We start from the raw sequence: 113,973 nt of genomic DNA on the forward strand, positions 1-113,973 counted from the left end.
ATGCTGTTGCGCCACGCCGTCCATCGTACGCGCGACCCCGGCGATTCCTACGCACATAACGACTGGCATCTGGAACTTCCGCCCTATTACGCGGAGGTCGCGGAGAATTTTGCCAAGCGCCACGGTATCGATCTCGATCGACCTTTCGTGGTCATGCATGTGCGCGACAAGGGCTATCACGGCATAGCGTTGCAGTCGTACCGCGATTCCGCCGTCGACAACTACCGTGAGGCGGTCGAATATCTTCTCGACAACGGCTTCCAGGTCATCCGAATCGGCGACAAGCTGATGCCGAAGCTCGACGTGCAGCGCGAAGGCTATTTCGAAACGCCGTTCTTGAGCGGCTATGCGTATGAGATCGACCCGTATCTGATCGCCAAGTCGCGCTTCATGATCGGGTGCCAGTCTGGTCCTTGTGCGTTTGCCCGGGCGCTCGGCGTGCCAATCCTCACGGTCAATGCGGTGCTGCACTATACGCTGCTGCCTTCGCCGATGGAGATGGCCTGTTTCAAGCGCTATTTCGCTGTCGTCGAAGGGGTGTCGCAGGAGTTGACGCTCGAGCAGGCGCTCGATCGCGGTTGCTACCACTTCGACAACTCGTTCCAATATGAAGAGGCCGGCATTCGCGTCGAAAATGCCTTGCCCGACGAGATCACTGCCTCCGTTGCGGACATGGTCGCTTGGCTCGAAACGCCGGACCTGCCCGAAACCGATCAACAGGTTGGATTTCGAAACCGGGTCGAGGCTGTCGCGCAGGATTTGAAGGCACGGGGACACGAGCTGTCCTTGCCGATCGCCGACTATCTCGGCATCTGTCTGCCAGGCTATCGCGTGTCGCCGAGCGTACTCCGGATGCGGACGCGGACCGGCGCTGACGCCATTCGATGAACCTGCGCGATGGACGTGAGCACCATGGCTGACGAAGCTGGCGATATGAAAGGCTATCTTGCTCTCGTCGCGCAGCGGCCGGACCTGTTTCGTAATGCGCCGGCCGGCGGCGTCGATATATTGACCAGCCCGGAGGCTATCGCTGCCGCGCGCGCGGAAGCGATAGCCTATCGCAAGGCGCGCGGTATGAAGGACTGGGACACCCGGACCGGAATCCTTGCCGAAGACCCCTACATGCTCATTCTCCGGGACGCAGTTCGTTTTCCGAACGGCACATCCGGACTGTACAACCGCATCGTTGAAACCAATCCCGTTGCGATCTTACCTGTTCTCGACGGCCAGCCAGTTCTAATCCGCGTGTATCGCCACGGTTTGCGCGACTGGTCCTGGGAGTTTCCCCGCGGTGGATGCGACGCTGGCGAAAGCCCGGAGGAGGGCGCGAGACGCGAGGTCGCGGAGGAAGTCGGTGGTGCGGCGCTCGCCATGAATTCGCTTGGTACCTTCACGCCGGGTGGGTCGTCCTTGTCGATCAGGGCGCATCTGTTCTTCGCGGAGGTCGAACGGCTCGGCGAGCCCGATCCGCTCGAAGGGATCACAGATGTCGTGGCGATGCCGGTCTCGCGTCTCGAGCAGATGCTGCGGGACGACGTGATCATCGACGGATTTAGTCTGGCGCTGTTCGCACGGGCGCGGTTGAGGGGGTTGATTTGAGTGGGCTCGCGGATGACGGCCGGATCGCGCTCGCCCGGCAGGCGGAGGCGCTGGCCGGCGTGCCGGTCCTCGCGATGGTTCCGGCCGGACAGGGCGCGAACAGCCACATCGTCAGGCTTGAAACGCAACGCGGACCCTTCGCGCTCAAGGTTTATCCGCAACGGCCCGGCGACCAGCGCGACCGGCTCGACGTCGAATGGCGAGCTCTCCGGTTTCTCGGCGAGAGCGGCTTGGAGCAGGCGCCGCGGGCGATAGCGCGCGACGACACCAACCGCTTGATGCTGATGGAATGGATCGAGGGCGAGATCATAACCCGCCATCGGGAGGGAGATCTCGACGACGCGTTGCGCTTCGTCGAGGGCATTTTCCGCGCCTCGCAGGACTCAGGCGCCAGCGGCTTCCCGCTCGCCTCGGAAGCCTGCCTGTCCGCAACGGAGATCTGCCGGCAAATCGATCGGCGCTTCGACGGTTTCATCGACTATGGCCCGCTCGATCAGGCGATCCACGACGTCATCAAACCGGCCTACGCCGCCGCGCGCAGGGACATCGCGGCGGAACTTGCCACACCGTCGGATCTCATTCAGTCGGAGCGTCGGCTGATCCCGGCGGATTTCGGCTTCCATAATGCCATCCGTCAGGGGGACGGCACGATCCGATACATCGATTTCGATTATTTCGGCTGGGATGATCCGGTCAAATTCATCGCCGATTTCGTGGTCCATCCCGCGATGTCGCTGGACGCCGACGAAAGGGCCGAGGTTGTCGCACGGCTGACCGGCGCCTTGCCGGATTCTGCGGGCGCGGCGGCAAGACTGAAGCGGCATCTCCCGCTCTATGCCATCCGCTGGGCACTTATCCTGCTGAACGCCTTCAGGAAGGACCGGGTGAGCACGCTGCCGGTAGAGGAGGATGCGCGAGCCGCCGTGTTCGTCCGCCAGTGGCAGAAGGCGCGCGACATGATCGAGCGCCATCGCTGAGAGCAGGTTTTCTGCCGCGCTCAGGTCTCGTCAGGCCGCTGATCAGGCTTTCGTCTTCGGGTGAGCACACAGCGCTACGACGTAATGCGCCATCTTATGGTAGCCGGTGTGCACGACCTCGTCGTTGAGCGAGAACATGAACACCGTGTGGAAGAACTCCTCCATCAGGGCCTTCAAGTCCGGCGCTGACTTGCAGTTGATATGACCGGCCTTGCTACCGGGCGAGGCGTAGGCCTGGCTTTCCAGCGACGGCATGCCGACGATCATCACGGCATCGGATGTCAGGCACTTCAGGATGTTGCCGATGAAGACGCGCTCGTCCTTGGCATCGATATGTTCGAGCACGTCCATGGCGTAGGCGGCGTCGAACGGGCCGCCTTCGAAGACGCCTTCGAGGAAGTTGTGGACCTTGGCGACGTAGGGATATTCCGGCTGAACGCGCGCCTGCGCGTCGGCGATGAACTCGGCGTCGAAATCCGTCACCGTCAGCGCCTTGACCTCCTGCATCACGATCGGCGCGTTGAACGCGTCGCCGCAGCCGATCTCGATGACGTTCTTGCGTCCGGAAAGCATCTTCGAGACGAATTTGTAGCGTGATTGTGAGAACAGGAAGCGGCGTGGATCCTCGATCCACTCGCGGCTCTTGAGGAGGCCGAGCGTTACCGCGCCCCGCTTCTCGGCGAAATCGATGTTGGGCTGGTTGACGGGGTCCTTGGTGCGGCGTGTCGTCGTCATGTTTCCAGGTCCGAAACTGTGCGGGCGCGCTGCCTGCTGAAAAGTCGCTGCTGCATGACGCCTTGTTCCGCGCGGGTCAAGCCTGCCATCCGCCTTCCAAAGCGAAGTGGCGTTGCTGATTCGGGGGGCACCGGCCAAGACAAGATGGACATCGGCTGTGGTGGATTGCATAAGGCGCGCCATCGGGAACGCGGACGACTGGGAAACGGGATGACGAAGGCAACGACGTCGGAGGGCGGGCACCTCGACTACTACAAGGAGCACGGCATTTCGCCCGTCCGCTATGCGATGGACGATCTGAGCCAGCATCTCCAGTTGCGGGATTCGCTCTATCGCTCGATCGGCTTGCCCCAGGTCGCCTTTCGCGGCTCCGACATTCTGGAAATAGCGCCGGGTTCGGGGCAGAACAGCCTGTACCTCGCCGTGTCCCAGCCACGCTCGCTGACGCTGGTGGAGCCGAATCCCGCAGGCCTTCGCGACATCCAGAAGCTTTACGATACGCTGTCTGAGCCTCACACAGTGCCGACCCTGCATCCTGCTCGGCTGCAGGAGTTCAATCCCGGCAAGCTTTACGACATCGTGCTCTGCGAGAACTGGCTTGGCGCGCTGCCTGAGGAACTCGACCTGTTGCGCAAGCTGGCGGGACTGGTCGCACCGGGCGGCGCGCTCGTCTTGACCATCGTGCCTTTGGCGGGCTTCTTCCCCAATGTCATGCGCAAGCTGCTGGCATTGCGCGTCGTGCCGTCGAACCTCGATTTCGAGCAACGCACCACCGCCCTGATCGAGGTCTTCGGTCCGCATCTCGCGACCATCCCGAACATGACGCGCAGCCACCGCGATTGGGTCCATGACTGCATGGTCAATCCGCACTATCTCAATGTCGGCCTGCCTTTCGAGACGGTGGTCGAAACCATCGGCGACGATATGGCGGTGCTCGGGACCTACCCCAGGATCACGATCGACTGGCGCTGGTTCAAGGCGTTGAAGGGCACCGAACGCCGCTTCAATGAGTTGCTGATCGAGGCCGTCGCTGCCAATATCCCCAGTCTGCTCGATTATCGTCGCACCTTCCCGGCCAGCGAGCCTGGCGCCAACGCTGCGCTCGACCGCCATTTCGGCTCGGTGCACAGGCTGGCGCTGGCCTGGCAGGCCGCGTTCGAGGCGGACAAGGCGACCGAGGTTCATGGTCTGACGGAAAAGATCGGCAGTGAACTCCACGAGATCTCCGAGCTGCTCTCGGAGATCGATGGAGATTTGGCCGCCGCCGTGCGCGAACTGGAAGAGCTCTGGCTTTCGAATCAACCGACTGCGCAGGCTGTGCGGGACATGCCGCTCTTCGGCTCGCTTTTCGGGCGCGAGACCTTCTACGCCGCCTTTACCCGCGGTCAGCCTCAGGTCGAGGGCAAGAGTTCCGTCGAGAGCAAGCACTCCGAAGGCAAGGTTGCCGGCGCGTGAGTCCCGTTCACATCGGCCTCGATCTCGACAACACGATTATCGACTATTCCGGGGTATTCGCGCCGGTCGCCGCTGAGCTCGGCCTGCTGCCGCCGGGCCATGGTCTGCGGAGCAAGGACGAGGTCAAGTCGCGGCTGCGCACGATTGCCGGAAACGACACGCTGTGGATGCGTCTGCAGGGCCAGGTCTACGGAAAGTTTATCGGCCTGGCGCGGCCCTATGACGGTGCCGTCGCCGCGATTCGCGGTTTCCGCGCCGCTGGCCATCGCGTCTCCATCGTAAGCCACAAGACCAGGTTAGGCCATTTCGACCCTGACCAAGTCGATCTCTGGGAGGCGGCCTCGGGCTGGCTAACGACCAACGGGTTAGTCGGCGAGGCGGGCCCGATCGCGTCCGCCGACGTGCATTATCGCGTCACGCGGGAGGAGAAGGTGGACACCATCCGCAAGCTGGGTTTTGCCCTCTTCGTTGATGATCTCCCAGAGGTTCTCGGCCATCCCGACTTCCCGGCACGGCTGCCTACGATCCTGTTTTCGCCGGATGGCGAACATGGCGAGGGCGGTCGATTTCAGCTCGCGCGCTCATGGCAAGAAGTCATGGACATGACCGTCGGGCTTGTCTAAACGTCCGATCGCGTGGGCTATCCCGTTCTGGGCGATGCCTTGCGGCCTTTTTCGATACACTGACCACAGAGACAATCAGACAATGAATTCGACGCCGCTCGACGCGCGATCGCTCCATTTGAGGAGCCTGGTGGTGCGCGGGCTCGTCGGCGGCAATCGCGGCCATGTCGGTGCGTCGATGTCGCTGATCGAGATCCTGCGCGTTCTCTATGACGACGTTCTCGATTACAGGGCCGACGAGCCCGATTGGATCGATCGCGACCGCTTCATTTTGTCCAAGGGGCATGGCTGCCTCGCGCTTTACGCCATCCTGGCCGACAAGGGCTATTTCGACGCGGCGTTGCTCGATCAGTTCTGTCATGTCGAGGGCAAGCTCGGCGGCCACCCCGAGCGCGGCAAGGCACCCGGTATCGAGGCCTCTACCGGCGCGCTCGGCCATGGTCTCTCGATCGGCGTCGGCATGGCGCTTGCTGCCCGCGCTCAAAAGCGCAAGAGCCGTGTCTTCGTGGCCATGGGCGACGGCGAGATCAACGAGGGTTCGGTCTGGGAGGCGGCGCTCTCTGCCGGCAAGCACAAGCTCTCCAACTTGTGCGCCATCGTCGATTACAACAAGATCCAGTCGGCTGGGTTCACCCGCGACATCCAGAATCTGGAGCCGCTGCTCGACAAGTGGCAGAGCTTCGGCTTCGCCGCCGTCGATGTCGATGGCCACAACGTCGGTGCGCTGCAGCAGGTCCTTCGCGGGCTTCCTGTCGATGGCGAGAAGCCGACGGCGATCATCTGCCATACCGTCAAGGGCAAGGGCATTCCCTTCGCCGAGAACGACCCGAAATGGCATCACCACGCCAAGTTCACGCCTGACCAGCTCGCCGACCTCTACGCGGCCGTAGGCAATCCGCACGAGGGAGCAACGGCATGAGGGCGACCTGCGTCAACATGGTCTATGAGCTCGCCAAGACGGACGAGCGCATCGCCTTCATTGGATCCGACCTCTCGCCTGGCCTGCTCGCCGCGATGAAGAAGGACATGCCTGATCGCCACTTCATGGAAGGGGTGATGGAACAGCACATCGTCGGCATGGCCGCTGGCATGGCGATGGATGGTTTCATCCCCTATGTGAACACGATCGCGACCTTCCTGACGCGCCGCTGCTACGAGCAGGTTGCGCTCGATCTGTGCCTGCACGATCTGCCGGTGCGCCTGATCGCCAATGGCGGCGGCGTCGTCTACGCGCCGCTCGGCCCGACCCATCTGGCGGTCGAGGATATCGCGATCATGCGGGCCCTGCCCAACATGACCGTCGTTGCCGTCGCCGACGCTGAGGAGATGAAGCGCCTGATGCGCGCTTCGGTCGACTGGCCGCATCCGATCTACATCCGGCTCGGGAAGGGTGGCGATCCGATCGTCTCCGACGAGAAGCATGGCTTTGAGATCGGCAAGGGCATCGTCATGCGCCCGGTCGCCGGCAGCGGTCACCCGCTGCTGATTTCCTGCGGCGTGATGAGCGGCCGCGCGCTTGATGCCGCCAAGATCTTGGCCGGCAAGGGCGTCGAGGCCGAAGTCGTGCATATCCACACCGTCAAGCCGCTCGATGAGGCGCTGGTCCTCGACCGCGTCAAAGCTGCCGGCTCGATCTTCACCATCGAGGAACATACCGCCATTGGCGGGCTCGGTTCGGCCGTGAGCGACCTGCTCGACGTCCAGGGCGGCAAGACCCGCCCCGTGGTGAACAAGCTCGCTCTGCCTGATCGCTTCCAGGAGAATTACGGCCTCCAGGAGGATCTCTTGGCGATTGCGGGGCTGAGCCCGCAGGCGATCGCCGACACCGTCATGAAGCACGCCGGGGGCTGAGCCAAGCCTGCCGTCGCGCCGGTGCAAGCCTTGGCGCGGCGCCTGCCCGGCTTGCGCCGCCGAAAGCCCGATCCGTCCACTTTCTGTCACGAGGAACCTGCCCATGGGCCGCCTGCTCGACATCGTCACGCCCCTGCATCGCATGACCAAGCGCGACTACATCGCCCGCATGGTCGACGACAAAGTCACCTGCATGCTCAAGGCCAAGGAGTATGAGGTCGATTACTGGGACGGTGACCGTCGTTTCGGCTATGGCGGCTATCGCTATCTGCCCGGCCGGTGGACTCCGGTGGCGCAAGCCCTGATCGACACCTACGGCCTGACCAACGAGTCGAGCGTGCTTGACGTCGGCTGCGGCAAGGCCTTCCTGCTCTATGAGCTCAAGCAGCTCCTGCCCGGCCTCAAGATTGCTGGCTTCGATACCTCCAAGCACGGTCTGGCCGAGGCCAAGCCGGAGGTCCGCGATCACCTGTTTTCCTACAAGGCGCAGGATCGCTATCCCTACGGCGACAAGTCCTTCGATCTCGTCATCTCGCTGGCGACCTTCCACAACCTGCGGCTGTTTGAGCTTCAGACAGCGCTTCAGGAAGTCGAGCGCGTCGGCAAGCAGGCCTATATTATGCTCGAGAGCTACCGCAACGAGCAGGAGCTGTTCAACCTGCAGTGCTGGGCGCTGACGGCCGAGAGCTTCCTCGACACTGCCGAATGGATCTGGCTTTACAACCACTTCGGCTACACGGGTGATTACGAATTCATCTACATGGAGTGATTGCGGTGCAAGTGAAGAGATCCAAGGGCGCGATCGTCGTCCAGAGCCGCGAGCCGCTGGTCGTCGATGAGTTCGACCTGCCGGAGACGCTCGGCGTCGGTCATGTCCTGGTGAAGATCCACTACACCTCCATCTGTGGGGCGCAGATCAACGAGATCGCCGCGGTGAAGGGGCCGGACAAGTTCCTGCCCCATCTCCTCGGCCACGAGGCCTCTGGCACCGTGATCGATGTCGGCATCGGCGTGACGACGAAGAAGCCCGGCGACACCGTCGTGCTGCACTGGCGCCCGAGCAAAGGGTTCCAGTCGCCGCCTCCGGCTTATAGCTGGAACGGAAAGAAGCTGAACGCGGGCTGGGTTACCACGTTCAACGAATATGCGGTCATCTCCGAGAACCGTCTGACGGTCGTCCCCGCGGATTTCGACAAGAAGGTTTCGCCGCTTCTGGGCTGCGCGGTGACGACGGCGCTCGGCGTCATCAACAACGACGCTCAAGTGAAGATTGGTGAGAGCGTCGTGATCTTCGGATCCGGCGGCGTCGGGCTCAACATGGCCCAATGCGCTGCTCTGGTGGGGGCTCATCCGATCATCGCCGTCGATATTCTCGACAGCAAGCTGGCGATGGCCAAGAAGTTTGGTGCGACCCACGTCATCAATTCGAAGACGACGACCGATGTCGCCGCGGCCATTCGCGAGATCGTCGGTCAGGCCGGCGCCGACAAGGTCATCGAGACCACCGGCGTCAAGGGCGTGATCGAGACGGCCTATGAACTGACGGCGCCGAAGGGCGCCTGTGTTCTCGTGGGCGTCCCGACCGAGAAAGTGACGCTCTATACCCTGCCGCTGCACTTCAACAAGATCCTGACCGGGTCTGAGGGTGGCAGCTGTGTTCCCGACATCGATATCCCACGTATCATCAAGCTCAACCAGGCGGGCAAGATGAGCTTCGAAGGCCTGATCACGCACGAATTCACGCTCGATCAGATCAACGAGGCGCTCGATTGCGTGCGCAGCGGCGAGGCGGGACGTGTGCTGCTGAAGGTCGATCCCTCGGCCTGAGAGGCCCAATCGTAAGGGGCGCCCGACAGCGCGCCTTCTTTGCCCTGTGGTGGCGAGGCGGTGAGCCTGCCGGTAAGCGGGCATGCGCCAGACGAGTGAAGCATGACGCAGTTCAACAGCCATGGGCCTGTTCGGCCGGATGCGCTCCGCGAGGTTCATCCCGGTGTGTTTTACACCGACGATGCCTTCGTTCTGGCCGATGCGGGGCTGATCGCCTTTCTCAAGCATCAGGCGCGCTCGACGCCGCTGAAGCGGGCGCGGCTTTGCGCGCATCCCGCCCCCGAGGCGGACCAGCACGACATGGTCATCGCCAGCCACCGCGAGACCTATGTCACGCCGCACCGCCACATGTCGAAGTCGGAAAGCTTCCTGATCGTGGAAGGTGAGGCTGACATTCTGCTGTTTTCCGACGACGGTGCGCTCACCGACGTGATCCCGATGAGCCATGCTGGTTCGGGCTCGCCCTTTTACTACCGGATGCCGCAGGGGCAGTATCACAGCCTGCGCATCCGCAGCGAGGTTCTGGTTTTCGTCGAGGCGTCGAAGGGGCCATTCCGGAAGGCGGATATGGAAGACGCTCCCTTCGCCCCCGCAAGCCGGGATGCACAGGAGGGGCGGCAATGGATCGCCTCCGCGATTGCGGCTTTCGGCAAGGAGCATGCCTGATGGCCGATGAGACCGGCGCTTCTGCGGCATCCATGCCCATTGACCAGTTCGAAGGTGATGGGCGCAAGCTGACCTATTTTCGCGACGCGTGGGCCGACACGCTCGCAGCCTTCGGCATGTGGCGCGCCTGGACATTGCTTGGCTGGCGCGATTTCCGTCTGCAGACCAGCCGTACTCTGCTCGGGTCGCTCTGGGGCGTGATCGGCACCACTGTCACGGTGGTGGTGCTGGGCTTCGTCTATGGCAGCATGTCGCAGTTCGGCAGCTACAACGCCTTCGTTTTTTTGTCGGCGGGCTTCATCGCTTGGTTCTTCATTTCGGCCTGTATCCAGGGTGGGGCCTCTGTGTTCATCTCCGCTTCCGGAACCCTGACTGAGCGCAATATCCCGATATTTTTCCCGATCTTGCGCTATTTTTTCCGTATTTTCATCGAGTTCATCACGAAATTTCTGACCTATTTCCTTGTCTGCGCCTTCACGCTGTTCAACCCGGGCATCAATTTCTTCCTGATTTTCTTTTCGCTGCTGATTTACATCGTCAACGGCATCTGGGTTCTGGCTTTCTTCGCAATCGTCGGCGCGCGCTTCCGTGACGCGATCCAGATCATCTCGCCGATCATGTTGATCGTCTTCCTCGCGACGCCGATCCTGTGGCCGGAGGCGAGCCTGATCACAAACCGTGTCGTGCTCGCGTTGAACCCCTTCACCTACTTCATCGACATCCTGCGCGATCCGATGCTGGGGCGCGTGCCGGAGTTTGCCGACTACGCTGTAACGCTGTCGGCTGCGGTCGTCGGTTGGGGGCTGGCGGGATTGGCCTTCGCGCGCAGCAAGAATCGCCTCGTCTTCTGGCTCTGAACGGAAAAGAGAGCCGATCCATGGTTTCGTTCGAACTGCGCAATGTTTCGCTGAACTATCCGATTTTTCATGCTGTCGACCTGACTTTGAAATCGGCCGTGTCGTCGCTGGCGACCGGCGGCACCATTCACCGCTCGACACGCGGGCGTTTGGAGGTGCAGGCGCTGACCGATGTCTCGATCTCCGCCAAGGCTGGCGACCGGATTGGCCTCGTCGGCCATAACGGCGCCGGCAAGACGACGCTGCTGAAGGTGATCGGCGGGATTTACCGACCACAGCGTGGCTTCTACCGCCGCGTCGGCCGGACTATGTCGGTGATCAATCCGGCCAACGGACTGCAGCAGGACCTGAGCGGCTACGACAACATCGAGAACATCGCGCTGCTCTACGGCATGTCGTTGAAGGAAATCCGGCGGCACGTGCCCGATATCGAAGCCTTCGCCGAACTCGGCGACTTTCTCTCGCTGCCCGTCTCGACCTATTCTTCCGGCATGCAAGCCCGTCTCGCCTTTGCGGTCGCCACCACCTTCGAGCCGGAGATCCTCGTTGCGGACGAGAACCTCTCGACCGGTGATGCACGCTTCATGGAGCGCGCGCGCGATCGAATGGAAGCGATGATGGCGCGTTCGAGCATTCTGGTTCTGGCGTCGCACGATCTGGCCGCGCTTGAGCGGCTTTGCAATCGCGGCGTCATGATGGAGCACGGTCGCATCGTTGCCGAAGGACCGATTTCCGAGGTCATCGCCCGCTACAGCGCGCCAAAACCCGCGTGATGACGATGTCGCCGCGCTTGTCCGTCGTGATGCCCAACTACAATCACAGTAGTGCGCTTCGCGTGTCGGTGGGTGCTATCCTGGCGCAGACCCGGCTGCCCGACGAGATCGTCATCGTCGATGACGGTTCCACCGATGACAGCCTTGCGGTTCTGGCGGAGTTCGCGCGAAGCGATGCGCGCATCCGCATCATCCGGCACGAGACCAACAAGGGGGTCGTCGCCGCCGTCAATCGCGGTATCCGGGAGGCTACCGGCGACTTCGTCTTCCTGGCCAGCGCCGACGAACGGATGATGCCGGAGGCCTGTGCGGTTCTGATGGCGGCCCTGGAGGAGAACCCGGGCAGCCAATTGGTCGTCTCGGCTTATACGGAATGGCGACCGGCGACCGGGGAGGTTGTGGTTCACGATCGTCACTCCGAACGGGGCCTTTGGTTCATGAAGCCCGGCGAGGAGCAGCGTGTCGTATCGCCTGAGGAACTCGAGGCGATCCTGAAGCAGGCCTTCGCCTTTCTCTCGATCAACACCGCCATCTTCCGGCGCCAAGCGCTGCTCGATGCTGGGCTCTACGACCCTGCCTTGCGCTGGCACTCGGATTGGTTCCTGATCTATTGCATCGCGCTGCGCCATGGTGTCGTCGTGGTCAATCGGTCGCTGGTCTGGTTCCGGGTTGATGAGCACTCCTACTCCGGGCATGGCATGCGCCAGGCCGCGCAACAGCGGGCGGTGGCCGCCGCTATCCAGGCCAAGCTGCGCGAGCCGGACTATGCCGATTTTCGGGCCGCCCTGCTGCGAGCGCCGGCTGCCATGTCGACCTTCATGCGCGGGACGCTAATGACGCTCGCAGCCTCGCCGCGTGAATATGGAACGCTGGCCCGTATTCTGAAATGGTGGCTGCTGGAGGTGCTCCATGGCCGCCGTCCAGGCTTCCTCAAGCGGCTGACCGAACGGCGGCGTCAGGCGTCGCTTCAGCGAAAGGAACTGCATTGATGATGGCCCCCGGAACGTGCCGCATTTGCAGCGAGGGGGCGCTGGAACGGGTCCTGGAACTGGGGCGGCAGCCCGTTTCCAGCCATTTCACCAAGCTTGCCTGCGAGGAGGTCGTCGAGCGTGACCTGGCGCTGGCGGTCTGCGGCACCTGCGGCGGAATCCAGCTGGCGCAGCCCTTTCCGTTCCGCATGCTGGTACCGCCCTTCGACTGGATCGTCTATCGCGAACCCGAGAGCCATCTCGACGCGGCCGTCGATTGGTTGACCGGGATCGAGGGGCTGGATCACGGTTCGAGGATCCTCGGCCTCTCCGCCAAGGACAAGACCACGGTGGAACGGCTTGAGCGTCTCGGATACCGCAACACCCGCATGCTCGATCTGGCGGCCGATCTCGGCGCCGACTATCCCAATGCCAACATCGAAAGCGTTCATGGCCTGATGACCGCCGACCGAGCGCGGGACCTTGCGGCGCGGATCGGCCCGATGGACCTCGTGATCGCCCGACATGTGCTGGAGCATGCCGAAGCGCCGCTGGCCTTCCTCGAAGCGCTGAAGCTGCTGCTGCGGCCCGGTGGCGTCCTGCTGCTCGAGGTGCCGGACTGCCGCGGCAATCTGGAACGGCAGGACTACTGCATGCTCTGGGAGGAGCATAACACCTACTTCACGCCCGACACGCTGGCCCCGGCCTTCGCCTTCGCAGGCCTCGTCGATCTCGGCCACGCCATCCATCCCTATCCCTTCGAGGATGTGATCGTCGCCGCGGTGCGCAAGCCCGTTGCCGGCGATGTGGCGGAACTCGGCTTCGATCGCCAGGCCGTCGAGCGCAACGTCGCGCTGGCACGGGCCTATGGTGCAGCCTTTGCCGGCTGGACCGCCCGGCAGGATGCCCTGTTCACGCAGATGACTGCAGATGGCCGCAAGCTGGCGGCCTATGGCGCCGGTCACCTGACTTGCGCCTTCCTGAATTTTCACGGCTTCTCCCGGCATTTCGCCATGGTCATCGACGACACGCCGGTGAAGCAGGGTCTTCACCTGCCCAAGGCCGGCCTGCCGATCCGCCCCGGCTCGGCCCTCGATCCCGCGCAGATCGCGGCCTGCCTGATGGGCTTCGGGCCGGAGGTCGAGGATAAGGTCATCGCGAAGAACGACGCCTTCGTCGTCGGCGGCGGCGCCTTCCACTCCATGTTCGCCGACAGCCGGCGCTCGATACGCGCCTTGCTGTGACGGACGCGGTGTTCTTTCTCTGGTTGCCGCCTCTGCCGATCGTCGCGGCCATCCTGTCGGGCCTCGCCATCGCCTTGGTGCTGGTCTTCGGCGGCGGCGTGTCGCGGTTGCGGGCGCCGGCGCAGCGCTTCAAGGCGTCGATCCTGATCGCGCTTGGGCTGTTGATGGCCCAGTGGCTGGCGCTCGCGTTGCTGGGCCAGCCACCGACACCGATCGATGTTCTTGCCGGTCTCGCCATCGTCGGCGCGGCGGCGATCGTCGCCTTCATCGGCTGGAGTCTGATCGTCTGGGGCTTCACGCTGAACATGCTGCTGGCGCTCGCCGGGCAGGGCCGGATCGGCGGCCTGCCGCAATGGGCCTCGCTCTATACTGGCGGGCAATCCATCCAGGAACTGACCAGCGACCGCATCGGTGTCCTGACCGGGGCGCGGCTGGTCGATCGGCTGGAAGGCCAGCGCTGGCGCCTCAATCCGCGCGGGCGCGTCGCCGCCCGGCTGCTGCACGTCCTGCGCTTCGCCTATGGCCTGGGGCGGAGCCATGGATGATCCGCGCCTCGCTGCCCTCGTTTTCGCCGTGCCGGGTACGCTGCTGCATCTGGCGATCGTGGGCGTACTGCTGCGGCTGACGCGGCAGCGCTTCGGCATGTCGATCTTCGCCGGCGTGGCGCTGGCTCTGCTGCTGGCCGGCGTGGCGACCTTCGGCGACCGTATCGCCTTCTGGCATTTCGCCGCGTTTTTCGGCGGCGGCGTTGCGCTGGTCGTGTTTCTCTACGGCGCCGTGCTGAAATCACTGTCGCTGGCGATGCTGGCCGAACTCGAGGCCGCCCCGGATCAGACTTTGGCCCTGGCGGTTCTGGCGGAGCGCATCGTCGAGCCCGCCTTCGCCGAACGTGCCGTGCTGCTGATCGAGATGGGCGCCGCCACGCCAGAAGGCGAAGGCTTCGCACTCACGCCGAAAGGCCTCGCGACGAGCGGCAGGATCGAAGCCGTGCGCCGCTTCCTGCGCATCGAGACGCTGGGCCTCTACGGCGGCGGCAAGGCGTAGGCGGGGCGTCACCGCACGGCCTTGCCCGGTTCCTCGTCGAGAGCGATCGCGGACCCGCTGCGGGGCTTGCCGAACAGCGAGATCGGCATCGGCGAGAACAGCCAGACCAGGGCGCCCAGAAGCGCGGCCCCAAGGCTGATCGAGCCCAGCGCCAGGCCGAGGAAGACGCCGTCCTCCTTGGGAAAGCCGATCATGCTCAATGCGAGCGCCATCGCGCCCTCGCGCAGGCCCCAGCCGCCGATCGACAGCGGCAGGTAGCTCAGCAGCATCACCGGCGGCACCACGGCGACGAGCTGCAGGAAGGATACGCCTATGCCGGTGTCCCGCGCGACGACGAGGCACAGGACGACCGAGCAGAGATGGATGACGATGCCCCAGCCCAGGATCACCGCCCCCTCGGCCGAGAAGACGAGCTGCCCGGTGGTGAAATGAAAGCGCACCAGCCAGCGCATGAGGGCTGCGACGCCCCTCCGCTTCCGGAGGGCCGCCGGCAGCATCAGAAACAGCCTGATCATCAGGCGCCGCACGAAGCGGCTCGCCCCCACCATGGTGGCCAGCAAGGTCCCACCCACGATCCAGGCGATGCTCCAGGCGCTGGCGCCGTCCCCGAGGCTCATGACGAGGAGCGAGACGGAAACCGTATTGACCACGACCAGCGCGACGAGCCCCGCGATCCGGTCGAGCAGCACGCTCTGCAGTGCATAGCGCATCGGCTTGCTCAGCCGCACCAGCCACCATACCCGCAGCGCATCGCCGCCGACCGAAGCCGGCAGGCCCTGGCTGAAGAACTGGCTCGCCAGCATGCAGCGCAGGTTCTCGGGGAAGGGCACGGAGGTGCCGTTGAGCCGCGAGACGAGCCGCCAGCGATAGGCCAGGGCCACGATCTGCGCGAGGCTCAGCGCAAGCCCGGCCAGAACCGCGACGAAGCCGAGCGTGCCCAGCCGCAGCAGCGCCTGTCCGAGATCGACCTGATAGGCCAGGACGCCGATCATCACGACCATGACGAGGATCTTGAAGCCGAGTGTTTTCATTGCATCTGCCATTTTGCCGCAAGCGGCTTGAGTTCGTAATCCCGCTATCGAGGATTGGCATCAGCCTGCGCGGCCTCTGCCGGGCGGAACCGAGCGAGGAAGGTGCCCATGACGACCGCGAATGCGAAATATAAGGCGAACGCTACAATGAAAGCCGCGCCAGCGAGCTGCATCGGGCCTGCATAAAACAGGTAGGAGGGAAGCAGCGCGATCGCCAAGGTAGAACCGATGGCTGCGATGAAAGGCGCCAAGTGCGAGGTCTCATTTGAAGCGTCGCTGTGCTTAGCCAGAGCCAGTCCCGCCCCAATCGTACCGGCGAAGAGAAGCCAGAAGGCTGACAAGAGTCCGACGCGGCGTGTCGGATAGATGAAGTCGCGCACACCCATATGGCTTCCACAGGACGGCAGGATGCGGAGCGTCTCGCACATCAACGCTTCGAGGACACGCTTGGGTTTCTGCCAGAACACGAGCTCGAGGGCTGCTTTCGGGTTGCCGATAAGCGTGCGCAGTACCAGCGACCGCGCTGCCGACTCGTAGGACACCCAATCGAAACGGGCGTGACCGCCAAGCGAGTTCATAATGTTTTCGCGGGTCCAGTCCGGGCCGAGCCTCGGATCTTGGCGTTGCGTCATGTCCCGTAGCACGACATCGGCGGCGACCCCGTCACTGAATTCGGTGATCTGCAAATCCTTCGAGAAGGTTGGACTCTGGATCAATCCGATCAGGATATTGTGCCAGACCGTACGGGGGCCGATCTCGGTCAGATAGGCACGATTCAGCGCTGCGTTTTGGTAGATCATGACGCCGGCCCAGGCGGAGATGACCAGCATGGCGGGCGCTAGCGCCTGGAGTCGCAGCCGGGTCGGACGGCGATCGATGAAGCGCTTGAGCGTGGCGGCGAGGCTGACGAAGACGACGGAGAGCGGAATCCAGATCAGTGTCGTTCGCGTGTGCAGAAGGAAGCCGAGCAAGGCGGCCTGAAAAATCAGTGCAGGGGCATGAAGCCAGATAGTCGAACGGATCGGCCGAAAGATCGACAGCAGCAGATGCAGCAAGGCGATGCAGCCAAGTGGATCGAACATGCGCGATTCCGAGATATGGACCGGCAATCCCGCATTTGCATGGGTGTAGATCGGGATGATGACACCGATCGCAACCACCCCCGATGCAATCACCGCAAGTCCATATGGATCACGCCAATACGCTACGAGGGCTTGGGCAAGCGAGGCCCCAAGCAAAACAAACCAGAAATAGAACAGGCTCGGCAGGCTAGGCCCGAAGACCGTCAAGGCTCCATAGACAAAATCAGCGAGCCCTCGATCATCCGCAGTCCAGAAATAGACTTTCTCGTGAGGCTGTAGAACCTGCTTGGCCATTCTGGGTATGAGCTCATTGGCTGTGCTCCCAGGAGCCTGGAACGCCATGGCGACCTGCCAATGGCCGGTGTAGTCGTGTGCTTGACCGTGGTAGAGCTGAGAAATGGCGACAGGCAGCGCATGGTATCGCATGCGTTCGGTGGGCTCGGTCGTTGACAGACCGAAACTGAGGGCTGCTGCCAGCGTTGCGAGAAAGGCCGCGAGTGAGCAGGCTACAAGCACGGCGTGACCGATCCGTGGATAATCGCGCGTCGTCGGTTCCCGGAAGGCCTGCATCAGGCGGATATGCTCTGCTTTATCCTCGCAACCATCACGGCCACGGTGAAATAGAGTGATGTCGCAAGGATAAGGTAGGCGCCGGCAAGCTGGGTTGGCGCCGCATAGAAAAGATACGACAGCAGCAGCGAGACGAGGAGTGCGAGCAGAGCGGTCAATATATAGGCCCTGACGGCGGATCGGGTATCGACTTTCGAAGTGCTCTGGTGACTGGTCGCCATTGCGAGGGCAGCTCCGACAGCGCCTGCGAAGACGAGCCAGAAGGCGGACAGCAAGCCCGATTGAGGCGTCGGGCGCAGATAATCCCTCAAGCCCATATGGCTGCCGCAGGACGGCACCAAGTGGAGCGACTGGCAGAAAAACTTGTCCAGTATCCGTTTCGGTTTGTCCCAGAAGATGAGCTCAAGAGCCGCTACGGGGTCGGACACCAGGGTCCGCATCACGAGCGACCGCGCAACCGCCTCATAGGTCACCCAGTCAAACCGGGAGTGGCTGCCGAGCGAGTTCATGATGTTCTCACGCGTCCAGCCGGGGCCGAGCCTCGGATCCTGCCGTTGGGCCATGTCCCGCAGAATGGCGTCGGTTGCGAGAGCATCGTCGAAGTCCGGCAGGACGAGCCGTTGGGCGAAATCCGGACTAGCCGCCAATCCGATGAGAACGTTGTGCCAGACGGTGCGCGGACCGATCTCAGTTCGATAGGCCGGGTGCAGCATTGCGGTTTGATAACTCAGCACTGCGGCCCACATGGCCACGACCAATGCTGCGGGGGCCAAGCTTTGCAGGCGTTCGCCCGCCGGGCGACCATCGAGCCAGCGACTTGCGGTGACAACGAGGCTGACGACGATGACGGCGAGGAAAATCCAGGTCAGCGTCGATCGCGTGTGCAGCAGAAAGCCGAGAAGCGCTGCTTGGCCGATCAGGGCCACGGCATGCAGCCAAAGTGGCGAGCCGACGGGCCTGAAGATCGACAGCAGCAGGTGCAGCAGGGCAATGCAGCCCAGCACGTCGAACATGCGGGATTCAGAAATATGGATCGGCCCGCCGGCATTGGCCCGCGCATAGATCGGCACGACGATACCGATGGCGATGACCGCGGAAGCGATCAAGGCCAAGCTCCACGGGTCCTGTCGATAGACGAGAAGAGCCGCACAGAGCGATGCTCCGAGGATGGCGAACCAGAAATAGAACAGGCTTGGTACGCTCGGGCCAAAGATCAGAAATGCGCCATAGACGAAATCGGCCAAGCCCCGATCGTCGGCGGTCCAGAAATACGTTTGCGGGTTCGCCGGTAGGGTCTGCGTGAGAGCCTTGACGATCTGCTCCTGCACGGTGCCGCCAGGAGCCTGGAACGCCATCGCGATCTGCCAATGTGCCGTGTAGTCGTGGGCGCGGCCATGATAGAGCTGTGATATCGCGACGGGCAGGGCATGGTACTGCATGCGCTGGGTTGGTTCGGCGGTCGAGAGGCCGATGCTGCGCGCAAAGACCAGAGTCGTCAGGAACGCAGCCAGTGCGATGAAGACGAGCAGCATTCGTCCGATCGTCGCTTTGGACAATCCGGCGCGGACCGCTTGCTCCTCGCGCGAATGATCGACTCGAGCCTCATCCACCAAATTCATCGCTGATTCCGCGCCGGTGCCTGCGCCAGCTTGGCCACAGCCAGAGCAACGCTGAAATAAAGACATAGCGCGATCAGCACGCTCGTCCCGCCGAACTGATAGGGCGCGGGATAGAACAGATAGGACAGCAGCAGGGACATCAGCAGCGCCAGGACGGCGACTGCGGCCAGCGGCAGAAATGTCGCGGCGCGCAGCGCGTCCGGCTCCCCCATTGCGCGCGTCGCCTGTGCGAGGCCGAACCCGACTACGGCCGCGAGTGCAAGCCAGAACGCCGAAATCAGCCCCGAGGCCTTGGTCGGCCGCAGATAGTCCCTGATGCCCATATGCGGATCGCATGATGGAGATAGCCGCAGGAAGCTGCAGTTCAGCGATGCCAGAAGCGCTTTGGGCTTGTCCCAGAGCGCGAGTTTCAGCGTCGCGCCGGGGGAGGCTGCCAGCGACCTCAGCACGAGCGAGCGAGACACCGCCTCATAGGTCGCCCAATCGAAGCGCGAATGGCCACCCAGCGAATTCAGGATGTTGGTCTCGTCCCAGCCGGGGCCGAGCCGCGGGTCGTTGCGCTCCTTCATGTCGCGCAGCACGGCATCCACCGCCAGCCGATCGAACAGGCCCGGCAGCACCAGTGTTTCGGCGAAAGTCGGGCTGACGAAAAAGCCCATCAGCACATTGTGCCAGACGGTTCGCGGCCCGATCCCCGAGCGATATTCCGGGTTGAACGCCGCCGCCTGATAGCCGAGCACGCCGACCCATGCGGCCAGCATCAGGGCCGCCGGCGACAGGCTGCGCAGCCTGGCCCCCGCAGGCTCGCCGTCGATCCAGCGCTTGATCGTGACCGTCAGGCTGACGAGCACGATCACGAGCACCATCCAGATCAGCGTCGAACGCGTGTGAAGGAGGAAGGCCAGCAGGCCGATCTGGATCAGCAGTGCTCCGGCGTGGCTCCAGGGCGCGATGCGGACCGGACGCAGGATGGACAACAGCACATGAACGAGGGCGATGGCGCCGAGCACGTCGAACATGCGCGACTCGGTCAGGTGCACCGGCACCCCTTCCGGCCCAGCGCGCATGTAGAGCGGCATGGCAACGCCGATCGCGATCATCGTGCAGGCGATGGTCGCCAAACCAAGCGGATCTCGCCGGTAGGCGAAGAGCCCCACGCACAACGAGGCGCCCAGCAGGAGAAACCAGAAATAGAACAGGCTCGGCACCGAAGGCCCGAAGACCGTGAAGGCGCCATAGACGAAATCCGACAGGCCCCTGTCGTCGGCGGTCCAGAAATAGATCTGGTCATTGGCCGGAACGGCCTGCGTCACCGCCTTGAAGATCAGTTCCTGCGTGCCGAGCGGGCTGCCCTGGAACGGCATCGCCACCTGCCATGAGCCGGTATAGTCATGCTGCCAGCCATGGTAGAGCTGCGACATCGCCACCGGGATCGCGTGGAAGCGCATCCGGTGGCTGGGCTCGGCAGTCGACAGCCCGATCGCACGTGCCGCGATCAGCGTCACGGCGAAGGCGAGCATGGCGCAGATCGCGAGAACGATGAGGCCTGGAAGCGCTTTGCCGGTCCAGCCGCCCGCGCGCCCGCCCGCGGGTGGGTTGCTGCCCGGAACGATCACTTCTTGTCGGTGGAGAGGATCGATTGGAATTCGGCAAGGTCGCCACGCATGCGCCGCCGCTCGAGCACGGTCGTCGCGCGCCAGAAGCCGAGGCCAAGCATGGCCGTTCCCAGGCGCATGATGATCCTGGCCTTCATCACGCCCGAATTCGCGTCCGGACGGGGGTTCAACGGCGCCGGAACCTCGCGGAAGTCACGCACGAGCACCAGCAGACGGCCGAGGCTCTGGATATGATAGCTGTAGCCCGGCTGGACATTGACATAGCGCGCCAGCCCGACGGGGAAGACGAACATGCTGTGGGCATCGCGAACGCTGCGGCCCGAGACGACCCCCATCATCGCCGTGCAGATGATCGACAGCGTGCGGCGCAGCGGCGTGCGCACGCTCATATTGTCGCGGTAGGACACGACCAGATCGGTCTCGCCGACGACGGCAAACACATTGTCCAGCGCCTCGGCCGAAAACGCATTGTCGCCGGGCACGACCGTGATGAAGGGAAAGCGTGCCTGCTTCAGGCCCGTGAGATAAGCCGCGCCGACGCCCATATTGGTCGGCTGGCGATGGACCCGCATCTTCGGGTGCGTGCTCGCGAACGCCTCTGCGGCGTCGCCCGTGCCATCCTTGGAGCCGTCATCGACGACGATGATCTCGTAATCATCGAGATGCCGCTCGGCGGCCTCGGAAACCGCCTGCAGGGTCGTCGCGATGAAGCGGACCTCGTTATAGGCCGGAACCACGATGGTCAGCAGTTTTCGCGTATGGGCAGCGTCATGCATGGGCTCATCCTTTGGCGAAATTTGGTAACATCGTCGCCGATGGCGCACAATCCGAACCGGCTTCATCTCCGGAATTCGATCGCGTGCGTGGCTTTAGGGCCGCATTATCGGGCGCGAAAACGAAGTGTAGTGGTTGTTTCTGACCTCAATGTGCCGGAATGCTGGCGGGCCTGAACTCGGCATGCGCGCGCGCCAGGCTCTCCGGATTGCCGATATCGCGGTGGTAGCCGGGTGTCTCCATAACCGCGATGCGGCCGAGGAAATGCGGGATCACCTCGGTCGAGAGGTCGACGAAGGGCTTGCCCAGTTTCGCGGCGAAGTCCGTCATCTCGGGTTCGACGATGTAGACCGCCGCATTGGCCAGATTGCCGGGCGGGTTGGCGACTTTCTCATGGAAGGCCTGCACCAGGCCCTCGTCATCGAGTTCCAGGATGCCACAGGTCTGCGGCGCATCGGTCCGGAAGGCCAGCATGCTCATCGCAGCCTTCGCCGGCCGCGCGGCATGGAAAGCCGCAAAGCCCGCCACGTCGAAATCGGTCAGGTTGTCGGCATGGGCGACAAGGACAGGGCCTTCGCCCAGTCGCTCCCGATTGGCGACGAGCGTGCCGCCCGTCCCCAGCAACTCCGGCTCGAAGACGAGATCGATGCGCGATCTCCAGGGGGAGCCCGCGACATGTGCCTCGACGACGGGAGCGAGATAATGCGTGTTGATCACGGCGCGTTCGATGGCGTCACCGGAGAACAGGCTCTCGAGCCAATAGTCGAGCAGGGGCTTGCCGTGGATCGGCACGAGACATTTCGGAATCGTATCGGTGATCGGCTTCAGCCGTGTGCCCAGGCCGGCGGCGAGCAGCAGCGCATGCATGCTCAGTGTCTCCGGTCCATCAGCTCGGCAATCACCTCGTCGCGCTGGATAGGCAGATTGCCGACGCGCGCGACCTGGATTGCCGCGGCGACCGAGCCGAGATAGGCCGAACACCAGATGTCATGGCCCCGGCACAGCGCCATCGCCACACAGGTGAATAGCGAATCGCCTGCGCCCGCGACGTCTTTCGGAGAGCCGTTGAAGGCCGGCAACTGGTCGAGCCGCTCCTCGCCGGAGGCATCGCCCACCACCAGCACGCCTTCCGCACCCATGGTGACGATCACATTCGATGCATTGGCTTTGGCTCTGAGGCGAGAGGCGATCACCGCAAGCCCGGACTCCGAGTCCTGGAGCGCGAGCCGCGCTTCGCGCTCCGTCGGCGTCACGACGCGCATATGCATGAAGCGCGAAATATCTGCGAGCTGGGACGAGGCCTGGCTGTCCGCCGCCAGCATGACGCCGCGCTTCCTGGCGGCAGCGACGATAGCCTCGAGCAAGGGCTGCGGCAGGCAGCCATAGTTGAAGTCGGAGAACAGGATCAGATCGGTGTCCGCAAGCCAGCTTTTGACCTTGCGCAGCATCTTCGTCTGGATGTCGTGGTCGATGGCGTGCTGCCGCAGATCGTTGACGCGCAGCAACGTCTTTCCGTTGGCTCGGAAACGCGCCTTAAGGGTCGTCGGGCGCGTGGTGTCGGTGATGATGGTCGCATCGACACCGTATTTCGCAAGGGTCGCCTTCGCGAAGCGGGCCGAGCTATCACTGCCGGCGACGGTGAGGAAGCGCACCGTTGCGCCAAGTCCGCGCGCATGGGCCGAGACGATTCCCGCGCCGCCGACAAATGTCTTCTTGTCGATGGGAGTAACGACGATGGTGGGATCCTCCTGCGACATCCCGAGTGGATCGCAGGTGATGTAGTCATCGACGATCAAATCCCCGATGACGAGGACACGCAGGCCGCTGAAGCTCTCGACGATGGACTTCAGCTTGCCGGCGTCGAAGCCATGTCGTGCGGGGTATTCGTGCGGCTTGTGGATGCTGGACGTTTCGCGCTGGAGGAATTCGCGCTGTAGCAGGTCGATCGACGAAAACCGCATCTCGCCGGAGCCAAAAAGCAGCTTGCCTCCATAGGACAGGACTGCGTCCTGCTCATCGTTGTGGACGTTCTCGAATTCCTTGCCCTTGACGACGACATCGGGCTGGAGCTTCAGGATCTCGGTCACCGAGCCGTCGGGAAGATCGATGACATGTGCGACCATGGAGATGGCGCGGACGGCTTCGGCGCGCAAGGCCAACGGGACGGTGACGCCGGGGTTTCCATCCTTGTTCAACCCGACGACGACCTTGTCGGCGACGTCGGCGGCGAACTTGAGCAGGCGCATATGGCCTGCATGGATCACGTTGAAATTGCCCGAGACAAACGCGATCCGATCATGAGGATCTGTCGCCGCGCGAATCTCTTCGGCGGAGATCGAGTTGTGAACTTGAAGCATCATCGCATTTTTAACCAAGGCTTCGAGAGCCTCTCAATATCGGGCGCCCAATTGAAACGCCACCCTTCTTTCCGATTCGCCAGAAACCGCATTTTGCGGCTGGCTCTCAAATCCCCGCAACGTTCGCGCTCCAATAGCGGGGCGAGCCCCGTCTGAACGAAAGCTGCTTACAGAGTACAAATCCCGCTGGAACATAGGCTTTATGTCTATCGCTGATTCCTGAAATGTGGTGATGAAGGCGCGCCGCGCGGTGTCTGAGAGCCGCCAGGAACGGTGGATAGTGGAGCCCAAATGTCGAACGGGATGACGTCGAAACCCGCTTCGGCCGACCTCTGACGCACGCATGTTGTTCAACAGCACGATCTTCTGCGTCTTTCTCGCTCTTGTTGTCGTTCTCTACTACCTGCCGGCAATGCGGCGCTGGCAGATCGAATGGCTGCTGGCCGCGAGCCTGGTGTTTTATGCGTGGGAGCAGCCTTGGCTTCTCGCCCTGCTGCTGCTCTCGGCCGGCATTACCAGCGCCGCGAGCTACGCGGCAATGACCGGGCCGCGCCCGGCGTTGGCGGCGGCCATCGGCGTCGCGGTCAATCTGGGTGTGCTCGCCTTCTTCAAGTACAACCGCCTGATCGCCGAAAGCCTGGTCGGGGATCTCGCGCGGATCGGTTCCGTCGGAGAGGCATTGCTCTATCTTCCGCTGCCGGCAGGGATCAGTTTCTACACCTTTCATGGAATTTCCTTGGTCATCGATAGTTGGCGCAAGAAATATCCCCGCCCGCAGCCGCTGCGACCCTTGCCCCATGCCCGCAATACGCTGCTCTACATCGTCTTCTTTCCGCAGCTCGTGGCGGGGCCGATCGTCAAGGCGGCCCAGTTCATGCCGCAGATCGGCGAGAAGCGCCTGAGCGATATCGACTGGCGCAGCGTCGTTCACCACTGCATCCTCGGCTACTTCCTGAAGACAGTGGTCGCAGACAATCTCGCGCAACAAACCGCCTATATTGCTTGCCCGGCCTGCCTGAATCTGGCCTCGGTCGACCTGCTGACCTTGTTGGTCGCCTATTCCGCGCAAATCTTCGCCGATTTCTGCGGCTACTCGATGATCGCGATCGGTATTGCCAGCTTGCTCGGCTACCGGCTGCCGATCAACTTCAATCGTCCCTACATCGCCGACAGCTTCGCCGACTTCTGGCGGCGCTGGCATATCTCGCTATCGAGCTTCCTGAAGGAGTATCTCTATCTTCCATTGGGTGGTAATCGACGCGGCCGGCTTCGGACCTATCTCAACCTGATAATCGTGATGGGGCTGGGCGGTCTCTGGCACGGCGCCGCCTGGAGCTATGCCGTTTGGGGGCTCTGGCACGGCGCTGCTCTGGCGCTGGAGCGCGTCGCTGCCGATTGCGGCCTGTCCGGCGGTCGTGGCTCCTTCATGCGCCTCTTGCGGGTCACGGCCGTCTTCGCCTTCGTCACGCTGGGCTGGCTTTTGTTCAAGCTCCCCGATTTTGGGGATGTTCTCCAATACCTCCAGGCCATCGCGAGCAACACCCAGCTTCGCCCAAGCTCGCTTCGGCTGCTGGTCATCGCGGCCTATGTCGCACCGATCGTGATCTACCATCTGCTCCCGTCGTCTCGGCTTCCCGAGCGTGGCCGGCAGGCGATCGAAGGGCTTCTTCTCGGCGCCATCATCCTCAACAGCGGCAGCTCCCATGCCTTCATTTATTTCCAGTTCTAGGACCGTCGTCGTCACGGCGGCGCTGGCTCTGGCGATTTACGGGGTCGCCATAGCGACCTGGCGACCGACGATTCATCTCTATCCTGATCAGGATGCGTTCAACCTCGCTCGTGCCGAGCGCGTGCTGATCGGCGAGGGGAGGCCCGACACTGTCATTCTCGGCAGTTCGCTGGGCGTCCGCATTCCCGACGACTGGCTTCCGGCCGGTTGGCTCAATGCCTCGCTCGGCGGCAAGGGCGCTGCGACCGGGCTTGCCTTGCTCCAGGCTTCTTCGATGCGCCCGCGACGGGTCCTGATCGAGGTGAATACCCTGGAACTGGCGCCCGACCGCGCGTTCCTGCATGAGGCCGAAGGCCCGATACCACTGACATTGCGGGCATGGCTGCCGGGGTTGAAGGCGGAGTATCGGCCGATCAACCTGCTGTTGTCGCTGGCCGGACGTTGGCGGGGTGGCCCCCATGCGCGGCGCCCGGCTGGCAGTCTGGAGGCGGCTTGCCTTGCCTTGCAGTCGCAGTCCGAGGGCGATGTCGTCTCCGCAGACATCGTCCGTCGCGAGGTCGCGCAACTGTTGTCGCGGCCCGTACCGGACGGCCTTGCCGAAAGCCTGGCGAGGCTGCAGCCCGAGATCGCCGCCCTGCAGGCGCAAGGCATCGAAGTCGTCCTGTTCGAATGGCCGATCGCGCCCGAACTGGCGCGGGCGCCGCGCGCCGTCGCGATTCGTATGGCCGTCGTCAGGGCGTTCCCAGCGCTGCGTTTCGCCAGCCTCGAGGTCGGTGGGCTTCAGACGGAGGATGGGCTTCATCTGGCACCGGTGAGTGCTCGTCGAGCGGCCTGTGCCCTCGTCCACGCGGTGGGCCTGGAAGACGTGGCTAGGTCGCGCTGATGCCCAGCGTTGAGAGGCCTTGCCCGGCCGCTCCTGCCTGCGCGATAAGAAGCCGTCCCCGCGCCGCTGCCGCGGGAGGGAGCCGTCCTGCGGAATGACCTTTTCCAACATCCACACGCACGGCTTCATCCGTCTCGCCTGCGCCGCGCCGCGGCTCAAGGTCGCCGATCCCGCCTTCAATCTGGCCGAGACGATCCCGCTGCTGCGCCGGGCCGATGCGGGCGGCGCCTCGATCGTGCTGTTTCCGGAACTCGGCCTCAGCGCCTATGCGATCGATGATTTGCTGCTGCAGAGTGCGCTGCTCGATGCGGTGCTGGCGGCGATCGCGGGCCTCGTCGAGGAAAGCCGGAGCCTGCGCACTGTGGCGGTCGTCGGCGCGCCGCTGCGGGTCGAGGGCCGGCTGTTCAATTGCGCGGTGGCGATCCATCGCGGCTGCATCCTCGCCGTCGTCCCAAAGACCTATCTGCCGAACTATCGCGAGTTCTACGAGCGCCGGCAGTTCGCCTCGGGCGAGCGCGCCGGTGTGAGTTCAATCCGACTCTGCGGGCAGGATGTGCCCTTCGGCACCGACATCCTGCTGACCGCCTCGGACGTGCCCGACCTCACGATCCATATGGAGATCTGCGAGGACGTCTGGATGCCGGTGCCGCCGAGTTCCTTCGCGGCGCTGGCCGGCGCGACGGTGCTGCTGAACCTCTCGGCCTCCAACGTCACCATCGGCAAGTCCGACTGGCGGCACACGCTCTGCAAGGCCCATTCCGGCCGCTGCATCGCGGCCTATGCCTATTCAGCAGCCGGAACGGGGGAATCGACCACCGATCTCGCCTGGGACGGGCAGGCGATGATCTATGAGAACGGCGCGCTGCTGGCGGAGGCGCAGCGTTTCGCGCCTGATCCGCAACTGATTCTCGCCGATATCGACCTGGAGCGGCTGGCGCTCGACCGCATCCGCATGAACACCTTCGGCGACAACGCGGACCATCTCCGCGAACGGCTCGCCTTCCGCCGCGTGTCCTTCGCACTCGAGCCGGATCGCGAGACCGATCTCGGCCTGTTGCGCGAGGTCGAGCGCTTCCCCTTCGTCCCGAGCGACGATGCCCGGCTGAACGAGCTCTGCTTCGAAGCCTACAACATCCAGTCGCACGGCCTGCGCAAGCGCATGGAGAGCGCCCGCGTCGAGAAGATCGTCATCGGCGTCTCCGGCGGCCTCGATTCGACGCAGGCGCTGTTGGTCGCGGCCGACACCATGGATGCACTCGGGCTGCCGCGCGCGAATATCCTCGCCTACACGCTGCCGGCCTTCGCGACCAGCGCCGGCACTAAGACCAATGCCTGGCGGCTGATGAAGGCGCTGGGTGTCACCGCGGCCGAGATCGACATGACCCCGGCCTGCCGGCAGATGCTGGTCGATATCGGCCACCCTTTCGCCGAAGGCGAGCCGGTCTACGACATCACCTTCGAGAACGTGCAGGCGGGCGCGCGCACATCTCTGCTGTTCCGCCTCGCCAACCGGCACAACGGCCTCGTGCTCGGCACGGGCGATCTCTCGGAGCTGGCGCTCGGCTGGTGCACCTATGGCGTCGGCGACCACATGTCCCATTACAACGTCAACGGCTCGGTCTCGAAGACGCTGATCCAGCATCTGATCCGCTGGGTCGCGCAGTCCGGCCGCTTCGGCGCCTTGGCCTCGGCCGTGATGGAGGATATCCTGGCGACGGAGATATCGCCGGAACTCGTGCCGGGCCAAGGAGAGGGCGAGGGCGACAAGCCGGCGCAGAAGACCGAGGATTTCGTCGGCCCCTACGCGCTGCAGGATTTCAACCTGTTCTACACGACACGCTACGGCTTCAGGCCGAGCAAGGTCGCCTTCCTCTCGCACCATGCCTGGGCGGACGCCGCGCGTGGCGACTGGCCGCCGCATATGGAGGCCTCGAAGAAGGTCGCCTACGATCTCGCTACGATCAAGAAGTGGCTGCGCGTCTTCGTCCGACGCTTCTTCGAGACGAGCCAGTTCAAGCGCTCCGCCGTGCCCAACGGCCCGAAGGTCTCGTCAGGCGGCTCGCTCTCTCCGCGCGGCGACTGGCGCGCCCCGAGCGATGCGTCCGGCGCCGCCTGGCTGGCCGATCTGGAGCGCATTCCGGATTGAGAATCGGCGCGCCGGGCCCGCCGTTGATCACCTTCCTCCGACTGCGATCACACCCGCACCGTCATTCCGGACAGGCCGCGTAGCGGCGCCGCTCCGGAATCCATCATAGAGCCAAATCGATGCCAGGATCCGCCCTCCGATGGATTCCGGGTCTTCGCTGCGCTCGCCCGGAATGACGGTGAGGGGATGATTGGCCGTCGCGACGCACCGAAAGCCCCGGCCGGCCTGTGGCCGCGGGGTTTTCGGGCTCTTTCCTCCTGCATCAGACCGAAAAGTGGGATCCACTTTTCGGTCTGATGCCTGGCGTATCCAAGGGGATGCGCGGGGCGTAGTGGCGTCGCAGTCGACGGCTGCGTGCCGACGTCGATGTCGAATGTCGTGTCGAAGCAGCGCCGTCAGCCGCCGCCGGCCTTTTAGAGCAGAGGTCTTGCCCGCGCGCAGGTCTTTGATGCCGCCAGATCGCCTTCTGGTTATCCGTGTCACGGATCGCGCAGCCTGACTCACCTGCGCGATGGCGATCTGCGCCTCCGTCGTCCTGAAGCCCGCAACGGCTTTGGACGACGAAAGCCGCAAACCCCGCCCGGCCGCACGATGCCTCGCGACAGCCCCTTTGGTCGGGCGGAGCGAGGGCAGATTAGGCATGGGTTCGCGAGGCGGGGATTAGTTTTCGCGGGAACCGCGACGCTTCTTTCCCTTCTCCCGGATGAGGGTGTGCGGTTGCCGCAGAAGGCGCAGCGGCCCCTTCGCACTCTGACGATCAGCGGCGGGCCCTCACCCCTGCCCCTCTCCCATCCGGGAGAGGGATTCCCCGCGCCTTGGCTCGGAGCGGCCCGCGGGGATAAGGCCCGCATGATGTCCCCGCCCCATCCCGTCGCCCTCACCCTTCCGCTCGCGCCGCAAGGGAGGGACGCCGGCGATGAAGGCGACGGGGTCACTCGACGAACATTGGCATCTGAAACTCAGCCTGCTGCGCCTGCGCGTCGGGCTGCTCGCGCTGCGTCGCGAACTCCAGCTTCGGCGCCGGCCGCTCCCGTCACGCAAATATCGGCCGGACCAGCCACGCGTCCCGGCGGGCAACGCCGATGGCGGGCAATGGACGGATGGCTCGGGCGGCCCCGGCCCGATGAGCTTCGAGGAATGGCTGGCCGGGGGATGGGCCAGCGGTCTCGGCACCGTCGATGCCGAGGACGGGCTCGGCGACTGGCGCCTGCGCGACGACCAGGCGCCGATCGAGGAAGTCCAGTATCGCCCGCGCGGGGGCGGGGCCGGAGGCCGTTGGCCTGAGGCGACGCTCGGCCAGCAGGCAAGGCTAGCGGCGAGCGAAAGCCAGGCGCAGTCCGCGATCAGGCGCGTCCAGGAGATCGATCCGCGCTGGCAGCCGCCGGCGAGCATGTCGGAAGGCATCGAGGGTGCGATCCTGAGCAATCAGGCCGCGATCCGGCAGGCAGAAGCGCGGCTGCGCGAGCTGGCCGGCAAGGGCATCGGCGAAGGCCCGTTCGCGCGGGAGTCGATTCCGGCGCGCGGGCCGGGCCGTTTGCGGGAAAGCGAGCAGCGGGAGATCGACGCGATCGGCCGCTTGTTCGGCTGCCACACTTGCGGCACGACTGAACCAGGAACGGGAAGCGGCCGCTTCATCGGCGATCACCAAATCCCCAGTGCGCTCAATTCTGAGGGGAGAAGCCAGCGGCTGTTTCCCCACTGCTTGTCGTGCAGTCTGAGACAGGGCGGTTCTGTTCAGAACCTCAGAGGTCGTCGATGATCAAGATCCAGAGAATACAGCCGTCCAATTCGATGATCTTCCTCACCGGTGGTGGCGAACTGATCGAGCACGGTGGTTACGTCGAGGTTCCCGTCGACCATATCGATCCCAGCAAATCGCTAGTCGCGGCTTCCCGCACCATGCTGATCGTGTGCGTGCTGCCCGAGGTCGACGGTGAAACCGAGCTGACTTTCGGACGCAGCAGCGAAGTCGATCCCGGCTGGCCGCCCGGCTTTGTCGGGGTGATCGCAACCCCTACTCGCCAGCTGATTATCCACGACGTAGCTGGCGACATTCTCGCCCAGCAGTCGAACGTCCCCGACATCACCCGGCTGCGCATCTGGTTCAGCCACCCGCGCTGGCCGGAGCGGGTTCTGATCGGGATCGACTGAAGCTCCGGCGGGCTTCAGGAGCGCCCGCCATCCACCGAGAGCACCTGCCCGGTGATCCAGCCGGCCTGTTCGCTGAGGAAGAACAGGGTCGCGGCCGCGATGTCGGCCGGCGTGCCGAGCCGGCGCGTGTGGATGCCCTCGACCAGACGCTTCTGACCTTCCGGCCCGTAGCTCTCCCATTGCCGCTCGGTGGCGGGGTTGGAGCGCACGAAGCCCGGAGCGACCGAGTTCACGGTGATGCCATGCGGGCCGAACTCCCAGGCGAGCTGCTTGGTCAGGCCGACCAGCGCATGCTTGGCCGAGGCATAGGCCTGGATGCCGGTCAGGCTCGGGCGCAGGCCCGCTCCCGACGAGATCGTGACGATCCGGCCATGACCGGTCGCTTTCATCGCGGGCGCGGCCGCCTGCGCCAGGAAGAAGGCGGCATCGACATTCGCGGCGAAGATCACCCGCCAGTCGGCCTCGGATATCTCTTCGATCGGCCGCCCGACCTGGCCGCGCACGCCGCCGGCGGCATGGACGAGAAGCTCCAGCCGGCCGCTCTGCGCGACGATGGCCTCGATCAGTGAGGCCGCGCTCTCGGGCGAGCCGAGATCGACGGCATGTGGAATGGCGCCGATCGCGGCTGCGGTGGCCGTGACGCCCTCCGCGTCGATATCGGCGAGATGGACGGTCGCGCCGGCCTCGACGAGGGCGGCTGCGATGGCGCGGCCGATGCCTTGGGCTGCGCCGGTGACGAGAGCTATGCGGTTGTCAAAATGGATTTGCATCGGTCGATCAGCACTTTCAGCGTGTCGTAGGATTGCGGCCGTCGGCCGTCCTCGATGTCATGGATCAGGGCGACCAGCGTCTCGGTCGCCGGTGTTGGCACACCCGCCTCGCGCCCAAGCGTGGCGATGATGCCGATCTGCGGATCGACCTCGGTCTTGCGCTTGCGCACGGCGAGGTCACGCCAGATCCCGGAATGGGTCTTGGCCGTCTTCGAGGTGTAGTCGGCGAGCCAGGCGATGGTCTCGATCTGCGGATATTCCGGCTGGCCCGGTGCGAACACCATCGGGTCGAACTCGCCGAAGCCCAGCGTCTTGACGCCGCGCGCGGCCGCGACCGCCGCGACCTCCTGCCCGAGCGCGAGCCAGACGACGAGGCGCTCCGGATCCGCGAAATTGGCCGACATCGAATCCCCGGTCAGGGCCGTAGCGAACAGCATCGCGCCATAGGAGAGCTTGCCCCAGAGATAGCCCCAGATATTGGTCGTCAGGATCGCGGCCGGCTCGAAGACGAGCATCAGCTTGTGCATCTCGATCGCGCGCGGCGTGATCTGCCCGTCGATCTCGCCGACGACGACGGCCCCGGCATTGCCGTAGAGGATTTCGCCCGGCCCGTGCCAGTCGGCGCCGAAATTGACGAAGCAGCCCATCGTCCGCTCCGCGCCGACATGCTTGGCGATGGCGATCTCGTTGAGGCCATTCTGGGCGGAGAGAACATAGCCGTCGGGGGCGAGATGGGGCGCGAGCGCGGCGGTCGCAGCCTCGGTCGCGCCGGCCTTCACCGCCAGCACGATGCGCTTGTAGGTGCCGGTCAGCTCGGCCGGCGTCACCGCCGGAATGACCTGCCTGAATTCCTCGATCGGCCCCGTGATGCTGAGCCCGGTCGTGCGGCAGGCCTCGACATGCTCCGGCACGACGTCGACGAGCAGGACGGGAATACCCACCCGCGCCCAATAGGCGCCGAGCGTGCCGCCGATCGCGCCCGCGCCCCAGATCAGGATCGGTTCGTCCGTGCTCATGCCTGCCCCGCGATCTCGACTTCGCCATGGGTCGCGACATGGACGGCCCCGTCGGGTGTCACCCAGCCGCGATACATGCCGTCGGTGTTGTAGGGCGCGACGATGGTGCCGTCGGCGTCGACCGCGACGAGGCCCGCGCCGATCTTGTGGGCGGTGAGCTCGCCCAGCACCGTCTGGCTCGCCTCTTCCAGGGCCAGGCCCTTATAGGCGATGAGCGAGGCCAGTTCGTGTCCGACGCAGTAGCGGATGAAATACTCGCCCTTGCCGGTGCCGGAGACGGCGCAGCGCCCGTCGCGGGCATAGGTGCCGGCGCCGATGATCGGTGAATCGCCGACGCGTCCGACCGGCTTGTTGGTGTAGCCGCCGGTCGAGGTCGCGGCCGCGAGATGGCCCTGGGCATCGAGGGCGACGGCGCCGACGGTGCCGTGCTTCTCTGCCTCGCTCGCCTGCGAGGCCGTGCCGACCAACTCGCGGATCTTCATCGAGGACAGGTTCTTGCGCCGACGCTCGGTCGAGAAATACGCGTTCTCCACGGTGTCGAGCCCTTCATGGGCGGCGAAGGCGTCGCCTGCTGCGCCCGCCAGCAAAAGCGGGTCGCCGCGCAGCATCAGGGCCTTGGCGGCGCTGACCGGATTGCGGATAAGCTTGACGCCGGCGAGCGCGCCGGCAGCGAGCGTCGCGCCGTCCATGATCGAGGCATCGAGCTCGTGCTCGCCATCGCTGTTGAAGGCGGCGCCATGGCCGGCGTTGAAATGCGGCGAATCCTCCATCACCCGCACCGCCGCCTCGACGGCGTCAACGGCGCTGCCGCCCTTGGCAAGGATCGCCCAGCCGGCCCGCAGGGAGGCGGCGAGATCGGCCCGGGCCTCGGCCCATTCGGCCTCGGTCATCTCGGATTTGGGCAGCGTGCCGCAGCCACCATGGATGGCGAGAGCGATGGTCATGTTGGGAGTCCTGAATTTGTGCGGGAACCTGCCCGTCATGCTCGCCCTTGTGGCGAGCATCCACGTCTGCGCCATGGCGCGCGACGAGCGAAGGCGTGGATGGTCGGGACAAGCCCGACCATGACGACAGCGGGTTGCCTCACTTCTTGGCGGGCTTGATGTCCATCGCCAGCGTGTCCTCATCGACGCGCGGCGCGATCGTGACCTTGTCCTTCTGCATCGCCCAGGCCGAGCCGACTGCGACGATCGGCAGGCGCGGACGATCCTTGGCGACGATCGCGTTGGCGTCGGAGAGCAGCTTGTTGCGCCTGGTCTCGTCGAGTTCGACGGCCGCGTCCTCGATCAGCTTGTCGAGCTCGGGGTTCTTATAGCCGAGCACGTTGAAGGCGCCGAGCTTCTTGGCCGGGTCGTTGGAGTGGACGACCGAGGACAGCGTGTAGTTGGCCTCGCCGGTCAGCGTGCCCCAGCCCGACATGGCCAGCGAGTACTCGGCGCGGGTGCGGGCCGGGAAGAAGACGGCAGCCGTCTGGGCGTTGGCGGTCACGTCGAGGCCGATGCGGGCGAGCATCTGCGCGACCGAGGTGCCGACCTGGCGGTCGCCCGGCAGGCGGTCATTGGTGAAGGAGAAGGTCGTCTTGAAGCCGCTGGGGTAGCCGGCCTCCTCCAGCAGCTTCTTGGCGCGGGCGATGTCGACCTTGAGCGGCGGCAAATCTTTGTTGAAGCCGGCGATGCTGGAGGTGACGAGCTGGTTGACCGGCGCGCCGAGGCCTTCCATCGCGATCTCGACCAGCGCCGGCCGGTCGATGGCAAGGTCGATCGCCTCGCGCACCTTCGGATCCTGCAGCGGGTTCTTCGGCAGGGGCGAGCCGTCCTTGGCGCTGACCTGCGGGGACTTGTCGCGCAGGTCGATCTCCATGTTGAAGACGTAGACCGTGTCCATCGTCGCGACCGAAAGCTTCGGGTCGCGCTTGAGTGTCGCGACGTCGGAAGCCGGCGCGCGCACGATGATGTCGACCTGGCCGGCCTTGAGCTGTGCGACGCGGGCGGCGTCGTTCGGCAGTTCCTTGCGGATGACCTTGGCCCAGGGCTCCTTGGGACCCCAATAACCGTCGAAACGGTCGAGCACGAGCTGGTCCTTCGGCGTCCAGGAGACGAACTTGTAGGGGCCGGTGCCGATCGCGGCCTTGCCCGAGTTGAAGGTCTCGTTGGCATTATCCTTGGTCAGGCCGGCGGCGGCCTTGGCCGAGACGATGAACAGGCGGATGAAGTCGTTGGGCAGGTTCGGGGCCGGGCCGTCGGTGACGATATGGACCGTCAGCGGGTCGACGATTTTCACCTCCTTGACGCGGCGGACATAGATCGTCGTTGGATTGGGGCCCGACACCACCGGAATGCGCTCGATCGAGAACTTCACGTCCTCGGCGGTGAAGTCCGAACCGTCATGGAATTTGACGCCGGAGCGCAGCTTGAACTCCCAGACGTCGGGCGCGATCGCCTTCCAGCTCGTGGCGAGGCGGGGCTCGATCTGCAGCTTGTCGCCGGACCAGGTCAGCGTGTCGAAGACATGCTTCAGCGCTTCGGCATGGGTGCCGGTGGCGGTGAAATGCGGGTCGATCGAATCCGGCCCGGCGCGAACGCCGATGGTCAGGTTCTGGGCCAGCGCGGCTGTCGAGACGGAGGCGCCGAGTAGCAGGGCCAAAGCGGCGATGCGGGTGAGACGTGTGGTTGTCATGATGCGGTTCCCTCTTTTTCTAGATCGGTCGGCCAGGTCGGGGAGGCGATGACCAGCTTGTCCATCAGCTCGCAGAGCTGGCGCTGCTCGGCTTCGGTCAGCGCCGACAGCATCGACGTCTGCTGCTGCACCATCAGCGGCATGGTTTCCTCGAAGATCGCCCGGCCTTGCGTGGTCAAGTACAAAACGAAGCTGCGCAGATCGTCGCGGTCGGTCTCGCGCCGGAGCAGGCGTCGCTGCAGCAGCCGCTGGATCGAGCGGCTGAGCGTGTTCTTCGGCAGGCCCGACGAGGCGACGATGTTCTTGGCGGCGACCCCGTCCTTCAGTCCCACCGCATAGAGCGCGACGAATTCGGGCCTGACCAGGCCGTAGCGGGTCTCGATCCAGCGATAGACCGGGTCGTTGAAGCGGAAGGCGATGAAGTTCAGCCGGAAGGACAGCCAGCACGGGTTGTCCCAGAGCTTCGTCACGGTCAGCGGGTCGAGCTCATCGAGCGCTTGCTCGCGCTCCGGACTGACACGCGAAAGGGCTGTTGGCGCGCGCCGCATGCCCCGGCCCTCCCGTTCCAATTTAGTTCCAAATGGAACTTGACCCTGTCGAAGGCCAGAGTCAAGGATGGGAATTGAGGATTGTGGAGCGTTGGTGCTCCCGCAAACCGATTCTGCGCGGCTCATTTCGCGTTCGTCGCAGGAGCCTGATCGACGAAGAGTGGTGCGGGTCGGCCCGACTGCTCGGGTTGATTAGAGCCGGGTTGGTTCAAGCAAGGAATAGGCCGTGCGCGTCGCCGAGATGAACTGGATGCAGATCGAAGCGCAGGCGAAGCGCGACGACCGCTGTGTCCTGCCTTTGGGATGCGTCGAACAGCACGCCTATCTCAGCCTCGCCACCGACGCGATCTTGGCCGAAAAGGTGGCCAACGACGCGGCCGAGCCGCTCGCTCTGCCGGTCTTCCCGGTGCTGGCCTATGGCATGACGCCGGGCTTTGCCGCCTATCCCGGCACGGTTTCGCTCCGCCTGAGCACCTATGCCGCGGTCATGGAGGACATGCTCGAGGCGTTCTATCGCTCGGGCTTCCGCCGCATCGTGCTGGTCAACGGCCACGGCGGCAATTCGCCGGTCATGACCCAGGCGACCGAGTGGATGGGCCGGCATGGCGATGCCAGCGTCCGGCTGCACAATTGGTGGGCGGGCCCGCGCTTCCAGGAAGCGGTCAAGGCGGTCGACCCGGCGGCCTCGCATGCTTCCTGGATGGAGAATTTCCCCTGGACGCGGCTGGCAGGCGTCACGATGCCGGATGCGGTGAAGCCGCCCTTCAATGCGCCGGCCTATCAGGCCGCCAGCCCGGTCAAGAAGCGCCAGATCCTCGGCGACGGCAATTTTCACGGCCGCTACCAGCGCTCCGACAACGAGATGCTCAGCCTCTGGCAGGTCGGCGTCGAGGAAACCCGCGCCGCCATGACGGAGAACTGGCCGTGAGAGGGGCGCCATCCCTCAGCCCTCATCTTGAGGAGCCGCGTGAGCGGCGTCTCGAAGGATGCTCCAGTGCCCTCTGGATCATCCTTCGAGACGCGCCTGCGGCGCTCCTCAGGATGAGGGCTGAGCGAAGCAGCCTGCGGTTCTCGCCATGCTAGGTCACGTCCTCGGCAGGCTGGGACAGGCCCTCATCGTCATGCTTGTCATGTCGGCGCTGGTCTTTATCGGCGTCTATGCCATCGGCAACCCGATCGACGTGCTGATCGGCCCCGATGTCAGCCAGGACATCCGGCTCGAGACGATCGCGCGCTACGGCCTCGATCAGCCGCTCTGGCGCCAGTACTTCACCTTCCTCGGCCGGATCCTGCAGGGCGATTTCGGCCGCTCCTTCGTCTTCGGCATGCCGGTGCTCGACCTCATCCTGTCGCGCCTGCCGGCGACGCTGGAGCTGACGCTGGCCGCAGTCTGCGGCGCGGCGCTGATCGGTATTCCCGCCGGCATCTATGCGGGCTATCGGCCCGACGGGCTTGCCGCAAAGGCGATCATGACGATCTCGATCCTCGGCTTCTCGGTGCCGACCTTCTGGATCGGCCTCGTTCTGATCATGGCCTTCGCCGTCGAGCTGCAATGGCTGCCGGCCGGCGGGCGCGGCGCCACGGTCGCGATCTTCGGCGTCGAATGGAGCTTCCTGACCGCGAACGGCCTCAGCCACCTGCTGTTGCCCGCCGCGAACCTCGCCTTCTTCAAGCTCGCCCTGATGACGCGCCTGGCCCGCGCCGGCACGCGCGAGGCGATGCTGTCCGACACCGTCAAATTCGCCCGCGCCGCCGGCCTGTCCGAATGGACGGTGCTGCGCCGGCATGTGCTGCGGCTGATCGCGATCCCGCTCGTCACCGTCTTCGGCCTGGAATTCGCCTCGACGCTCGCCTTCGCCGTCGTCACCGAGACGATCTTCTCCTGGCCGGGCATCGGCAAGCTGATCATCGACTCGATCACCTCGCTCGACCGGCCGGTGATGGTGGCCTATCTGATGCTGGTCTCCTTCGTCTTCATCATGATCAATTTCCTCGTCGATCTCGCCTATGTCGGGCTCGATCCGCGCTTGCGCCGGGCGGGTTCGCGATGAGCCAGATCTCTCCCGCCAAACCTGCCTCCGCCAAGCTTGCTCCCGCGAGAGAAGTCTCGCCCGCAGCCCGGTTCTGGGCCGAGTTCCGCGAGAGCAAGGTCGCGGTCGCGGCGCTCGCCGTGGTCGTGCTGATGCTCGGCGTCGCGATCTTCGCGCCGCTGGTCGCGCCGCAGAACCCCTACGACCTCGCCAATCTCGTGCTGATGGATGCCCGCCGCCCGCCGGGCTATGTCGGCTCGGCCGGCTACACCCATATCCTCGGCACCGACGCGCAAGGGCGCGACCTGTTCTCGGCCATCCTCTATGGCCTGCGCATCTCGCTCCAGATGGGGCTGATCGCCGGCTCTCTCGCCTTCATCGTCGGCGTGACGCTCGGCGTCGGCGCGGCCTATGTCGGCGGCCGCTGGGAAGCCTTCATCATGCGCGTGATCGATCTCCAGCTCGCCTTCCCGGCGATCCTGCTGGCGCTCGTCCTCTCCGCGCTGCTGGGCCAGGGCAAGATCCAGCTGATCGCGGCGCTTGCGGCGGCGCAATACGCCTATTTTGCCCGCACGGCCCATGGCGCGGCATCGGCAGAGCGCGGCAAGGACTATGTCGAGGCGGTGCTCTCGACGCCGCTGCCGGCCTGGCGCGTGGTGCTCAAGCACATCTTCCCGAATTGCCTGCCGCCGCTGATCGTGGTCGCGACGGTGCAGGTCGCAAATGCCATCGCGCTCGAGGCGACGCTCTCCTTCCTCGGCGTCGGCCTGCCCGTCACCGAGCCCTCGCTCGGCATGCTGATCTCGAACGGTTTCCAGTACATGCTCTCGGGCCGCTACTGGATCTCGATCTACCCCGGCATCGCGCTGATCATGCTGATCGTCGCCATCAACCTCGTCGGCGACCGCATCCGCGATCAGGTCAATCCGAGGCTGAAGCGATGAGCGCTGCGCCTCTCCTTCAGGTCACCGACCTCGCCACCTATTTCCACGCCCGCGCCGGCGTGGTGAAGGCCGTCGACGGCGTCTCCTTCAGCCTGAAACGCGGCGAGGTGATGGGGCTCGTCGGCGAGTCCGGCTCGGGCAAGAGCATCACCGGCTTCTCGATCATCGGTCTGCTCGACCCGCCCGGCCGCGTCGAGCACGGTTCGATCAAGCTGGAAGGGCGCGAACTCGTCGGCTTGGCTGCGACGGAGCTGCGCGCCATCCGCGGCAAGAGCATCTCGATGGTCTTCCAGGACCCGATGATGACGCTGAACCCGATGCTGACCATCGGCGACCAGATCGGCCTGGCGCTGGAGGCCCATGAGAGCGTCTCCGGCGCGGAGCGGAGGACGCGGGCGATCGCGGCGCTGGCCCAGGTTCGCATTCCAGAACCGGAAACCAAGATCGACTTCTATCCGCACCAGTTCTCCGGCGGCATGCGCCAGCGCGTGGCGATCGCGATCGCGCTGCTGCATCGACCCAAGCTGATCATCTGCGACGAGCCGACAACGGCGCTCGACGTCTCGATCCAGGCCGAGATCCTCGCCGAGATGAAGGAACTCGTGACCGAGCTCGGCACGGCCCTGATCTGGATCAGCCACGACCTCGCGACCGTCGCCTCCATCGCCGACCATGTCTGCGTCATGCGCTACGGCAAGATCGTCGAGGCCGGGCCGGTCCTCGACGTGCTGACGAAGCCGCAGCACGCTTACACGCAAGGTCTGCTCGACTCGCTGCCCTCGCGCGCCAAGCCCGGCGCCTTGCTGGCCAGAGGCGCCGGCACCGATGCCGCGCCGCCGCCGCGTCTGCCGCATCAGGCGGAATCGGGCCGGCGCAGGGCGGATATGCCCTATGTCGTAATCGACGGTGTCGGCAAGCGTTTCCAACGCGAGGCGGGTGTGCTGCGCCTGCTGGCGCAGAAGCTCGGCATCGCCGGCCCGCTGCCGCTGGTGCAGGCGGTCGATGCCGTCAGCCTGTCGCTGAAGCGTGGCGAAGCCCTCGGGCTGGTCGGCGAGTCCGGTAGCGGCAAGTCGACGCTCGGGCGGATGGTCGCCGGCATCTATGCGCCCGACACCGGCCATGTCCTCCTGGATGGCGAGCCGGTGATGAGTGGCGACGAACGCCCCCGCAAGATCACGACACGTATCCAGACGATCTTCCAGGACCCCTTCGCCTCGCTGAACCCACGCATGCGGATCGGCGACAGCATCAGTGAGGGGCCGCTCGCCCATGGCCTCGTCAGCCGCGCCGAGGCTCAGGGCTATGTCGCCCAATGGCTCGCGGCCGTCGGGCTCGATCCCGCTTTCGCCGGGCGCTATCCGCACCAGTTCTCCGGCGGCCAGCGCCAGCGCGTGGCGATCGCCCGCGCGCTTGCCATGCAGCCCGATGTCGTGGTCTGCGACGAGCCGGTCGCCTCGCTCGATGTCTCGATCCAGGCCCAGATCATCAATTTGCTGATCCGCCTGCGGCAGGAGCTCGGCCTGACGCTGCTCTTCATCTCGCACGACCTCTCGGTCGTCCGCCATCTCTGCGACCGCGTCGCGATCATGCATCGCGGCAAGATCGTCGAGAGCGGCCTGGCCGGCGAGGTCTACGACAATCCGCGCGACGATTATACGAAGCGGCTGCTGGCAGCGGTGCCCGTGTTGCCGGTCGCTTGATAAGGAGACCCACCATGAGCGAACCCGAACTCCTTCCCTGGCAGTGGCCGGAAGAGACCTGGCGCGCCAAGGTCGATCGCGTCCGCGCCGGCCGCAATCTCAAGCCGGCCAAGTGGAAGAACGGTGCCCGCTGCGCCGTCGCACTCTCCTTCGACGTCGATCACGAGACCAACGAATTGCGCGACGGCGGCAAGTCGGTCGGGCGGCTCTCCTGGGGGCAGTACGGCAACCGCGTCGGCATGCCACGCATCCTCGATCTGATGAAGAAGGAGGACATCCAGGCGACCTTCTTCGTGCCGGCTGTGACCGCTCTGCTCTACCCCGACGAGCAGCGCCGCGTCATCGCCGAGGGCCATGAGATCGGCCTGCATGGCTGGATCCACGAGGTCAACACCGCCGTCCCTCCGGAGGCCGAGCGAGAGCTGCATCTGCGCTCCGCCGACACGCTGGAGAAGGTCACCGGCGTCCGCCCCGTCGGCATGCGCACGCCATCCTGGGATTTCTCGGAGGTGACGCTCTCGGTCGAGCGCGAACTCGGCCTGATCTACGATTCCTCGCTCTTCGCCGATGACGATCCCTACGAGATCATCGAGAAGGGCGAGGCGACCGGCATGGTCGAATTGCCGGTCGAGTGGATTCGCGACGACGCGGTCTATTTCAACATGAACCGCTTCCAGGCGCTGCGGCCCTACACGCCGCCCGAAGCGGTGTTCGACATCTTCCGTCGCGAGTTCGACCGCGCCTATCAGGAAGGTGGGCTGTTCCTTTTGACGATGCACCCGCATGTCATCACCTACCGCTCGCGCATCTGGATCCTCGAGAAGCTGATCGCGCATATCAAGGAGATGCCGGATGTCTGGTTCGCCAGCCATGCCGAGATCGCGGGGTTCGTGAAGGCGCAGGCTGGGATCTGAAGTCGTCTCGCCCTGCCTCTGAACCTCGCCGTCATCCCGGCGCTGCGGCCGGGATGACGGTACGGTTCAGAGCATCGACGAGCGCGGCGGTTCAGGCCGCCTGCGACGTCCCCGCGGGCGTCAGCCCCGAGCGCTGGGCGAAGAGCTGCGCCAGCGGGCTTTCATGCTTGGCGGCCAGCCGCTCTCCGGCCAGCGCCCGCGCCAGCGGTTCGTCCCCGGCGCGCAGCGCCGCCTCGATCAGCGTCAGCTCGATCACGTCGCGCTGGGCGTTGCTGCCGCCGAAGCGCGCCGCGATATGGCGCACCGGCCGGATCAGCCGGATCGCCTCGGCATAACGCCCCTCGCCAAAGGCGGCGAAGGCCTTCATCAAGGGGTAGCCGACATCCTGCGCGAAGCCGGCATTGTCGCCGGCCGAGAGCATGGCGATCGGCTGCTGCGCCAACACGGCCTCGATCAGGTCGCGCCGTCCCGCTCCGATGAAGGCCATCAGCGCGTGCAGGTCGTTGAAGGCGTAGAGCCCCGCTGTCCAGCGCGCCTGATAGTGCTCCGCGAGCCTGCTCCAGCGCTCGCCCACATCGATGCCGCGCAAATGCAGCCGCCACAGCATGGCGGAGGCGTCGATCAGTTCGAGCATCTGCACCGGCATGCCGCCGGCGATCGGCCCATCGACCAGCGCCAGCACCTCGTCGATCTCGCCGAGTTCGAGGTGATACAGCGCCAGATGCCACCAGTTATGGACCGCCAGGAAGCTGCCCTGCGTCCAACTCGCCATGTCCTGGCGCATGAAGGCGATGCCCTCGTCATGACGTCCCTGCATCTCCAGCACATGCGCGACCGCGTGGCGGGCCCAGCCATCGGCCGGAGCCGCCGCGAGCGCGGCGCGACCCTGCCGCTCGGCCAGCGCATACTCGCCGTTCTCCTCCAGCCCGAAGGCGTGCATGCCGAGCATGGCGTGGTGCGATTCCATGTCGGGCGACCAGGCCGGAAGCGCCCGCGCGATGCGGTTCTTCAGGAGCCGCGCATTGCCGGTGAAGAAGTCGAGCTGATGCCCGGCGATCAGGGCGAGCAGGTCGCGCGGATTCTCGATCGCGACATCCTCGATCACGCGCGAGGCCTCGTGCCAGCGCCCCTCGCAGAGATGGGCGAGCGCCGCCAGATGGCCGCGTTCGCGCGCCGTGGCCGGCAGCGTCAGGGCACGCTCGATGGTCTGGCGCGCGACCGGGATGGCGGCAGGCTCCGTGCCGAGCAGATAGAGCCAGGCATGGAGCGCATGCGCCATGACGAAGCCGGGCTCGTCGCGCATCAGCGTCTCGGCCGCGCCGACCGGGTCGCCGGAGAAGATCGCGAATTGGGAAACCGCCTGCGCGAAGGCGTCGGCGGAGCTGTGGCTCGCGCCGGACAGCGCGTTGCCGTGATGGTCCTGGGAAAACATGTGTCTGGTACCTTGTGAATGTCGGGAGTTGTGTGCCGCCTTAGCGTCCGCCGCGCTGCGCGCTGGCGATGGCGGCCTCGATATCGGGCCGGCTGATGCCGATGTCCCTGAGCGTGCGGTCGTCGAGCCGCGACAATTCGAGGGCGATCTGGCGGTTGCGCCGCCGTTCGGCGGCTCTTGTGCGGAAGCCTGCGAAGGCGGCCTTGAGCCTGGCGAGCCAGGAGCGCCCGGTTCCGGCTTCGTCGGCGTCGAACGGCTTGTATGCGGCGATGCCAGGCTGGTCGCCCGGCCGGGCAGGGGCCGGTGCCGCCACTGTCGGGATGGAGAGGAGGGTTCGGCTGGCGGGCCGGACTTCGCACATCTGCCGCCCCGGCCCGGTGCAGCCCGTGCAGCTCTCCTGTCTGAATGCGTACATGATCAGGGTCCTTGAAACGACCCGCGCCCCGGGATGAGGCGGCGTGGTCGCAGGAAGGTTTACGGTGCGGCCGAGCCTCCCGCTGTTCCCCGCGGGACAGCCGCGAAAAGCACCCGCAAGACTGAGTAGGACGGCTCGCTGCGGCCCGATTCGGCCATGCAAATGACGCCTTCAGCGGAACAGGGCCCGATTTCGGCCGTTTTTGGTTCAGGACGGGTTCAGCGCATCCGGCGTGTTCTCGTCCGCCGTTGAACTGGAAAATGGAACTCATGACGCGTACCAAGAACTGGCTTCTGGTCGGTACCCTCCTTCCCGCCGTGGTCCTGTCGCAGGGCGGATTCGCGGCTCCCGCGACCACGCTTCCTCCCTCTTTCGAGATTGCCCAGGCGCCGCCTGCGGCCGATGACGATCCGCGCCAGCCCGGCCAGCGCCGCGAGCGACCGCCCGGCCAACCGCGCGCTCCGGGGGCTCCCGAGGCGCCCGAACGCGGCGGTCCGCGCGGCCCGGCCCCCGCCAGCCCGCCGCCGGCGGTGCAGCGTCCCGCCGCCCCTCCCGCCCCCTCGGCTGCTCCACCCGCCGCGCCGAGGCCGCCCGCGCCAGCGCAAGTCGCTCCGCCGCAAGCCGCTCCCCCCCAGGCCGCTCCGCCTCGCTCCACGCCGCCCGCTGCGGCGCCCGAGCCGCGGCGCGATCCGCCGATGCCGCGCGCCGCGCCGCCGATCACCGCACCGGCCGCGCCCGGCCAGCCCTCGGCGCGCCCCGTACCCGTGCCGCCGGCGACCGACGTGCCCGCGACCCGCCCGACCCCGCCGCGTCCGCCGGGCGCCGAACCCGCAAGGCCGGCGGCGCCTCCTGCGGCCGCGCCCGCCCAACGCGCGCCGCTGCCGGCTCCCGCGCCAGCCGCGCCGACGCCTCCGGCCGCGGCTCCGCAGGTGGCTCCGACCCAGCCGAGCGCTCCGGCGGCGCCACGCACCGCGCCTCAGACGCAATCGGCTCCCGCGCCCACCGCGCCTTCGCAGGCTGCACCCACTGCGCCGGCACAGCCCTCAGCGGCGCCGCCGCCGGCTCCCCAGGCCGCGCCCGCCGCTCCGCCGTCCGGAAGGGCGCCCGGCTTGGCTCCCGCTCCGGGCCAGCCGCCGGCGCCCGGCCAGCCTCCGGCTTCCGACCAGCGTCAGGGCCGTCGCGGCGGCATCGGGCTCGGCGGCGCCGCGGCGATCGGCCTCGGGGCAGGCGTGATCGGCGGCATCATGGCGACGCAGGGCGCGGACCGTCTCGAGGATGTCCGTGGCCGACGCGAGGAGCGTCGTGAAGGCGACGTCACCATCATCCGCGAGCCCGGACGCACCATCCTGCGGGACGATGACGGCAGGGCGATCATCCGCCGCGACGAGACCGAGCGCTTCCGCGAACTCGGCTGGCAGGGCCGGACCGAACGCGGTAACGGCGAAACGCGCACGGTCTACGACCGCCCTGACGGGACGCGGGTCGTGACCGTCACCGACGAGCAGGGCCGCCTGATCAGGCGCACCCGCCTCGATCGTGACGGGCGCGAGGTCGTCATCATCGACAACACGCTGCGCGACCGCCCGGGGCGCTTCGCCGACGAGGTCGTCGTGCTGGAGCGGCCGGACCTGCGCATCCCGCGCGAGCGCTACGTCGTCGATGCCGACCGGGCCGATGAGAGCCTGATCTACGAGACGATCATCGCCCCGCCGGTCGCGCCGCTGCCGCGTCGCTACACGCTGGACGAGGTCCGCTATTCGCCAGACCTGCGGGCGCGCATGCGCAGCGTCGACATCGATACGGTGACCTTCGAGACGGGCTCCTGGGATGTCGCGCCGGGCCAGGCGCAGCGGCTTTCGGTGATCGCGGAATCGATCCGCAGGGCGTTGCAGCGCTCGCCCAACGAGGTCTTCCTCGTCGAGGGCCATACCGATGCCGTGGGCTCCGACATCGACAACCTCTCGCTGTCGGACCGGCGGGCCCAGTCGGTCGCGGAGATCCTGACCAAGGATTTCGGCGTGCCGCCCGAGAACCTGACGACGCAGGGCTATGGCGAGCAGTATCTCAAGGTCGCGAGCCAGGAGGCCGAGCGCCAGAACCGGCGCGTCACGCTCCGGCGCATCACGCCGCTGCTGGCGGGGCAGGGCGGCTGATCGGCAACGCTCATTCGGGACACGGAAAGGCCGCCGCGAGGCGGCCTTTTTCATGCCTGCGGAACTTCTGAGCGGTTCCCCTTGTTGTCCTCGCAAAGGCCCGCTGGAGGCCGTTCAACGGAACGCAGGGAGTTATGTCGATGCAGTTTCGCAGTAGCTTCTCGGCCGGACTGATCCTCGCCGCCGCAACCGTCGCTCCGCTCGCGGCCAGCGCCCAGACCATGGTGCTCGCGCCGCTGCCGCCGCCGCGACCGTTCGACCTTGCGGTCGCAAGCACCGCGCCCGCGCTCGATCCCACTGCTGCGCTGCGCAGCAGCGTCGCGGTGCGGGACAGCGTCGATCGGCGTCAGCATGCTGCGGTCATGACACCGCTGGATCGTGACGTGCCGATGCCGCGCGCGGTCCCGTCGATCATGGCTCCCGCACGCCCCTGAGAGGGCGCCCGAAGCGACCCTCGAATGCGGCGATTCACGATCGCTCAATATCCTGCGCCTATGGCTGGCGCAGGAGGCGCCTTCATGAGTGATTCCCTCGCCATCGCGCAGAGCTTCGCGGCCATGCAGGCCGGCGCCACGCAGCAGGCCTTGCAGACCGAAATGCTGCGCCAGCAGACGCAGGCCGATCAGGCCGTCGTCGCCCTGCTTCAGCAGAGCGCCGAGCAGATGCAGGCCGTCCTGCCGGCCGGGCAGGGCCAATCGGTCGACATCACCGCCTGAGGCGGTTGCGTATCCTTCTTCATCCGCCTAACCTCGATTTGTTCCGAGGGGTGCTCGCAAGAGCTGAGATGGCCTGATGGCCGAACCCATCGAACCTGATCCGGGTCATACCGGCGGAGGGACTGGAACGCGGCGCGGCCCGACTGCGCCCGCATCACAGCGCTTGAACCGCTTCGACGCCGGATCTCCTGACCCCTTGACCAAGGCGGAGATCCCATGAACACCCACACCAAGCCCCCCAAACACAATGCCGAGGCCGCGCGCAATTTCGGCGCGCCGACCGGCGTCACCACCGGGCCGATCATCGGCTCGCGCAAGATCTATGTGCCCGCGCCGCAGGATGTCTCGATCAAGGTGCCGTTCCGGGAGGTCGTGCTGACGACGGACGCCGAGCCGCCGGTGCGCATCTACGATCCCTCCGGCCCCTATACCGAGACCGATGCGAAGGTCGACCTGAATGCCGGCCTGCCTCAGCTCCGGCGAGACTGGCTTGAGGCGCGCGGCTTCGATGTCGTGCCGGGGCGCGCGGTGACGGCAGCCGACAACGGCAACATCTCGCCCGATCATCTCGTGCCGGCCTGTCCGGCCGAGCGCCCCGTCCGGCAGGCGAAGCCGGGCCAGATGACGACGCAGTATGAGTTCGCGCGCGCCGGCATCGTCACGCCCGAGATGATCTATGTCGCCCATCGCGAGAATCTCGGTCGCGCCGCGATGCTGGAAGGCGCGAAGGAGCGCCATGCCGATGGCGAGAGCTTCGGCGCCAGCGTGCCGGACTTCGTCACGCCGGAATTCGTCCGGGACGAAATCGCGCGCGGCCGCGCCATCATCCCCGCCAACATCAACCACCCGGAATTGGAGCCGATGGCGATCGGCCGCAATTTCCTGGTCAAGATCAACGCCAATATCGGCAACTCCGCCGTGACCTCGGGCGCGGCCGAGGAGGTCGAGAAGCTGGTCTGGGCGATCCGCTGGGGCGCCGATACGGTCATGGACCTCTCGACCGGCCGTAACATCCACAACATCCGCTCCTGGATCCTGCGCAACTCGCCGGTGCCGATCGGCACCGTACCGATCTATCAGGCGCTGGAAAAAGTCGGCGGCGATCCGATCAAGCTCGACTGGGAGGTGTTCAAGGACACCCTCATCGAGCAGGCCGAGCAGGGCGTCGACTATTTCACCATCCATGCCGGCGTGCGCCTGCCCTACGTCCCGCTGACGGCCAGCCGCGTCACCGGCATCGTCTCGCGCGGCGGCTCGATCATGGCGCGCTGGTGCCTGGCGCATCACCGCGAGAGCTTCCTTTACGAGCGCTTCGACGAGATCTGCGAGATCATGCGCCGCTACGACGTCTCGTTCTCGCTCGGCGACGGCCTGCGTCCGGGCTCTATCGCCGACGCCAATGACCGCGCCCAGTTCGCCGAGCTGGAGACCCTGGGGGAGCTGACCAAGATCGCCTGGGACAAGGGCTGCCAAGTGATGATCGAGGGCCCCGGCCATGTGCCGATGCACAAGATCAAGGAGAACATGGACAAGCAGCTCAGGGAGTGTGGGGAAGCGCCGTTCTACACGCTTGGCCCGCTGACGACCGATATCGCGCCGGGCTATGACCACATCACCTCCGGCATCGGGGCTGCGATGATCGGCTGGTATGGCTGCGCCATGCTCTGCTACGTCACGCCGAAGGAGCATCTGGGTCTCCCTGACCGCGACGACGTCAAGACCGGCGTCATCACCTACCGGATCGCGGCCCATGCCGCCGATCTCGCCAAGGGCCACCCGGCCGCGAAGATCAGGGACGATGCGCTCTCCCGCGCCCGTTTCGACTTCCGCTGGGAGGACCAGTTCAACCTGGCGCTCGACCCCGACACGGCGCGCGCGTTCCATGACGAGACGCTGCCGAAGGATGCCCACAAGGTCGCGCATTTCTGCTCGATGTGCGGGCCGAAATTCTGCTCGATGAAGATCACACAGGATCTGCGGGCCGAGGTGCTGGCGATGAGCGACAACGAACGCGCCAATCTCGAAGCTCTCGCTTCCGAAGGCATGGCGGCGAAGTCGAAGGAATTTCTCGACAAGGGCGGCAGCATCTATCTACCTGCGGCGGAATGAACGCCTTTCAGCAGAATCTCGACGCCGCGACGGTCGCAGGCGTCCTCGCGCGGGTGGCCGAGCGCCGCCCGCGCATCCATTGCCTGACGAATACGGTGGCGCAGAACGTCACCGCCAACATGCTGCTCGCCTTCGGGGCCGTTCCCTCGATGGCTGTTCATCCGGATGAGGTCGCGGCTGTGGCAGCCGGCGCCGGCGCGATCCTGATCAATCTCGGCACGCTCAGCCTGGAAGGCGAGCGCGCCGTGCCGAAGCTGCTGGATGTGGCGCGCCAGCATCGCAAGCCGTTGGTGCTCGACCCGGTCTTCGTCGAGCTGTCTCCCTTGCGCATGCGGCTGGCCGAGGAGGCCCTGCGACTGCCCGGAATCGTCGTGCGTGGCAACGCGGCAGAGATGGAGGCTCTCGCGCCGAGGCTCGCGATGGCGCCCAGCGCGACCCGCGTGACCACCGGCCGGGTCGACCGGATCGAGGGACCCGGCGGCTGGATGGAGATCGCCCATGGCCATCCGCTGATGGCGAAGGTCACCGGGCTCGGCTGCGCCTCCAGCGCCCTGGTCGCGGCCTGCTGCGCCGTCGAGGACGACCTTCTGCTCGCCGCCGGCGCGGCACTGACGGCCTATGGCATCGCCGGCGAGATCGCGGCCGAGCGCTGTGCCGGTCCCGGCAGCTTCGCGATGCATCTCGTCGACGCGCTGGCGAATCTCGACGAAGCAACGCTGGCGGCCCGCATGGGCTGAAACCGGCGGTGGGCGAGTGCGACAAGCCCCTTCCGCATCGGCTGCGAATCTCGCACAATCGCAGGCAATGCGGGTCTCCCTGTTCAAGCGCAAGCCCGATCCCGAACGGATCGAGGTGCCCCATGGCGGCATGCTCTATCCCGTGGTGGTCAAGCGCCGGGCGAGTGCGCGCCGGATGACGCTGCGCGTCTCGCAGGCGACCGGGGAGATCACCCTGACCTTGCCCGAGCGCGCCGATTTCGCGGCTGGGCGCGTCTTTGCCGAGAACCATGGCGGCTGGATCGCCGCCCGCGTGGCGAAGCGCCCGCTCTGCGTGCCGTTCGAACCCGGCGAGGTCGTGCCCTTTCGGGGCGAGCCGCACCGTATCGTCCACTGGTCGAAGGCGCGTGGCGTGACCCATGCCACGGTCGATGCCGATGGCGTGCCGATCCTCGCAGTCGCCGGCGAGGGCGCCCATGTCTCGCGCCGCATCAAGGACTTTCTGCGCAGGGCCGCGCTGCAGGATCTCGAGGAGGCGGTACGCCGCCATACGGCCGCGCTCGGCATCCCCGCCCGCAAGATCACGATCCGCGACACCACCAGCCGCTGGGGCTCATGCTCCTCGCAGGGGCACCTGAATTTCTCCTGGCGGCTGATCATGGCCCCGCCCCTGGTGCTGGACTACCTCGCAGCGCACGAGGTCGCCCATCTCAAGGAAATGAACCACTCGCATCGCTTCTGGGCTCTGACCCACAAGCTCTGCCCGCGCACAGAGGAGGCCGAGGCCTGGCTCAAGCGCCATGGCGCGGGCCTGCACGCCTACGGCTGAGCCTCGACAGCCCGATCGCGCGGGCCTAGACAGCCGCCTGCAGTCCACGCAAGGCCGCCTGTCCATGAAACTCCGTCCCGACACGCTGGCGATGACCGCCGTCCTCGCCATGCTGACGGCGCTCGGCCCGCTCTCGACCGATTTCTACCTGCCTTCCCTGCCGGACATCGTGCGGGTGATGCAGACCGACGTCGCCGGCGCCCAGGCGACACTCTCGGCCTTCCTGTTCGGCTTCGCCGCCGGGCAGATCCTGTGGGGACCTCTCTCGGACCGGCTCGGCCGCAGGCCGGTTCTCGTCGTCGGGCTCGGCATCTTCATCGTGGCGACGCTGGCCTGTGCCTTCGCGCCCTCGATCGGTGCGCTGACGGCCGCCCGGGCCGTCCAGGCGCTGGGCGCCTCAGGCCCGATCGTGCTTGGCCGGGCGATGGTGCGCGATCTCTATGAGGGGCCGCGCGCCGGCCGCGAGCTGGCCCGCATGGGCATGATCATGGGGCTGGTGCCGGCGATCGCGCCCGTGCTGGGCGGGGTGCTGCAGCAGGCCTTCGGGTGGCGTTCGACCTTCCTGGCGTCGCTCGCCTTTGCCGCGGCCCTCGTGGCGGTGGTGACGCTCCTCCTGCCCGAGACGATCCGGACCCGCTCGCGCGAGCCGCTTTCTCTCGTGGCCATCATCCGCGGCTTCGGCACGCTGCTCGTCAACCGGGCCTTCCGCGTCTATGTCGCGTTGACGGCGCTGGCCTATGGCGGGCTCTTCGCCTTCATCTCCGGCTCGTCCTTCGTGCTGATCGACATCCACGGCCTGACGCCGGTGCAGTACGGCTTGTCCTTCGGCTTCTGTGTGCTCGGTTTCATCCTCGGCACGATCATCGCCCAGCGCCTCGTCGTCCGGCTCGGCATGGATGGCGTGATCGCGCTTGGCGTGCGTTGCCTGGCCGGCGGCGGCCTCATCATGCTGCTCTGCGTCCTGACGGGATTCGCCGGCCCCTTCGGTGTCGTCGCGCCGATGGCGCTCTACGCCTGTGGCGTCGGCCTGACCATGCCGCAATCCCAGGCCTCCGCGATGATGCCCTTCCCGGATCGTGCCGGCGCGGCCTCGTCCTTCACCGGGCTCTGCCAGATGCTGTTCTCGGCCTGCGTCGGCCTTCTCGTCGGCCATGCGCTGAAGAGCGGTGCGCTGCCGCTGCCGCTGGTGATGTCGGCGATCGGTGTCGCGGCACTCGTTCTGTTCAGGGCGAGCGCCGCCGTCAGGGCCGCGAAGAGCTGAACGGAAAGATTCGGGATCAGCCGCCGAACAGCCGTTCCAGGAAGTTCTTCTCCTGCGGCGCCGGCGGAACCCAGGCGCGGTCGCCTCCGGCCGTCTGGGTGGTGGCGGGCGGCCGCGCGCCAGCGACCGGAGCGCCGCCGTCGAAGATCGACTTCGGCGTGCTGTGCCAGAGCCCGCCGGGCAGCGGGGCCGGCTGCATGCCGGCATGGGCTGCCTTCATGTACTTCCCCCAGATGTCGGCGGGCAGCCCGCTGCCGGCGACGCGCTTCATGGCGCTGTTGTCGTCGTTCCCGAGCCAGACGGCGGTCACGAGACGGGCCGTGAAACCGACGAACCAGGCGTCGCGGAAATCCTGCGTCGTGCCCGATTTGCCGCCGACCTCCCAGCCGGGAATATTGACCTTGCTGCCTGTCCCGCTGGCCATCACCTCGTGCAGCATGCTGTTCATCATCGCCAGCGTCTCGGGCTGGATCACGGTGCCGAAGCCTGACGCCTTTCGCGCATAGATCACCTTGCCGGAGAGCGATTTCACCTCGCGGATGACATAGGGCAGCACCGCCTGCCCGCCATTGGCGAAGGCGGTGTAGGCGGTGGTCAGCTCGACCGGCGACACCTCGGATGTGCCGAGCGCCAAAGACAGGTTGGGCTGGAGCGCCGAATTGATGCCGAGGCGCTGTGCCGTCCGGATCACCTCCTTCGGCGTCACCTCCTGGATCAGCCGCGCGGCGACCGTGTTCAGCGAGTGAGCCAGTGCGGTTTGCAGCGTCACCGGGCCGCGATAGCTGCGCGAATAGTTCTCCGGCTCCCAGCCCTTGATCGAGACGGGTGAGTCCTCGCGGATCGTATCGGGTGTCAGGCCGCGCTCCAGCGCGGTAAGGTAGACGAACGGCTTGAAGGAAGAGCCCGGCTGGCGCCTGGCGGCGGTCGCGCGGTTGAACTGGCTCTTGGTGTAGTCCCGTCCGCCGATCAGCGCGCGGATGCCGCCATCGGGAGCCATCGACACCACCGCGCCCTGGCTGACGCCCTGCTTGGCGCCCTGCGCGGCGAGCGCCTCGACCAGGATCGTCTCGGCGGAGGCCTGCAGCTTCGGGTCGATGGTGGTCAGCACGGTGACGTCGCCCTCGACCGCGCCGATGAAGTCGTCGAGCACGTCCATGACATAGTCGGCGGCATAGTTGACCGAGCCGGCGCCGATGCGCTCGGTCGCCTCGGCCGGCGCGACCAGCGCCGTCTTGGCCGAGGCCTGCGAAATCAGCCCCTGTTCGGCCATCGCCGCGATCACGAGCTGGGCGCGCTTCTCGGCGGCGTCCGGGTTGCGATTGGGCGCGAGGCGCGACGGCGCCTGCACGAGGCCGGCGAGCATGGCGGCCTCGGCGATCGTGACCGAGCGCGCCGACTTGTTGAAATAGCGCTGCGCCGCCGCCTCGACGCCATAGGCGCCAGAACCGAAATAGACCCTGTTCAGATAGAGTTCGAGGATCTGGTCCTTGGAATAGGTCCGCTCCAGCCAGAGCGCCAGGATCGCCTCCTGTATCTTGCGCGCGGCGGTGCGTTCCTGCGTCAGGAACAGGTTCTTGGCGAGTTGCTGGGTCAGCGTCGAGCCGCCCTGCACGCCGCCGCTGCGGCGCAGGTTGTTGACCATGGCGCGCGCCAGGCCGATCGGGTCGATGCCGAAATGGTCGTAGAAGCGCCGGTCCTCGATCGCGACGAACGCCTTGGGCAGATAGGGCGGCACTTCGCCGATGGTGATGGTGCGCCCGCCGGTCTCGCCGCGATTGGCCAGCAGCGAGCCGTCGGCCGCCAGGATCGCGATATTCGGCGGCCGTTTCGGCACGGTGAGCTGGTTGATCGGCGGCAGTTGCGCGGCGTGATAGGCGACGAGCCCGCCGAGCCCGATGGCGCACCAGAGGCCGACCACCAGCGTCCAGTAGAACAGCCCGCCGAGGAAGGAACGGCCCCTGCGGCCGCCGCGTCGCCCACCCCTGCCGCCGCTACGCTTGTCGCGGCGCGGCGGATTGCGCGGTTCCTGGCGCGGCGAGGCGCGATGTCCACGGACGGGGCGGTCGTCGTCAGAAAGGCGCATGTCGAAATCGTCGCGGCTTTCGCCCCGTCCTCGCTCGAAGGAGGGCTCGCGCCGCTCAGCCCGTCTCGCCCGGTCGTTCATCCTGCCCCGTCACGCCGATTGCCGCAGCTTTCATGAACCTGCGGCCAAGGCTCCAGACAGGAGTGAAACATGGCGCTTTTAAGGGGTGGTTAAGCGTGGCCGGGCCGTCCTCACGGAATTGGTCGCGGCAACGTGAAGATGTTGCAATCCTGCAAGCGTTCTTCCGCCTCCTCCTCGTATTGCGAAGCTTGCGACAATCCGCCATCAGGCTTGAAAAGCCAGAGCAAGTGGAAACGCCAGGATACCCCGGCTCCGCGCCGTACGATCGTTCCGACCCGCAATCCGCACCTGAAAGAGAGACCCATGTCTGCCCTCGATTCCGTCAAGCGCTTCGATCCGTACTTCCTGGCACTGCTGCGGATCTTCACGGCCCTCAGCTTCATCTCGCATGGCACGCAGAAGATCTTCGCCTTCCCGGCGGCGCCCTCTTGGGGCATGCCGGCCGCTTTCTCCCTGCCCTGGACGGCGGGCGTGATCGAGATCGTCGGCGGCGCGCTGGTGCTGGTCGGTTTCATGACGCGCCCGGCCGCCTTCATCCTTTCGGGCCTGATGGCCGTCGCCTACTGGATGGCGCATGGTTCGAAGGGATTCTATCCGATCCTGAACGGCGGCGAGGCCGCCATGCTGTTCTGCTTCATCTTCCTCTACATCTTCGCGGCCGGCCCCGGCGCCTTCAGCGTCGACGGGATGCGCCGTCGCGCCTGATCGCAGGACGGGCACTGCCCGGAAAGACGAAAGGCCCGCCATCCCGGAAGGATGGCGGGCCTTTTCTTTGCAGCGTCGTAGTTGATCTCAGACGGAGCCGGCGATCCAGCGCGACAGGTCGCTCTTGGGCGCGGCGCCGACCTTCTGCGAGGCCAGCTTGCCGTCCTTGAACAGCATCAGGGTCGGGATCGAGCGGATGCCGAACTGGGCGGGGATCGCCTGGTTCTCGTCGACATTCATCTTCACGATCTTGACCTTGCCGTTCATCTCGCCGGCGATCTCCTCGAGCGCCGGTCCGATCATGCGGCAGGGGCCGCACCATTCGGCCCAGAAATCCACCACGACCGGTTCGCTCGACTTGAGGACGTCGGCCTCGAAGCTCGCATCGGTCACCTTGCTCGTCGCCATGGCGTGTCGCCTTTCATGATGTGTGGCGGCAGCGCCGCCTTCGCCCGGAAAGCTATGAACGCGTCGGGTCCGGGTCAAGGCGCGTCCGGCGCGGGGTCGGCTCTGTCCCCACCACATGCGAGGGCGCGCTTCATGAGCCGCCCGAGACGAGGCTCGCACCGACATTGATGCCGAGCGCGAGGATACTGGTGTTGAAGATGAAGGCGAGGACCGAGTGGGCCAGCACGATTCCGCGCGCCCGCCGCGTGGTCACGCCGACATCCGACGTCTGCGAGGTGCAGCCGATCGTGTAGGAGAAATACAGGAAGTCGACATAGTCGGGGTCGCCTTCGCCGGGGAAATCGAGGCAGGGCTCCTTGTGGCCGCCGCGATAGTAGATGCCGGCGTAATGCAGCGTGAAGAAGGCGTGAACCACGGTCCATGAGCACAGGATCGTGAGGCCGCCGAGCGCCAGATGCAGCCCCCGCTGGCCCGCAGGCAGCCCGCCGATCGCAGCGAGCTCAAGCCCGATCGCGGCGATGCTGGCCGTGGCTGCGAGGCAGGCGATCACCAAGATCGCGACCGCGCCCTCGTCCTGCCGTTCGGCACGGGCCCGAATCTCTGCGACGGACTCGCTGAAGATCGTCGTCGACAGCATGGCGAGATAGAGGATCGCCCCGGCATCCCAGGCGATCATCAGCCGCGTCGTCCAGCGCCAGCCCCCTGGTAGCAGCAGCGCGAGCACTGCGATGGCTGCGAGGGCGACGGCCAAGCGTGGTCGCACCATCAGGGAGCGTGGCAGGATTCTCATGGCGCGTCGCTGAGCATGGGGCTCCTCCCTGGCTCGGAAGCCGTCCTGCCGGCCGTGCCGAGCCGCTCCATCACGGCGTCGAGCCGTGCCGGAGCGGGCTCCAGCCGGGTCAGCGTCGCCGTATAGACCAGCAATGCCCGCACGGACCTGCCCGGGTAGATCTGCCCGATCAGCGCGCGATAGACCGCAAGCTGGGCCAGCGTCGTCTCCGGGATCGCCTCCACGTCGCGCGGCGGGCTGGCCGTCGTCTTGAAATCGGCGATGACGACCTCATCCGCCGAGATCGCCAGCCGGTCGATCTGGCCGGAGACCGGGCGCCTTTCGCCATCGCCCAGTTCGACCGTGCCGGCGATGGGCACCTCCGAAAGCGAACCCGGCCCGAACAGCGCGGCCAATGCCGGCACCGCGAGCAGCGCCAGCGCCTCGGCGATGATAGTCTCGCGTCGAGAGGCCGGCACCGCTCCAGCCCGTGCTGCGCCGAGTGCTTGCGCGACCGAGCCGCGCTGATCGGGCGCGATCTCCGGGAGCATCTGCAGCAGAAGATGGGCGAAGCGCCCGGCGGCCGCGGCCTCGGCCAGGAACGGACCGTCTGCGGGCCGGTTCGGCGCATCGGCCGCGGCCAGCGCGCTGGAAGGCTTGAGAGGCGGAGCCGGCTCGGCCTCGCGCGGCGGCGGCGTCCGCAGCCAGGCGGGAATCGGCACGGCCGACGCTGCTGTAGCTTGGCTTGGAGCGTCCTGCGGTTGCGGCGGCGAGACCATGAAGCGCCTGATGGCACTCTCGCTCTCGCCGATCTCGGCGAGGCCGGTCGCGGAAGCCGCGAGGCCCGCCTCGACCATCGCATACCAGCTTCCCTCGGGCGCCTCGCCCTTGGCCTGCGCGCCGCAGACGATCAGCCGGTCCTCAGCCCGCGTCATCGCGACATAGAGCAACCGGTGATGCTCCTCGACCATCTGGCCGATGATGCGTGCCTTCGCGGCTGCCGTGGCGGCTGCATCCTCGGCGCTGGCGGGCGGCCAGATCGGCACCGCCTGCCGGCGCGGTGGCTCGATCGCCATGATTTTGGGCAGGCGCTTGGCGCCGGGGGCCGGGGCGAGATCGGCGAGGATGACGACCTTCGCCTCCAGCCCCTTGGCGCCATGCACCGTCATGACCCGGACCTCGCCGGCGCTCGACGACAGGTCGCGCTTCACATCGGTCGCGGTTTGATTGATGTGCTGCAGGAAAGCGGCGAGCGAGGGACCGTAGCGCCGCTCATGGTCGAGTGCGGCGGATAGGAAGGCGTCGAGCGCGTCCCCCGCTTCGGCGCCGAGCCTGGCCAAGGCAAGGTTGCGCCCACCGCCGGGCCCGAGAAGCCCGGCGAAGAAGCGGAACGGCCCGCAGCGCCCGGCCTCGTCCGCGAGCTCGGTCAGCTGCCTTTCGACGGAGGCATAGCGCGGTTGCGTCGGCCCCGCCTCACGCAGCGCCTGCCGCAGCGAGCCCTTCCGTCCCGGGGCCAGCCGCAGCAGGTCGTCGTCGTCGAGGCCGATCAGCGGCGTCTTCAGCGCGGTGGCGAGCGTCAGGTCGTCCTCCGGCAGGAGCAGCGTCCGGCCGAGCACGACGAGGTCTTCCACCGCCGGATGCTCGGCGAGCGTCAGCCGGTCCCGGCCCGTGACCGGGACGCCCGCATCCTTCAGCGCCTTGACGATGTTCTCGAACAGCGCGCCGCGCTGGCGCAGCAGGATCATCACGTCGCCGGGCGAGAACGGGTTGCCGAGGTCGTCCAAGCTCCGGCGCGTCCACTCGCTGAGCGTCGCCGCGATGCGCTGGGCCAGCTTGGCGGTGCCGCTGCGCCGCTCGGGCGCATCGACCGGCGTCGTCCAGGCGTCGGGCGGCTCTGCGGTGTCGTTGGCGCAGAGCGGCCAGAGATCGACGCAGCCCGCCGCGCCACGGCGCACCGTGTCATGGGTCTCCGGCCGGTCCGCGCCGTCGAAAACGAGCCCGCGCGCATGCTCGGGCAGGGCGAAGACCGCATCGACCGCCTGCATGATGTCGGGCGCCGAGCGGAAGGAGGTGTTGAGGCTGATCGGCTCGAAGCGCTGCTCGGCTTCCATAATGCGCTGCCCGAGCTGCCGCTTCTGCTCGTTGAAGGCGGCGGGCGCGGCGCCCTGGAAGCCGTAGATCGACTGCTTCTCGTCACCGACGACGAAGACGGTGCGGGGTTTCAGGCTCTCCTCACGCCCGCTTTCGCCGGCGCTGAACTCCTCGGCGAGCTTGCGCAGGATCGCCCATTGCGCCTCGCTGGTGTCCTGCGCCTCGTCGAGCAGGATGTGGTCTATTCCCGCATCGAGCTTGTAGAGCACCCAGGCGGCCTCGACCCGGGTCAGCAGCGAGCGCGTCCTGGCGATCAGATCATCATAGTCGAGCAGCGAGCGCTCGCTCTTCTGGCGCTGATAGGAGGCGAGCATCCGCGTCACCAGCAGGGCCAGCGCATGGCTGCGGTCGCGGATCGCGATGGCGTTCAACTGGTCGGCGGCTGCGAGCAGAAGCCCAGCCAGCTCGTCGAGCACAGCCAGAAGGGGGGGCTCGAACTCCGACTTGCCCTTGCCCCTGATGTTGATGTTGATCGTCCCGGCATCGGTGATGAAGCCGCGCCGGCAGAACGCGATGGGATCGCCATCGTCGACGCCGGCGAGCAGGGAACGAAGCGTCGCGGCGAAATTCTGCCGCGTCTGGCTGCCGACGGCCAGCGCCTCGATCAGCCCGCCCAATCCCGCGATCTCAGCGATTGCGCTGCGGAAATCGGCCTTGACGGTCGCGGCCGACAGATCAGGCGCGATCCCCAGGACCGCGGCGATGCCGTCCCGCATCTCACCCGGATCGCGGGCGCGCCCGTCCGCGTCGTTGAACAGGGCACGCTGGCGCAAGGCCTCCTGCATCATCGCGTCGAAGGTATCCTGTGCCGCCTGATGGGCGAGCAGGTCGAGCGCCTCGGCTTCCGCGCCCTGCGGATCGGCCGCGACGGCCCGCAGCAATTCGCGCCGCGCCTCGCGCAGCATCTCGGCCTGGGCGAGATCGTCGGCCACCTCGAAGCGCGGCGGCACATTCGCCTCGAACGGTGCCGATTGCAGCACGCGCGTGCAGAAGGCGTGGATGGTCTCGATCTTGAGTCCGCCCGGCGTCTCCAGCGCCTGCGCGAACAGCCGTCGCGCATCCGCGCGCTGCGGCGCTGACGGCTGCTCGCCGGTCAGCTTCGCCAGCGTGTCGATCAGATCTTTTTCGGGCAGCGTCGCCCAGGCGCTGAGCGCGGCGAAGACGCGGTTCGCCATATTGGCGGCGGCTGCCTTGGTATAGGTGATGCAGAGCAGACGGCTCGGCGCGACTCCGTCGAGCAGGAGCCGCAGGACGCGGTTGACCAGCACATGGGTCTTGCCCGAGCCGGCATTGGCCGAGACCCAGGCGCTGAGGCGCGGATGGGCGGCCAGCGCCTGGCGCTGGTTCGTCAGCGGCGGGACGATCCAGCCCGGCTTCACGCTTCGCTCCCCTCGTCGCTGTCGGAGGCGGCGGCCCACTCCTTGACCCGTGCCAGATGGTCGTAAGGCGAGGCGTAGCGGATATAGTCGGGTGCCCTTCGCGAAACGAAGGCCTCGCGGCCGCCGCGCAGTGCGTCGAGATGGTCCAGCAGGCGCTGGAGATGGCGCGCGGCGACATCGGCCAGCGGCTCGCCGTCGAAATCGAGCGGCTTGTCCTTGGCCCAGCTTTTCGGATCGTGGTGAAGCTTGAGGTAAAGCAGCGCCGCGACCGGCGTCGGGCCGGCCAGGGGCGGGAAGCCGGCCCGCGCCGCAAGCTCCGCCTCCAGCGTCAGTTGCGGCGCGAAGCCCTTCTCGACCTGCGCCTTGCTCGGCGGCGCGCCGGTCTTGAAGTCGATGATGCGCAAGGCCGGCTCGCGCGTCAGCTCGATCCGGTCCGCCCGGCCGCTGAGCCTGAAGCTGGATCCGTCGGTCAGGGCGAAATCAGTACCCGTGCCGAGTTCGACACCGATACGCGCGATCTCACCGCGCCGCCGCCCCTCCCAGGCGATGAAATGTCCGGCCGTGATCAGGAAGCGCGGCCACCAGAAGGCGCGCACCTCCGGCGCATCGTCGAACTGGCGGAACTTCGACGCGCCGATCTCGATCAGCCGCGCCAGAGCGTCGGCCGGCAACTGCTCGGGATAGGCGAGGGCGAAATCCGCGACGATGTCGTGCAGCAGGTTGCCACGATCCTGCGCCCCCGGGTCCTCGATCAGCGCGTCCAGCGCATCGAGCTTCAGGATCTTGCGGGCATGGATCTGGTAGGGGTCGCGATAGAGCGTCTCGACATCGGTGACGCTGAGCGAGAGCGGCTGCAGCGCGCGCGGCGGTTTCGGCGCCGGGCGTGCCACCGGGCGGACGGGCGCAGGGGCGGACAGCGCCGAGGCGAATGCCGTCAGCCGCGCGCCGCGGGCGAGTGCCTCGCCCCAGACCGCCGCAGGCGTCACAGCCTTCAGCCGCTGCCAGAAGCGCGAGGCGATGGTCTCCGCCTCGCCGGCCTTGCGCGCACGGGTCAGCGTGACCTGCGATGCCCCGAGCGCCTGCACGAAGTCGTGCGCGGTCTGGCCGATGCGCCGTTCCGGAGGCGACAGGCCGAGCTCGGCCCGCATCGGCCGGTTGAGGAAGGAATCCGTCTTCGTCTCCGGCGGCCAGACGGTCTCGTTCAGCCCGCCGAGCACGACATGGTCGGCCTCGAGAAGGCGGGCTTCGAGCAGGCCCCAGATCTTCACGCGCGGATGACCGCCCCCCGTCCGCTGCACCACCCGCTCGGCCAGAAGCCCGTCGAGGATGGCGACGAAATCGGCTGGCCGTCCGCCGGCGGGCATGTCGGCTTCAGCGGCGCCGAGATCGTCGAACAGGCTGGCCAGCGCTTCGCCGTCAGGGCCGGTGAAAGCGAGGGCAGGGCCGTCCTCGTCGCGGCTGACGGCTTCGAGCGCTGACCGTGCCGCCTGCATCACCCCTGCCAGCGCGGGCGCGGCCAGGAAGAGCGCCTCCAGCAAGGGCGCGAACGCCTCTCCCAGACGGTTCAGGATCGCAGTCGCGGCCGCCTGATCGCCCTCGGTCAGCCGACGGCGCGGGCCGGGCGCATGCCGCGCGCTGCGCATGTCGTCCCATTGCGTCAGGCTGACATGCAGACCCGCCAGCCCCTTGCCCACGGCCACACCGCGCCACAGCCCGATCTCGAGCGCCGAGGCGCCGCGCTCGACATCCGCGCGCGCTAGGCCGAGCCGGCAGAGCGGATGCGCCAGCAGCGACACGAGTGCGGTCGGCGTCAACTGCGCCAGCGCCGCTTCCAGGATCAGGCGCAACAGCGAGCCGGCCGGCCAGCGCGCCAGCGGCAGCCCGGCGGAATCGTCGACCTCCACACCCCAGCGCCTGAGCTCGACGGTGACGCGTTCGGCGAGGCCCCGATCGGGCGTGATCAGCGCCGCCTGCCGGCCGGGCTCCTCCAGCGTCTCGCGCAGCGCGATCGCGACAGTCAGAGCCTCCTGCCGCTCGTCGGCCGCCTCGACGAGACACAGGGTTTGGAAGGCGCGGGCGGCCTCGTCGGCGTCGAGCCGCTCGCGCAGATCGGCCCAGCTCTGGGTGACCGAGGCCGGCAGCAGGGCTTCGCGCAGCAGCCGGGACCGGGCGGCGCGCGGGGCATCCGGTTGCACCAGGCTCCGGACGTCGTCGCGGGTCGCCTGCAGGGTTTCCAGCAGATGATGCAGCGCCGCCTGCGGATGCGAGGGCGCAGGCTCCTCGGCGATCGCGTTCCAGGCCGGATCGGCAAGGTCGAGATCGATGCCCGGCAGCACGACCGCGCCGTTCGGCAGTCTCGCGATCGCCGCCAGCAGCCGCGCCGTGGCGGGCACCGTGCCGGTCGAGCCTGCCGCGATGATCGGCCCTGTGACTGCGCCCGAGAGCAGTCGCTCGCGCTCGGCGGCGAGCATGCGGTTGCGGAAATCCGCGGGGTCGCAGGCGCCGCGCTCCGCGAGAATGTCTGGCCAAGCCTCGCCGAGAATGGCGAGGAAGCTGGCGTTGAGCTGCCAGATTCGGTCGAAGCGCGCCGCGTCGAGCCTGGCCAGGCACTCGATCGCGACGTCCTCCGTCTGCATCTGGTCGAGCAGGGCTGCGAGGTCGCCGGCCAGCCCATAGGCCTCGGCCAATGTCGCCGGCACCAGCGCGGGTTCGGACGGATCAAGCCTGAGATGGCTGCGATTGGCGCTGCGGCCCCAGGCATCGACGAGCCGGGTCAGCAGCATGCGCCGCGCCAGCGGATCGATTGGCCCGAGCCGCCCCTCGGCCCAGGCGCCGGCGCCGATCAGCGCGGTCTCGGCCTCGTCGACATCGCCGAGCGGCATGATGCGCGGCAGCAGCAGCGGCCGTCCGTCGAGCTTGTCGGAGAGGCAGGCGGCGAAGGCGCGCGCAGCCCGCCGCGTCGGCAAATAGAGCGTTGCCCGCGCCATGGCGGCCGGGTCATCAGGGTCGTGGACCCGCCCGAACCGCCCCTCCAGCATCGCCTGCGCCAGCACCTCCAAAAACGGAGCGCCGGCCGGGATGGAGAAGAGGTTCAGCTCAGGCATGGACCCGATTGGCTGCGGTGAAGGCTGCTTCCGCAGGTCCGATCGCCTCGGGCGTGCCGACATGCAGCCATTGGCCTTCGAGGACGAGGCCGTGCAACCGGCCGGCCGCGATAGCGCGGTCGAACAGCAGGTTGAGCGAGAACGGGCCCTCGGGCGTGTGCGAAAACAGCTCGGGCTTCATGATGGCGACGCCGGCATAGACGTAAGGTGCGCTCGTCGCGCTGCCACGCCGCGTCAGCAGCCCGTCCTCGTCGCGGAAGAAGTCGCCGCGCCCATCGAAGCCGACGCTGCCCTCGCGCTCGGCCAGCAGCAGCAGCATGTCCATCCTGCTGGGGTCCCAGGCCGTCGCCATCGCGCTCATGTTGGAGCGTTCCGTTTCGCTCCAGAGCGAATCGGAGTTGACGTGGAAGAAGGGGCCCGGTCCGAGCAGCGGCAGGGCCTTCTTCACGCCCCCGCCGGTTTCCAGAAGCTGCGCCCGCTCGTCCGAGATCGTGATCCGCGGCGTGGCGCGTGAAGCGAGATGCGTCTCGATCTGCCCGGCGAGATGATGGACGTTGACCACGGCCTGTTCGACACCGGCCTCGGCGAGCCGGTCGAGCGCGTGATCCAGCATCGGCTTGCCGCCGATCGCGACGAGCGGCTTGGGCAGCGTGTCGGTGATCGGGCGCATGCGCTGGCCAAGTCCGGCCGCCAGAACCATGGCCCGGCGGATCGGTCGAGAACTGGCCTGCGTCACGCGAATCTCCCGGCTGCGAGCGAGCTTGGTTCATAGCGCGTCATGGTCGGGCTTGTCCCGACCATCCACGTCTTCGCTGGTCGCGGGGCGTGTTCAAGGCGTGGATGCTCGCCACAAGGGCGAGCATGACGGAGCCGGGCGAACTCACTCCACCTCGAACAGCTTCGGCAGATGCGCCTGGTACCAACCCTTCAGCTCTTCGAGCGCGGGGTGCTCCAGGTTGCGGCGCAGATAGGCCTCGATGCGCGGCAGATGCTTGAGATAGGCCGGCTTGCCGTCGCGCTTGTCGAGTCTTGCAAAGATGCCGGCGATCTTGGTGTTGCGCTGCGTGCCCATGATCGCATAGGCGCGGGCGAAGCCGGCGAGGTCGAACTCCGGATCATCATTGCGCCGCGCCGCGCCATAAGCGGCCAGGATCCGCAATTCGAGTGCGGCGGGCACGTCGATCCGCGCATCCTGCCCGAGCGAGGCGAGGTCGTAGGCCGGGTGGCCGATCACCGCGTCCTGGAAGTCGATCAGCCCGAGCTTGGCATGACCCTCGCGTTCGGGCAGCCAGATCAGGTTGGGCGAGTGGAAGTCGCGCAGCGTCCAGGTGCCCGGCGCCTCCAGGATCTCGTTGAAGAGCCGGTTCCAGATCCGCGAGAATTCGGCCTGCGTCACGGCCGGAAGGGTCACGCCGGCGATATGGGGCGCATACCATTCGAGGACCAGCTCGGTCTCGATCGCGAGCGCGCCGCGGTCATAGTCAGGCACGACATGGTCGCGTCCTTCCGTCACCGGCAGGATCGTCGGCAGGGTGTGGCGGTGCAGGTCGGCGAGCAGGCGCGCCGCCGCCTCATAGCGCTCGGGGATCGGTCCGTCGGCATCGACCACGCCTTCGCTGCCGAGATCCTCGATCAGCAGCAGCCCCGTCGAGAGATCCTGCGCGTAGATCTCGGGCGCCGAATAACCCAGCGAGTGCAGCCCGCGATCCATCGCGACGAAGGCGTCGACGGTCTCCGCCAGATGCGCGATGGCGCTATAGGGCTTGCCGAGCCGGATCGCCGGGCCGTCCGGGCGCGGCGGCGAGATCATCAGCACGGCGCTCGTGCCGTCGGCCTGCGTCAGCCGCTCATAGGCGCGGCTCGAGGCGTCGCCCTGCATGTAGTCGCGCCGTGCTTCGCCCCAGCCGGCCTCGTCGATCAGGCGACGCGTCGCGATCGCGATCGAGAGCCGTTGGCGCCAGAGTACCCCGCCGGAGAGATCGGCGATGCGGCCGGTCTCCGGGTTCTGCGGATCGACGTCGAGCACGATGTCGAGACGGCGGCCGCCCGGCAGCCGTGCGCCGGCGCGGTCGGGCCATTCGACCAGGGTGATCAGGCGGTCGAGATCCTCGACGAGGCCGATGTCGTCGAGCTCCTCGGGGGAGCGGACGCGGTAGAGATCGGCATGGAGCACGCTGCCGCGCGGCGTCTCGTAGTTCTGGACCAGCGTGAAGGTCGGGCTCGGGGCTTCGAGCGCCGGATCATCCGCGAGTTCGCGCAGGATGGCGCGTGCCAGCAGCGACTTTCCGGCGCCGAGATGGCCCGACAGCGCGACGATGTCGCCGGGCTTCAGGATCGCGGCGAGATCGGCGGCCAGCCGCAGCGTCGCGGCCTCGTCGGCCAGCACCAGCCTGTGCGTGCCGCTCTTCCGAGCTTCCTCGGTCATTCCGCCGCGTCCGACATCCGCAGGCCTTCGGAGGGGAACACGGCTGTCACGCGCGTGCCGCGCCCCGGCGCCGAGTCGAGCTCGACATGGCCGCCATGCAGCTCGACGATCGAGCGCACGATCGAGAGGCCGAGCCCCACGCCGCGATGGTTCGAACCGAGCGAATGGCTCTCGAAGCGGTCGAACACCTTCTCCTTGACCTCGGCGGGGATGCCGCGGCCCTGGTCGGCGACGGTGATGCGGACATCGTTGCCGCTACGGACGGCGCTGACCGTGATGGTCTGGCCCGGCGAGGAGAAGCCGATCGCGTTCGAGATCAGGTTGAACAGGACCTGGCGCAGCCGCTTGCCGTCGGCCCGCAGCGGGCCGGTCTGAGGGGCGATCTCGACCTTGAGGTCGAGCTTGCTGTCGGTCAGGCGGTCATGCAGCCCGGCCGCCGCCTGGGCGATGGTCTCGGCGACGTCGACCTCCTCGAGCTCCAGCGTCAGCGCGCCGTTGTCGATCGTCGCGAGGTCGAGGATGTCGTTGATAATGGCGAGCAGCGCGCCCGAGGAACGCACGATGTGCGAGGTGTAGTCGCGCTGCTTCTCGTTCAGCGCGCCGATCGCCTCCGTGCCAAGCAACTGTGCGAAGCCGATGATGTTGGTCAGCGGCGAGCGCAGCTCATAGGAGACGTGGTGGACGAAGTCCTCGCGCAGCCGCGAGACCTTCTCCAGCGCCTCGTTCTTCTCGGTCAGGGCGCGCTCGACATTCACGCTGGCGGTGACGTCGGCGAAGGTGATCAGCGTCGCCCCGTCCGGCAGCGGGGCGGCCGCGCAGTCCAGCACCGTGCCGTCGCGCCGTTCCATCCGGCAGCCATAGTCCTCGCGCGCATCGCGCACGCCGGTGACGACGCTGTGCAACTCGCTCCAGATCTCGTCCTGCGGGAACAGCGGCCGGCACAGCCTGACGACTTCGTCGATATGGGGGGCGGCGCTCGTGAGGTCGGTCTGGATCTTCCAGGACTGCGCGAAGGCGGGGTTGGAGAGCTTGAGCCGCCCGTCCGAGCCGAACACGGCGACGCCCTCGCGCAGCGAGTCGAGCGTCTCGCGCTGCGTCCGCGACAGTGCGTTGAAGCGTGACTCGAGCGTGAAGCGCTCGGTCACGTCGTCGAGCAGATAGGTCACGCCGCCCTGCGGATTGGGGCTGGCGACGACATGGATGGTGCGCCCGTCCGGCAGATACCACCAATCCTCATTGGCGCGCGTCGAGGTATAGGCGGCCTGGACGCCGGCCTTCCAGCTCCGATAGTCGCCGAGTTCCGGCAGGCGCCGTTCGGAGCGCAGGCGGTCGAGGATTTCGCTGTCGCTCGGCTGGCCGTCGAGGAAACCGGCATCGAGCGACCACAGCGTCTCGAAGCCGGGATTGCGATAGACCAGCCGCTGCGAGGCGTCGAACACGGCGACCGCCGTCTTGAGCCTGTCGAGCGTGCGGATATGGGCGTCCATCTGGCGCTGCAGATCGGCCCGAACGGCTTCCAGCTCGCTCATATCGGTGGCGATGCCGGCAAATCCCGTCGGCGTCGGCAATTCGAGGATGTCGAGCGTGCGGCGTTGTCCGGCGACGATGGCAGGGGCCCGCACCGAGAAGGACTGGCCCTCGCGCCGAGCCCTGGCTGCGCCCTCGCGCTCGCTGCGGTCGAGCAATTCGAGTCCGTTCTTGACGGCTTCGCTGCCGTCGGCGGCCTCGACGGCGCGCGCATAGGCGGCGTTGCACCAGCTCAGGCGCCCCTCGGGCGTCCGGGTCCAGGCCGGCTGAGGCAGCCCGGCGAGCAGCCCGGCGAGCGTCTTGTGGTCGCCGCTGACGCGCTCCAGCTCGCCGCGCACCGCCAGCACCTGGGCGCGCTCGCCCGTGACCTCGCGGAAGCGGATGACGGCGCGGCCAGCCACGGGCCGTCCCTCGACATCGATGAAGGGGCCCGTCTTGCTGCGCAATGTGAAGCCGAAGGACTCGCCGCGTTCCTTCAGGGCGTCCGTGGCCAGTTCGAGTTTCTTGGCATCGGCTGGCGGAGCCCAGGCGCCATAGGCGAGCGCAAGCGTTGCACCGGGCGCGCCGAGGAAGCCGCTGTCGCCTTCGAAGATCGGCTCGGCATTGCGCCCGTTCCAGGAGACGACGACCTGCGGATCGGCGGCGAGCAGCGCCGACAGGCGGTCCTGCTGCCCGCGCGCGGTTTCGAGTTCGCGCGCGAGCTCGTTCTCGCGGCGCTGCCAGCGCGAGCGCTCGCGGACATAGACCAGCGATGTGGTCGCGGCAAAGACGGTGAGCCCGGCGACGATCACCGAGAGGGCGCCGGTGCTGAAGAGGTCGGGGCGCAGCGGTGCCAGCCATTCGCCCTGGGCCAGCGCGGCGGAGGGGGCCTGGCTGGCTGCGAGCCCCGGCACAAGCGCATGCCGGCGCCAGCCACCGCTGCTCCGTTCCTGTCGGCTCGACCGTTTCATCCCGCGTCCGTCTTCCTCGTGGGCAGCGCAGGGCCGCCGGGTGTTCGGTGCATTCGAAACCGGGCATTGAACGACGCTACGCCGTCCAGGGAGGCCACTTCGAAGGGCACCCGACGCACGCCTGCCACGACACCGATCACTGCGTGTCGATCCGGTTCGCGCAAGGGCGCTGAGCCCGAATCAGCTTCACTCTACTCATCCGTGGAGTCCGGCAGGAAGTGCTTAATGGCCGGTAAATCGGGCGAATTTTGAAAGCACCGAACTGGAAGCCGTCCGCCATCAATCCATAGGGGCTCTGGCCGGCTGCGATTCTATTAGTAGCGGTGATGCCGAAAGGACTCAGCCTTCCGGCAAACAAAAAGGCCCGGCGCGAACGCCGGACCTTCTCGCATTCGGACTGTGCCGGATGTCAGTAGCGGTAGAGTTCAGGCTTGAACGGGCCGGTCGGGGCCAGACCGAGATACTTTGCCTGCGCATCGTTCAGCACGGTCAGCTTGGCGCCGACCTTGGCGAGGTGCAGCGCCGCGACCTTCTCGTCGAGATGCTTCGGCAGGGTGTAGACCTTGTTCTCGTATTTGGCGTGGTGGTTCCAGAGCTCGACCTGGGCCAGAGTCTGGTTCGAGAACGAGCAGGACATCACGAAGGACGGGTGGCCCGTGGCGTTGCCGAGGTTCACCAGGCGGCCTTCCGAGAGCAGGATGATGCGCTTGCCATCGGGGAACTCGACCTCGTCGACCTGCGGCTTGACGTTGTCCCACTTGAAGTTCTTCAGGCCCGCGACCTGGATCTCGGAATCGAAGTGGCCGATGTTGCAGACGATGGCGCGGTGCTTCATGGCGCGCATATGCTCGACGGTAATGACGTCGAGATTGCCGGTGGCGGTGACGAAGATGTCGGCGCGCGGGGCGGCGTCTTCCATCGTCACGACCTCATAGCCCTCCATCGCCGCCTGCAGCGCGCAGATCGGATCGATCTCGGTGACGAGCACGCGGCAGCCGGCCTGACGCAGCGAGGCGGCCGAGCCCTTGCCGACGTCGCCATAGCCGCAGACGACCGCGACCTTGCCCGACATCATTACGTCGGTGCCGCGACGGATGGCGTCGACCAGCGACTCGCGGCAGCCATAGAGGTTGTCGAACTTCGACTTGGTGACGGAGTCGTTGACGTTGATCGCCGGGAAGGGCATGCGGCCGGCCTTGGCCAGCTCATACAGGCGGTGAACGCCCGTGGTGGTCTCTTCCGAGACGCCCTTGATCGCGGCGCGGGTCTTGGTGAACCAGCCCGGATTGGCCTTGAGCTCGCGCTTGATCAGCTTGAAGAAGATGGTCTCTTCCTCATTGCCCGGCTTGTCCAGGAACTCGGCCTTGCCGGCTTCCGCCTCGGCGCCGAGGATGATCAGCATGGTCAGGTCGCCGCCGTCGTCCAGGATCATGTTCGGCGTGCCGCCGTCGCCCCAGGTCGCGGTCTTCAGCACGTACTCCCAGTAGTCCTCCAGCGTCTCGCCCTTGATGGCGAAGACCGGGGTGCCGGTCGCGGCGATCGCAGCTGCGGCGTGGTCCTGGGTCGAGAAGATGTTGCAGGACGACCAGCGCACATCGGCGCCGAGTTCCTTCAGCGTCTCGATCAGCACGGCGGTCTGGATGGTCATGTGCAGGCAGCCGGCGATGCGGGCGCCCTTGAGCGGGAACTTGCCCTTGTGCTCGGCGCGGATCGCCATCAGGCCCGGCATCTCGTCCTGGGCCATGTTGATTTCCTTGCGGCCGTAATCCGCGAGGCTGATGTCCTTGACGACGTAATCGGTCTTCGACACGGGGCGTGCTCCACTGCTCGTTCCTGCAAGGGGCTCTTGCAGAGGGTGCTTGAATGACGGGCGGGTCTTTAGCAGCGTCGGCTGCGGAGTGCAATCAAAGATATAAAGATGTCTTTATGTCTTGAGTTCGCGGGCGCACGCCGTGTGTGTGGTGTCATGGTCGGGCTTGTCCCGAGCACCCCCGTCTTGAACATCGCCCTCGATCAAGGAAGACCTGGGCGGTCGTCACACGGACGACCGAGACCGAGAGCCTTACAGCCACCACCAGCGCCGCTCGCGCATGGCGCGAAGCGAGATGCGCCCTCTGAACAGAAGTACGAAAAAGCAGCCGAGCCCAACGACGACGCCAGCGGCTTTGGCGAAAGCCAGCAAAGCCTGCGTGTCGCGCCACATCAGGGGCTATTCCCCCTCGCCGAACCTGTCAGCAACGAGCGCTTCCAGCGCCGCCAGCGCTTCCTTCGCCTCGCGGCCCGTCGCCACGACCGTGATGGTCGAGCCGATGCCGGCGCCCAGCGTCAGGATGCCCATGATCGAGGTCGCGCCGACCGTCTCGCCGCAGCGGGTGACGGTGACGTCGGCGTCGAAGCTCGAGGCGCATTGCACGAATTTCGCCGTGGCGCGGGCGTGCAGCCCCTTCTTGTTGATGATCTCGAACTCGCCATGGAGCGCGCCGGCCGGAATCTCGACCTGCGGGCAGTCGCAATCCTCGGCTTCGCGCCTGACGTCCACGGAGAGCCCCTACTTGCCGGCCAGCACCCGGCTGGCGACGGTGATGTATTTGCGGCCCGCATCCTGCGCGCTGGTCACCGCTTCGTCGAGGGTCTTCTCCTCGCGCACGCTGGCGAGCTTGATCAGCATCGGCAGGTTGATGCCGGCGACGACGTCGATGCGGCCCGGCTCCATCACCGAGATGGCGAGGTTGGACGGCGTGCCGCCGAACATGTCGGTCAGGACTATCACGCCGCTGCCGTTTTCGACCTGCTCGACCGCCGCGATGATGTCGCGGCGACGGCTTTCCATGTCGTCATCGGGAGCGATGGCGATGGTGGCGAGGTTCTGCTGAGGGCCGACGACGTGTTCGAGCGCGGCACGGAACTCCGTGGCCAGATGCCCATGCGTCACGAGGACCAGTCCGATCATTCAACTCTGGCACCGGAGAGCGCCCGAAAGCGCCCAGACAAGGTCGCGGTTTATGCGGCAGGTGCGAAGGATAGGCAAGCGGGGCAGATGGAAACTTGTCGAATTATCGACATCAAACGCTATCCGTGAACAGTCGCAGGGCGGCCAGCACCATCCGCTCGTCGCCCGGGCGCCCCATCAGGGTCAGGCGCGGCAGGTCGATCCCCGCCAGCCTCTCTACGAGATCCTCGGGCTCGGGCATGCGCGCCGGCTCGCTCCCGCTGAGGTCGACGACGAGGCGCACGACGACGGCCGGCTGATGCGGCTCCGGCGTGAGCCCGAGCCCACGGCGCTCGATCAGCCCCTCCAGAGGCGGAACGGGCTGCGCGAGGAGCCGCCCGCTGCGCGCGCGCAGCGCGGTTCGGTCGTCGGCGACAAGCCGCGCGAACTGGCCGGCCAATTGCGCCTGCGCGATCAGCGCCAGCGCCAGAACCGACTTTCCAGCCCCGGATTCTCCCCGGATGAGCACTCCGGCCTCACCGATCGCGACCGTCGTCGCATGAATGGAGCTGTCGCTCATGGCTGTCGCTCAGGCTGCTTTCGGCACCGCCGGCAGGCAGACGATGAAGCGAGCGCCGAGCCGCGGCTGCTCGCCATCGGGTCCGGGCGGGCCGAGCCGGTTTTCCGCACGGATCGTGCCGCGATGCGCCTCGATGATCTGGCGCGAGATCGACAGTCCCAGCCCCGAATTCTGGCCGAAGCCTTCATTCGGGCGGTCCGTGTAGAAGCGCTCGAAGACCCGTTCCAGTGCGTGCGGCTCGATGCCCGGCCCGTCGTCCTCGACCGTGACCAGCACGTCGTTCGCGACGCGCGACAGCATGACGCGGACCGGCTTGTCGGCCGGGGAGAAGGAGCGCGCGTTGTCGATCAGGTTGACGAGGACCTGTCCGAGCCTGGAATCATGGCCGATCACCAGGAAACCGTCGCGACCGCCAGGCCGCTGGCCGCGCCGCTCGGTGACGAGTTCGATCTTGGGCTGGCCCTCGCGGCGGGTCTCGTTCTGCAAGGAGACCACGGCCTCGAGCACCTGCGCCAGATCGACCGGCGCGGCATCGTTGCGCGCGAGTTCGGCATCGAGCCGCGAGGCGTCGGAGATGTCCGAGATCAGGCGGTCGAGGCGCCGGACATCGTGCTGGATCACCGCGAGCAGGCGTCCGCGCGATTCGTCGGACTTGGCGCGCGGCAGCGTCTCGACCGCGCTGCGCAGCGAGGTGAGCGGGTTCTTCAGCTCATGGGCGACATCGGCGGCGAAGCTCTCGATCGCCTCGATGCGGCTGTAGAGGGCCTTGGTCATGTCCCGCAGCGAGCCGGAGAGGTGGCCGATCTCGTCATGGCGGCTGGCGAAATCGGGAATCTGCTCGCGCGACTTCACGCCCCGGCGCACACGCTGGGCGGCGTCGGCGAGCTTGCGGATCGGCTCGGCGATGGTGCCGGCGAGGAGCACGGAGAGCACGATCATCACGGCGGCCGAGATCGCGAAGACCTGGAAGATCGCATAGCGTTCGGAGGCGATGACCGTGTCGATGTCGCCGCCCTGTGTCGAGAGCAGCAGTGCGCCTTTGACGGCGCGGAAGCGCTGTACGGGCACGGCAACCGAGACGATGGTCTGGCCGCGAGCGTTCACCCGAACCACGCTGGCCGGCGTGCCGTTCAGCGCGCGCGCGACCTCGAGATAGGATTTGCCGTTGGCATTCTCGAAATCGTCATAGACCGGCATGTCGGCCCGGCCGAGGCGGTTGCGCAGCAGGTTCCAGGTCCGCTCCAGCAGCGGCGCCTCGTCGGGCTCGCCGACACGCGGCAGGTCGAGCCGCAGCACGTCGCCGCGCGAATAGAGGCTGCGCGAGTCCAGAGTCAGGAGCCCGTCGCGATCATAGATGCGCGCCCGGGTCTTGGTCGGCGTCACCAGCCGGCGCAGCAGCGGCGCGACCTTTTCCGGATTGATCGAGAAATCGAGCGGGTCTTCGGCGATGCCTGCGCTCTCGCCGGCCTGGAGCTGCAGCAGCTTGTCGGGATCGATGGTGATCGCATCGGTCTCGACGGTCGCCGACGCCGCGATCGCGCCGGCGATGATCTCGCCCTGCGTTAGCAGGCTCTGCACCCGCGACTCGATTAGGCCCTCGCGGAACTGGTTGAGGTATAGGAAGCCGACGAGCAGCGCGACGAGCCCGCCGACATTGAGCACGACGATGCGCCGCGTCAGGCTGGACGCCGCCCGCGACGAGATCGCACGCAGGCTGCGGCGAATGACGGCGCGGACGCGCTGGCGCAGGCTCGGCCCACGCACTCTGCTGCGGACCTCCGTTCTGCGTTCCTGGTCGATCGTCGCCATCGGGTCCGTTGTGTTCCGTGCCCGTCATTGCGAGCGTAGCGAAGCAGTCCAGCAGCCGGAGGCGCTCCCGGATCGCTTCGCCACGCGCGCGATGACGGCCGTGTCAGCTTTCCTTGAAGCGGTAGCCGACGCCATACAAGGTCTCGATCATGTCGAAGTCGACATCGACCTGGTTGAACTTCTTGCGCAGGCGCTTGATGTGGCTGTCGATGGTGCGGTCATCGACATAGACCTCGTCGTCATAGGCGGCGTCCATCAGGGCGTTGCGGCTCTTCACGACGCCCGGGCGCTGCGCCAGCGACTGCAGGATCAGGAACTCGGTGACGGTCAGCGTCACCGGCTCGCCCTTCCAGGTGCAGGTGTGGCGCTCGGGGTCCATGCGCAGCAGGCCGCGCTCGAGAGCCTTGGCATCCTCGCTGCGCGGGGCGGCGGCCGGATCCTTGGCGCCGGCGCGGCGCAGGATCGCCTTGACGCGTTCGACCAGCAGGCGCTGCGAGAACGGCTTTCGGATGAAGTCGTCGGCACCCATCTTCAGGCCGAAGAGCTCGTCGATCTCCTCGTCCTTGGAGGTCAGGAAGATCACCGGCAGATCGGACTTCTGGCGCAGTCGGCGCAGCAGCTCCATCCCGTCCATGCGTGGCATCTTGATGTCGAAGATCGCCAGATCCGGCGGATTCTGCTTCAGGCCGTCCAGCGCCGAGGCGCCGTCGGTATAGGTCATGATGCGGTAGCCCTCGGCTTCGAGCGCAATGGAGACCGAGGTCAGGATGTTGCGGTCGTCATCGACCAGCGCAATGGTTGGCATAAGCTCTTTGTCTCTTGGCCGCGTTGCAATAGCTGGGTCACTCTCGCGAGAGAGCGGCTAAACCGTGGCCGCAATCTAACGGCGCCATGGCGGTTTGCCTATGTCCCCGTCACAGAAAGACCCGAAAGGCCCGCAGGTTCCATGACAGAGTCGCAAATCGCGGCGGCCATCCCGGCCGCACCTCGCAGGGATCCGATCCGCCCGACCGACGACCAGGCGCGCGAGCTCGGTCGCCGGCTCCTGCGCAGCGCCCGTTCGGGCTCGCTCGCGACGCTTGGGGCGGACGGCCACCCCTCGGCGAGCCTCGTCAGCCTCGCGACCGATATCGACGGCACCCCGCTGATCCTCGTCTCGGCGCTGTCCTCCCATACCGGCAACCTCGAAGCCGATCCGCGCTGCTCGCTCTTGCTGGCGCCAGGCGGCAAGGGCGATCCGCTCGCCCATGCGCGCATCACGCTGAAGCTGCGCGCCCGCAAGGTCGAACGCGACGGCGAGACCGGCGCACGCGTCCGCCGGCGCTTCCTGGCGCGCCAGCCCAAGGCTGCGCTCTATGCCGATTTCGGCGACTTCTCGTTCTTCGCGCTCGATCTGGAGAGCGCGAGCCTGAATGGCGGCTTCGGCAAGGCCTATGAACTGGCGGCGTCCGACCTGCTCAGCGACGCCGACGCCGCTGCTGCGGTGGCGGCGATGGAGGAGGGCGGCGTCGACCATATGAACGAGGACCACGCTGACGCGATCCAGGGTTATGCGACGGTCCTGCTCAAGGCCGAGCCGGGCGCCTGGCGCATGACCGGCATCGACCCTGACGGGGCGGACCTCATGCTCGGGGACAAGGTGTTGCGGCTGGCGTTCCCGAGGGTCGCGACGACCGCGTCCGAGGTCCAGAAGGTGCTGGTCGAACTGGCGATCGCCGCTCGCAAGGCGAGCTAGCGCTATGATTTACCACGTTGATTTGATTCAATCGATTTAGGCGAGATTGTTCGGGCCGGCGTCTTTCTGACGCCTTGAGCCGGTGCCATCATAGCCTTAAGGGACGGTTATCGACGCTACCTGGTTCATCGGCGCGGCTTCGGCTAGCGCGCATCTTGCAGATCAGGCGGTCGCCATTCGGCTCCGCCTCGGGAGGTTCCTGTGAAAACCATCGGTCAGTTCAACGCCGCCCAAGGGGCGGAGACGTTCGGCTTTCGCAATCTGAAGACCGTCTACTGGAATCTCGAGGCGGCACGGCTTTATGAGGAATCGCTCGGGCGCGGCGAGTCGCAGATATCGCGGGGCGGCGCCATCACGGCCGACACCGGCACGCATACCGGCCGCTCGCCCAAGGACAAGTTCACCGTGCGCGACGCGCTGACTGAGAACACCGTCTGGTGGGACAACAACAACGCGATGACGCCGGCGCAGTTCGAGACGCTGCTGGCCGACTTCATCGCTCACGCCGAGGGCAAGGATCTCTTCGCACAGGACCTCTATGGCGGCGCCGATCCGGTCCATCGTGTCAAGGCGCGCGTCTTCACGGAGATGGCCTGGCACTCGCTGTTCATCCGGAACCTGCTGATCCGCCCGGCGCGCGAGGAACTCGAGGGCTACACGCCCGAGATGACGATCGTCGATCTGCCGAGCTTCAGGGCCGACCCGGCCCGCCATGGCTGCCGCAGCGAGACCGTCATCGCGATCGACTTCACCCGCAAGATCGTGCTGATCGGCGGCTCGGCCTATGCCGGCGAGATGAAGAAGTCGGTCTTCACCTATCTCAACTTCGTCCTGCCGACGAAGGGCGTCGTGCCGATGCACTGCTCGGCCAATGTCGGCGCGAAGGACGATTCCGCGATCTTCTTCGGCCTCTCCGGCACCGGCAAGACGACGCTCTCGGCCGATCCCGACCGTACCCTGATCGGCGACGACGAGCATGGCTGGTCGAAGGACGGCATCTTCAATTTCGAGGGCGGCTGCTACGCCAAGACGATCAAGCTCTCGGCCGAGGCCGAGCCGCAGATCCACGCCGCCTCGCTGCGCTTTGGCACGGTGCTCGAGAACATCGTCATGGATCCGATCTCGCGTGAGGTCGATTTCGACGACGGCAGCAAGACCGAGAACACCCGCTCGGCCTATCCGCTCGACTTCATCCCGAATGCCTCGCGCACCGGCCGCGCCGGCGTGCCGAAGAACATCGTCATGCTCACCGCCGACGCCTTCGGCGTGATGCCGCCGATCGCCAAGCTGACCCCGGCCGAGGCGATGTACCACTTCCTCTCCGGCTACACCGCCAAGGTCGCCGGCACCGAGCGCGGCCTTACCGGCGTCGAGCCCGAATTCTCGACCTGCTTCGGCTCGCCCTTCCTGCCGCGGCACCCGTCGGAATACGCCAATCTGCTGCGCGACTTCATCGCCAAGCACCATGTCGATTGCTGGCTGGTGAACACCGGCTGGACTGGCGGCCAGTATGGCACCGGCCGGCGCATGCCGATCCGCGTCACCCGCCGCCTGCTGACGGCTGCGCTCGACGGCTCGCTCAACCGCGCCGATTTCCGCCGTGACCCCTATTTCGGCTTCGCGGTACCGACCTCGGTGCCGGGCGTCGAGCCGCACATCCTCTATCCAGTCAAGACCTGGCAGGATAAGGCGGCCTTTGCCGAGACCGCCAAGAACCTCGTCGGCATGTTCGCCAAGAACTTCAAGAAGTTCGAGGACCATGTCGACGACGCCGTGAAGGCGGCCGCGCCGGTCAACTCGCTGGCGGCGTGACGACAGGGCTTTTGAGATGAAGGCACGGGGGACCCCTCTCCTGCATCGAAGTCGGGTATACCCGACTTCGACACTCCGAGTGCTGAACTCGTGCAAGCCCGAGTTCAGTGAGAGGGGCAGGGGTTAGGTGTAGGCCCCTGGACCAGTGGGTGAGCCTCCCCGCGCCTGCGGTGTTGTGGTAAGCGGTCAAACGGCCTACCCCTCACCCTGCCCTCTCCCTACGGGAGAGGGTTCCCCGCGCTCGATCCTTCAACGATGGCAGCGTGACGATCCTGCTCTTCGCCTTTCGCCTGCTCGCCACCCTCGTCGTCCTCGGTGCGACAACCTGGGGTTCAGGCCTGTCGCTGTTCCGGCTCACCGGCATGACGGCACAGGTCGCCGCCATCGGTTTCGGCATCGCAGGGCTCGCCGGCGCGATCGGTCTGTGGACCGGCGCGGCGCGGCTGCCTCTCTCCTTTGGTCTTCTGTTCGTCGGCCTGCTCGGCTGGTGGGCGAGCTTCACGCCGTCACATGACCGCGACTGGATCCCCGAGCTCGCCCGCCTGCCCGCGATCAGCCGCGAGGGCGATACTCTCACGGTCTCGAACCTGCGCAATTTCAACTGGCGTAGCGAGAGCGACTACGACCAGCATTGGGAGACGCGCCGCTACGACCTGAGCAAGCTCGAGGGCATCGACCTGTTCCTGTCCTACTGGTCGGGCGAGGCGATCGCCCATCTCCTCGTCAGCTTTCCCTTCGCCGACCAGCCGCCGCTGACCTTCTCGATCGAGGTCAGGCGCGAGAAGGGCGAGGAATGGTCGGCGCTCGCCGGCTTCTTCCGCAGCTACGAGATGGCCTATGTCGCCGCCCCCGAGCGCGATCTCATCGGCCTGCGCAGCCATGCCCGCAAGGAGGATGTCCGGCTCTTCCGCCTCGCAGCGACGCCGGAGCGGGCGCGCGACGTGCTGCTGGCCTATGTCGACGACGTCAATCGGCTGGCGGCGCAGCCGCGCTGGTACAACACGCTGACGACCAACTGCACGACGGTCGTCTTCCGGCTGGTCGGCTCCGTCGCGCCCGGCTGGAAGTTCTCGCTGCCGCTCGATCCGCGCGTGCTGCTCTCCGGCTTCCTGCCCGGCTATCTCCAGCGCATCGGCGCGGTCCGGGCCGACATGCCGCTCGAGGAACTGGTCCGCCAGGGCCGCATCGGCGAGAAGGCGCGGGCGGTCTCGCTCGACGATCCGGATTTCTCGAAGAAGATCCGCCAGGGCGTGCCGATGGCGCGCCAGTAGGCGTCAGATCGCGGCGCCGTCGCTGACCGTGTCGGCGCCGAGCCCGAGCCGGATCGCGCGGACGATGTCCGCTTCCGCCGCGCCGCCGCGCCTGCGCGGATGAGGCTCGGAGATGCGGTGCTCGGCGATGATCTGTCCGGGCGCACCCGAGAGGATCACCACCCGGTCGGCGAGATAGGCGGCCTCGTCGATGTCGTGGGTGACGAAGAGCACGGTCTTGCCGGTGCGCTGCCAGACCCGGATCAACTCGTCCTGCAGGTTCTCGCGCGTGAGCGCGTCGAGTGCCGAGAAGGGCTCGTCCATCAGCAGGATCTCGGGCTGGACGGCGAGCGCGCGTGCCAGCGAGACGCGCTGTCGCTGGCCGCCGGAGAGCTGGTGCGGCCAGCGCTGCGCCAGCGAGCCCAGCCCGACGAGATCGAGCATCTCCTGTGCCTTCGTATGGCGGGCGGCGCGCGGGACCTGACCCTCGAGGCCGAAGCCGACATTCGAGACGACCTTGCGCCAGGGCAGCAGCCGCGAATCCTGGAAGACCAGCGCGACGGGCCGCCGTGTCGTGTCGGCAGCGTGGATCGTAACCTCGCCGCCGCTCGGCCTGGCCAGCCCCGCGATGACGCGCAGCAGCGTCGATTTGCCGACGCCGGACGGGCCGACGATCGCCAGGAACTCGCCGCGCGCGACCGAAAGATCGAGCTTGTGCAGCACCTCGGTCGCCTCGCCGTCGCGAGTGAAGGTCAGCGACAGGCCCCGGATCTCGATCACAGTCTTGTCGATCACGCTTTCCAACGCAGCACCCATCTCTGGAAGGCGACGAACAGGGTATCGAGAAAGCCGTAGAGCCCGGCCATGGTCAGCATGTAGACCACGACGATGTCCGTCGCGAGCAGGCTCGACGCCTGCATCATGCGCTGGCCGACGCCGGCGACGCCGAATATCTCGGCCGCGACCACCGCCATCCAGGCCTGGCCGAGCGCGGTGCGCACGCCGACCAGGATGCCGGGCATCGCCGCCGGCAGCAGGATCTTGGTCAGGCGCTGCCAGGGCGAGCGGAAGCCGAAGGCGTCCGCGACCTCGATCAGGTCGCGGTCGACGCCGCGAATGGCACCCTGCGCCGCGAAGAACACGATCCAGAACACGCCGATGGCGATGATGAACACGGCGGCCGACGGATTCACGCCGAACCAGATGATCGCGAAGGGAACCCAGGCGAGGCCTGGGATCGGCCGCAGCACGCGCACGACCCAGGCCGTCGCTTCCTCGGCCGTGCGCGACATGCCAACGAGCACGCCGAGTGCGGCGCCGAGCAGCGAGCCGAGGATCAGCCCGGTGAAGTAATGCCCGAGCGAACCCAGGATCGCCGAGAGCCAGGCGCCGGACCTGATCTCCGCGACGAAGGCGCGCGGCAGGGCGCTCGGCCCCGGCAGGAAGGCCGGGTTGACGATCCCGAAGAACGGGATCGCCTCCCACAGCAGCAGGAAGGCGACGAGGCCGAGAAAGGCGAGGGCGGGTGCCCGGAGGGAATTCAACGTCACGTCACTCCGGTATCAAATCCAAATGCGCCGTCATCCCGGGCGGAGCGCAGCGCAGACCCGGGATCCATGCCTGAACCTTGCCGGCCAGCGTTCGGGAATGGATTCCGGGTCTCCCTTCGGTCGCCCGGAATGACACGCGTTTGCGGGATCAGGTTACGCAATGCAAGGGCTTCGAGGCAATCAAGCCCGCTCAGCCCGCAGCCTTGGCCGCCTTCTCGTAGAACCCCGTCTCGAACAGCCCGTCGAAGGGCAGTTCCTTCTCCAGCGAGCCGAGCTTGACCTGATAGGCCTGCATGGCGCGCGAGGGCTCGATGATCTTGCGCGGGTCGATCTCGAAGGTCGAGGCCGGCGAGATCAGCGCCTTGCGGATCAGCTCGGGGTCGACGATGCCCTTGCCGAGCGCGGCGCCGACATGCGGCGCGGCCTTGTCGGGGTTCTTCGCGATCAGATCGGCGGCGCGCACCAGGCTGTCGACCAGCTTCTGCACGGCTTCGGGGTTCTTGGTCACGAAAGCGCCCGAGCCGGCGACGACCGTGCCCGGCTGGCCGGGGAAGAGTTCCTGCCCGCCGGCGATCAGCTTGATGCCGGGGTTGCGCGTCTGGACGATGGTCAGCGCCGGCTCGCGCACGATGCCGCCCTCGACGGCGCCGGCCAGCACCGCCTGCTGCGTCGCGTCGATACCCATCGGCACGATCTCAACATCGCCCTTCTCGGCCTTCGCGACCTCCCAGAGCCAGTATTGCAGCACGGTATTGGGCACCGAGCCGGCGGGCTGGGTGGCGAGGCGCGCCGCCTTGCCCGTCGCGGTCTTGTGCGCCTTGAAGGCGGCCGCCGGCGCCGAGCCCGGCGTGAAGAACTTGGCCAGGGTCGGCGCGGCGACGAAGACGTTCTCCGCAACCGCGGTCGCCGCGACGACGCGGACATCGACGCCGCGTGAGCGCGCCACCGCCAGCGGTGCGATGCCGGCGACGTAGAAGTCGATCGTGCCCGAGGCGAAGGCCTGGATCATGTTCGGGCCGGATTCGAAGACGGTGAAGGTGGGCGCGATGCCGGCCTCCTTCAGCCAGCCCTCGCCATTGGCGACGAAGACCGGGGCGGTGCCGATGATCGGGATGTAGCCGATGCGGGCGGCAATGGGGGCCTGAGCCAGCGCAGGCGCGGAAGGAACTGCCAAGGGAGCGGCAGCGAGCAGAGAAGAGCCTGCGAGCAGAAACTGGCGGCGGTCCATCGTTCAAAATCCCTCGTCACGACGGCGCCGGACAGGCGCCCTTGACAGATGGAGAAAAGGATTTTCTATCTGAAAACAAGTGACATCAGTTATAAAGAATAATATTCTTCTATATGCTGAATATGCGCTATCAATATTCTCTTTTTGGCGGATGACGTGGAATGGATGCAATCGACCGGAAAATCCTGACGGTGCTGCAGGGGGACGCCAATATCTCGATCGCCGAATTGGCCGATCGGGTCGGGCTTTCGCAGACGCCGTGCTGGAAGCGCATCCAGAAGCTTGAGCAGGCGGGCGTCATCCTGAAGCGCGTCGCGCTGGTAGCGCCGGAGAAGATCGGGCTCGGGCTGACGGTCTTCGTCCAGATCGAGACGGCGGATCATTCCGGGCCGTGGCTGGAGAAGTTTGCGCAGATGGTTTCGGCCATGCCGGAGGTGATGGAGTTCTACCGCATGGCCGGCGATGTCGACTACATGCTGCGCGTCGTCGTCGCCGACATGGCGGCCTATGACGGCTTCTACAAGAAGCTGATCGAGACGATCCCGCTCAAGAATGTGACCTCGCGCTTCGCGATGGAGCGCATCAAGTCGACGACGGCCTATCGCGTGCCGGATCTGCCGAAGCCGTAAGGTTTCTGGTCGAGGCCGCGTTCGCGGCCGCACCTGGCGAAGCCAGAGCGTATCGCATTTTGATTGAAGCGCGTGTCATCCCGGACGGAGCGAAGCGCAGATCCGGGATCCATTCCGGAGCGCTCGTCGGTGAGGTTGCGGAATGGGTCCCGGGTCAAGCCCGGGACGACGACAGGGTTCCGAGAGGCAGTTCGACCGGCCGATGCGCGACGAAAAAGGGGCGGGCGCCTTCGCACCCGCCCCATTCCCATGTCGATCTTGCAAGAGGCCCTCGGCCGCGTCGCGGATCAGGCCGCGACGGCCTCGATCGTCTTCTTCTCCCACTCCTCACCCCAGATCATCACGGCATGACCGGGCGAGACTTCGCGGAACTGGCGGACCGGCGCGACATAGTCCGGCGCACGCACCGGGCTCTTGATCTCGTCGTTGGAGGGCGGGGTCCTCTCGTGGCGCCGCGTCGGGTCGGCGATCGGCACGGCCGCCAGCAGGCGCTTGGTGTATGGGTGCTGGGGATTGCCGAAGATCGCCTCGCGCGGGCCGATCTCGACGATCTCGCCGAGATACATCACCGCGACGCGATGGCTGACGCGCTCCACGACGGCCATGTCGTGCGAGATGAAGAGATAGGCCAGGCCCATGCGGGCCTGCAGTTCCAGCATCAGGTTGACGACCTGCGCCTTGACCGAGACGTCGAGCGCCGAGACCGCCTCGTCCGCCACGATCAGCCTGGGCTCGACCGCGAGCGCGCGCGCGATGCAGATGCGCTGGCGCTGGCCGCCCGAGAACTCGTGCGGGAAGCGGCTGGCCATGTCGGGCTGCAGGCCGACGCGGCGCAGCAATTCGGCGATCTGGTCGCGCGCTTCCGAGCGGGTCGCGAGCTTGTTGATCAGGAGCGGTTCGGCGATCGCAGCGCCGACATTCATGCGCGGGTTGAGCGACGCGAAGGGGTCCTGGAAGATCATCTGCATGCGCTTGCGCTGTTCGCGCAGGTCGTTCTGGTTGAGCTTCAGCACATCGACGCCGTCGAGCAGCACCGAGCCGGCGAGCGGCTCGATCAGGCGCATCACCGAACGGCCGGTGGTCGACTTGCCGCAGCCGGATTCGCCGACCAGCGCCAGCGTCTCGCCGGCCTGGACGCTGAAGGAGACGTTCTCGACCGCATGCACCCGGCCGGTCACCGAGGAGAGCAGTCCGGAGCGGATTTCGAAGCGGGTCGTAAGGTTCGAGACCTCGAGCACCGGGCGCTCGGCGGCCTTGACGGTGTCGGGCGTCTCGGTCGGCACATCGGATTCGCCGGTGGCGCGATCGACGACCGGGAAGCGCATCGGCCGCTTGCGGCCTTCCATCGAGCCGAGCTTCGGCACGGCGGAGAGCAGCGAGCGGGTATAGGGGTGCTGGGCGCGCGCGAAGATGTCCTCGGTCGCGCCGGTCTCGACCGCCTGGCCGTTATACATCACCACGGTGCGGTCGGCGATTTCGGCGACGACGCCCATGTCGTGGGTGATGAAGAGCACCGACATGCCCTCCTCTTCCTGCAGCAGCTTGATGAGCTGCAGGATCTGCGCCTGGATCGTCACGTCGAGCGCGGTGGTCGGCTCGTCGGCGATCAGGAGCTTGGGCTTGCAGGCCAGCGCCATCGCGATCATCACGCGCTGGCGCATGCCGCCCGAGAAGCGGTGCGGATATTCGTGGAAGCGCGATTTCGCGGCGGGGATGCGGACCTTCTCCAGCAGGCGGATGGTCTCCGCCTCGGCCTCGGCGCGCGACATGCCGCGATGCAGGATCAGCGCCTCGGCGATCTGGAAGCCGATGGTCAGCACCGGGTTCAGCGAGGTCATCGGCTCCTGGAAGATCATTGCGACGTCGTTGCCGCGGATCTTGCGCATCTGCGGCTCGGGCAGCGTCAGCAACTCCTGGCCGGCGAGCTTGATCGACCCCTCGATCCGGCTCGAGCCGGGCGGGGTCAGCCGCATGATCGAGAGCGCGGTCACGCTCTTGCCCGAACCGGACTCGCCGACGACCGCGACGGTCTCCTTCGGCTTGATATCGAAGGAGACGTTGCGGACGACCTGCTTCCACGCACCCTCGACCCGGAAGGAGGTGGTCAGGTTGCTGACGGAGAGGATGGGTGTGGTCATGCGGATGCCTTCCGAAGGGTTTGGGTCAGATGACTTCTTGCGTCAGATGACTCGACGCGGGTCGAGCGCATCGCGCAGACCGTCGCCGATGAAGTTGATCGAGAGCACGGTGAGGAAGATCGCAGCGCCCGGGAAAAGCGCCCAGTGCGGGGCCGAGTCGAGATGGTCCTTGGCGTCGAACAGCAGGCGGCCCCAGGTCGGGATGTCCGGCGGGAAGCCGAGTCCGAGGAAGGAGAGCGTCGATTCCGCGATAATCGCCGAGGAGACCTCGATCGTCGCCGCGACGATGACCGGGCCGATAGCGTTCGGCAGGATGTGATGGACCATCTGGCGGAACTTCGTCGCGCCATTGGCCCTGGCGGCCTCGACGAACTCCTTCTCGCGCAGCGAGAAGAACTGCGCCCGCACCAGCCGCGCCACGGGCATCCATTTCAGCCCGCCGATGACGATGACGATCAGCACGAAGACGCCGCCCTCGACGCCGAAGGCCGCCTTGAGCTGCTCGCGGAAGAAATAGATCACGAGCAGCAGCAGCGGCAGCTGCGGCAGGGAGAGGAACAGGTCCGTCACCCACATCAGGAAGTTGTCGACATAGCCGCGCGACATGCCGGCGACCGCGCCGATCACGATGCCGAAGAAGGTCGCGACGAACATTGCCGCGAGCCCGACGGCCAGCGAGATCCGGCCGCCATAGATCATCCGCGCCAGCAGGTCCTGGCCGAGATCGTCGGTGCCGAAGGGGTGGTTCCAGGACGGGGTCTGGAGCTGCGCCGAGAAATCGATGTCGTTGATCGCCACCGGCCAGAGCCACGGGCCGATGACGACGCCGAGGATCAGCATGCCGAGCACAAAGCTGCTCGCCATCGCCAGCTTGTGCCGGCGGAAACGCTTCCACGTTTCGCGTCCGGGCGAGGTCGCAGCGCTCGTCGGGGCCGGGCCCGATACGGGCTCAGCGGAAGGAGATGCGAGGGTCGAGCCAGCCATAAAGCAGATCCGCAATGAGATTGAACAGGACGACGAGGCAGGCGAAGACGAAGGTCACCGACATGATGACGGGGGTGTCGTTGGCCAGGATCGCGTCGATGAGGAGCGAGCCGATCCCGGGGATACGGAAGATCTGCTCGGTGACGATGGCGCCGCCGAACACGGCGGGCATCTGCAGGGCGACGAGCGTGACGACCGGAATGAGGGCGTTGCGCGTGATGTGGCGCAGCGTCACGGTCTTCTCGCCGAGCCCCTTGGCGCGGGCTGTGGTGACGTAGTCGAGCCGGATGACGTCGAGCACGGCGGAGCGCACATAGCGGGTATAGGAGGCGGCCTGGAACAGGCCGAGAACCGTGATCGGCATGATCGCCTGACGGAACATCTCCCAGTACCAGCGCCAGCCGGTCGCGGCGATGTCGGAGCGATAGACGAAGGGGAACCAGTCGAGCGTCACCGAGAAGATCAGGATCAGCAGCAGGCCGGTGAAGAAGGTCGGTAGCGAGAAACCGACGAAGGCCAGCGTGTTGGCGACCTGGTCGAAGACCGAATAGGGCCGCGTCGCCGCGTAGATGCCGACCGGCAGCGCGATGCAGAGCGCCAGGATCTGCGAGGAGCCGACGACGAACAGCGTCGTCGGGACGCGCTGCAGGATCAGCTTGTCGACATCGATGCGGCTGGCGAAGGAGAAGCCCCAGTCGCCCTGCACCATGGCCGCGAGCCAGCGCAGATAACGCACCATGATCGGGTCGTTCAGGCCGAAGCTGGCGCGCAGCGCCTCGCGGACTTCCGGCGGCACATTGGGATTGGTCGCCATTTCCGAGAACGGATCTCCCGGCGCCATGGCGAGCACGGTGAACAGGATCAGGCTGATACCGAGCAGGCTCGGAATAGCGATCAGCAGTCGCCTCAGCAGGTAAGCGCCCATCAAACAGACTCTTTTCGAACGTGGTCTTTTATCGCCACGAATAGCGGCTGGCCGCTCGTGCGAACGGCGGCGGATTCCGCTCGGTCAAAATGAAGAGGGAGCGGAGCCCCCCGCGCGACGTCCAGCCGCGCGGGGGTGCCCGCTCCCTCTGGTCTTAGCTGCGATACCAGGCAGCGAGGTTCCAGGTGTCGACGTCCCAGCCGCTGTGGTCATGCGACAGGTTGTTGACCGACGCGGCGACGCGGGTGCGCGACAGCAGCGGCAGGATGACGTTGGCCTCGCAGAAGATCTCGTTGACCTTGATCAGCAGCGCGGCGCGCTTGGCCGGATCCAGCTCCTTCTGGGCAGCCTTGTAGGCCTCGTCGGCAGCCGGGTCCGAGTAGCGCGAGACGTTGCGGCCGAGCCACTTGTTCTCCTTGTTGGCGATCTCCCAGGACGTGAACTGGTTCAGGAAGCGCTCCGGATCGGGCTGCGGCTGCGTGGTGGTGTACATCTCCATGTCGACATAGAGCTTGGTGTAGGTGTCGGGGTTCGCCACGTCCGAGGAGAAGAACACCGAAGCCGTGACCGACTTGAGCTCGAGGTCGATGCCGGCGCGCTGGCAGGCCTGCTTGATGATCGCCTGCGTCTTCTGGCGCGGGGCGTTGATCGAGGTCTGATAGACGTATTTGAGCTTCTTGCCATCCTTCTCGCGGATGCCGTCGGCGCCCTTCTTGTAGCCGGCGTCGTCGAGGATCTTGTTCGCCTTGTCGACGTTGAACTCGTACTTCAGCTTGCTCGACTTGAACTGCGCCGGCTGGTTGACGAAGCTCGCCGTGGCGATGCCGCCGCGGCCGTAGATGAACTTCTGGATCGAGTCGCGATCGATCAGCAGGTTGATCGCCTGGCGCACGGCCGGGTCCGAGAGCGTCGGGTGCTTGGTCTTGACGCTTGAGCGCTCGCCGTCCACCTCGGTCCACGGATCCGTGGTGTTGAGGGTGATGAACTCGATGTCGCCCGACACCACGGCGCTGATCTTGCCGCGACCGCCGGTCTCCATGCGCTTGAGGACCTCGTCCTCGACCTGGAGGTTCCAGGCATAGTCGTATTCGCCGGTCTGCAGCACGGCGCGGGCCGCCGAGACCGCATCACCGCCGCCCTTGACCTCGAGCGTGTCGAAATGTGGCTGGTTGGGGATGTGGTATTCGGTGTTGCGCTCGCCGGTCAGGATGTCGCCCGGCTTGAAGTCGACGAACTTGTAGGGGCCGGTGCCGACGGGCTTCAGGTTGGCCGGGGCCTCACGCGACTTGGCGCCCTTATACTCGCCGAAATGATGCTTGGGCAGGATCTGGCCGGTGACGCCGACGAAGGCGTCGGCCCAGAACGGCGTCGGCTCCTTGAAGATCACCTTCACGGTCAGGTCGTTGACCTTCTCGACCTTGATGTCCTTGTAGGCGCCGGTGGTGTAGGCAGCGGTCGCCGGATCGGCGGCATATTCCCAGGTGAAGACGACGTCGTCGGCGGTGAGGGGCTTGCCGTCATGCCATTTCACGCCCGGCTTGATCTTCCAGATCACCTCCTTGCCGTCGGCCGAGAGGCCGCCATTGGCCTTGGAAGGAATCTCGGCTGCGAGCTGCGGGATCAGGTTGCCTTCCTTGTCCCAGCCGGCGAGCGGCTCGAAGAAGATGCGCGAGGCGATCTGGTCCTTGGTGCCGGAGGCGAAATGCGGGTTCAGCAGCGTCGGTGCCTGCCAGAGCAGGATCTTGAGCGGGCCGCCGCCGCCGGCCTTGGTCGGCTTGTAGGGCAGGGTGGCGTTCGCCATCGCGACGCCGTTGAAGGCCAGCAGTTGATTGGCGAACGGTGCAGCCAGGCCGATGGCCGCCGCCTTCCTGATGAAGGAGCGCCGCGACAGGGCGCCTTCCTTCACGCGGGCGATCAGTTTGCCCAGATCCTGGTCTTTCATGGGAATCTCTCCACTCATAAGCTCAATGCTGGTTGCCCGGCGCTTGCCGCGCCGTTTTCCCTCTTGGTCGCCTTTAGCAAGCCATGTGCCAACGAAAGCGTCAACTGTGCAGCGCAGAGCAAATACGCGCCCATCGCAGAGCGAGACGCCCGGCGGCGGGAGTAAATGAATGATTGTGTCTTCAGTGGTCGAACGTTCGCAATTTTATGCCGATCAATCCCGAAAGACGACCGTTTTCTTTCCGTTGAGGACAACGCGATCCTCGAGATGGTGCAGCACCGCACGGGCCAGCACGCGCCGCTCGATATCGCGGCCCTTGCGCACGAGATCGTCCGGCGTGTCGCGATGCGAGATGCGCTCGACGTCCTGCTCGATGATCGGGCCCTCGTCGAGATCGGGCGTGACGTAGTGCGCCGTCGCCCCGATCAGCTTCACCCCGCGCTCATGGGCCTGATGATAGGGTTTGGCGCCCTTGAAGCCGGGCAGGAAGGAATGATGAATATTGATGCAGCGGCCGAGCAGCTTGGCCGAAAATCCGTCCGACAGGATCTGCATGTAGCGCGCCAGAACGACCAGATCGGTCCTCGTCTCCTGCACCAGCCGCCAAAGCTCCGCCTCCTGCTCCATCTTGCTCTGCCGCGTCACGGGCAAATGGTGGAAGGGCAGGTCGCCGAGATCGGTCGAGGCGATGTGATCGCGCGCATGGTTCGAGACGACCGCCGTCACCTGCATCGGCAATTCGCCGATGCGCCAGCGATAGAGCAGATCGGTCAGGCAATGGTCGAACTTCGAGACCAGCAGCATGACGCGCTTCTTCGCGGTGCGCTCGCGCAGCGTGAAGCTCATGCCGAAGCGCTGGGCGAGCTCGCCGATGGAGGCCGCGATGGCCTCGTGCGTCATGCTCTCGTCGAGGCGCTGGAACACGACGCGCATGAAGAAGCGGCCGGTCTCGATATCGTCGAACTGCTGGGCATCGAGGATGTTGCAGCCGGCCTCGAACAGCAGCGTCGAGACGGCGGAGACGATGCCGGGACGGTCGGGGCAGGACAGGGTCAGGATGGCTGTGCGGTCGGACATGGCTGACGCCGCCGCAAGGGGCGGCCCTTCGCTGGCTGTGAGATGAATCAGGCTCCGCCGTCATTCCGGGCTCAGGCCTTTGGCCTACCCCCGAATGACAGGTGAAGAAGAGCGTGTCCTGCGCGCGACGCGCTGCGCTCAACCTCGCCCGGTCGACACTTCACTCGTGACGATGTCGCAGCCGAACTCCGCCACCGAGGCGGAGAGCCAGGACCAGAAGCTGCCGGCGAAGCTGCGTGCCACCATGATCTCGAAGACCGCTCCCTCCGGGCCGTCCTCGGCCCGCCAGAGATGCACACCGATATGGGCGATGCTTGTCAAGGCGGCCATGCCGACGGGAAAGGCAGCCGGGTGCAGATCGAGCATGCAGCCCTTGGCCAGGGCTTGGCGGACAAGAGGGCCGGAAAGGCGCAATGCAGCGCGACCCGAGCTCTGGTCGGCGACCGCGGCGACGTCCGAAAGCGGCGCCGATGCGTCAGCGACGCCTGCGCGATCCTCGGCGATGAGCAGCCATTGGCCGGGCCCGGCCCAGACCGCGGCATGCTTCCCCGAGCGGGTAATGGAGGGCTTGGACGGCAGGTCGAGCCCGAAGCTGCTCTTCACGGCGGCGGCCAGCGCGGCATCGCCTGCGGCCGGGGCGATCAGGCTCGCGATGCCGAGCCCGTCGCGGGCCTCGATCCGCACGCCGGTCTTGCCCACCGTGCCGAGATGGCCGCTCGCGAGGATGCCCGCCCAGGCGCCGCGCGGCGTCCAGTTCGCTGTCGTCATCGCGTCAGCCATGGAGGCGCGCTCCTTCCGGGTCGAGGAAGACGGGGTTGCAGATCTCGACCTCGATATCGCCATTGCGGACCGGATCGACCGCGCGGATGCGCTCGCCGATGCGGGCCTGCCCGTTCTTGAGCAGGCCGAGCCCCATCCAGTGTTCGAGATGCGGCGAATAGGCGACGGAGGTCATGTAGCCCTCGTCGTTCTCCATCGTGGCGGCCTTGCCGATCCCGATGAAGTGCGCGCCGGCGCGTAGGCGTTCGCTGCGGTTGACCGGGCGGAAGCCGACGAAGATCGGCCTGTCGGCCTCGATCAGCGCCGCGCGCTTCGCCATCAGCCGCCCGATATAGTCCTTCTTGGACGACATCATCTTGCTCAAGCCCAGATCGCGCGCCGTGGTCTGGCCGCTGAGCTCGTTGCCGGCGACATGGCCCTTCTCGATCCGCATCACGCCGAGCGCCTCGGTGCCGTACGGCGTGATGCCGTGCTCCGCGCCCGCCGCCATCAGCGCCCGCATCATCGCCTCGCCCTGATCGGCCGGGACGGCGAGTTCATAGGCGAGCTCGCCCGAGAACGAGATTCGGAACAGCCGCGCCGGCAGCCCGCCGCCGACCGTGACCGCCCGCGCGGCGAGATAGGGGAAGGCCTCGTTCGAGAGATCGTGCTGCGGATCGACCACGCCCCGCAGCACCACACGGGCCTTCGGCCCGGCGATCGAGGCCTGCGCCCATTGCTCGGAGACCGAGACCATCGCCACATCGAGATCGGGCCACAGCACCTGATGGCAGAATTCGAGATGCTGCATCACCTTGCCGGCATTGGCGGTGGTGGTGGTCATCAGGAAATGCGTCTCGGCGAGCCGCGAGGTCGTGCCGTCATCCATGACGAAGCCGTCCTCGCGCAGCATCAGCCCGTAGCGGGCCTTGCCGACCGGCAGCGCCTTCCAGCCGTTGATATAGACACGCTCGAGGAACTCGGCCGCATCCTTGCCCTGTATGTCGATCTTGCCGAGCGTCGAGACGTCGCAGATACCGACGCCGCTGCGCACGGCCAGGACTTCGCGATTGACCGTCGTCAGCCAATCGGTCTCGCCGGGCCTCGGATAATATTGCGCCCGCAGCCACTGCCCGGCCTCGACGAAGACGGCGCCCTGCTGCTTCGACCATTCATGCGTGGGGCTCAGCCGCGCCGGCCGGAACTCTTTGCCGCGATGATGGCCGGCCAGCGCGCCGATCGCGACCGGCGTATAGGGCGGCCGGAAGATCGTCGTGCCGGTCTCGGGGATCGTCTTGCCGGTCTGCTCGGCCATGATGGCGAGGCCGGCGATGTTGGAGGTCTTGCCCTGGTCGGTCGCCATGCCGAGCGTGGTGTAGCGCTTGAGATGCTCGACCGGCCGGAAGCCCTCGCGGGCCGAGAGTTCGATGTCCTTGTCGGTGACGTCGTTCTGGAAATCGACGAAGGCTTTGCCCGAGAAAAACTTGCCCTTCCCGCCCTTGACCCGCCAGACGGGGCTGAGGCTGGCGCTTTCGGGGTCGGTCTTCGGCGGCTGCATCACAGCCTTCGGCGCGAAGCCGCAATCGGTCGCGGCCTCGGCACCCAAGCGCGCGCCGTCTTCCAGCGCCTGCGCCAGCGAGAAGCGCCCCGCGGCGCTGCCCGCGACCGAAAGCCCCGCCGGTAGCGCACCCGGCACGAAGGCATGGATGCCGGCATCCCAGACCGGCCGCGTATTCTGGTGCGAGGTCAGGTGCAGAGTCGGGTTCCAGCCATTCGAGACGGCGAGCAGGTCGCAGGCGATGCCGTATTCGCGGCCCGAGGCCTCGCGCACGGTCACGGAGCGCAGTGCGCGACCGCCCGAGGCGCTGGCGACGACGCCGATGATGTGCTTCGCACCGATCTTGCCGGCGAGCAGGCTCAGCGTGGTGTCGACGCCTGGGCGCGGGTCGACGATCGCGGTGACGGTCACGCCAGCGGCGGCGAGGTCGCGCGCCGCCGCCCAGCCATCGTCGCCGGCGGTGAACACGACGGCCTCGCGCCCCGGCTTGACGCCATAGCGGTTGAGATAGGCGCGCACCGCGCCCGCCAGCATGACGCCCGGCGTGTCGTTGCCGGCGAAGACGATCGGCCGCTCGATTGCGCCTGCCGCGAGGATCGCGCGCTTGGCGTTGACCCGCCAGGCGCGCTGGCGCGGCTGATGCGCGGGCGGCACCGGCAGATGGTCGGCGACGCGCTCGACCACGCCGTATATGCCGTGGTCGTAGACGCCGTAGACCGTGCTGCGCGGCATGATCCTGACATCGGGCAGGCTCGAAAGCTCGGCCAGCGCCTCAGCGACCCACGCGATGGCCGGGCGGGCATCGATCTCGCGCTTCTCGGTCAGGAGCTTGCCGCCCAGCCGGAAATCCTCGTCGCAGAGGATGACGCGGGCGCCGGCCCGCCCCGCGGCGAGCGCCGCCGAGAGCCCGGCCGGGCCGCCGCCGATCACCAGCAGGTCGCAGAAGGCGAAGGCCTTCTCGTAATGGTCGGGGTCCTCATGCCCGGCCCCGCGGCCGAGGCCGGCGGCGCGCCGGATCAGCGGCTCGTAGAGCTTCTCCCAGAAGGAGGCCGGCCACATGAAGGTCTTGTAGTAGAAGCCCGCCACCAGCGCCGGCGAAACCAGTCCGTTGACCGAGAGCAGATCGAAGGCGAGCGAGGGCCAGCGGTTCTGGCTTGAGGCTTCGAGGCCATGATAGAGTTCGGTGACGGTCGCGCGGGTGTTGGGCTCGCGCCGGGCACCAGCCCGCAGTTCGACCAGCGCATTCGGCTCCTCTGGCCCGGCCGAAAGGATGCCGCGCGGGCGATGGTATTTGAACGAACGACCCACCAGACGAACGCCATTGGCGAGCAGCGCCGAGGCGAGCGTGTCGCCGGCGAAGCCCTCATAGCGTCGGCCGTCGAAGCGGAAGGAGCGTGCCTGCGTCCGGTCGATCAGGCCGCCAGAAGCCGTGCGGAAGGGCTGGGCGCTCATGCCGTGACTCCGGATTTGGCTGGCTTCGCGGTCTCGACCGCTTCGATCGCATGGGTGCGGGTGTCGCGCGTCACAACCAGCCAGGCATGGCAGCCGGCGCCGTGATACCAGAGCTCGCGATGCCGGCCGGCCGGATTGTCGCGCTGATGGACGTATTCGAACATGGCGGCTTCCGTCGCATCCATCCCGTCAGGACGCTTCGGATTGGCGTCGCCGAGATAGGTGAATTCCTGGGCGTCGCGGGCGCCGCAATGGGGGCAGGTGATGCGCATGGTTCAGTTGCCCCTGCGTTGAAGGAAGCGTGTGCCAACCGCGTCATGCTCGCCCTTGTGGCGAGCATCCACGTCTTGAACACAGGTCTCGCCGAAGGAAGACGCGGATGGTCGGGACAAGCCCGACCATGACGGAAGAGGAAGCGTAAGCATCCCCCGCCTCAATGCAGGTTGGGCTGGGCGCCGGCGCCCTTTTCGTCGATGACGCGCCCGGTGGCGAAACGGTCGAGCCGGTAGGCGGCGGCGACCGGATGCGGCTCGTCCTTCGCGATCAGGTGCGCGAAGCAAAAGCCCGAGGCCGGTGTCGCCTTGAAGCCGCCATAGCACCAGCCGGCATTGAGATAGAGCCCCTCGACCGGCGTGTGGTCGATGATCGGCGAACCGTCCATCGACATGTCCATGATGCCGCCCCAGTGCCTGAGCATGCGGATGCGGCCGATGCCCGGCCAAAGCGCCATCGCCGATTCCATCACGTCCTCGATCACCGGCAGATTGCCGCGCTGGGCGTAGGAATTGTAGCCGTCGATGTCGCCGCCGAAGACCAGCCCACCCTTGTCGGACTGGCTGACATAGAAATGGCCGGCGCCGAAGGTCACGACGGTGTCGATCAGCGGCTTCACGCCTTCCGAGACGAAGGCCTGCAGCACATGGCTCTCGATCGGCAGCCTCAGGCCCGCCATTGCCGCGACCCGCGACGAGTTGCCGGCGACGGCCATCGCGACCTTCTTCGCCTTGATCGGCCCGCGCGTCGTCTCGATGCCGGTGATGCGGCCGTTGTCGATGCTCAGCCCGGTGACCTCGCAGTTCTGCACGATGTCGACGCCGTTGCGGTCGCCGGCATGGGCATAGCCCCAGGCGACGGCATCGTGCCGGGCCGTGCCGCCGCGCTTCTGCAGCAGCCCCCCCTGGATCGGGAAGCGCCCATTCTCATAATCGAGGAAGGGCAGCATGGCTTGGACCTGCTCGCGATCGAGCAGGTCGGCATCGACGCCGGCTAGCCGCATGGCATTGCCGCGCCGCGCATAGGCGTCGCGCTGGGCGTCCGAATGGTAGAGGTTCAGCACGCCGCGTTGGCTGACCATCGCATTGTAGTTGAGGTCCTGCTCCAGCCCCTCCCAGAGCTTCATCGAGAGCTCGTAGAACGGCGTGTTGCCCGGAAGCAGGTAGTTCGAGCGGATGATCGTGGTGTTCCGCCCGACATTGCCGGAGCCGATATAGCCCTTCTCGATCACCGCGACATTGCGGATGCCGTGCCGGCTCGCGAGATAATAGGCGGTCGCCAGGCCATGCCCGCCGCCACCGATCACCAGCACGTCGTATTCGGGCTTGGGCGCGGCGTCGCGCCAGGTCGGCTGCCAGCCCTTATGGCCCTTGAGCGTCTGGGCGAGCAGCGAGAAGACGGAATAGCGCATCGGCGGTCCGGTTCGGGGTCAGAGAAAGCGGCAACGGCCTTGTCATTCGCAGATTGGCCGACATAGCCTGTCGGATATGACTCTGGGCGACACGAACTTATCCACTGGCGACAAGGAGGGCGAACGCACTCCGGCCCATGTCGGCTTCCTGCTGATTCCCGACTTTGCGCTGCTGGCCTACGCCTCCGCGGTCGAGCCCTTGCGTGCGGCCAACCGCCTGTCGGGTCGCGATCTCTATCGCTGGAGCCATGTCTCGATCGACGGCGAGCCGGCCACGGCCTCGAACGGGGTCAGCATCCGCGCCGACCATGCCGTCGGCGCCGAGATGCGCTTCGACTATGTCGTCGTCTGCGCCGGCGGCAATCCGGCGGTCTTCCATCATCCGCCGACCTTCGCCTGGCTCCGGCAGCTCGCACGGCACAGGGTCAGGCTCGGCGGGGTTTCCGGCGGCCCCTACATCCTGGCGCGGGCCAATGTCCTCGACGGCTACCGCTTCACCATCCACTGGGAGCACGCGCCGGCTTTCCTCGAAGATTATCCGGACCTCGATCTGCGGCGCTCGCTCTACGAGATCGACCGCGACCGGCTGACCTCCAGCGGCGGCACCGCGCCCCTCGACATGATGCACGCCGTCATCGCCCGCGAGCATGGCAGCGAACTCGCGCTCGCCGTCAGCGAGTGGTTCCTGCAGACCCATGTCCGCGAGGGCGCCGGCCCCCAGCGCATGCCCTTGCGCGAACGGCTCGGCATCAGCCATGCGCCGCTGCTGCGCGTGGTCGGCCGCATGGAGCAGAGCCTGGAGAATCCGCTTTCCCGGGAGGAACTGGCGCGCACGGCGAATGTCTCGCTGCGCCAGCTGGAGCGCCTATTCCGCCACCATCTCGGCCGCTCGCTCGGCGAGCATTATCTAGCCTTGCGCCTCGACCGCGCCCGCGACCTGCTGCGCCAGACCTCGCTCTCGGTGCTGGAGATCGGGCTCGCCTGCGGCTTCGTCAGCGCCAGTCATTTCTCGCGTGGCTATCGCCGGCGCTTCGGCCATCCGCCGCGGGCGGAGCGCGAGCCGCTTGTGGGTCGTCCCGGGCGCTGACCCCTCCGGGCAGCCTTGACTTGCGGACCCAGAGAATGGAATGATTGTTCCATAAAGCACGAAAATCAAAAAAATGTGCCGTCTGACCGGGAGAAGCATTTCAAGTGTCCGAGGCCGTTTCGTTCAGCCGCAATCTCGCCGGCCGGGTTGCCGTCGTCACCGGCGCGAGCCAGGGGTTGGGAGAGGCCGTGGCGCGCGAATTCGCTGCGCGCGGCGCCAGCGGCCTCTTGTTGACGGGCCGTAGTCCCGAACGGGGCGAGGCCGTCGCCGCGAGCCTGAAGGACGCCGGCTGTGACGCCCGTTTCCATGCCGTCGACCTGTCGGATCTCGCTGCCGTCAGGACGATCGTGCCGGCGGCCGAGCGCGCCTTCGGACGGCTCGATATCCTCGTCAACGCGGCCGGCGACACCGATCGCGGCACGGTCTTCGATACCACGCCGGACCTCTATGAGCGCATCATGGCGGTCAATCTGCGTGCGCCCTTCTTCCTGATCCAGGATGCGGCCGAGTTGATGCGCCGCAAGACGATTGCCGGGGCCATCGTCAACATCCAGTCGATGTCGGCCCATGGCGGCCAGCCCTTCCTCTCCGCCTACAGCGTCTCCAAGGGCGCGCTGGCGACGCTGACCAAGAACGCAGCCTATGGCTTGCTGGCGCACAGGATCCGGGTCAACGGCCTGAACATCGGCTGGATGGCGACGCCGGGCGAGGATGCGATCATGCGCAAGCGCCATGGCGCGCAGGATGGCTGGCTCGACGCCGCCGCCGCCGGCCGGCCTTTCGGGCGCCTGCTCGACCCGCGCGAGGTCGCCCGTGCCGTGGCCTATCTGGCGTCCGACGAATCCGGGCTTATGACGGGCTCCAATATCGACTTCGACCAGACGATTCTGGGCGCGCATGACTGACATGAAGGGGGCTGCCCGATGGCGGTCCAGAGGATGACGACGACGATGACGACGGGACAGGCGAAGATGCGGGTTGGATTGCTGGGGGCGGGGCGGATCGGCCGCATCCATGGGCTGAATGTCGTGGCGCGCCCCGATGCCGAACTCGTCGCGTTGACGGACGCCGTGCCGGAGGCCGCCGCCTCGCTCGCCGCCGCCAGCGGCGCCAAGGCGACGACGGCTGACGCGATCCTGTCGGATTCCAGCATCGACGCGGTGCTGATCTGCACCCCGACCGACACCCATGCCGACCTGATCGAGGCCGCCGTCTCGGCCGGCAAGGCGGTGTTCTGCGAGAAGCCGGTCGATCTCGACGCCGCCCGCATCCGCCGCTGCCTCGCCACCGTCGAAAAGTCCGGCAAGCCGCTGATGATCGGCTTCAACCGCCGCTTCGATCCGAATTTCGCCGCGCTCGAGAGCCGTTTGCGGGCGGGCGAGGCTGGCGCGATCGAGATCGTCAGCGTGATCTCGCGCGATCCCTCGCCGCCGCCGGTGGAGTATGTGAAGCGCTCCGGCGGGCTCTTCCGCGACATGATGATCCACGACTTCGACATGGCCCGCTTCCTCCTGGCGGAGGAGCCGGTCGAGGTCTTCGCGCTCGGCTCGGCGCTGGTCGATCCGGCGATCGGACAGGCCGGCGACGTCGACACCGCCGCCGTGCTGATGAAGACGGCCTCAGGGCGTATCGCGCAGATCTCGAACTCCCGCCGCGCCACCTATGGCTACGACCAGCGCATCGAGGTCCACGGCTCGAAGGGCATGCTGCGCGCCGGCAACATCCACGAGACGACGGTGGAAAGCGCGACCGGCTCCGGCTTCCGGGCCGATCCGGTCCAGAATTTCTTCCTCGAACGCTATGCGAGCGCCTATCGCGCCGAGCTCGACGCCTTCCTCGCCGCCTGCAAGGGCGGCAAGGCTCCGACGCCGTCCGGCCTCGACGGGCTCAAGGCGCAGATCCTCGCCGATGCCGCGACGGAGTCCGCAAGATCCGGCAGACCCGTCAGCGTCGATCTGGGGGCGCACTAATGACGCCTGCGGAACGCGATCTGCGCTATTATGCGGCGCTCGGCCTCGCGACCGAGGCGAGCCATCTCGCGCTCGGCTATTTCAACAAGCGCGAGTCGCTGGGCATCACCATGAAGGGAGCCCAGGACTGGCTGACCGTTGCTGACGGCAAGGTCGAGGAGTTCCTGCGCCGCCGTCTGTCCGAGCTGTTCCCGAATGACTCCGTCATCGGCGAGGAGGGCGGGGGCGAAGCCTCGGACGCGGTCTGGATCCTCGATCCGATCGACGGCACCGCCAACTTCGCCCATGGCGACCGCAACTGGTGCATCTCCATCGGCTTCCTCGCAAACCGTAAGCCCGAGATCGGCGTCGTCGCGGCGCCGGCGCTCGGCGAGGTCTATGCGGCGCGTCGCGGCGCCGGGGCGACCCTGAACGGCGATCCGATCCGGGTGTCCGGCGCGACCGATATTGCCCGGGCGTCTATCGAACTCGGCTGGTCGACGCGCGTGCCGGCCGCGAACTATCTCAAGGTGATCGAGCGCGGCTACGCCGCCGGCGCCGCGATCCGGCGCGGCGGCTCGGGAACCCTCGGCATCTGCCACGCCGCATGCGGCTGGAGCGAGGCCTATGCGGAACTGCACATCAACGCCTGGGACGTCGCCGCCGGCCTCGTCATCGCCAGCGAGGCGGGGGCCTATGTCAACGACTTCTTTGCCGGCGAGGGTATCGCGAAGGGCAATCCGGTGCTGTGCTGCACGCCGGCGCTGAGGGGCGAGCTGGAGGCGATCACCGGGATTCGTTAGCCAGCGCGACATGCGTTGATCTTTCGGGGAAAGTCGTCTCAGCTTCATAACAATCACAGAAGAACGCAGGTTCTCATCAGGGAGGTTACGATGCACACCAGTTCCAGGCTCAGGGCGAGCCTCTTCGCTCTCGCCGCCACGGCCGCTACCGCCTTTTCCGCCGCTCCCGCTAGCGCCCAGAACTCGCTGGTGATGTATTGCGGCGTGCAGGAGGAATGGTGCCGGGCGATGTCCAACGCCTTCGAGAAGGAGACCGGCATCAAGGTCGCGATGACCCGCAAGTCGGCCGGCGAGATCTATGCCCAGCTCAAGGCCGAATCCTCCAATCCGCGCGGCGATATCTGGTGGGGCGGCACCGGCGATCCTCATCTTCAGGCGGCCGAGGAGGGGCTGACCCAGGAATATGCATCGCCGAAGAACGCCGAGCTGCATGGCTGGGCGATCGATCAGTGGAAGGCCGCCAAGCAGCGCTCCGTCGGCATCTATGCGGGTGCGCTCGGCTTCGGCTTCAACACCGAGCAGATCAAGTCGAAGGGCATCCCCGAGCCGAAATGCTGGGCCGACCTGCTCAACGCCAAGCTCAAGGACGATGTCCAGGTCGCCGATCCGAACTCGTCCGGCACTGCCTATAACCTGCTTGCCACCGTCGTGCAGCTGATGGGCGAGGAGAAGGGCTTCGACTATCTGAAGCAGCTCCACAAGAACGTCAGCCAGTACACCAAGTCCGGCGCCGCCCCGGCCAAGGCGGCGAGCCTCGGTGAGACCGCCGTCGGCATCGTCTTCATCCATGACGCCGTCGTCTTCGCCGTGCAGGGCGACCCGATCAAGCCGGTCGCGCCCTGCGAGGGCACGGGCTACGAGATCGGCTCGATGTCGATCGTCAAGGGCGCGCGCAATCTGGAGAACGCCAAGAAGTTCTACGACTGGGCTCTGACCCCGGCCGCCCAGGCGCTGGCCGCCCCTGCCAAGTCCTATCAGGTGCCGTCGAACAAGGCCGCGCCGGTGCCGGCGCAGTCGCCGAAGATGGATCAGATGAAGCTGATCAACTACGACTTCGTGAAATACGGCTCCTCGGCCGAGCGCACCCGCCTGCTCGCCAAATGGGACAAGGAAGTGAAGGCTCTGCCGAAGTAAGGGCAATCAGCCTGCCGCCACCGCCGTCATCCCGGACGCAGCGAAACGGAGCTCCGGGATCCATCGTAGAGCCAAATCCTCGACAAGGATCCGCCCGCCGATGGATCCCGGGCAAGCCCGGGATAACGACGAGGTTCCTGAGCGGAACGATCAGCAAGGCCACGAAGAGCCGGTTCAACCGGCCAGGCCGCAATGAGGTGAGGGGACTAAGCAAGGATGCGCTCCGCCACAAAGCTGGTGCTGCTGCTTGGCTGGCTCGGCTATGCCGTGCTGCCCTGGTACTTCGTCGAGGGCATGAGCCTGACGCGCCTGGGCTGGCTCGCGGGCTATCCCCTGGGCAAGGCCGGCAGCGCGCTGGCGCTCGGGCTGTCCGGGCAGGCGCCCTGGCTTCTGCCCATCGGCGCGGCGCTGGCGGCGGCGAGCGCCTTTGTCGCGAGCCGGGATGCCGCACGCACTGCGACCGTGCTGATCGCAGCCGGCGCGCTCGGCCTCGTCCTGCTCTTCGCGCAGGGCTTCGCCATCGCACTGGAAGGGCAAGGCATTCCCTGGCTCGCGGCGCTGCTGGGTGGCAGCGGCGGCGTCCAGCGCGGCATGGGCGGCGGCGCCTTCCTCGTCGTCGTCGCGTTGCTGCTTTTGCTCTGCCACGGCCTCGCCTATCGCGGCATCTGCCGGGGCGACCTGTTCACGACCTCTTCGATCGGCATCGTCATCCTGCTGATCGGCCTGTTCATCTTCTATCCGGTCTGGATGATCCTGAAGAGCGCGCTGGTCGACCAGAGCGGCGCCTTCGCGCCATCCGCCTTCGTCGCCCGCTTCTTCGATGCCTCGATCTGGGGGCTCGGCTGCCTCAGCGCCAACGTCAATTGCGGCGTGGCCTGGAATACGCTGGTCCTCGCCGTGCTCTGCGGCGTCATCACGACCCTGCTCGGCCTCGCCTGCGCCCTGCTGATCCTGCGCACCGGCATGCCCGGCAAGCGCGTCATGCGGGCGCTGACGGTGCTGCCGATCATCACCCCGCCCTTCGTCATCGGTCTCGCGCTGATCCTGCTCTTCGGCCGCGCCGGCGTGGTCTCGACCTTCCTCTACGAATGGTTCGACGTGCCGCGCTCGCGCTGGCTCTACGGCCTGCCCGGCGTGCTGCTGGCGCAGGTGCTCGCCTTCGCGCCGATCGCCTTCCTCGTGCTGATCGGCGTCGTCCAGGGCATCTCGCCGAGCCTCGAAGAAGCCTCGCAGACGCTCGGCGCCAAGCGCTGGCAGACCTTCCGCACGGTGACCTGGCCGCTGCTTAAGCCCGGCATCGCCAACGCCTTCCTGCTCGGCTTCGTCGAGAGCATGGCCGATTTCGGCAATCCGCTGGTGCTCGGCGGCAATTTCGAGGTGCTTTCGACCAAGATTTTCTTCGCCGTGGTCGGCGCGGCCTATAACCAGGGCCAGGCGGCGGTGCTCGCCATCATCCTGCTCGCCTTCACGCTCGGCGCCTTCTGGGTGCAGCAGCGCTGGCTCGGCGGCAAATCCTACACGACCGTCACGGGCAAGGGTGATGCCGGCCTGCCGACGCCGCTGCCGCGCCGCATCACCTGGCTGGCCACAGCGGCGATCGTGCCCTGGGTCGCGCTGACCTTCGTGATCTATCTGGTCATTTTGGTCGGCGGGTTCGTCAAGAACATGGGCCGCAACCATACCCCGACGCTGGAGCACTACCTCACCGGCTTCGCTATCGACTTCAGCAACGGCATCTATTTCCAGGGCTCGGCCTGGAACTCCTTCTTCACCACGATCAAGGTCGCGGCGATCTCGGCTCCCCTGACGGCGATCATCGGCCTGCTGACGGCCTATCTGTTGACCCGCCAGAAATTCGCCGGGCGCGGCACGCTCGAATTCGCGACGATGCTGTCCTTCGCCATCCCCGGCACGGTGCTCGGCGTCGCCTATATCCTCGCCTTCAACGTGCCGCCGATCGAGATCACCGGCACGGGACTGATCCTCATCATCGCCTTCGTCTTCCGCAACATGCCGGTCGGCGTGCGCTCGGGCATCGCCGGCCTGTCGCAGATCGACAAGAGCCTGGACGAGGCTTCGACCACGCTGCGCGCCCGCAGCTTCACCACGCTCTGGCGCGTCGTGCTGCCGCTCCTGCGGCCGGCGCTGGTCTCGGCGCTGGTCTATTCCTTCGTACGCTCGATGACGGCGGTCAGCGCGGTGATCTTCCTGGTCTCGGCTGAGTACAACCTTGCCACCGCCTATATCGTCGGGCGCGTCGAGGCCGGCGAATTCGGCCTCGCCATCGCCTATTCCTCGGTGCTCATCGTCTTCATGACGCTCGGCATCGTCTTGATCCAGCTCGGCGTCGGCGAGCGCAAGCTCGGCCGGCGTAAGGTCGTCGCGCTCTCCAGCTCGGTGTCCAACCCCATCAACCAGGGAGCAGCAAGTTGACCAAGGCCGGGCCTGCATCCGTCGAATTCCGCAACGTCTCGATGCGCTACGGCGCGGTGACGGCGGTCGACAATGTCAGCTTCACCGTCGAGGCGGGCAAGCTGGTGACGCTGCTCGGCCCCTCCGGCTGCGGCAAGACGACGACCCTGCGCATGATCGCCGGCCTCGAGATCGCCAGCGAGGGCCAGATCCTGATCGGCGGGCAGGATGTGACGAAGCTCTCGGCCGCGGACCGCGACGTCAGCATGGTCTTCCAGTCCTATGCGCTGTTTCCGCATATGAGCGTGCTGGAGAACGCGGCCTATGGCCCGACGGTCAAGGGCCTCGGCAAGGAGAAGTCCCGCGACATGGCGCTGGAGAAGCTTGCCCTCGTCGGGCTGAAGGGCTTCGAAAATCGCTACCCGTCCGAGTTGTCCGGAGGCCAGCAGCAGCGCGTTGCCGTGGCGCGCGCGCTGGTTCTGGAGCCGCAGGTCCTGCTCTTCGACGAGCCGCTCTCCAATCTCGACGCCAAGCTGCGCCGCCGCGTCCGCGAGGAAATCCGCGAGCTGCAGCAGGATCTCAACCTGACCGTCGCCTATGTCACGCATGATCAGGAGGAGGCGCTCGCCGTCTCCGACAAGATCATCGTGATGTCCAATGCGAAGATCGCCCAGCAGGGCGCCCCGCGCGCGCTCTACGAGGAGCCGGCCAATGCCTTCGTCGCGGACTTCATCGGCGACGCCAACCTGATCGACGTCACCGTCAAGTCCGTGGCCGATGGCCGGGCGCAAGTCGCGGTCGGCCCGGCGAGCATCTCCCTGCCGGCGCGCGGGCTGGCCGCCGGGCCCGCGAAGATAGCGATCCGGCCGGAAAGCCTGCTGCTCTCGCAGGAGAATGGCCCGGCCTCGCTGCCCGGCAAGGTCGCCAAATGCGCCTATCTCGGCAACCATCTCGACATCATGGTCGAGACGCCGGTCGGCGAGCTCTTCGTCATCCAGTACGGCCATCACGCCATGCTCGAGCCGGGCACGCCGGTTCGGCTGGCCTTCGCGGACTCGGGCGTGACCCTGATTCCACCGGCCTGAGCCGACAGAGCCGCAAATCTGCGCAAAAAAACTGACGCTCTTGCCGCAAAATCAGCACGTTTTGCCTGCATGAACGATAAGTTGGCTAATGAAAAAGCGACGATTCACGGGTAGCTTGGCGCCCTGACACGGACAAAGATCCCGCGACGATGACCACGAGCGACAGCGCGACCACGATTCTGATCCACCTCGCAGGGGGCGTCGCGCTGCTGATCTGGTCCGTCAGGCTGGTCCGCACGGGAGCCATGCGCGCCTTCGGGTCGTCGCTGCGCCAGGCCCTCCAGACCTTCACCAAGAACCGCTTTGCCGCCTTCGGCAGTGGCGCGGCGGTGACGATCGTGCTGCAGAGCTCGACCGCGACGACGCTGCTGGTCTCTTCCTTCGCCGGCCGCAAGCTGATCGCCCCGGCCATGGCTCTCGCCGTGCTGCTCGGCGCCAATCTCGGCACCGCGCTCGCCGCCTTCGTCATCTCGATGGATCTCGGCTGGCTTTGGGGGCTTTGCCTCGCCATCGGCGTCGCGCTCTATCTCAGCCACGAGGCGATGGACCGCGCCCGCAATATCGGCCGCGTGCTGGTCGGCATCGGCCTGATCCTGCTGTCGCTGATCGAGCTGAATGCGGCTGCGGCGCCGCTCGCCCAGTCGCCGACCTTTCGCACGCTCCTGGCCGCGCTGGCGAGCGAGCCGTTGCTCGCCGCCCTCGTCGCGGTAGCCGCGACCTGGCTGACGCATTCCAGCATCGCGGTCATCCTGCTGATCGCGACCTTCGCGGCTTCCGGGCTGTTCCCGCCTGCGACCGCGCTGACCCTCGTCATCGGCGCCAATCTCGGCAATGCCCTGATCCCGGTGCTTGACCAGCTCGGCGCGCCGGTGGCACAGCGCCGTGCGGCGGTCGGCAATCTCGTGACGCGCCTGGCGCTCGCCCTGATGGTGCTACCCTTCGTCGGGCCGCTGTCGAACTGGTTGCTGGCGCTGCCCTCCGCCGATGCGCGCCTCGCGATCGAGTTCCACGTCGCGTTGAACATCGTCGGCGCCCTGCTCTTCCTGCCCTTCGTCACGCCCGTCGCGGCGTTGGTCGGCCGCCTGATGCCTGACCGGGAGACGGCCCAAACCGCCGTCGCGCCGCGCTATCTCGACCCGAATGTGCTGGACAGCCCGACAGAGGCGCTCGCCTGCGCCATGCGCGAGGCCCTTCATCTCGGCGACCGCGTCGAGCTGATGCTGCGGGACACGATGACGCTGCTGGAGAAGGACGAGCTCAAGCTCTCCCGCGCCATCGCCGAGGCCGATGACGGCGTCGACACGATCCATGAATCGATCAAGCTCTATCTGGTCCGCGTCTCGCGCAACGAACTGACCGACGAGGAAGGCCGCCGCCTGCTCGAGATCATCACGTTGATCACCAATCTCGAGCATATCGGCGACATCATCGACAAGAACCTGCGCGAACTGGCCGAGAAGAAGATCCGCAAGCGCTATGCCTTCTCGCCGGAGGGGCTGGCGGAGATCCGCGAGTTCCACCAGCGCGTCGCCTCCGGGCTCGGTCTCGCCCTGAACGTCTTCGCCACCCGCGATCTCGCGCTGGCCCGCCAGCTCTTCGCCGAGAAATCGATCATGCGCGATGCCGAGCGGCGTGCCACCGAGAGCCATTTCCAGCGGCTGCGCAGTGGCCGGCCGGAATCGATCGAGACCAGCGCGATCCATCTCGACATCATCCGCGATCTCAAGCGCATCCACGGCCACATCGCCTCGATCGGCTATCCGATTCTGGAAAGCGCCAATGCGCTGCGCGAGAGCCGGCTGATGGAGACGAAGGAAGCGCGGGCGCGCCAGGAGCGCGAAATGCTCCTGCCGACGCCGCAAGCGGGCCACTGAGCGGGGTCGCCCAAGCCGGCGCTCAGACGGCACAGGCTTCAGACGGCGAAAGCTTCCGTCAGATTGCGGATCGCGGTCGCGAGTTCAGGCTCGTCGACGAGGTCGGCGGCATCGTTCAGCTTGAACCATTGGCTGTGGCGCTGCCCCTGTTCCGCCCAGCTGTCGAGCTGGCGTTCGACCTCCAGCAGATAGAGCGTCACCTCGCACAGGGTGAAATGGTCCGACATCCGCTTCCAGTAGGTATAGCGCCCGGCGGGCTCGGACACGATCCGGCCGACGACGCCGGCCTCCTCGAAAGCCTCGCGAGACGCCGCTTCTGGCGCGGTCAATCCCTTGATCGGCCAGCCCTTGGGCACGATCCAGCGCCGCGTCGTGCGCGAGGTCACGAGAAGTATCTCGATTGACCCGTTCGCCGCGTGCCGGATCGGCATGGCCGCGATCTGCGCCCGGATGTCGCCGGGAGTGCGCTTGATCTTCTTCATCGCTCGGTGGTGCCCTTGCCTCCAGCGGCCGCCGGCAGGGCCGATTCGCTCGGCCTGCCAGCGATTCAAATATTGCGCCGACGCACTGCTATGGAAAGAGTATTCCACACATTGTCGTGTCACAATTAAGGGCTGGTTGCGATGAAACCATGAGCGCTTCGGCTTCGCGCCGGCTGCGCTCAGCCGGACAGGCTCTCCACCCCGCACCACTCCGCGACGAAGAGCGCCATCGCGCCGGTGATCCGCTTGACCGAGGCCAGGCTGACGCGCTCGTCGAAGGCGTGGATGCGCTCGCCCATCGGCCCGTAGCAGAGCGCCGGGATCTTGTCGTAGAGGGCATGCACGCGCGTATCGAGATAGGCGGCCGTCATGAAGGATTTCAGCTGCTTGCCGAGCGCAGCCTGATGCGCGCGGGCGAGCACGGCTTCCGCCTCGCTGCCGGGCTCCAGCACATAGCCCTCGGCCCAGAAGCCGTTGAACGTCACCTTGGGCGGGTTGTTGGCGAGGAACGTGTCGTTGCGCGATGCCGTCCGGATGCAATCCTCGATGCGCTTGGCGATCTCCTGGGCGGTGACGCCCGGATAGAGCCCGACGCGGCAATCGACCTTGCACCAGCAGGGCACCGAGGAGGCCCAGTCGCCGCCCTCGATCTTGCCGATGTTCAGGTTGATCGGGTGCGGATCATTCTCGAAATGCTCGCGGCCGACCTTCTCGGCGTTGAACTCCTCCTCCAGCTTGCGTAGCGCCGCGATCACGCGGTAGGCGGCGTCGATCGCATTGGCGCCGGTCCCCATCTCGCGGACATGCGCCGGCACGCCCCGCACCTCGAACTGGAACCAGATCACGCCGGCATTGGCCCGCGCCAGCATCTCGTATTCGGGCTCGGGGATCAGGGCGGCCTCGGCTCGATAGCCGCGCAGGTGGGTCATCAGCGCGCCGTTCCCGGTCGATTCCTCCTCCACCACGGATTCATGGTAGAGCGTCGCGGCGGGCTGCAGGCCGATGCGCCTGAGCGCGTCGATGCAGTAGAAATTGGCGGCCGCTCCTGCCTTCATGTCGGCGCTGCCGCGACCATAGAGCCAGTCGCCATCGATGACGGGATCGAACGGCGCATGCGTCCATTGATCGTCGGGGCCCGCCGGCACCACGTCGACATGAGCCTGCAGGATCAGCGAGCGGCCTTTCTCCTCGCGCGGATGATGGATGCCGACCACGATCGGCGCGTCGGAGTGGAACTCGGAGAAGGGGCCGCCGCCGGGATGGGCCTTGATCGCGGCCTCGTCCATCTTGAAGCGGTCCATGGTGAAGCCGCGCTCCTTCATGGCGCGGAAGATGAAGTCTTGGCAGGCATGCTCGTCGCCGCGCAGCGAGGGGAAGCGGATCAGCTCCTGGGTAAAGGCGATCTGCTCGGCGAACCCGGCCTCTACGGAGGCGAGGATCTTGTCGCGAAGGGCGGGGTCGAGAGGCATTGGCTGGGTCTCCTTAGGCTGCTGCCGTCATGCTCGGCCTTGTGCCGAGCATCCACGTCTCGCGACGCGGATGAAGGGAAGACGTGGATGGTAGGGACAAGCCCGACCATGACGACGACCGCGACCGCGATTCGCCAATTAGTGTCCGAACCGCCCGCCGCCGGGCACCGCCGCCAGCAGCGCCTGCGTGTATTCATGCTGTGGAGCGGCGAAGAGCGCGGCCGTCGGCCCGGTCTCGACGATGCGGCCGCGCTGCATCACCGCGATCCGGTCGCAGATCTGGGCGGCGACGCGTAGGTCATGCGTCACGAACAGGATGGCGAGGCCGAGCCGCTGCTGGATGTCCTTGATCAGCGTCAGGATCTGTGCCTGTACGGAGACGTCGAGGGCCGAGACCGCCTCGTCCGCGACCAGCACGTCGGGCTCGAGCGCGAGCGCCCGCGCGATGCCGATGCGCTGGCGCTGGCCGCCCGAGAACTCGTGCGGATAGCGGTCGATCGCATTGGCCGAGAGGCCGACCAGTTCGAGCAGTTCGCGCGCCTTGTTAAGCGCCTCCTTGCGCGGCGTGCCATGCGCCACCGGCCCGTCCGAGATGATCCGGCCGACCGTCTGGCGCGGATTGAGCGAGGCGAACGGGTCCTGGAACACCATCTGGATGCGCTTGCGCTGCTCGCGGAGCGCCTTCGGCCTGAGGTCGCTGAGCACGAGATCGCCGGCGGCTTCGCTGCTCAGCGTGATCCGGCCGCTATCGGGCTCGATCAGCCGGAGGCAGCAGCGTCCAACCGTCGACTTGCCCGAACCGGATTCGCCGACGAGGCCGAGCGTCTCGCCGCGAACCAGCGAGAACGAGATCTCGTCGGCCGCCTTGACCTCGCGCGCCGCGCCGAAGAAGGAGCGCTTGCGATAGACCTTGCCGAGCTTCTCGACGCTGAGCACGGGGGTCGTTGCCGGCAAGGGCGGGCGGTTCGGCGGTGTCAGCGAGGGCACGGCAGCCAGGAGCTTGCGCGTATAGGCGTGGCGCGGCGCCCCCAGCACCTGGTCGGCGGTGCCCTCCTCGACCAGCACGCCCTTCTCCAGCACGGCGATGCGGTCTGCAATCTCGGCGACGACGCCCATGTCATGGGTGATGAACAGCACGGCCGTGCCGTGCTTGTGGCGCAGATTGTCGATCAGCTTGAGGATCTGCGCCTGCGTGGTCACGTCGAGCGCGGTGGTCGGCTCGTCGGCGATCAGGAGCTTGGGTTCGAGCGCCAGCGCCATCGCGATCATCACGCGCTGGCGCTGGCCGCCGGAAAGCTCATGCGGATAGGCCTTCGCCAGCCGCGGCGGATCGGGCAGTCCGACCTCGGTCAAAAGGTCGACGGCGCGCTTGTAACGCTCCGACCGGCTGAAGAGCCCATGCGCCTCGAAGGTTTCGACGATCTGCTCGGCGACCCGCATCACCGGGTTCAGCGAGGTCATCGGCTCCTGGAAGATCATGCCGACCTCGCGGCCGCGCATGTCCTGCATCGCCTCTTCGTCGAGGGCGAGCAGGTCGCGCCCGGCGAGCCGGATCGCGCCGCCGGCCGGCTTCACCGCCTTCGGCAGGAGACCCATCACGGCATGGGCGATCATCGACTTGCCCGAGCCGGACTCGCCGACGACGCAGAGCGTCTCGCCGGCCCCGATCGTCAGAGAGACATTCTCGACGGCATGCGGCCTGTCCGCGAGCGCCGGCAGGGCCAGCGTCAGCTTCTCGATCGAGAGGACGGGCGGGTTTGGAGGCGTAGACTGGCTCATTCGCGCCCCCTTGCGAGACGCGGGTTCAGCGCATCGTTCAGACCCTCGCCGGCGAGGTTGAGGGCGAGCACGGTCAGGAAGATGGCGATGCCGGGGAAGAAGGAAATCCACCAGGCGTCGAGCAGGCGGGTGCGCCCGGCCCCGACCATATAGCCCCAGCTCATCAGGTTGGGGTCGCCGAGCCCCAGGAAGGACAGCGAGGATTCGAGTAGGATCGCCGAGCCGATCATCAGCGAACCCATCACGATGATCGGCGCGATCGTGTTCGGCAGCACCTGGCTGAAGATGATGCGCGGCGTCGACTGGCCGATGGTAACGGCCGCCTGGACATATTCGCGGGTCTTCAGCGAGAGCACCTCGCCGCGCACCAGCCGCGCGACCGGCGGCCATGACACCACCCCGATGGCGAGCACGATCGAGCCCAGCGCCGGCTGTAGGATCGCGACCAGCACGATCGCCAGCGCGAAGGAGGGGATGGTCTGGAAGAACTCGGTGAAGCGCATCAGCGCGTCGTCGACGAAGCCGCCCGCATAGCCGGCGGCGGCCCCGAGCGGCACGCCGATCAGGAGCGCGACCAGCGTCGAGACGACGCCGATCATCAACGAAACGCGCGCGCCATGGACGAGCCCTGCTGCGAGATTGCGGCCGAGCGTGTCGGTGCCGAGCGGGAAGCGCTCCATCGTGAAGGGCGCGAGGAACGGCCGTGCGACCGGCCGCCAGGGCGATTGCGGATAGAGCGTTGGCGCCAGCAGCGCGAAGGCGACGACCGCGAGCAGGATGACGAGGCCGAGCACGGCGCCGCGATTGCGGCAGAAGCGCTTGAGGAAGTTCATGCTCGGCCCCTCACGACGCGGCCTCGATGCGCGGATCGGCGATCCGGTAGACCAGGTCGGTGATGATGTTGAAGCCGACCACCATCGCCGAAGACATGAAGAAGACGCCGAGCAGCACCGAATAGTCGCGCTGCACCAGCGCGTCGAACATCAGCCGGCCGATGCCGGGCCAGGCGAACACCGTCTCGGTCAGCACCGCGCCGCCGACGAGCTGCCCCGCCTGCAGGCCGGCCAGCGTCACCACGGGCAGGATCGCGTTGCGCGCCACATGGCGGCGCGAGACGATGCCGGGAGAGAGCCCCTTGGCGCGCGCCGTCTTGACGAAATCGGCGCCGGCGACCTCCAGCATCGAGGCCCGCATCATCCGGGCATAGAGCGCGGTGAAGAACAGGCCGAGCGTCAGCGCCGGCAGGATCAGATGATGGCCGATGTCGAGCGCCCGGGCGAGCCCGGTATAGTTCGCGCCGATCGTCTCGTAGCCAACATTCGGAACGAGCCCGAATTTCAGCGCGAACACGATCTGGCTCATCAGCGCGATCCAGAACAGCGGCGTCGCGTAGAACACGAGCGAGAGCGTGGTGATCAGGCTGTCGGACCAGCGCCCGGCGCGGCGCGCCGCCAGCGCCCCCATCATCACGCCGAGCCCCAGCGAGATCACGAAGGCGGCCCCCGTCAGCAGGAGGGTCGCCGGCAGCCGGTCGAGCACCAGTGTCAGCACCGGCTGCTGCTGCCGGTAGCTAAAGCCGAGATCAAAGGTCATGTATCCCTTGATGTAGATCCAGAGCTGGGTGAGCAGCGGCTCGTTCAGCCCGAAGCGCTCGCGCAACTGTTCGAGCAATTGCGCGTCCGCCGCCCCGGCTTCGCCGGCCAGAACCTGGGCCGGATCGCCCGGCGCCGCCCGGATCAGGAAGAAGTTCAGCACGGCGATGGCGAAGAGCACGACGATGCCCTTCGCCAGCCGGCCGGAGAGGAATTGCAGGAGGTTCATTCAGTCACGGTCCGAGATGGCGTGGCTTCCCTTCTCCCCTCGCGGGAGAAGGTGGCGCGAAGCGCCGGATGAGGGGCGCCGTGCCCTTGGTCGCTGACGAATGGAGAATGCCGCGCACCCCCTCATCCGTCAGCGCTTCGCGCTGCCACCTTCTCCTGCGAGGGGAGAAGGCCAAGCCGCGTCAATCCTTCCACGCATCCTTGAACCCGTCATTCACGCCGATAGCGGTCGAGACGAGGTTCTTGACGTTGCAGCGATAGATCGTCGGGAAGTCCATCTCGAGCTGCCAGAGCACCGGCACCTCCTCGGCGAGCAGCTTCTGCACCTTGGTGTACAGTTCCTGCCGGGCGGCCTCGGTCGGCGCGACCGCGGCGTCGGCGAAGAGCTTGTCGACCTCCGGGTTCACATAGGCGCCCTGATTGGCGAAGGGGTTGCCCTTGACGATGTTGGTCGAGATGTAGTTGCGCGCCACGCCGGTGGCGGGGTCGCCGAGCTGGTAGAGATAGTTGAAGGTCATGTCGAAGTCGCCGTTGCTGGCCTTCTGGGTCCAGCCCGGCACGTCGGTGGTCTCGATCGAGACGTTGACGCCGGCATCGGTCAGGTTCTGCTTCACGGCCTCCGCCCAGCGGCTCCAGACCTCGCCATAGGGCAGGGCCAGGATCTTGAGCGGCTCGCCCTTGTAGCCGGAAGCCTTGATCAGTTCCTTCGCCTTGGCGACGTCATAGCTGTATTTGGGCACGTCGGCCGAATAGAACTTGGTCTTGGAGGAGATCGGGCCGGTCGGCAGCTTGCCGAGGCCGCCCCAGACCACGTCCTTGCCGAATTCGCGGTCGATCGCGAACATCATGCCCTGGCGGAACTGCTTGTTGGCGAGCGGGCCGCCCTTGGCGATGTTCGGGGTGATCCAGGCATGGGGGGCGAACATCTCCCAGCCCTTGGTGGTGACGCAGGTATTGGGCAGCTTGGAGAGGCGGGCGACGTCGTAGACGTCGACCGAGCCACCGGTCAGCACGTCGACCTTGCCGGTTTCGTAGGCGACGGCGCGGGCGGCGGCGTCGGGGATGATCTGCCAGTAGATCTCGTTGAGGTTGGGCTTGCCCTTCTGCCAGTAGTCCTCGTTCTTCACGAGGTGGATGTAGGAGCCCTTCTTCCATTCCTTGAGCTTGAACGGGCCGGTGCCGATCGGCGTGTTGTTGGCCGGGTTGGCGCGATAGTCCGTGCCGTCATAGATGTGCTTGGGGATCATCGGCGCGCCGGCGACCTCTTGCGACAGGATCAGCGGGCCGAAGGGCTGCTTCAGCGTGATCTTGACCGTGAGGTCGTCGAGCTTCTCGATCTTCTCGACCTGGCCGTTGGCGATCGGGCGCCAGCGCGGATGCACCTCGCGCAGGAACTTGTCGAGCGAGAAGACGACGTCGTCGGCGCTGAAGGGCTTCCCGTCATGCCACTTCACGCCCTCCTGGAGCTTGAAGGTGTAGACCTTCGAATCCGCCGAGATCTCCCAGCTCTTGGCGAGCGAGGGAACCGGGGTCAGCTTCTCGTCATAGCGCAGCAACGACTCGTAGATGTTGCCGGCGACCATGTTGGTCGGGCCGTTCTGGTTGAGGCCCTGCATCAGCATCGGCGGCTCGGGCTGGACGACGACATGCACGGTGCCGCCGGCCTTGGGCGTCTGCGCCAGTGCGGCCAGCGGTGCCAGGCTGAGCGCGGCAAGAGCCGTCGTCAGGGCCAAGCTGGCCTTGACCGGACGCTGTCGGCGGATCGCTGAAGTCATCGTCGTTCTCCCGTTAACCTGGAACAGTCACACGCTCGGCGGCGCCCCCTCAGGCGCCGTTCGAAATCGAATAGATCACAGCCCGGTGCCCTCGCACAGGCCGTTGCCGGTGCCGGCGGTCGATGTCGGCTCCGGCAAATTTCGGGCCATTGTGGCGCTCGTTGTCCCGCTCCCCGCGCAGGGGTGCAGGCCTTGCCGTGACCGAACGATAGGAAGGAAGCGGGCGCCCGGTCCAATAGGCTGTGCCTATGTCAGGGATAGGCCCGGCCGCGGGCAGGCGACGGGTGGTGCGCTGCCCGGGCTTCGCCGATCGATGCGCTGCCGCGCCGCTCAGAGCTTCTTGCCGTCCTTGTCGTACTGCTTGAGGAAGGCCGTCAGGTCCTGGATTTCCTTGTCGTTCTTGATGCCGGCGAAGATCATCTTGGTGCCCGGGATCTTCGCCTTCGGGTCCTTGATGTACTCGGCGAAGACGGCCTCGTCCCAGGTCAGGCCGGAATTCTTGTTGGCGGGGGAATAGCTGTAGCCCTCGACCGAGCCGGAATGGCGGCCGAACAGCCCGTTCAGCTGCGGGCCGACGAGGTTCTTGGCGCCTTCGCCGATCTGGTGGCAGGCACGGCACTTGTTCCAGGAGCGTTCGCCGGCGGCGACATCCTGGGCGAGGGCGGGAAAGGAACCGATTGCGGGGGCGATCAGGGCGGAGAGGAACGCGAGGCGGGCGATGGCGTGCATGGGTTTGACAGACATGGGCTATCCTTGCTGCGGCATGGCCCTTGCGCCGCGGCGCAAGGGCCTCGAACTGGAATAATGCAACATCGGGCTCTGCCCATGAGCCAATTCGACGCGGGTGCCTTCCCGGCGATCACGATCAGTCGAGCCGGCCGATCCAGTCCGCGACTGTGGAGGTGAAGGCGTCCGGGCGCGACACCGGAAAGAGATGCCCGCCCGTGTCGAGCATGGTCTTGGCGCAGCCCGGCAGGGCCGCGGCGAGCTCCTCCTGCAGGAAGGCCGGGACCACCATGTCGTCGCGCGCACCCAGCACCAGGATCGGCATGCCGAGCCCGCCTGCCTGCGCCACGCCGTCGAAGGACAGCAGCGCGTCGATGCGCTCGCGCATGACAGCTTGGGCCTGCGCGGTGGCCGGCGCCGACGCCAGGGCGGCTTCGAAGACATGCCAGTTCGCCTCGATCCAGGCCGGTGGATAGGCGCAGAGGATGGAACTGGCGGCAAAGGCCTGCGGATCCTTGCCGAGGATGTCGCGGCGCGCGCCGAAATACCCGGCCATGTAGCGGCTCGGCTTGAGCCAGCTTCCGCTCAGGATCAGCCCCTCGATCCGCTCCGGGGCCTGTCGCGCGAGCGACTGGGCGATGCAGCCGCCGGTCGAATGCCCGAGCACCACGGCGCTGTCGATGTCCGCTCCGCCGAGCACGCCGAGACAGTCCCGCGCCAGCTCGTCGATGGTGCAGGCGGCGCTGCCGCGCGTGCTGGCCTCGATGCCGCGCTGGTCGAAGCGGATCACACGGAAGGAGCGCGCCAAGGTCGCGGCGATGCTCTTCCAGAACCCGGCGGTGCCGCTGAGCCCGCTGACCAGCAGCAGCGTCCGCCCCCGCCCTTCCACGAAGGCCTGCAGGGTCGCGCCGTCGGCGGTGGTGATCTCGAACTGGGCCGGACCGGGGAGGTCGCTCTGATGTTCGTTCATGGATGAACCCTCCCGTTGCAACGCAGGCGGCACCTTGGCCGCTCACGGCGGGAGGATGGCGCAGGCTGCGGGCGCCCGCCATGCCCGCCATGGCGGGGGCGAGACGCGGTTGGCGCAGGGCGGTCGCGCAGCTTCCGAAGCGTCATGCTGCCGCCGAACGGCCTCGTCTCGGCCTGTGCCCCCGGTTACAGATCGCATGGCCCGGCTATGCTAGCATGCCTTGACCTTACGGTATCGATCATGGGGATGATGCGGCCGAAGCGGAGGCGACGGGGCGGAGGCTTCGATGAGTTGCGACAATGGCTGGACGATCGATCGGCGCCACCTGCTGGGGGCTGCGTCGTTGTTCGGCGTGGCAGGGTTGCCTGCAGCTGGTTTCGCACAAGCGCCGGCAGGGGGCCCTGCGCCTGCGGGCCTGGTCACGGATTTGCGCGGCGACGCGGTCGCCGAATTGAAGGATGCTAGACGCACGCTCCAGGCCGACGGACCCGTCTTCGTCGGGGATCGCGTCGAGACCGGCGATGGCGCCCGAGCCGGTTTCCGGCTTGGCCGCGCGACCGAGCTTCGTCTCGGCGCAAAGGCCCGTATCACCATTGACCGCTTCATCGTAGACGCCGGCGGAACGATTACGCTCGGCGCCGGCGCGTTGCTGGTCGACAAGGCGCCCGGCCGCGAGGCCGGCGGGCTGCGCGTGCGCTCCTCCTATGGGCTGATCGCGGTGCGCGGCACGCGCTTCTTCGCCGGGCCGAGCAATGGCGTCTTCGGGGTCTTCGTGTTCCGCGGAGAGGTTTCCGTCTCGGCCGCGGGCCGGGACGTGTCGCTCGCGGCGGGCGAAGGCACCGACATCGCGCGACCGGGTGCCGCGCCGACGCCGGCGCGCGGCTGGGGCGATGCCCGTATCCGCGCCGCCATGGCGCAGGTTTCGTAGGCCGATGGAGCATGCCGCCGTTGCCGCGATGCTGGGCGAAGCGCCGTTGTTCGCCCGGCTCTCGCCTGAGGCTCTGCTGGCCTGCGCCGGTGAGTTCCGCGAACAGCGCTTCGAGCAGGGCCAGATGCTGTTCTCCCGCGGCGACAGCGGCGACCAGCTCATCCTCGTCGGGGAGGGCCGAATCCGGCTGGCGGTGACCACGGAGGACGGTCGCGAGCTGAGCGTCCGCCATGCCGCGCGCGGCGATCTCCTCGGCGAGATCGCCGTGCTCGACGGCGGCGAGCGCAGCGCCGATGCGGTGGCACTCACGAGCGTCATCGCCTTCGGCCTGCGGCGGGCGCAGTTCGAGCAGCTCATCGCGCGCTATCCCGAGCTCTCCGCCGGCATCATCGCCTTCCTGTGCAAGCGCCTGCGCCAGACCACGGACCAGCTCGAAGGCATCGCGCTCTATTCGATCGAGGTTAGGCTGGCGCGCTTCCTGCTGGTCGGCCTCGATGGGCGCAGGGCGGCTCCGGGCAAGCGCGTGCCGCTCGATATGGCGTTCTCGCAGGGCGAACTCGCCCAACTCCTTGGCGCCAGCCGCCCCAAGGTCAATGCCGCGCTCGGCGCTCTCGAACAGGCCGGCGCTATCCGCCGCACCTCGGACCGCATCTTCTGCGATCCCGACCTGCTGGCGAGATGCGCCGGAATCGGCGATGGCTGAAAGGCGCCGCCGGCTCGCGCGGGCCGTCCTGGCTGGCCTCCTGGCCGGGTTCGGCGTGCTGATGCTGGGGCTCGCATCTCCCGTCGCCTGGCGCGAGATGCTGCGCGAGCGCGTCTTCGACATCATGCTCCGGAGCGTCGCCAGGTGGCATGCAACGGTGCCCGATACGAAACTCGCCATCGTCGCGATCGACACCGCCAGCCTCGAGGCGGTCGGCCCCTGGCCATGGCCGCGAGAGACGCTCGCGCGGCTGATTTCGGCGGTGAACGGCGCGAAGCCGGCAGCGATCGCGCTCGATATGCTGCTGGCCGGCGAGGATACGCGTTCACCCGCGGCGCTTGCCCGTCAGCTCGCCGTGGAAACCGGCCGCGCCGATCTGGGCGCGCTCGCGCAGACGCTTCTCGACGGCGACAAGGCGCTTGCCGAGGCCGTCGCGGCGGGGCCTGTCGCGCTCGGCTGGGTCCTCGATCCGCGCGGACGCGACGAGACCGCCGAGGTTCCGGTACTGACGCGCGAAGGCGTGAAGTTCGGTCCGCTCTGGCGCGAGG

99 protein-coding genes and 1 riboswitch (2 of these 100 only partly in view) are annotated in these 113,973 nt (G+C 66.7%); of the genes, 49 read left to right on the forward strand and 50 right to left on the reverse strand.

From position 1 onward, the window contains the following. The 3 genes in view from AC1RMY_RS14870 to AC1RMY_RS14880 are tightly spaced (at most 9 nt apart) and all read left to right on the forward strand, a layout consistent with a single transcriptional unit that may run on beyond the window. On the forward strand, positions 1-888 hold the 3' portion of the coding sequence (locus tag AC1RMY_RS14870; RefSeq protein WP_492865695.1) for a TIGR04372 family glycosyltransferase. Its footprint begins 1,002 nt before the window's first position; only the last 888 of its 1,890 coding nucleotides appear in the window; the start codon falls outside the window, past its left edge; its stop codon occupies positions 886-888. Positions 889-897: 9 nt separating this feature from the next. After that, on the forward strand, positions 898-1,599 hold the full coding sequence (locus AC1RMY_RS14875; protein ID WP_492865697.1) for an NUDIX domain-containing protein: 702 nt from the start codon (positions 898-900) through the stop codon (positions 1,597-1,599). Continuing rightward, positions 1,596-2,576: a hypothetical protein gene (locus tag AC1RMY_RS14880; RefSeq protein WP_492865699.1), complete on the forward strand. Its 981-nt coding sequence runs from the start codon at positions 1,596-1,598 to the stop codon at positions 2,574-2,576. Before AC1RMY_RS14875 ends, AC1RMY_RS14880 begins: the two co-directional genes overlap by 4 nt. A gap of 42 nt (positions 2,577-2,618) precedes the next feature. Here the strand turns inward: AC1RMY_RS14880 and AC1RMY_RS14885 are convergent, their stop codons facing one another. Beyond that, on the reverse strand, positions 2,619-3,311 hold the full coding sequence (locus tag AC1RMY_RS14885) for a class I SAM-dependent methyltransferase (RefSeq protein ID WP_492865701.1): 693 nt from the start codon (positions 3,309-3,311) through the stop codon (positions 2,619-2,621). 210 nt (positions 3,312-3,521) lie between these two features. Here AC1RMY_RS14885 and AC1RMY_RS14890 point away from each other — a divergent pair, with 210 nt between their 5' ends. From AC1RMY_RS14890 to AC1RMY_RS14950, 13 genes are all read left to right on the forward strand, one after another. Next, complete coding sequence (locus AC1RMY_RS14890; RefSeq protein ID WP_492865702.1) at positions 3,522-4,766, forward strand: class I SAM-dependent methyltransferase; 1,245 nt, start codon at positions 3,522-3,524, stop codon at positions 4,764-4,766. Further along, on the forward strand, positions 4,763-5,389 hold the full coding sequence (locus tag AC1RMY_RS14895) for an HAD family hydrolase (protein WP_492865704.1): 627 nt from the start codon (positions 4,763-4,765) through the stop codon (positions 5,387-5,389). The genes AC1RMY_RS14890 and AC1RMY_RS14895 overlap by 4 nt, the downstream gene beginning before the upstream one ends. A 34-nt stretch (positions 5,390-5,423) precedes the next feature. Beyond that, positions 5,424-6,308 carry a transketolase gene (locus AC1RMY_RS14900; RefSeq protein ID WP_492865983.1) on the forward strand — a complete coding sequence of 295 codons (885 nt, stop codon included), beginning with the start codon at positions 5,424-5,426 and terminating at the stop codon, positions 6,306-6,308. Next, positions 6,305-7,240, forward strand: a complete 936-nt coding sequence (locus tag AC1RMY_RS14905; RefSeq protein WP_492865706.1) for a transketolase family protein — start codon at positions 6,305-6,307, stop codon at positions 7,238-7,240. The genes AC1RMY_RS14900 and AC1RMY_RS14905 overlap by 4 nt, the downstream gene beginning before the upstream one ends. A gap of 103 nt (positions 7,241-7,343) precedes the next feature. Beyond that, positions 7,344-8,009: a class I SAM-dependent methyltransferase gene (locus AC1RMY_RS14910; RefSeq protein WP_492865708.1), complete on the forward strand. Its 666-nt coding sequence runs from the start codon at positions 7,344-7,346 to the stop codon at positions 8,007-8,009. 5 nt (positions 8,010-8,014) lie between these two features. Further along, complete coding sequence (locus AC1RMY_RS14915) at positions 8,015-9,067, forward strand: zinc-binding dehydrogenase (protein ID WP_492865710.1); 1,053 nt, start codon at positions 8,015-8,017, stop codon at positions 9,065-9,067. Between the two features lie 102 nt (positions 9,068-9,169). Then, on the forward strand, positions 9,170-9,733 hold the full coding sequence (locus tag AC1RMY_RS14920; RefSeq protein ID WP_492865712.1) for a WbuC family cupin fold metalloprotein: 564 nt from the start codon (positions 9,170-9,172) through the stop codon (positions 9,731-9,733). Beyond that, the gene (locus AC1RMY_RS14925) at positions 9,733-10,590 is read left to right on the forward strand and encodes an ABC transporter permease (protein WP_492865714.1); all 858 of its coding nucleotides are present in this window, start codon (positions 9,733-9,735) and stop codon (positions 10,588-10,590) included. The genes AC1RMY_RS14920 and AC1RMY_RS14925 overlap by 1 nt, the downstream gene beginning before the upstream one ends. After that, positions 10,530-11,363, forward strand: coding sequence for an ABC transporter ATP-binding protein (locus tag AC1RMY_RS14930; RefSeq protein ID WP_492865716.1), 834 nt, complete (start codon positions 10,530-10,532; stop codon positions 11,361-11,363). The genes AC1RMY_RS14925 and AC1RMY_RS14930 overlap by 61 nt, the downstream gene beginning before the upstream one ends. Beyond that, the gene (locus AC1RMY_RS14935; RefSeq protein WP_492865718.1) at positions 11,363-12,352 is read left to right on the forward strand and encodes a glycosyltransferase family 2 protein; all 990 of its coding nucleotides are present in this window, start codon (positions 11,363-11,365) and stop codon (positions 12,350-12,352) included. Before AC1RMY_RS14930 ends, AC1RMY_RS14935 begins: the two co-directional genes overlap by 1 nt. 2 nt (positions 12,353-12,354) lie before the next feature. Then, positions 12,355-13,575 (forward strand): methyltransferase domain-containing protein, encoded by a 1,221-nt coding sequence (locus tag AC1RMY_RS14940; RefSeq protein ID WP_492865720.1) that lies wholly within the window; start codon positions 12,355-12,357, stop codon positions 13,573-13,575. An 8-nt stretch (positions 13,576-13,583) separates the two neighbouring features. Beyond that, entirely contained in the window at positions 13,584-14,120 is a 537-nt protein-coding gene (locus AC1RMY_RS14945; RefSeq protein ID WP_492865722.1) for a hypothetical protein, read from the forward strand. After that, positions 14,113-14,619, forward strand: a complete 507-nt coding sequence (locus AC1RMY_RS14950; RefSeq protein WP_492865723.1) for a hypothetical protein — start codon at positions 14,113-14,115, stop codon at positions 14,617-14,619. The genes AC1RMY_RS14945 and AC1RMY_RS14950 overlap by 8 nt, the downstream gene beginning before the upstream one ends. Before the next feature lie 8 nt (positions 14,620-14,627). On the opposite strand, the gene AC1RMY_RS14955 is transcribed toward AC1RMY_RS14950, so the two are convergent. From AC1RMY_RS14955 to AC1RMY_RS14985, 7 genes are all read right to left on the reverse strand, one after another. Next, entirely contained in the window at positions 14,628-15,650 is a 1,023-nt protein-coding gene (locus tag AC1RMY_RS14955; RefSeq protein WP_492865725.1) for a lysylphosphatidylglycerol synthase transmembrane domain-containing protein, read from the reverse strand. A gap of 44 nt (positions 15,651-15,694) precedes the next feature. Then, complete coding sequence (locus tag AC1RMY_RS14960) at positions 15,695-17,302, reverse strand: hypothetical protein (protein WP_492865727.1); 1,608 nt, start codon at positions 17,300-17,302, stop codon at positions 15,695-15,697. Further along, positions 17,302-18,921 carry a hypothetical protein gene (locus AC1RMY_RS14965; protein WP_492865728.1) on the reverse strand — a complete coding sequence of 540 codons (1,620 nt, stop codon included), beginning with the start codon at positions 18,919-18,921 and terminating at the stop codon, positions 17,302-17,304. The genes AC1RMY_RS14960 and AC1RMY_RS14965 overlap by 1 nt, the downstream gene beginning before the upstream one ends. Next, entirely contained in the window at positions 18,918-20,441 is a 1,524-nt protein-coding gene (locus AC1RMY_RS14970; protein WP_492865729.1) for a hypothetical protein, read from the reverse strand. The genes AC1RMY_RS14965 and AC1RMY_RS14970 overlap by 4 nt, the downstream gene beginning before the upstream one ends. A 92-nt stretch (positions 20,442-20,533) precedes the next feature. Then, positions 20,534-21,313, reverse strand: a complete 780-nt coding sequence (locus AC1RMY_RS14975; protein ID WP_492865730.1) for a glycosyltransferase family 2 protein — start codon at positions 21,311-21,313, stop codon at positions 20,534-20,536. Between the two features lie 145 nt (positions 21,314-21,458). Beyond that, a complete protein-coding gene (locus AC1RMY_RS14980) occupies positions 21,459-22,178 on the reverse strand; it encodes a nucleotidyltransferase family protein (protein WP_492865732.1) in 720 nt (239 codons plus the stop codon). 2 nt (positions 22,179-22,180) lie between these two features. Next, positions 22,181-23,671 carry a PfkB family carbohydrate kinase gene (locus tag AC1RMY_RS14985; protein ID WP_492865734.1) on the reverse strand — a complete coding sequence of 497 codons (1,491 nt, stop codon included), beginning with the start codon at positions 23,669-23,671 and terminating at the stop codon, positions 22,181-22,183. 340 nt (positions 23,672-24,011) lie between these two features. Here AC1RMY_RS14985 and AC1RMY_RS14990 point away from each other — a divergent pair, with 340 nt between their 5' ends. The 5 genes from AC1RMY_RS14990 to AC1RMY_RS15010 all read left to right on the forward strand — a co-directional run bounded on the left by AC1RMY_RS14990 (position 24,012) and on the right by AC1RMY_RS15010 (position 30,577). After that, positions 24,012-25,397 carry an MBOAT family O-acyltransferase gene (locus AC1RMY_RS14990; protein ID WP_492865735.1) on the forward strand — a complete coding sequence of 462 codons (1,386 nt, stop codon included), beginning with the start codon at positions 24,012-24,014 and terminating at the stop codon, positions 25,395-25,397. A gap of 121 nt (positions 25,398-25,518) precedes the next feature. Next, entirely contained in the window at positions 25,519-26,280 is a 762-nt protein-coding gene (locus AC1RMY_RS14995) for a hypothetical protein (protein WP_492865737.1), read from the forward strand. Positions 26,281-26,374: 94 nt separating this feature from the next. After that, entirely contained in the window at positions 26,375-28,426 is a 2,052-nt protein-coding gene (locus AC1RMY_RS15000) for an NAD(+) synthase (protein ID WP_492865738.1), read from the forward strand. A gap of 916 nt (positions 28,427-29,342) precedes the next feature. Then, positions 29,343-30,185 carry a hypothetical protein gene (locus AC1RMY_RS15005; RefSeq protein ID WP_492865739.1) on the forward strand — a complete coding sequence of 281 codons (843 nt, stop codon included), beginning with the start codon at positions 29,343-29,345 and terminating at the stop codon, positions 30,183-30,185. Beyond that, positions 30,182-30,577 (forward strand): hypothetical protein, encoded by a 396-nt coding sequence (locus tag AC1RMY_RS15010; protein ID WP_492865740.1) that lies wholly within the window; start codon positions 30,182-30,184, stop codon positions 30,575-30,577. The genes AC1RMY_RS15005 and AC1RMY_RS15010 overlap by 4 nt, the downstream gene beginning before the upstream one ends. Before the next feature lie 14 nt (positions 30,578-30,591). Here AC1RMY_RS15010 and AC1RMY_RS15015 read toward each other — a convergent pair whose 3' ends face one another. The 5 genes from AC1RMY_RS15015 to AC1RMY_RS15035 all read right to left on the reverse strand — a co-directional run bounded on the left by AC1RMY_RS15015 (position 30,592) and on the right by AC1RMY_RS15035 (position 35,587). Then, a complete protein-coding gene (locus AC1RMY_RS15015; protein WP_492865742.1) occupies positions 30,592-31,347 on the reverse strand; it encodes an SDR family NAD(P)-dependent oxidoreductase in 756 nt (251 codons plus the stop codon). Next, on the reverse strand, positions 31,320-32,363 hold the full coding sequence (locus AC1RMY_RS15020) for a ketopantoate reductase family protein (RefSeq protein ID WP_492865744.1): 1,044 nt from the start codon (positions 32,361-32,363) through the stop codon (positions 31,320-31,322). The genes AC1RMY_RS15015 and AC1RMY_RS15020 overlap by 28 nt, the downstream gene beginning before the upstream one ends. Continuing rightward, the gene (locus AC1RMY_RS15025; protein WP_492865746.1) at positions 32,360-33,307 is read right to left on the reverse strand and encodes an isoaspartyl peptidase/L-asparaginase family protein; all 948 of its coding nucleotides are present in this window, start codon (positions 33,305-33,307) and stop codon (positions 32,360-32,362) included. Before AC1RMY_RS15025 ends, AC1RMY_RS15020 begins: the two co-directional genes overlap by 4 nt. Positions 33,308-33,446: 139 nt before the next feature. Beyond that, a complete protein-coding gene (locus tag AC1RMY_RS15030; RefSeq protein ID WP_492865748.1) occupies positions 33,447-35,039 on the reverse strand; it encodes an ABC transporter substrate-binding protein in 1,593 nt (530 codons plus the stop codon). Next, positions 35,036-35,587, reverse strand: coding sequence for a MarR family winged helix-turn-helix transcriptional regulator (locus AC1RMY_RS15035; protein ID WP_492865749.1), 552 nt, complete (start codon positions 35,585-35,587; stop codon positions 35,036-35,038). The genes AC1RMY_RS15030 and AC1RMY_RS15035 overlap by 4 nt, the downstream gene beginning before the upstream one ends. A gap of 226 nt (positions 35,588-35,813) precedes the next feature. On the opposite strand from AC1RMY_RS15035, the gene AC1RMY_RS15040 reads away from it, so the two are divergent. The 5 genes from AC1RMY_RS15040 (at position 35,814) to AC1RMY_RS15060 (ending at position 41,175) form a co-directional block, all read left to right on the forward strand. Then, positions 35,814-36,515: a creatininase family protein gene (locus AC1RMY_RS15040; protein ID WP_492865751.1), complete on the forward strand. Its 702-nt coding sequence runs from the start codon at positions 35,814-35,816 to the stop codon at positions 36,513-36,515. Positions 36,516-36,663: 148 nt separating this feature from the next. Next, a complete protein-coding gene (locus AC1RMY_RS15045) occupies positions 36,664-37,638 on the forward strand; it encodes an ABC transporter permease (protein ID WP_492865753.1) in 975 nt (324 codons plus the stop codon). Continuing rightward, a complete protein-coding gene (locus AC1RMY_RS15050) occupies positions 37,635-38,561 on the forward strand; it encodes an ABC transporter permease (protein ID WP_492865755.1) in 927 nt (308 codons plus the stop codon). Before AC1RMY_RS15045 ends, AC1RMY_RS15050 begins: the two co-directional genes overlap by 4 nt. Next, positions 38,558-40,261, forward strand: a complete 1,704-nt coding sequence (locus AC1RMY_RS15055; protein ID WP_492865757.1) for a dipeptide ABC transporter ATP-binding protein — start codon at positions 38,558-38,560, stop codon at positions 40,259-40,261. The genes AC1RMY_RS15050 and AC1RMY_RS15055 overlap by 4 nt, the downstream gene beginning before the upstream one ends. Positions 40,262-40,275: 14 nt before the next feature. After that, on the forward strand, positions 40,276-41,175 hold the full coding sequence (locus AC1RMY_RS15060) for a polysaccharide deacetylase family protein (protein WP_492865758.1): 900 nt from the start codon (positions 40,276-40,278) through the stop codon (positions 41,173-41,175). A 91-nt stretch (positions 41,176-41,266) separates the two neighbouring features. Here the strand turns inward: AC1RMY_RS15060 and AC1RMY_RS15065 are convergent, their stop codons facing one another. Then, positions 41,267-42,607 carry a tetratricopeptide repeat protein gene (locus AC1RMY_RS15065; RefSeq protein WP_492865760.1) on the reverse strand — a complete coding sequence of 447 codons (1,341 nt, stop codon included), beginning with the start codon at positions 42,605-42,607 and terminating at the stop codon, positions 41,267-41,269. Positions 42,608-42,647: 40 nt separating this feature from the next. Then, entirely contained in the window at positions 42,648-43,022 is a 375-nt protein-coding gene (locus AC1RMY_RS15070; protein WP_492865762.1) for a DUF1127 domain-containing protein, read from the reverse strand. A gap of 1,109 nt (positions 43,023-44,131) precedes the next feature. Here AC1RMY_RS15070 and AC1RMY_RS15075 point away from each other — a divergent pair. The 7 genes from AC1RMY_RS15075 to AC1RMY_RS15105 all read left to right on the forward strand — a co-directional run bounded on the left by AC1RMY_RS15075 (position 44,132) and on the right by AC1RMY_RS15105 (position 50,806). After that, on the forward strand, positions 44,132-45,175 hold the full coding sequence (locus tag AC1RMY_RS15075) for an OmpA family protein (protein WP_492865763.1): 1,044 nt from the start codon (positions 44,132-44,134) through the stop codon (positions 45,173-45,175). 134 nt (positions 45,176-45,309) lie between these two features. Further along, complete coding sequence (locus AC1RMY_RS15080) at positions 45,310-45,609, forward strand: hypothetical protein (protein ID WP_492865765.1); 300 nt, start codon at positions 45,310-45,312, stop codon at positions 45,607-45,609. Positions 45,610-45,693: 84 nt separating this feature from the next. Further along, on the forward strand, positions 45,694-45,891 hold the full coding sequence (locus tag AC1RMY_RS15085; RefSeq protein ID WP_492865767.1) for a hypothetical protein: 198 nt from the start codon (positions 45,694-45,696) through the stop codon (positions 45,889-45,891). Between the two features lie 36 nt (positions 45,892-45,927). Beyond that, a riboswitch (TPP riboswitch) is annotated at positions 45,928-46,031 on the forward strand. Positions 46,032-46,107: 76 nt separating this feature from the next. Then, positions 46,108-48,000: a phosphomethylpyrimidine synthase ThiC gene (thiC, locus tag AC1RMY_RS15090; RefSeq protein WP_492865769.1), complete on the forward strand. Its 1,893-nt coding sequence runs from the start codon at positions 46,108-46,110 to the stop codon at positions 47,998-48,000. Then, positions 47,997-48,737 (forward strand): hydroxyethylthiazole kinase, encoded by a 741-nt coding sequence (locus AC1RMY_RS15095; RefSeq protein WP_492865770.1) that lies wholly within the window; start codon positions 47,997-47,999, stop codon positions 48,735-48,737. Before thiC ends, AC1RMY_RS15095 begins: the two co-directional genes overlap by 4 nt. Before the next feature lie 67 nt (positions 48,738-48,804). Continuing rightward, complete coding sequence (locus AC1RMY_RS15100; protein ID WP_492865772.1) at positions 48,805-49,545, forward strand: M48 family metallopeptidase; 741 nt, start codon at positions 48,805-48,807, stop codon at positions 49,543-49,545. A gap of 64 nt (positions 49,546-49,609) precedes the next feature. Beyond that, a complete protein-coding gene (locus AC1RMY_RS15105; protein ID WP_492865773.1) occupies positions 49,610-50,806 on the forward strand; it encodes a multidrug effflux MFS transporter in 1,197 nt (398 codons plus the stop codon). Positions 50,807-50,822: 16 nt separating this feature from the next. Here the strand turns inward: AC1RMY_RS15105 and AC1RMY_RS15110 are convergent, their stop codons facing one another. Next, positions 50,823-52,970: a transglycosylase domain-containing protein gene (locus AC1RMY_RS15110; RefSeq protein ID WP_492865775.1), complete on the reverse strand. Its 2,148-nt coding sequence runs from the start codon at positions 52,968-52,970 to the stop codon at positions 50,823-50,825. Between the two features lie 303 nt (positions 52,971-53,273). Between AC1RMY_RS15110 and AC1RMY_RS15115 the strand changes: the two genes are divergently transcribed. Further along, positions 53,274-53,675: a DoxX family protein gene (locus AC1RMY_RS15115; protein WP_492865776.1), complete on the forward strand. Its 402-nt coding sequence runs from the start codon at positions 53,274-53,276 to the stop codon at positions 53,673-53,675. Positions 53,676-53,762: 87 nt separating this feature from the next. Here AC1RMY_RS15115 and trxA read toward each other — a convergent pair whose 3' ends face one another. From trxA to AC1RMY_RS15185, 14 genes are all read right to left on the reverse strand, one after another. Continuing rightward, positions 53,763-54,083, reverse strand: coding sequence for a thioredoxin (gene trxA / locus AC1RMY_RS15120; protein ID WP_492865778.1), 321 nt, complete (start codon positions 54,081-54,083; stop codon positions 53,763-53,765). A gap of 130 nt (positions 54,084-54,213) precedes the next feature. Next, positions 54,214-54,834 carry a DUF1345 domain-containing protein gene (locus AC1RMY_RS15125; protein WP_492865780.1) on the reverse strand — a complete coding sequence of 207 codons (621 nt, stop codon included), beginning with the start codon at positions 54,832-54,834 and terminating at the stop codon, positions 54,214-54,216. Between the two features lie 35 nt (positions 54,835-54,869). Continuing rightward, positions 54,870-58,382: a double-strand break repair helicase AddA gene (addA, locus tag AC1RMY_RS15130; RefSeq protein ID WP_492865782.1), complete on the reverse strand. Its 3,513-nt coding sequence runs from the start codon at positions 58,380-58,382 to the stop codon at positions 54,870-54,872. Further along, positions 58,379-61,486 carry a double-strand break repair protein AddB gene (gene addB, locus AC1RMY_RS15135; protein WP_492865784.1) on the reverse strand — a complete coding sequence of 1,036 codons (3,108 nt, stop codon included), beginning with the start codon at positions 61,484-61,486 and terminating at the stop codon, positions 58,379-58,381. Before addB ends, addA begins: the two co-directional genes overlap by 4 nt. Next, entirely contained in the window at positions 61,479-62,186 is a 708-nt protein-coding gene (locus tag AC1RMY_RS15140; RefSeq protein WP_492865985.1) for a nucleotidyltransferase family protein, read from the reverse strand. The genes addB and AC1RMY_RS15140 overlap by 8 nt, the downstream gene beginning before the upstream one ends. A 180-nt stretch (positions 62,187-62,366) precedes the next feature. After that, positions 62,367-63,911 (reverse strand): tRNA (adenosine(37)-N6)-threonylcarbamoyltransferase complex ATPase subunit type 1 TsaE, encoded by a 1,545-nt coding sequence (gene tsaE, locus AC1RMY_RS15145; protein WP_492865786.1) that lies wholly within the window; start codon positions 63,909-63,911, stop codon positions 62,367-62,369. Continuing rightward, positions 63,908-66,388, reverse strand: coding sequence for a sensor histidine kinase (locus AC1RMY_RS15150; protein WP_492865788.1), 2,481 nt, complete (start codon positions 66,386-66,388; stop codon positions 63,908-63,910). The genes tsaE and AC1RMY_RS15150 overlap by 4 nt, the downstream gene beginning before the upstream one ends. 409 nt (positions 66,389-66,797) lie before the next feature. Beyond that, positions 66,798-68,198, reverse strand: coding sequence for an adenosylhomocysteinase (ahcY, locus tag AC1RMY_RS15155; RefSeq protein ID WP_492865789.1), 1,401 nt, complete (start codon positions 68,196-68,198; stop codon positions 66,798-66,800). Between the two features lie 252 nt (positions 68,199-68,450). Next, positions 68,451-68,591: a hypothetical protein gene (locus AC1RMY_RS15160; RefSeq protein ID WP_492865791.1), complete on the reverse strand. Its 141-nt coding sequence runs from the start codon at positions 68,589-68,591 to the stop codon at positions 68,451-68,453. A 6-nt stretch (positions 68,592-68,597) separates the two neighbouring features. Continuing rightward, a complete protein-coding gene (locus AC1RMY_RS15165; RefSeq protein ID WP_492865987.1) occupies positions 68,598-68,879 on the reverse strand; it encodes an HPr family phosphocarrier protein in 282 nt (93 codons plus the stop codon). 57 nt (positions 68,880-68,936) lie between these two features. After that, positions 68,937-69,338: a PTS sugar transporter subunit IIA gene (locus AC1RMY_RS15170; RefSeq protein ID WP_492865792.1), complete on the reverse strand. Its 402-nt coding sequence runs from the start codon at positions 69,336-69,338 to the stop codon at positions 68,937-68,939. A gap of 112 nt (positions 69,339-69,450) precedes the next feature. Further along, positions 69,451-69,897: an HPr kinase/phosphorylase gene (locus AC1RMY_RS15175; RefSeq protein WP_492865793.1), complete on the reverse strand. Its 447-nt coding sequence runs from the start codon at positions 69,895-69,897 to the stop codon at positions 69,451-69,453. Positions 69,898-69,906: 9 nt separating this feature from the next. After that, positions 69,907-71,706, reverse strand: a complete 1,800-nt coding sequence (locus AC1RMY_RS15180) for a stimulus-sensing domain-containing protein (RefSeq protein WP_492865794.1) — start codon at positions 71,704-71,706, stop codon at positions 69,907-69,909. 103 nt (positions 71,707-71,809) lie between these two features. Beyond that, positions 71,810-72,511 (reverse strand): response regulator, encoded by a 702-nt coding sequence (locus tag AC1RMY_RS15185; RefSeq protein WP_492865795.1) that lies wholly within the window; start codon positions 72,509-72,511, stop codon positions 71,810-71,812. Positions 72,512-72,652: 141 nt separating this feature from the next. Here AC1RMY_RS15185 and AC1RMY_RS15190 point away from each other — a divergent pair, with 141 nt between their 5' ends. From AC1RMY_RS15190 to AC1RMY_RS15200, 3 genes are all read left to right on the forward strand, one after another. Continuing rightward, a complete protein-coding gene (locus tag AC1RMY_RS15190) occupies positions 72,653-73,441 on the forward strand; it encodes a HugZ family pyridoxamine 5'-phosphate oxidase (RefSeq protein WP_492865797.1) in 789 nt (262 codons plus the stop codon). A 201-nt stretch (positions 73,442-73,642) separates the two neighbouring features. After that, entirely contained in the window at positions 73,643-75,253 is a 1,611-nt protein-coding gene (locus AC1RMY_RS15195; RefSeq protein WP_492865799.1) for a phosphoenolpyruvate carboxykinase, read from the forward strand. A gap of 263 nt (positions 75,254-75,516) precedes the next feature. Then, entirely contained in the window at positions 75,517-76,524 is a 1,008-nt protein-coding gene (locus AC1RMY_RS15200; RefSeq protein ID WP_492865801.1) for an Lnb N-terminal periplasmic domain-containing protein, read from the forward strand. A 3-nt stretch (positions 76,525-76,527) separates the two neighbouring features. Here AC1RMY_RS15200 and AC1RMY_RS15205 read toward each other — a convergent pair whose 3' ends face one another. The 3 genes from AC1RMY_RS15205 to AC1RMY_RS15215 all read right to left on the reverse strand — a co-directional run bounded on the left by AC1RMY_RS15205 (position 76,528) and on the right by AC1RMY_RS15215 (position 79,281). Next, the gene (locus AC1RMY_RS15205; RefSeq protein WP_492865989.1) at positions 76,528-77,295 is read right to left on the reverse strand and encodes an ABC transporter ATP-binding protein; all 768 of its coding nucleotides are present in this window, start codon (positions 77,293-77,295) and stop codon (positions 76,528-76,530) included. Further along, a complete protein-coding gene (locus AC1RMY_RS15210) occupies positions 77,295-78,047 on the reverse strand; it encodes an ABC transporter permease (protein WP_492865991.1) in 753 nt (250 codons plus the stop codon). The genes AC1RMY_RS15205 and AC1RMY_RS15210 overlap by 1 nt, the downstream gene beginning before the upstream one ends. A gap of 196 nt (positions 78,048-78,243) precedes the next feature. After that, positions 78,244-79,281 carry an ABC transporter substrate-binding protein gene (locus tag AC1RMY_RS15215; RefSeq protein ID WP_492865803.1) on the reverse strand — a complete coding sequence of 346 codons (1,038 nt, stop codon included), beginning with the start codon at positions 79,279-79,281 and terminating at the stop codon, positions 78,244-78,246. A 161-nt stretch (positions 79,282-79,442) separates the two neighbouring features. Here AC1RMY_RS15215 and AC1RMY_RS15220 point away from each other — a divergent pair, with 161 nt between their 5' ends. Beyond that, positions 79,443-79,910, forward strand: coding sequence for an Lrp/AsnC family transcriptional regulator (locus AC1RMY_RS15220; RefSeq protein WP_492865804.1), 468 nt, complete (start codon positions 79,443-79,445; stop codon positions 79,908-79,910). A 287-nt stretch (positions 79,911-80,197) separates the two neighbouring features. Here the strand turns inward: AC1RMY_RS15220 and AC1RMY_RS15225 are convergent, their stop codons facing one another. The 9 genes from AC1RMY_RS15225 to AC1RMY_RS15265 form a co-directional block, all read right to left on the reverse strand. Beyond that, complete coding sequence (locus tag AC1RMY_RS15225) at positions 80,198-82,048, reverse strand: ABC transporter ATP-binding protein (RefSeq protein ID WP_492865805.1); 1,851 nt, start codon at positions 82,046-82,048, stop codon at positions 80,198-80,200. A 42-nt stretch (positions 82,049-82,090) separates the two neighbouring features. Beyond that, a complete protein-coding gene (locus AC1RMY_RS15230) occupies positions 82,091-83,032 on the reverse strand; it encodes an ABC transporter permease (RefSeq protein ID WP_492865806.1) in 942 nt (313 codons plus the stop codon). Next, entirely contained in the window at positions 82,998-83,957 is a 960-nt protein-coding gene (locus tag AC1RMY_RS15235; RefSeq protein WP_492865808.1) for an ABC transporter permease, read from the reverse strand. Before AC1RMY_RS15235 ends, AC1RMY_RS15230 begins: the two co-directional genes overlap by 35 nt. 154 nt (positions 83,958-84,111) lie before the next feature. Further along, positions 84,112-85,899 carry a peptide ABC transporter substrate-binding protein gene (locus AC1RMY_RS15240; protein WP_492865810.1) on the reverse strand — a complete coding sequence of 596 codons (1,788 nt, stop codon included), beginning with the start codon at positions 85,897-85,899 and terminating at the stop codon, positions 84,112-84,114. A gap of 213 nt (positions 85,900-86,112) precedes the next feature. Beyond that, positions 86,113-86,976, reverse strand: a complete 864-nt coding sequence (gene purU, locus AC1RMY_RS15245) for a formyltetrahydrofolate deformylase (RefSeq protein ID WP_492865812.1) — start codon at positions 86,974-86,976, stop codon at positions 86,113-86,115. A 138-nt stretch (positions 86,977-87,114) separates the two neighbouring features. Then, positions 87,115-87,756 carry a sarcosine oxidase subunit gamma gene (locus AC1RMY_RS15250; RefSeq protein ID WP_492865813.1) on the reverse strand — a complete coding sequence of 214 codons (642 nt, stop codon included), beginning with the start codon at positions 87,754-87,756 and terminating at the stop codon, positions 87,115-87,117. Continuing rightward, entirely contained in the window at positions 87,749-90,745 is a 2,997-nt protein-coding gene (locus AC1RMY_RS15255; RefSeq protein WP_492865815.1) for a sarcosine oxidase subunit alpha family protein, read from the reverse strand. Before AC1RMY_RS15255 ends, AC1RMY_RS15250 begins: the two co-directional genes overlap by 8 nt. After that, a complete protein-coding gene (locus AC1RMY_RS15260; protein WP_492865817.1) occupies positions 90,742-91,017 on the reverse strand; it encodes a sarcosine oxidase subunit delta in 276 nt (91 codons plus the stop codon). Before AC1RMY_RS15260 ends, AC1RMY_RS15255 begins: the two co-directional genes overlap by 4 nt. Positions 91,018-91,178: 161 nt before the next feature. After that, the gene (locus tag AC1RMY_RS15265; RefSeq protein WP_492865818.1) at positions 91,179-92,429 is read right to left on the reverse strand and encodes a sarcosine oxidase subunit beta family protein; all 1,251 of its coding nucleotides are present in this window, start codon (positions 92,427-92,429) and stop codon (positions 91,179-91,181) included. Between the two features lie 76 nt (positions 92,430-92,505). On the opposite strand from AC1RMY_RS15265, the gene AC1RMY_RS15270 reads away from it, so the two are divergent. From AC1RMY_RS15270 to AC1RMY_RS15305, 8 genes are all read left to right on the forward strand, one after another. Further along, positions 92,506-93,516 carry a GlxA family transcriptional regulator gene (locus AC1RMY_RS15270; RefSeq protein WP_492865819.1) on the forward strand — a complete coding sequence of 337 codons (1,011 nt, stop codon included), beginning with the start codon at positions 92,506-92,508 and terminating at the stop codon, positions 93,514-93,516. A gap of 104 nt (positions 93,517-93,620) precedes the next feature. Then, positions 93,621-94,421, forward strand: coding sequence for an SDR family oxidoreductase (locus AC1RMY_RS15275; protein ID WP_492865821.1), 801 nt, complete (start codon positions 93,621-93,623; stop codon positions 94,419-94,421). A gap of 18 nt (positions 94,422-94,439) precedes the next feature. Then, positions 94,440-95,486 carry an inositol 2-dehydrogenase gene (gene iolG, locus AC1RMY_RS15280; RefSeq protein WP_492865822.1) on the forward strand — a complete coding sequence of 349 codons (1,047 nt, stop codon included), beginning with the start codon at positions 94,440-94,442 and terminating at the stop codon, positions 95,484-95,486. Then, a complete protein-coding gene (locus AC1RMY_RS15285) occupies positions 95,486-96,268 on the forward strand; it encodes an inositol monophosphatase family protein (protein WP_492865823.1) in 783 nt (260 codons plus the stop codon). Before iolG ends, AC1RMY_RS15285 begins: the two co-directional genes overlap by 1 nt. A 90-nt stretch (positions 96,269-96,358) precedes the next feature. Then, a complete protein-coding gene (locus tag AC1RMY_RS15290) occupies positions 96,359-97,402 on the forward strand; it encodes an ABC transporter substrate-binding protein (protein ID WP_492865825.1) in 1,044 nt (347 codons plus the stop codon). A 216-nt stretch (positions 97,403-97,618) separates the two neighbouring features. After that, positions 97,619-99,835: an ABC transporter permease gene (locus AC1RMY_RS15295; RefSeq protein WP_492865827.1), complete on the forward strand. Its 2,217-nt coding sequence runs from the start codon at positions 97,619-97,621 to the stop codon at positions 99,833-99,835. Further along, complete coding sequence (locus tag AC1RMY_RS15300; RefSeq protein WP_492865829.1) at positions 99,832-100,899, forward strand: ABC transporter ATP-binding protein; 1,068 nt, start codon at positions 99,832-99,834, stop codon at positions 100,897-100,899. The genes AC1RMY_RS15295 and AC1RMY_RS15300 overlap by 4 nt, the downstream gene beginning before the upstream one ends. Positions 100,900-101,048: 149 nt before the next feature. Then, positions 101,049-102,773 carry a Na/Pi cotransporter family protein gene (locus tag AC1RMY_RS15305; protein WP_492865831.1) on the forward strand — a complete coding sequence of 575 codons (1,725 nt, stop codon included), beginning with the start codon at positions 101,049-101,051 and terminating at the stop codon, positions 102,771-102,773. Positions 102,774-102,811: 38 nt separating this feature from the next. On the opposite strand, the gene AC1RMY_RS15310 is transcribed toward AC1RMY_RS15305, so the two are convergent. The 8 genes from AC1RMY_RS15310 to AC1RMY_RS15345 all read right to left on the reverse strand — a co-directional run bounded on the left by AC1RMY_RS15310 (position 102,812) and on the right by AC1RMY_RS15345 (position 111,794). Next, a complete protein-coding gene (locus AC1RMY_RS15310) occupies positions 102,812-103,255 on the reverse strand; it encodes an NUDIX hydrolase (protein WP_492865832.1) in 444 nt (147 codons plus the stop codon). A gap of 179 nt (positions 103,256-103,434) precedes the next feature. Further along, positions 103,435-104,724: an ArgE/DapE family deacylase gene (locus tag AC1RMY_RS15315; RefSeq protein ID WP_492865834.1), complete on the reverse strand. Its 1,290-nt coding sequence runs from the start codon at positions 104,722-104,724 to the stop codon at positions 103,435-103,437. Positions 104,725-104,862: 138 nt separating this feature from the next. Continuing rightward, on the reverse strand, positions 104,863-106,503 hold the full coding sequence (locus tag AC1RMY_RS15320) for an ABC transporter ATP-binding protein (protein ID WP_492865836.1): 1,641 nt from the start codon (positions 106,501-106,503) through the stop codon (positions 104,863-104,865). Next, positions 106,500-107,336, reverse strand: a complete 837-nt coding sequence (locus AC1RMY_RS15325) for an ABC transporter permease (RefSeq protein WP_492865838.1) — start codon at positions 107,334-107,336, stop codon at positions 106,500-106,502. The genes AC1RMY_RS15320 and AC1RMY_RS15325 overlap by 4 nt, the downstream gene beginning before the upstream one ends. A 10-nt stretch (positions 107,337-107,346) precedes the next feature. Continuing rightward, the gene (locus AC1RMY_RS15330) at positions 107,347-108,324 is read right to left on the reverse strand and encodes an ABC transporter permease (RefSeq protein WP_492865840.1); all 978 of its coding nucleotides are present in this window, start codon (positions 108,322-108,324) and stop codon (positions 107,347-107,349) included. Positions 108,325-108,505: 181 nt separating this feature from the next. Further along, the gene (locus AC1RMY_RS15335) at positions 108,506-110,098 is read right to left on the reverse strand and encodes an ABC transporter substrate-binding protein (RefSeq protein ID WP_492865842.1); all 1,593 of its coding nucleotides are present in this window, start codon (positions 110,096-110,098) and stop codon (positions 108,506-108,508) included. A 330-nt stretch (positions 110,099-110,428) separates the two neighbouring features. Next, complete coding sequence (locus AC1RMY_RS15340; RefSeq protein ID WP_492865844.1) at positions 110,429-110,842, reverse strand: c-type cytochrome; 414 nt, start codon at positions 110,840-110,842, stop codon at positions 110,429-110,431. Positions 110,843-110,963: 121 nt separating this feature from the next. Then, positions 110,964-111,794, reverse strand: coding sequence for an alpha/beta fold hydrolase (locus AC1RMY_RS15345; RefSeq protein ID WP_492865846.1), 831 nt, complete (start codon positions 111,792-111,794; stop codon positions 110,964-110,966). Positions 111,795-112,080: 286 nt separating this feature from the next. On the opposite strand from AC1RMY_RS15345, the gene AC1RMY_RS15350 reads away from it, so the two are divergent. The 3 genes in view from AC1RMY_RS15350 to AC1RMY_RS15360 are tightly spaced (at most 4 nt apart) and all read left to right on the forward strand, a layout consistent with a single transcriptional unit that may run on beyond the window. Beyond that, positions 112,081-112,722 carry a FecR domain-containing protein gene (locus tag AC1RMY_RS15350; RefSeq protein ID WP_492865848.1) on the forward strand — a complete coding sequence of 214 codons (642 nt, stop codon included), beginning with the start codon at positions 112,081-112,083 and terminating at the stop codon, positions 112,720-112,722. A gap of 4 nt (positions 112,723-112,726) precedes the next feature. After that, entirely contained in the window at positions 112,727-113,425 is a 699-nt protein-coding gene (locus AC1RMY_RS15355; protein WP_492865850.1) for a Crp/Fnr family transcriptional regulator, read from the forward strand. Next, positions 113,418-113,973 carry the start of a CHASE2 domain-containing protein gene (locus AC1RMY_RS15360; protein WP_492865852.1) on the forward strand. Its footprint extends 1,379 nt past the window's final position, so only the first 556 of its 1,935 coding nucleotides appear in the window; it begins with the start codon at positions 113,418-113,420; its stop codon lies off the right edge, out of view. The genes AC1RMY_RS15355 and AC1RMY_RS15360 overlap by 8 nt, the downstream gene beginning before the upstream one ends.

The sequence above is a fragment of the Allobosea sp. GW822-FHT03F07 genome, from assembly GCF_058801345.1.

What these genes read in the sequence shown, in the direction of transcription:
- AC1RMY_RS14905 (WP_492865706.1), top strand. Translation starts at nt 6,305, where the DNA reads ATGAGGGCGACCTGCGTCAACATGGTCTATGAGCTCGCCAAGACGGAC.
- AC1RMY_RS15115 (WP_492865776.1), top strand. Translation starts at nt 53,274, where the DNA reads ATGTCTGCCCTCGATTCCGTCAAGCGCTTCGATCCGTACTTCCTGGCA.
- AC1RMY_RS15350 (WP_492865848.1), top strand. Translation starts at nt 112,081, where the DNA reads ATGAGTTGCGACAATGGCTGGACGATCGATCGGCGCCACCTGCTGGGG.
- AC1RMY_RS15015 (WP_492865742.1), bottom strand. Translation starts at nt 31,347, where the DNA reads ATGCAAATCCATTTTGACAACCGCATAGCTCTCGTCACCGGCGCAGCC.
- AC1RMY_RS15190 (WP_492865797.1), top strand. Translation starts at nt 72,653, where the DNA reads ATGACAGAGTCGCAAATCGCGGCGGCCATCCCGGCCGCACCTCGCAGG.
- AC1RMY_RS15240 (WP_492865810.1), bottom strand. Translation starts at nt 85,899, where the DNA reads ATGAAAGACCAGGATCTGGGCAAACTGATCGCCCGCGTGAAGGAAGGC.
- AC1RMY_RS15355 (WP_492865850.1), top strand. Translation starts at nt 112,727, where the DNA reads ATGGAGCATGCCGCCGTTGCCGCGATGCTGGGCGAAGCGCCGTTGTTC.
- AC1RMY_RS15050 (WP_492865755.1), top strand. Translation starts at nt 37,635, where the DNA reads ATGAGCCAGATCTCTCCCGCCAAACCTGCCTCCGCCAAGCTTGCTCCC.
- AC1RMY_RS15060 (WP_492865758.1), top strand. Translation starts at nt 40,276, where the DNA reads ATGAGCGAACCCGAACTCCTTCCCTGGCAGTGGCCGGAAGAGACCTGG.
- purU (WP_492865812.1), bottom strand. Translation starts at nt 86,976, where the DNA reads ATGTCCGACCGCACAGCCATCCTGACCCTGTCCTGCCCCGACCGTCCC.
- AC1RMY_RS14940 (WP_492865720.1), top strand. Translation starts at nt 12,355, where the DNA reads ATGGCCCCCGGAACGTGCCGCATTTGCAGCGAGGGGGCGCTGGAACGG.
- AC1RMY_RS15225 (WP_492865805.1), bottom strand. Translation starts at nt 82,048, where the DNA reads ATGACCACACCCATCCTCTCCGTCAGCAACCTGACCACCTCCTTCCGG.
- AC1RMY_RS15065 (WP_492865760.1), bottom strand. Translation starts at nt 42,607, where the DNA reads ATGTTTTCCCAGGACCATCACGGCAACGCGCTGTCCGGCGCGAGCCAC.
- AC1RMY_RS14925 (WP_492865714.1), top strand. Translation starts at nt 9,733, where the DNA reads ATGGCCGATGAGACCGGCGCTTCTGCGGCATCCATGCCCATTGACCAG.
- AC1RMY_RS15035 (WP_492865749.1), bottom strand. Translation starts at nt 35,587, where the DNA reads ATGCGGCGCGCGCCAACAGCCCTTTCGCGTGTCAGTCCGGAGCGCGAG.
- AC1RMY_RS15080 (WP_492865765.1), top strand. Translation starts at nt 45,310, where the DNA reads ATGTCGATGCAGTTTCGCAGTAGCTTCTCGGCCGGACTGATCCTCGCC.
- AC1RMY_RS15220 (WP_492865804.1), top strand. Translation starts at nt 79,443, where the DNA reads ATGGATGCAATCGACCGGAAAATCCTGACGGTGCTGCAGGGGGACGCC.
- AC1RMY_RS14890 (WP_492865702.1), top strand. Translation starts at nt 3,522, where the DNA reads ATGACGAAGGCAACGACGTCGGAGGGCGGGCACCTCGACTACTACAAG.
- AC1RMY_RS15320 (WP_492865836.1), bottom strand. Translation starts at nt 106,503, where the DNA reads ATGAGCCAGTCTACGCCTCCAAACCCGCCCGTCCTCTCGATCGAGAAG.
- AC1RMY_RS15215 (WP_492865803.1), bottom strand. Translation starts at nt 79,281, where the DNA reads ATGGACCGCCGCCAGTTTCTGCTCGCAGGCTCTTCTCTGCTCGCTGCC.
- AC1RMY_RS15260 (WP_492865817.1), bottom strand. Translation starts at nt 91,017, where the DNA reads ATGCGCATCACCTGCCCCCATTGCGGCGCCCGCGACGCCCAGGAATTC.
- AC1RMY_RS15100 (WP_492865772.1), top strand. Translation starts at nt 48,805, where the DNA reads ATGCGGGTCTCCCTGTTCAAGCGCAAGCCCGATCCCGAACGGATCGAG.
- AC1RMY_RS15335 (WP_492865842.1), bottom strand. Translation starts at nt 110,098, where the DNA reads ATGACTTCAGCGATCCGCCGACAGCGTCCGGTCAAGGCCAGCTTGGCC.
- AC1RMY_RS14960 (WP_492865727.1), bottom strand. Translation starts at nt 17,302, where the DNA reads ATGCAGGCCTTCCGGGAACCGACGACGCGCGATTATCCACGGATCGGT.
- tsaE (WP_492865786.1), bottom strand. Translation starts at nt 63,911, where the DNA reads ATGACCGAGGAAGCTCGGAAGAGCGGCACGCACAGGCTGGTGCTGGCC.
- AC1RMY_RS15110 (WP_492865775.1), bottom strand. Translation starts at nt 52,970, where the DNA reads ATGAACGACCGGGCGAGACGGGCTGAGCGGCGCGAGCCCTCCTTCGAG.
- AC1RMY_RS14920 (WP_492865712.1), top strand. Translation starts at nt 9,170, where the DNA reads ATGACGCAGTTCAACAGCCATGGGCCTGTTCGGCCGGATGCGCTCCGC.
- AC1RMY_RS15000 (WP_492865738.1), top strand. Translation starts at nt 26,375, where the DNA reads ATGACCTTTTCCAACATCCACACGCACGGCTTCATCCGTCTCGCCTGC.
- trxA (WP_492865778.1), bottom strand. Translation starts at nt 54,083, where the DNA reads ATGGCGACGAGCAAGGTGACCGATGCGAGCTTCGAGGCCGACGTCCTC.
- AC1RMY_RS15150 (WP_492865788.1), bottom strand. Translation starts at nt 66,388, where the DNA reads ATGAAACGGTCGAGCCGACAGGAACGGAGCAGCGGTGGCTGGCGCCGG.
- AC1RMY_RS14955 (WP_492865725.1), bottom strand. Translation starts at nt 15,650, where the DNA reads ATGAAAACACTCGGCTTCAAGATCCTCGTCATGGTCGTGATGATCGGC.
- AC1RMY_RS15235 (WP_492865808.1), bottom strand. Translation starts at nt 83,957, where the DNA reads ATGGGCGCTTACCTGCTGAGGCGACTGCTGATCGCTATTCCGAGCCTG.
- iolG (WP_492865822.1), top strand. Translation starts at nt 94,440, where the DNA reads ATGGCGGTCCAGAGGATGACGACGACGATGACGACGGGACAGGCGAAG.
- AC1RMY_RS14975 (WP_492865730.1), bottom strand. Translation starts at nt 21,313, where the DNA reads ATGCATGACGCTGCCCATACGCGAAAACTGCTGACCATCGTGGTTCCG.
- AC1RMY_RS15290 (WP_492865825.1), top strand. Translation starts at nt 96,359, where the DNA reads ATGCACACCAGTTCCAGGCTCAGGGCGAGCCTCTTCGCTCTCGCCGCC.
- addB (WP_492865784.1), bottom strand. Translation starts at nt 61,486, where the DNA reads ATGCCTGAGCTGAACCTCTTCTCCATCCCGGCCGGCGCTCCGTTTTTG.
- AC1RMY_RS15095 (WP_492865770.1), top strand. Translation starts at nt 47,997, where the DNA reads ATGAACGCCTTTCAGCAGAATCTCGACGCCGCGACGGTCGCAGGCGTC.
- AC1RMY_RS15250 (WP_492865813.1), bottom strand. Translation starts at nt 87,756, where the DNA reads ATGGCTGACGCGATGACGACAGCGAACTGGACGCCGCGCGGCGCCTGG.
- AC1RMY_RS15270 (WP_492865819.1), top strand. Translation starts at nt 92,506, where the DNA reads ATGACTCTGGGCGACACGAACTTATCCACTGGCGACAAGGAGGGCGAA.
- AC1RMY_RS15170 (WP_492865792.1), bottom strand. Translation starts at nt 69,338, where the DNA reads ATGATCGGACTGGTCCTCGTGACGCATGGGCATCTGGCCACGGAGTTC.
- AC1RMY_RS14935 (WP_492865718.1), top strand. Translation starts at nt 11,363, where the DNA reads ATGACGATGTCGCCGCGCTTGTCCGTCGTGATGCCCAACTACAATCAC.
- AC1RMY_RS15265 (WP_492865818.1), bottom strand. Translation starts at nt 92,429, where the DNA reads ATGCGCTATTCCGTCTTCTCGCTGCTCGCCCAGACGCTCAAGGGCCAT.
- AC1RMY_RS15005 (WP_492865739.1), top strand. Translation starts at nt 29,343, where the DNA reads ATGAAGGCGACGGGGTCACTCGACGAACATTGGCATCTGAAACTCAGC.
- AC1RMY_RS14985 (WP_492865734.1), bottom strand. Translation starts at nt 23,671, where the DNA reads ATGATGCTTCAAGTTCACAACTCGATCTCCGCCGAAGAGATTCGCGCG.
- AC1RMY_RS14990 (WP_492865735.1), top strand. Translation starts at nt 24,012, where the DNA reads ATGTTGTTCAACAGCACGATCTTCTGCGTCTTTCTCGCTCTTGTTGTC.
- AC1RMY_RS14900 (WP_492865983.1), top strand. Translation starts at nt 5,424, where the DNA reads ATGCCTTGCGGCCTTTTTCGATACACTGACCACAGAGACAATCAGACA.
- AC1RMY_RS15325 (WP_492865838.1), bottom strand. Translation starts at nt 107,336, where the DNA reads ATGAACTTCCTCAAGCGCTTCTGCCGCAATCGCGGCGCCGTGCTCGGC.
- thiC (WP_492865769.1), top strand. Translation starts at nt 46,108, where the DNA reads ATGAACACCCACACCAAGCCCCCCAAACACAATGCCGAGGCCGCGCGC.
- AC1RMY_RS15160 (WP_492865791.1), bottom strand. Translation starts at nt 68,591, where the DNA reads ATGTGGCGCGACACGCAGGCTTTGCTGGCTTTCGCCAAAGCCGCTGGC.
- AC1RMY_RS15105 (WP_492865773.1), top strand. Translation starts at nt 49,610, where the DNA reads ATGAAACTCCGTCCCGACACGCTGGCGATGACCGCCGTCCTCGCCATG.
- AC1RMY_RS15030 (WP_492865748.1), bottom strand. Translation starts at nt 35,039, where the DNA reads ATGACAACCACACGTCTCACCCGCATCGCCGCTTTGGCCCTGCTACTC.
- AC1RMY_RS15340 (WP_492865844.1), bottom strand. Translation starts at nt 110,842, where the DNA reads ATGTCTGTCAAACCCATGCACGCCATCGCCCGCCTCGCGTTCCTCTCC.
- AC1RMY_RS15310 (WP_492865832.1), bottom strand. Translation starts at nt 103,255, where the DNA reads ATGAAGAAGATCAAGCGCACTCCCGGCGACATCCGGGCGCAGATCGCG.
- AC1RMY_RS15330 (WP_492865840.1), bottom strand. Translation starts at nt 108,324, where the DNA reads ATGAACCTCCTGCAATTCCTCTCCGGCCGGCTGGCGAAGGGCATCGTC.
- AC1RMY_RS15045 (WP_492865753.1), top strand. Translation starts at nt 36,664, where the DNA reads ATGCTAGGTCACGTCCTCGGCAGGCTGGGACAGGCCCTCATCGTCATG.
- AC1RMY_RS15305 (WP_492865831.1), top strand. Translation starts at nt 101,049, where the DNA reads ATGACCACGAGCGACAGCGCGACCACGATTCTGATCCACCTCGCAGGG.
- AC1RMY_RS15025 (WP_492865746.1), bottom strand. Translation starts at nt 33,307, where the DNA reads ATGACCATCGCTCTCGCCATCCATGGTGGCTGCGGCACGCTGCCCAAA.
- AC1RMY_RS14875 (WP_492865697.1), top strand. Translation starts at nt 898, where the DNA reads ATGGACGTGAGCACCATGGCTGACGAAGCTGGCGATATGAAAGGCTAT.
- AC1RMY_RS15180 (WP_492865794.1), bottom strand. Translation starts at nt 71,706, where the DNA reads ATGGCGACGATCGACCAGGAACGCAGAACGGAGGTCCGCAGCAGAGTG.
- AC1RMY_RS15295 (WP_492865827.1), top strand. Translation starts at nt 97,619, where the DNA reads ATGCGCTCCGCCACAAAGCTGGTGCTGCTGCTTGGCTGGCTCGGCTAT.
- AC1RMY_RS14885 (WP_492865701.1), bottom strand. Translation starts at nt 3,311, where the DNA reads ATGACGACGACACGCCGCACCAAGGACCCCGTCAACCAGCCCAACATC.
- AC1RMY_RS15010 (WP_492865740.1), top strand. Translation starts at nt 30,182, where the DNA reads ATGATCAAGATCCAGAGAATACAGCCGTCCAATTCGATGATCTTCCTC.
- AC1RMY_RS15055 (WP_492865757.1), top strand. Translation starts at nt 38,558, where the DNA reads ATGAGCGCTGCGCCTCTCCTTCAGGTCACCGACCTCGCCACCTATTTC.
- AC1RMY_RS15070 (WP_492865762.1), bottom strand. Translation starts at nt 43,022, where the DNA reads ATGTACGCATTCAGACAGGAGAGCTGCACGGGCTGCACCGGGCCGGGG.
- AC1RMY_RS15230 (WP_492865806.1), bottom strand. Translation starts at nt 83,032, where the DNA reads ATGGCTGGCTCGACCCTCGCATCTCCTTCCGCTGAGCCCGTATCGGGC.
- AC1RMY_RS14965 (WP_492865728.1), bottom strand. Translation starts at nt 18,921, where the DNA reads ATGAATTTGGTGGATGAGGCTCGAGTCGATCATTCGCGCGAGGAGCAA.
- AC1RMY_RS14910 (WP_492865708.1), top strand. Translation starts at nt 7,344, where the DNA reads ATGGGCCGCCTGCTCGACATCGTCACGCCCCTGCATCGCATGACCAAG.
- AC1RMY_RS15185 (WP_492865795.1), bottom strand. Translation starts at nt 72,511, where the DNA reads ATGCCAACCATTGCGCTGGTCGATGACGACCGCAACATCCTGACCTCG.
- AC1RMY_RS15285 (WP_492865823.1), top strand. Translation starts at nt 95,486, where the DNA reads ATGACGCCTGCGGAACGCGATCTGCGCTATTATGCGGCGCTCGGCCTC.
- AC1RMY_RS15175 (WP_492865793.1), bottom strand. Translation starts at nt 69,897, where the DNA reads ATGAGCGACAGCTCCATTCATGCGACGACGGTCGCGATCGGTGAGGCC.
- AC1RMY_RS14980 (WP_492865732.1), bottom strand. Translation starts at nt 22,178, where the DNA reads ATGCATGCGCTGCTGCTCGCCGCCGGCCTGGGCACACGGCTGAAGCCG.
- AC1RMY_RS15085 (WP_492865767.1), top strand. Translation starts at nt 45,694, where the DNA reads ATGAGTGATTCCCTCGCCATCGCGCAGAGCTTCGCGGCCATGCAGGCC.
- AC1RMY_RS14970 (WP_492865729.1), bottom strand. Translation starts at nt 20,441, where the DNA reads ATGCTCGCCTTCGCCGTGACGCTGATCGCGGCACGTGCGATCGGGCTG.
- AC1RMY_RS15345 (WP_492865846.1), bottom strand. Translation starts at nt 111,794, where the DNA reads ATGAACGAACATCAGAGCGACCTCCCCGGTCCGGCCCAGTTCGAGATC.
- AC1RMY_RS15255 (WP_492865815.1), bottom strand. Translation starts at nt 90,745, where the DNA reads ATGAGCGCCCAGCCCTTCCGCACGGCTTCTGGCGGCCTGATCGACCGG.
- AC1RMY_RS14950 (WP_492865723.1), top strand. Translation starts at nt 14,113, where the DNA reads ATGGATGATCCGCGCCTCGCTGCCCTCGTTTTCGCCGTGCCGGGTACG.
- AC1RMY_RS15020 (WP_492865744.1), bottom strand. Translation starts at nt 32,363, where the DNA reads ATGAGCACGGACGAACCGATCCTGATCTGGGGCGCGGGCGCGATCGGC.
- AC1RMY_RS15315 (WP_492865834.1), bottom strand. Translation starts at nt 104,724, where the DNA reads ATGCCTCTCGACCCCGCCCTTCGCGACAAGATCCTCGCCTCCGTAGAG.
- AC1RMY_RS15140 (WP_492865985.1), bottom strand. Translation starts at nt 62,186, where the DNA reads ATGGTTCTGGCGGCCGGACTTGGCCAGCGCATGCGCCCGATCACCGAC.